At 34.5% G+C, this 115,343-nt stretch carries 101 protein-coding genes and 1 pseudogene (2 of these 102 running past the window's edge); 55 read left to right on the forward strand and 47 right to left on the reverse strand.

Going from position 1 to position 115,343, the window contains the following annotated elements; translation table 11 throughout:
• The 7 genes from ACY0M5_RS12350 to ACY0M5_RS12380 form a co-directional block, all read left to right on the forward strand.
• Positions 1 to 283, forward strand: the 3' end of a protein-coding gene (locus tag ACY0M5_RS12350) for a lipid II:glycine glycyltransferase FemX (RefSeq protein WP_461629346.1). Its footprint begins 779 nt before the window's first position; 283 of the gene's 1,062 nt are visible here — the last part of the coding sequence; its start codon lies off the left edge, out of view; its stop codon occupies positions 281 to 283.
• 98 nt (positions 284 to 381) lie between these two features.
• Entirely contained in the window at positions 382 to 1,212 is an 831-nt protein-coding gene (locus ACY0M5_RS12355; RefSeq protein ID WP_461629347.1) for a hypothetical protein, read from the forward strand.
• Between the two features lie 156 nt (positions 1,213 to 1,368).
• Complete coding sequence (locus ACY0M5_RS12360) at positions 1,369 to 2,490, forward strand: sugar transferase (RefSeq protein WP_461629348.1); 1,122 nt, start codon at positions 1,369 to 1,371, stop codon at positions 2,488 to 2,490.
• Positions 2,491 to 2,736: 246 nt separating this feature from the next.
• A complete protein-coding gene (locus ACY0M5_RS12365) occupies positions 2,737 to 5,142 on the forward strand; it encodes a GumC family protein (protein ID WP_461629349.1) in 2,406 nt (801 codons plus the stop codon).
• A 297-nt stretch (positions 5,143 to 5,439) separates the two neighbouring features.
• Positions 5,440 to 7,278 carry a hypothetical protein gene (locus ACY0M5_RS12370; protein WP_461629350.1) on the forward strand — a complete coding sequence of 613 codons (1,839 nt, stop codon included), beginning with the start codon at positions 5,440 to 5,442 and terminating at the stop codon, positions 7,276 to 7,278.
• 181 nt (positions 7,279 to 7,459) lie between these two features.
• On the forward strand, positions 7,460 to 9,166 hold the full coding sequence (locus tag ACY0M5_RS12375; RefSeq protein WP_124991636.1) for a histidinol-phosphatase HisJ family protein: 1,707 nt from the start codon (positions 7,460 to 7,462) through the stop codon (positions 9,164 to 9,166).
• A gap of 20 nt (positions 9,167 to 9,186) precedes the next feature.
• Positions 9,187 to 9,693 (forward strand): hypothetical protein, encoded by a 507-nt coding sequence (locus tag ACY0M5_RS12380; protein ID WP_461629351.1) that lies wholly within the window; start codon positions 9,187 to 9,189, stop codon positions 9,691 to 9,693.
• 9 nt (positions 9,694 to 9,702) lie between these two features.
• On the opposite strand, the gene ACY0M5_RS12385 is transcribed toward ACY0M5_RS12380, so the two are convergent.
• Positions 9,703 to 9,975: a hypothetical protein gene (locus ACY0M5_RS12385; RefSeq protein WP_124991638.1), complete on the reverse strand. Its 273-nt coding sequence runs from the start codon at positions 9,973 to 9,975 to the stop codon at positions 9,703 to 9,705.
• Between the two features lie 244 nt (positions 9,976 to 10,219).
• Entirely contained in the window at positions 10,220 to 11,053 is an 834-nt protein-coding gene (locus tag ACY0M5_RS12390) for a Rossmann-fold NAD(P)-binding domain-containing protein (RefSeq protein WP_461629352.1), read from the reverse strand.
• A gap of 285 nt (positions 11,054 to 11,338) precedes the next feature.
• Here ACY0M5_RS12390 and hemA point away from each other — a divergent pair, with 285 nt between their 5' ends.
• The 6 genes from hemA (at position 11,339) to ACY0M5_RS12420 (ending at position 18,136) form a co-directional block, all read left to right on the forward strand.
• Positions 11,339 to 12,592: a glutamyl-tRNA reductase gene (hemA, locus tag ACY0M5_RS12395; RefSeq protein WP_124991640.1), complete on the forward strand. Its 1,254-nt coding sequence runs from the start codon at positions 11,339 to 11,341 to the stop codon at positions 12,590 to 12,592.
• Between the two features lie 102 nt (positions 12,593 to 12,694).
• The gene (gene hemC / locus ACY0M5_RS12400) at positions 12,695 to 13,621 is read left to right on the forward strand and encodes a hydroxymethylbilane synthase (protein WP_461629353.1); all 927 of its coding nucleotides are present in this window, start codon (positions 12,695 to 12,697) and stop codon (positions 13,619 to 13,621) included.
• Positions 13,622 to 13,702: 81 nt separating this feature from the next.
• Entirely contained in the window at positions 13,703 to 14,695 is a 993-nt protein-coding gene (hemB, locus tag ACY0M5_RS12405; protein WP_124991642.1) for a porphobilinogen synthase, read from the forward strand.
• A gap of 89 nt (positions 14,696 to 14,784) precedes the next feature.
• Complete coding sequence (gene hemE / locus ACY0M5_RS12410) at positions 14,785 to 15,816, forward strand: uroporphyrinogen decarboxylase (RefSeq protein WP_461629354.1); 1,032 nt, start codon at positions 14,785 to 14,787, stop codon at positions 15,814 to 15,816.
• Between the two features lie 213 nt (positions 15,817 to 16,029).
• Positions 16,030 to 17,304: a double-cubane-cluster-containing anaerobic reductase gene (locus ACY0M5_RS12415; protein WP_461629355.1), complete on the forward strand. Its 1,275-nt coding sequence runs from the start codon at positions 16,030 to 16,032 to the stop codon at positions 17,302 to 17,304.
• An 85-nt stretch (positions 17,305 to 17,389) separates the two neighbouring features.
• Complete coding sequence (locus ACY0M5_RS12420) at positions 17,390 to 18,136, forward strand: acyl-CoA dehydratase activase (RefSeq protein ID WP_461629356.1); 747 nt, start codon at positions 17,390 to 17,392, stop codon at positions 18,134 to 18,136.
• Positions 18,137 to 18,187: 51 nt separating this feature from the next.
• Here ACY0M5_RS12420 and ACY0M5_RS12425 read toward each other — a convergent pair whose 3' ends face one another.
• The 5 genes from ACY0M5_RS12425 to ACY0M5_RS12445 all read right to left on the reverse strand — a co-directional run bounded on the left by ACY0M5_RS12425 (position 18,188) and on the right by ACY0M5_RS12445 (position 22,430).
• Positions 18,188 to 18,586 carry a TerB family tellurite resistance protein gene (locus ACY0M5_RS12425; protein WP_124991646.1) on the reverse strand — a complete coding sequence of 133 codons (399 nt, stop codon included), beginning with the start codon at positions 18,584 to 18,586 and terminating at the stop codon, positions 18,188 to 18,190.
• A gap of 252 nt (positions 18,587 to 18,838) precedes the next feature.
• Positions 18,839 to 19,348 (reverse strand): hypothetical protein, encoded by a 510-nt coding sequence (locus ACY0M5_RS12430; RefSeq protein ID WP_461629357.1) that lies wholly within the window; start codon positions 19,346 to 19,348, stop codon positions 18,839 to 18,841.
• 23 nt (positions 19,349 to 19,371) lie between these two features.
• Positions 19,372 to 20,313, reverse strand: coding sequence for a pyridoxal-phosphate dependent enzyme (locus ACY0M5_RS12435; RefSeq protein ID WP_156195683.1), 942 nt, complete (start codon positions 20,311 to 20,313; stop codon positions 19,372 to 19,374).
• A 107-nt stretch (positions 20,314 to 20,420) separates the two neighbouring features.
• Positions 20,421 to 21,713 (reverse strand): glutamate-1-semialdehyde 2,1-aminomutase, encoded by a 1,293-nt coding sequence (hemL, locus tag ACY0M5_RS12440; protein WP_461629358.1) that lies wholly within the window; start codon positions 21,711 to 21,713, stop codon positions 20,421 to 20,423.
• A 12-nt stretch (positions 21,714 to 21,725) separates the two neighbouring features.
• Positions 21,726 to 22,430, reverse strand: a complete 705-nt coding sequence (locus tag ACY0M5_RS12445; RefSeq protein ID WP_461629359.1) for a uroporphyrinogen-III synthase — start codon at positions 22,428 to 22,430, stop codon at positions 21,726 to 21,728.
• A 309-nt stretch (positions 22,431 to 22,739) separates the two neighbouring features.
• Between ACY0M5_RS12445 and ACY0M5_RS12450 the strand changes: the two genes are divergently transcribed.
• The 3 genes from ACY0M5_RS12450 to ACY0M5_RS12460 all read left to right on the forward strand — a co-directional run bounded on the left by ACY0M5_RS12450 (position 22,740) and on the right by ACY0M5_RS12460 (position 29,409).
• Positions 22,740 to 24,935, forward strand: a complete 2,196-nt coding sequence (locus tag ACY0M5_RS12450; RefSeq protein WP_124991651.1) for a RelA/SpoT family protein — start codon at positions 22,740 to 22,742, stop codon at positions 24,933 to 24,935.
• Positions 24,936 to 25,159: 224 nt separating this feature from the next.
• Positions 25,160 to 26,938 carry a DNA polymerase III subunit gamma/tau gene (locus tag ACY0M5_RS12455; protein ID WP_461629360.1) on the forward strand — a complete coding sequence of 593 codons (1,779 nt, stop codon included), beginning with the start codon at positions 25,160 to 25,162 and terminating at the stop codon, positions 26,936 to 26,938.
• Positions 26,939 to 27,183: 245 nt separating this feature from the next.
• Positions 27,184 to 29,409 carry an NADP-dependent isocitrate dehydrogenase gene (locus ACY0M5_RS12460; RefSeq protein ID WP_461629361.1) on the forward strand — a complete coding sequence of 742 codons (2,226 nt, stop codon included), beginning with the start codon at positions 27,184 to 27,186 and terminating at the stop codon, positions 29,407 to 29,409.
• Between the two features lie 61 nt (positions 29,410 to 29,470).
• Here ACY0M5_RS12460 and ACY0M5_RS12465 read toward each other — a convergent pair whose 3' ends face one another.
• Positions 29,471 to 30,469 (reverse strand): helix-turn-helix domain-containing protein, encoded by a 999-nt coding sequence (locus ACY0M5_RS12465; RefSeq protein ID WP_461629362.1) that lies wholly within the window; start codon positions 30,467 to 30,469, stop codon positions 29,471 to 29,473.
• A 247-nt stretch (positions 30,470 to 30,716) separates the two neighbouring features.
• Here ACY0M5_RS12465 and ACY0M5_RS12470 point away from each other — a divergent pair, with 247 nt between their 5' ends.
• From ACY0M5_RS12470 to ACY0M5_RS12495, 6 genes and pseudogenes are all read left to right on the forward strand, one after another.
• Positions 30,717 to 33,056, forward strand: coding sequence for a TonB-dependent receptor (locus ACY0M5_RS12470; RefSeq protein WP_461629363.1), 2,340 nt, complete (start codon positions 30,717 to 30,719; stop codon positions 33,054 to 33,056).
• Between the two features lie 18 nt (positions 33,057 to 33,074).
• Complete coding sequence (locus tag ACY0M5_RS12475; RefSeq protein ID WP_461629364.1) at positions 33,075 to 34,304, forward strand: hypothetical protein; 1,230 nt, start codon at positions 33,075 to 33,077, stop codon at positions 34,302 to 34,304.
• A gap of 54 nt (positions 34,305 to 34,358) precedes the next feature.
• A pseudogene (locus ACY0M5_RS12480) lies at positions 34,359 to 34,583 on the forward strand (DUF4469 domain-containing protein); the annotation flags it as partial.
• A gap of 484 nt (positions 34,584 to 35,067) precedes the next feature.
• Positions 35,068 to 35,682, forward strand: coding sequence for a TetR/AcrR family transcriptional regulator (locus ACY0M5_RS12485; protein WP_461629365.1), 615 nt, complete (start codon positions 35,068 to 35,070; stop codon positions 35,680 to 35,682).
• 288 nt (positions 35,683 to 35,970) lie between these two features.
• Positions 35,971 to 37,743 (forward strand): ABC transporter ATP-binding protein, encoded by a 1,773-nt coding sequence (locus ACY0M5_RS12490; RefSeq protein WP_461629366.1) that lies wholly within the window; start codon positions 35,971 to 35,973, stop codon positions 37,741 to 37,743.
• Positions 37,736 to 39,481 carry an ABC transporter ATP-binding protein gene (locus ACY0M5_RS12495; protein WP_461629367.1) on the forward strand — a complete coding sequence of 582 codons (1,746 nt, stop codon included), beginning with the start codon at positions 37,736 to 37,738 and terminating at the stop codon, positions 39,479 to 39,481. The genes ACY0M5_RS12490 and ACY0M5_RS12495 overlap by 8 nt, the downstream gene beginning before the upstream one ends.
• 331 nt (positions 39,482 to 39,812) lie before the next feature.
• On the opposite strand, the gene ACY0M5_RS12500 is transcribed toward ACY0M5_RS12495, so the two are convergent.
• On the reverse strand, positions 39,813 to 41,360 hold the full coding sequence (locus tag ACY0M5_RS12500) for an IS1182 family transposase (protein WP_461629368.1): 1,548 nt from the start codon (positions 41,358 to 41,360) through the stop codon (positions 39,813 to 39,815).
• Positions 41,361 to 41,475: 115 nt separating this feature from the next.
• On the opposite strand from ACY0M5_RS12500, the gene ACY0M5_RS12505 reads away from it, so the two are divergent.
• The 7 genes from ACY0M5_RS12505 to lgt all read left to right on the forward strand — a co-directional run bounded on the left by ACY0M5_RS12505 (position 41,476) and on the right by lgt (position 49,059).
• Positions 41,476 to 41,802 carry a hypothetical protein gene (locus ACY0M5_RS12505; RefSeq protein ID WP_461629369.1) on the forward strand — a complete coding sequence of 109 codons (327 nt, stop codon included), beginning with the start codon at positions 41,476 to 41,478 and terminating at the stop codon, positions 41,800 to 41,802.
• Positions 41,803 to 42,131: 329 nt separating this feature from the next.
• Entirely contained in the window at positions 42,132 to 42,656 is a 525-nt protein-coding gene (locus ACY0M5_RS12510) for a hypothetical protein (protein WP_461629370.1), read from the forward strand.
• A 277-nt stretch (positions 42,657 to 42,933) separates the two neighbouring features.
• Positions 42,934 to 43,359 carry an outer membrane beta-barrel protein gene (locus ACY0M5_RS12515; RefSeq protein WP_461629371.1) on the forward strand — a complete coding sequence of 142 codons (426 nt, stop codon included), beginning with the start codon at positions 42,934 to 42,936 and terminating at the stop codon, positions 43,357 to 43,359.
• A 399-nt stretch (positions 43,360 to 43,758) separates the two neighbouring features.
• Entirely contained in the window at positions 43,759 to 44,271 is a 513-nt protein-coding gene (locus tag ACY0M5_RS12520) for a ferritin (RefSeq protein ID WP_461629372.1), read from the forward strand.
• Positions 44,272 to 44,372: 101 nt separating this feature from the next.
• Positions 44,373 to 44,756: a hypothetical protein gene (locus ACY0M5_RS12525; protein ID WP_461629373.1), complete on the forward strand. Its 384-nt coding sequence runs from the start codon at positions 44,373 to 44,375 to the stop codon at positions 44,754 to 44,756.
• Positions 44,757 to 44,861: 105 nt separating this feature from the next.
• Positions 44,862 to 48,158, forward strand: a complete 3,297-nt coding sequence (gene secA, locus ACY0M5_RS12530; protein ID WP_461629374.1) for a preprotein translocase subunit SecA — start codon at positions 44,862 to 44,864, stop codon at positions 48,156 to 48,158.
• Positions 48,159 to 48,255: 97 nt separating this feature from the next.
• Positions 48,256 to 49,059: a prolipoprotein diacylglyceryl transferase gene (lgt, locus tag ACY0M5_RS12535; protein ID WP_124991657.1), complete on the forward strand. Its 804-nt coding sequence runs from the start codon at positions 48,256 to 48,258 to the stop codon at positions 49,057 to 49,059.
• A 426-nt stretch (positions 49,060 to 49,485) separates the two neighbouring features.
• On the opposite strand, the gene ACY0M5_RS12540 is transcribed toward lgt, so the two are convergent.
• The gene (locus ACY0M5_RS12540) at positions 49,486 to 51,294 is read right to left on the reverse strand and encodes a MutS-related protein (RefSeq protein WP_461629375.1); all 1,809 of its coding nucleotides are present in this window, start codon (positions 51,292 to 51,294) and stop codon (positions 49,486 to 49,488) included.
• Between the two features lie 428 nt (positions 51,295 to 51,722).
• Between ACY0M5_RS12540 and ACY0M5_RS12545 the strand changes: the two genes are divergently transcribed.
• Entirely contained in the window at positions 51,723 to 52,412 is a 690-nt protein-coding gene (locus tag ACY0M5_RS12545) for a hypothetical protein (protein ID WP_461629376.1), read from the forward strand.
• A 562-nt stretch (positions 52,413 to 52,974) separates the two neighbouring features.
• On the opposite strand, the gene ACY0M5_RS12550 is transcribed toward ACY0M5_RS12545, so the two are convergent.
• Both ACY0M5_RS12550 and proB read right to left on the reverse strand, forming a co-directional pair.
• The gene (locus ACY0M5_RS12550; RefSeq protein WP_461629377.1) at positions 52,975 to 54,222 is read right to left on the reverse strand and encodes a glutamate-5-semialdehyde dehydrogenase; all 1,248 of its coding nucleotides are present in this window, start codon (positions 54,220 to 54,222) and stop codon (positions 52,975 to 52,977) included.
• Between the two features lie 93 nt (positions 54,223 to 54,315).
• A complete protein-coding gene (gene proB, locus ACY0M5_RS12555) occupies positions 54,316 to 55,386 on the reverse strand; it encodes a glutamate 5-kinase (RefSeq protein ID WP_156195703.1) in 1,071 nt (356 codons plus the stop codon).
• Positions 55,387 to 55,957: 571 nt separating this feature from the next.
• On the opposite strand from proB, the gene ACY0M5_RS12560 reads away from it, so the two are divergent.
• From ACY0M5_RS12560 to rimO, 7 genes are all read left to right on the forward strand, one after another.
• Positions 55,958 to 57,994, forward strand: coding sequence for a M3 family metallopeptidase (locus ACY0M5_RS12560; RefSeq protein ID WP_461629378.1), 2,037 nt, complete (start codon positions 55,958 to 55,960; stop codon positions 57,992 to 57,994).
• A gap of 339 nt (positions 57,995 to 58,333) precedes the next feature.
• Complete coding sequence (locus ACY0M5_RS12565) at positions 58,334 to 59,236, forward strand: YitT family protein (protein WP_124991662.1); 903 nt, start codon at positions 58,334 to 58,336, stop codon at positions 59,234 to 59,236.
• 291 nt (positions 59,237 to 59,527) lie between these two features.
• Positions 59,528 to 59,770 carry a 50S ribosomal protein L28 gene (rpmB, locus tag ACY0M5_RS12570; RefSeq protein ID WP_096432400.1) on the forward strand — a complete coding sequence of 81 codons (243 nt, stop codon included), beginning with the start codon at positions 59,528 to 59,530 and terminating at the stop codon, positions 59,768 to 59,770.
• Positions 59,771 to 59,783: 13 nt separating this feature from the next.
• A complete protein-coding gene (rpmG, locus tag ACY0M5_RS12575) occupies positions 59,784 to 59,966 on the forward strand; it encodes a 50S ribosomal protein L33 (protein WP_101309561.1) in 183 nt (60 codons plus the stop codon).
• 7 nt (positions 59,967 to 59,973) lie between these two features.
• On the forward strand, positions 59,974 to 60,126 hold the full coding sequence (locus ACY0M5_RS12580) for a DUF4295 domain-containing protein (protein WP_101309562.1): 153 nt from the start codon (positions 59,974 to 59,976) through the stop codon (positions 60,124 to 60,126).
• Positions 60,127 to 60,289: 163 nt separating this feature from the next.
• Positions 60,290 to 61,240, forward strand: coding sequence for a signal recognition particle-docking protein FtsY (gene ftsY, locus ACY0M5_RS12585; RefSeq protein ID WP_124991663.1), 951 nt, complete (start codon positions 60,290 to 60,292; stop codon positions 61,238 to 61,240).
• Positions 61,241 to 61,387: 147 nt separating this feature from the next.
• Positions 61,388 to 62,686, forward strand: coding sequence for a 30S ribosomal protein S12 methylthiotransferase RimO (gene rimO / locus ACY0M5_RS12590; RefSeq protein ID WP_124991664.1), 1,299 nt, complete (start codon positions 61,388 to 61,390; stop codon positions 62,684 to 62,686).
• Between the two features lie 33 nt (positions 62,687 to 62,719).
• Here rimO and ACY0M5_RS12595 read toward each other — a convergent pair whose 3' ends face one another.
• The 3 genes from ACY0M5_RS12595 to ACY0M5_RS12605 all read right to left on the reverse strand — a co-directional run bounded on the left by ACY0M5_RS12595 (position 62,720) and on the right by ACY0M5_RS12605 (position 66,500).
• Positions 62,720 to 63,310, reverse strand: coding sequence for a 3'-5' exonuclease (locus ACY0M5_RS12595; RefSeq protein ID WP_461629379.1), 591 nt, complete (start codon positions 63,308 to 63,310; stop codon positions 62,720 to 62,722).
• Positions 63,311 to 63,368: 58 nt separating this feature from the next.
• Positions 63,369 to 63,884: a thiol peroxidase gene (tpx, locus tag ACY0M5_RS12600; RefSeq protein ID WP_156195708.1), complete on the reverse strand. Its 516-nt coding sequence runs from the start codon at positions 63,882 to 63,884 to the stop codon at positions 63,369 to 63,371.
• A 114-nt stretch (positions 63,885 to 63,998) separates the two neighbouring features.
• Positions 63,999 to 66,500, reverse strand: a complete 2,502-nt coding sequence (locus ACY0M5_RS12605) for an ATP-dependent Clp protease ATP-binding subunit (RefSeq protein ID WP_461629380.1) — start codon at positions 66,498 to 66,500, stop codon at positions 63,999 to 64,001.
• Positions 66,501 to 66,803: 303 nt separating this feature from the next.
• On the opposite strand from ACY0M5_RS12605, the gene gyrA reads away from it, so the two are divergent.
• Both gyrA and ACY0M5_RS12615 read left to right on the forward strand, forming a co-directional pair.
• Entirely contained in the window at positions 66,804 to 69,296 is a 2,493-nt protein-coding gene (gyrA, locus tag ACY0M5_RS12610; RefSeq protein ID WP_124991668.1) for a DNA gyrase subunit A, read from the forward strand.
• Positions 69,297 to 69,396: 100 nt separating this feature from the next.
• Positions 69,397 to 70,566: a tetratricopeptide repeat protein gene (locus ACY0M5_RS12615; RefSeq protein ID WP_124991669.1), complete on the forward strand. Its 1,170-nt coding sequence runs from the start codon at positions 69,397 to 69,399 to the stop codon at positions 70,564 to 70,566.
• A 132-nt stretch (positions 70,567 to 70,698) separates the two neighbouring features.
• On the opposite strand, the gene ACY0M5_RS12620 is transcribed toward ACY0M5_RS12615, so the two are convergent.
• From ACY0M5_RS12620 to ACY0M5_RS12635, 4 genes are all read right to left on the reverse strand, one after another.
• Positions 70,699 to 72,411 (reverse strand): response regulator, encoded by a 1,713-nt coding sequence (locus tag ACY0M5_RS12620; RefSeq protein WP_461629381.1) that lies wholly within the window; start codon positions 72,409 to 72,411, stop codon positions 70,699 to 70,701.
• A 7-nt stretch (positions 72,412 to 72,418) separates the two neighbouring features.
• Positions 72,419 to 73,477: an FIST signal transduction protein gene (locus ACY0M5_RS12625; RefSeq protein ID WP_461629382.1), complete on the reverse strand. Its 1,059-nt coding sequence runs from the start codon at positions 73,475 to 73,477 to the stop codon at positions 72,419 to 72,421.
• A 211-nt stretch (positions 73,478 to 73,688) separates the two neighbouring features.
• Complete coding sequence (locus ACY0M5_RS12630) at positions 73,689 to 74,855, reverse strand: adenylate kinase (RefSeq protein WP_101309572.1); 1,167 nt, start codon at positions 74,853 to 74,855, stop codon at positions 73,689 to 73,691.
• A 94-nt stretch (positions 74,856 to 74,949) separates the two neighbouring features.
• Complete coding sequence (locus ACY0M5_RS12635) at positions 74,950 to 75,324, reverse strand: DUF7670 domain-containing protein (protein ID WP_442358281.1); 375 nt, start codon at positions 75,322 to 75,324, stop codon at positions 74,950 to 74,952.
• Between the two features lie 222 nt (positions 75,325 to 75,546).
• Here ACY0M5_RS12635 and ACY0M5_RS12640 point away from each other — a divergent pair, with 222 nt between their 5' ends.
• Positions 75,547 to 75,948 (forward strand): hypothetical protein, encoded by a 402-nt coding sequence (locus tag ACY0M5_RS12640; protein WP_461629383.1) that lies wholly within the window; start codon positions 75,547 to 75,549, stop codon positions 75,946 to 75,948.
• Positions 75,949 to 75,990: 42 nt separating this feature from the next.
• Here ACY0M5_RS12640 and ACY0M5_RS12645 read toward each other — a convergent pair whose 3' ends face one another.
• From ACY0M5_RS12645 to ACY0M5_RS12740, 20 genes are all read right to left on the reverse strand, one after another.
• Positions 75,991 to 76,596: a trimeric intracellular cation channel family protein gene (locus tag ACY0M5_RS12645; RefSeq protein ID WP_124991673.1), complete on the reverse strand. Its 606-nt coding sequence runs from the start codon at positions 76,594 to 76,596 to the stop codon at positions 75,991 to 75,993.
• Positions 76,597 to 76,701: 105 nt separating this feature from the next.
• The gene (locus tag ACY0M5_RS12650) at positions 76,702 to 78,960 is read right to left on the reverse strand and encodes an NADP-dependent malic enzyme (RefSeq protein ID WP_461629384.1); all 2,259 of its coding nucleotides are present in this window, start codon (positions 78,958 to 78,960) and stop codon (positions 76,702 to 76,704) included.
• A 367-nt stretch (positions 78,961 to 79,327) separates the two neighbouring features.
• Positions 79,328 to 80,059, reverse strand: coding sequence for a tetratricopeptide repeat protein (locus ACY0M5_RS12655; RefSeq protein ID WP_461629385.1), 732 nt, complete (start codon positions 80,057 to 80,059; stop codon positions 79,328 to 79,330).
• 126 nt (positions 80,060 to 80,185) lie between these two features.
• A complete protein-coding gene (locus tag ACY0M5_RS12660) occupies positions 80,186 to 81,028 on the reverse strand; it encodes a glucosaminidase domain-containing protein (RefSeq protein WP_461629386.1) in 843 nt (280 codons plus the stop codon).
• Between the two features lie 190 nt (positions 81,029 to 81,218).
• Complete coding sequence (gene cobC / locus ACY0M5_RS12665; RefSeq protein ID WP_461629387.1) at positions 81,219 to 81,755, reverse strand: alpha-ribazole phosphatase; 537 nt, start codon at positions 81,753 to 81,755, stop codon at positions 81,219 to 81,221.
• Between the two features lies 1 nt (position 81,756).
• Entirely contained in the window at positions 81,757 to 82,518 is a 762-nt protein-coding gene (locus ACY0M5_RS12670; protein WP_461629388.1) for an adenosylcobinamide-GDP ribazoletransferase, read from the reverse strand.
• Positions 82,519 to 83,568 (reverse strand): nicotinate-nucleotide--dimethylbenzimidazole phosphoribosyltransferase, encoded by a 1,050-nt coding sequence (gene cobT, locus ACY0M5_RS12675; protein ID WP_461629389.1) that lies wholly within the window; start codon positions 83,566 to 83,568, stop codon positions 82,519 to 82,521.
• 40 nt (positions 83,569 to 83,608) lie between these two features.
• Entirely contained in the window at positions 83,609 to 84,661 is a 1,053-nt protein-coding gene (cobT, locus tag ACY0M5_RS12680) for a nicotinate-nucleotide--dimethylbenzimidazole phosphoribosyltransferase (RefSeq protein ID WP_461629390.1), read from the reverse strand.
• Between the two features lie 136 nt (positions 84,662 to 84,797).
• The gene (cobU, locus tag ACY0M5_RS12685) at positions 84,798 to 85,310 is read right to left on the reverse strand and encodes a bifunctional adenosylcobinamide kinase/adenosylcobinamide-phosphate guanylyltransferase (protein WP_461629391.1); all 513 of its coding nucleotides are present in this window, start codon (positions 85,308 to 85,310) and stop codon (positions 84,798 to 84,800) included.
• A 99-nt stretch (positions 85,311 to 85,409) separates the two neighbouring features.
• Positions 85,410 to 86,357: an adenosylcobinamide-phosphate synthase CbiB gene (gene cbiB, locus ACY0M5_RS12690; protein WP_461629392.1), complete on the reverse strand. Its 948-nt coding sequence runs from the start codon at positions 86,355 to 86,357 to the stop codon at positions 85,410 to 85,412.
• Positions 86,336 to 87,364, reverse strand: coding sequence for a pyridoxal phosphate-dependent aminotransferase (locus ACY0M5_RS12695; RefSeq protein WP_461629393.1), 1,029 nt, complete (start codon positions 87,362 to 87,364; stop codon positions 86,336 to 86,338). The genes cbiB and ACY0M5_RS12695 overlap by 22 nt, the downstream gene beginning before the upstream one ends.
• Before the next feature lie 169 nt (positions 87,365 to 87,533).
• Positions 87,534 to 88,448, reverse strand: coding sequence for a dihydroorotate dehydrogenase (locus tag ACY0M5_RS12700; protein WP_124991684.1), 915 nt, complete (start codon positions 88,446 to 88,448; stop codon positions 87,534 to 87,536).
• A complete protein-coding gene (locus tag ACY0M5_RS12705; RefSeq protein ID WP_461629394.1) occupies positions 88,442 to 89,203 on the reverse strand; it encodes a dihydroorotate dehydrogenase electron transfer subunit in 762 nt (253 codons plus the stop codon). The genes ACY0M5_RS12700 and ACY0M5_RS12705 overlap by 7 nt, the downstream gene beginning before the upstream one ends.
• Positions 89,204 to 89,265: 62 nt before the next feature.
• Positions 89,266 to 89,694 carry a helix-turn-helix transcriptional regulator gene (locus ACY0M5_RS12710; RefSeq protein WP_124991686.1) on the reverse strand — a complete coding sequence of 143 codons (429 nt, stop codon included), beginning with the start codon at positions 89,692 to 89,694 and terminating at the stop codon, positions 89,266 to 89,268.
• A gap of 1,049 nt (positions 89,695 to 90,743) precedes the next feature.
• Positions 90,744 to 91,115: a hypothetical protein gene (locus ACY0M5_RS12715; protein WP_461629395.1), complete on the reverse strand. Its 372-nt coding sequence runs from the start codon at positions 91,113 to 91,115 to the stop codon at positions 90,744 to 90,746.
• A 1-nt stretch (position 91,116) separates the two neighbouring features.
• Positions 91,117 to 91,839, reverse strand: a complete 723-nt coding sequence (locus ACY0M5_RS12720; protein ID WP_156195724.1) for a M48 family metallopeptidase — start codon at positions 91,837 to 91,839, stop codon at positions 91,117 to 91,119.
• Between the two features lie 51 nt (positions 91,840 to 91,890).
• Positions 91,891 to 92,178 carry a hypothetical protein gene (locus tag ACY0M5_RS12725; RefSeq protein ID WP_101311505.1) on the reverse strand — a complete coding sequence of 96 codons (288 nt, stop codon included), beginning with the start codon at positions 92,176 to 92,178 and terminating at the stop codon, positions 91,891 to 91,893.
• 116 nt (positions 92,179 to 92,294) lie between these two features.
• On the reverse strand, positions 92,295 to 93,593 hold the full coding sequence (locus tag ACY0M5_RS12730; protein ID WP_461629396.1) for a dicarboxylate/amino acid:cation symporter: 1,299 nt from the start codon (positions 93,591 to 93,593) through the stop codon (positions 92,295 to 92,297).
• 105 nt (positions 93,594 to 93,698) lie between these two features.
• Positions 93,699 to 94,241, reverse strand: coding sequence for an FKBP-type peptidyl-prolyl cis-trans isomerase (locus ACY0M5_RS12735; RefSeq protein ID WP_101311511.1), 543 nt, complete (start codon positions 94,239 to 94,241; stop codon positions 93,699 to 93,701).
• 117 nt (positions 94,242 to 94,358) lie between these two features.
• Positions 94,359 to 94,844, reverse strand: coding sequence for a thioredoxin family protein (locus ACY0M5_RS12740; RefSeq protein ID WP_461629397.1), 486 nt, complete (start codon positions 94,842 to 94,844; stop codon positions 94,359 to 94,361).
• Positions 94,845 to 95,036: 192 nt separating this feature from the next.
• On the opposite strand from ACY0M5_RS12740, the gene bioA reads away from it, so the two are divergent.
• The 8 genes from bioA (at position 95,037) to mtaB (ending at position 103,339) form a co-directional block, all read left to right on the forward strand.
• A complete protein-coding gene (bioA, locus tag ACY0M5_RS12745) occupies positions 95,037 to 96,326 on the forward strand; it encodes an adenosylmethionine--8-amino-7-oxononanoate transaminase (RefSeq protein ID WP_461629398.1) in 1,290 nt (429 codons plus the stop codon).
• A 7-nt stretch (positions 96,327 to 96,333) separates the two neighbouring features.
• Positions 96,334 to 97,455, forward strand: coding sequence for an aminotransferase class I/II-fold pyridoxal phosphate-dependent enzyme (locus ACY0M5_RS12750; protein ID WP_461629399.1), 1,122 nt, complete (start codon positions 96,334 to 96,336; stop codon positions 97,453 to 97,455).
• The gene (locus tag ACY0M5_RS12755) at positions 97,445 to 98,137 is read left to right on the forward strand and encodes a pimeloyl-ACP methyl esterase BioG family protein (RefSeq protein WP_461629400.1); all 693 of its coding nucleotides are present in this window, start codon (positions 97,445 to 97,447) and stop codon (positions 98,135 to 98,137) included. The genes ACY0M5_RS12750 and ACY0M5_RS12755 overlap by 11 nt, the downstream gene beginning before the upstream one ends.
• Positions 98,118 to 98,879, forward strand: coding sequence for a malonyl-ACP O-methyltransferase BioC (bioC, locus tag ACY0M5_RS12760; RefSeq protein ID WP_461629401.1), 762 nt, complete (start codon positions 98,118 to 98,120; stop codon positions 98,877 to 98,879). The genes ACY0M5_RS12755 and bioC overlap by 20 nt, the downstream gene beginning before the upstream one ends.
• A gap of 7 nt (positions 98,880 to 98,886) precedes the next feature.
• Entirely contained in the window at positions 98,887 to 99,570 is a 684-nt protein-coding gene (gene bioD, locus ACY0M5_RS12765; RefSeq protein ID WP_461629402.1) for a dethiobiotin synthase, read from the forward strand.
• Between the two features lie 405 nt (positions 99,571 to 99,975).
• On the forward strand, positions 99,976 to 100,620 hold the full coding sequence (locus ACY0M5_RS12770) for a ferredoxin--NADP reductase (RefSeq protein WP_461629403.1): 645 nt from the start codon (positions 99,976 to 99,978) through the stop codon (positions 100,618 to 100,620).
• Between the two features lie 98 nt (positions 100,621 to 100,718).
• Positions 100,719 to 102,062, forward strand: coding sequence for a tRNA (N6-isopentenyl adenosine(37)-C2)-methylthiotransferase MiaB (gene miaB / locus ACY0M5_RS12775; RefSeq protein ID WP_461629404.1), 1,344 nt, complete (start codon positions 100,719 to 100,721; stop codon positions 102,060 to 102,062).
• Entirely contained in the window at positions 102,059 to 103,339 is a 1,281-nt protein-coding gene (mtaB, locus tag ACY0M5_RS12780) for a tRNA (N(6)-L-threonylcarbamoyladenosine(37)-C(2))-methylthiotransferase MtaB (protein ID WP_461629405.1), read from the forward strand. The genes miaB and mtaB overlap by 4 nt, the downstream gene beginning before the upstream one ends.
• A 51-nt stretch (positions 103,340 to 103,390) precedes the next feature.
• On the opposite strand, the gene ACY0M5_RS12785 is transcribed toward mtaB, so the two are convergent.
• Positions 103,391 to 104,515 carry a universal stress protein gene (locus ACY0M5_RS12785; RefSeq protein WP_124991699.1) on the reverse strand — a complete coding sequence of 375 codons (1,125 nt, stop codon included), beginning with the start codon at positions 104,513 to 104,515 and terminating at the stop codon, positions 103,391 to 103,393.
• Between the two features lie 227 nt (positions 104,516 to 104,742).
• Between ACY0M5_RS12785 and rpsF the strand changes: the two genes are divergently transcribed.
• From rpsF to rplI, 3 genes are read left to right on the forward strand one after another with little or no spacing between them, the layout of a single operon-like run.
• A complete protein-coding gene (rpsF, locus tag ACY0M5_RS12790; protein WP_197092725.1) occupies positions 104,743 to 105,090 on the forward strand; it encodes a 30S ribosomal protein S6 in 348 nt (115 codons plus the stop codon).
• A gap of 3 nt (positions 105,091 to 105,093) precedes the next feature.
• Positions 105,094 to 105,363 carry a 30S ribosomal protein S18 gene (rpsR, locus tag ACY0M5_RS12795; RefSeq protein WP_101263476.1) on the forward strand — a complete coding sequence of 90 codons (270 nt, stop codon included), beginning with the start codon at positions 105,094 to 105,096 and terminating at the stop codon, positions 105,361 to 105,363.
• Positions 105,364 to 105,385: 22 nt separating this feature from the next.
• On the forward strand, positions 105,386 to 105,829 hold the full coding sequence (rplI, locus tag ACY0M5_RS12800; RefSeq protein WP_124991700.1) for a 50S ribosomal protein L9: 444 nt from the start codon (positions 105,386 to 105,388) through the stop codon (positions 105,827 to 105,829).
• Between the two features lie 101 nt (positions 105,830 to 105,930).
• On the opposite strand, the gene ACY0M5_RS12805 is transcribed toward rplI, so the two are convergent.
• Positions 105,931 to 106,434 carry a CAP domain-containing protein gene (locus ACY0M5_RS12805; RefSeq protein ID WP_461629406.1) on the reverse strand — a complete coding sequence of 168 codons (504 nt, stop codon included), beginning with the start codon at positions 106,432 to 106,434 and terminating at the stop codon, positions 105,931 to 105,933.
• Positions 106,435 to 106,636: 202 nt separating this feature from the next.
• On the opposite strand from ACY0M5_RS12805, the gene ACY0M5_RS12810 reads away from it, so the two are divergent.
• Together ACY0M5_RS12810 and ACY0M5_RS12815 are read left to right on the forward strand one after the other, a co-directional pair.
• Positions 106,637 to 107,341, forward strand: a complete 705-nt coding sequence (locus tag ACY0M5_RS12810; protein WP_124991702.1) for a TapB family protein — start codon at positions 106,637 to 106,639, stop codon at positions 107,339 to 107,341.
• A gap of 130 nt (positions 107,342 to 107,471) precedes the next feature.
• On the forward strand, positions 107,472 to 108,770 hold the full coding sequence (locus ACY0M5_RS12815; RefSeq protein WP_124991703.1) for a cobyrinate a,c-diamide synthase: 1,299 nt from the start codon (positions 107,472 to 107,474) through the stop codon (positions 108,768 to 108,770).
• On the opposite strand, the gene ACY0M5_RS12820 is transcribed toward ACY0M5_RS12815, so the two are convergent.
• From ACY0M5_RS12820 to ACY0M5_RS12830, 3 genes are all read right to left on the reverse strand, one after another.
• Positions 108,767 to 109,636, reverse strand: a complete 870-nt coding sequence (locus tag ACY0M5_RS12820) for a fructosamine kinase family protein (RefSeq protein WP_461629407.1) — start codon at positions 109,634 to 109,636, stop codon at positions 108,767 to 108,769. The two genes, ACY0M5_RS12815 and ACY0M5_RS12820, sit on opposite strands and share 4 nt — an antisense overlap.
• The gene (locus ACY0M5_RS12825) at positions 109,633 to 110,103 is read right to left on the reverse strand and encodes a low molecular weight protein-tyrosine-phosphatase (protein WP_461629408.1); all 471 of its coding nucleotides are present in this window, start codon (positions 110,101 to 110,103) and stop codon (positions 109,633 to 109,635) included. Before ACY0M5_RS12825 ends, ACY0M5_RS12820 begins: the two co-directional genes overlap by 4 nt.
• A gap of 131 nt (positions 110,104 to 110,234) precedes the next feature.
• The gene (locus ACY0M5_RS12830; protein ID WP_461629409.1) at positions 110,235 to 110,378 is read right to left on the reverse strand and encodes a zinc ribbon domain-containing protein; all 144 of its coding nucleotides are present in this window, start codon (positions 110,376 to 110,378) and stop codon (positions 110,235 to 110,237) included.
• Between the two features lie 415 nt (positions 110,379 to 110,793).
• On the opposite strand from ACY0M5_RS12830, the gene ACY0M5_RS12835 reads away from it, so the two are divergent.
• On the forward strand, positions 110,794 to 111,633 hold the full coding sequence (locus tag ACY0M5_RS12835; protein ID WP_101311488.1) for a serine O-acetyltransferase: 840 nt from the start codon (positions 110,794 to 110,796) through the stop codon (positions 111,631 to 111,633).
• 13 nt (positions 111,634 to 111,646) lie between these two features.
• Positions 111,647 to 112,558, forward strand: a complete 912-nt coding sequence (gene cysK, locus ACY0M5_RS12840) for a cysteine synthase A (RefSeq protein ID WP_156197253.1) — start codon at positions 111,647 to 111,649, stop codon at positions 112,556 to 112,558.
• Between the two features lie 194 nt (positions 112,559 to 112,752).
• Here cysK and ACY0M5_RS12845 read toward each other — a convergent pair whose 3' ends face one another.
• The 3 genes in view from ACY0M5_RS12845 to ACY0M5_RS12855 are tightly spaced (at most 59 nt apart) and all read right to left on the reverse strand, a layout consistent with a single transcriptional unit that may run on beyond the window.
• Positions 112,753 to 112,902, reverse strand: coding sequence for a hypothetical protein (locus tag ACY0M5_RS12845; protein ID WP_461629410.1), 150 nt, complete (start codon positions 112,900 to 112,902; stop codon positions 112,753 to 112,755).
• A gap of 59 nt (positions 112,903 to 112,961) precedes the next feature.
• Positions 112,962 to 114,224, reverse strand: coding sequence for an ABC transporter permease (locus ACY0M5_RS12850; protein WP_461629411.1), 1,263 nt, complete (start codon positions 114,222 to 114,224; stop codon positions 112,962 to 112,964).
• Between the two features lie 27 nt (positions 114,225 to 114,251).
• On the reverse strand, positions 114,252 to 115,343 hold the 3' portion of the coding sequence (locus ACY0M5_RS12855; RefSeq protein ID WP_461629412.1) for an ABC transporter permease. It continues 135 nt past the right edge of the window; 1,092 of the gene's 1,227 nt are visible here — the last part of the coding sequence; its start codon lies beyond the right edge, outside the window — the gene reads right to left on this strand; the stop codon is at positions 114,252 to 114,254.

A 115,343-nucleotide genomic window follows, 5' to 3' on the forward strand; every position in this document is an offset into this window, starting at 1 on the left:
GCTTTATATTTCTTATGCAGGAGCTCTTAGTAAGTATTACCCAAAATGCGCCAACGACCTGATTAATTGGGAAGTAATGTTGTGGGGAAAAGAAAATGGCTATACTGTTTATGATTTTGCCGGAGCTGGTAGTCCTCATGTCCCTTATGGCGTGCGGGTAAATAAAATGAAATTTGGAGGACAGACCTGTAATATAGGGAGGTATGAAAAAATTAACCGTCCAATACTATTTTTCATTGCGAAGTTTGGGTTCTATTTATGGAAAAAAATATCATTCAAGTAGGTGATAGTTCCTTTGCTTTAAGCAATGTGGATTAAAACCGCTTCTTTGCAGAAGTTCAATTGAGAATCTGATTTAATGGATTGTAATATTAAAATATTTTGCAGCTAGACTTTACATTTGATACTTATAAGAAATTACTGAAAGGATTTATAGATAATAATTATCATTTTCAGACTTTCTCAGCATATCTCAAGAACCCCAAAGATAGAGTGGTTATTTTGAGGCATGATGTGGATAGATTGCCAGCTAATTCACTTGAATTTGCACGCATTCAGTCCGACATCGGGATTTCAGGCAGTTATTATTTTAGATCTCGGAAAAAAGGTTGGGATGAGGACGAAATAAAGCAAATTAATAATTTAGGACACGAAATTGGCTATCATTATGAGAATTTGTCAAGGGTGGTCAAAAAACTTAAATCGTACCATGATATTAATCAAATACTTAATTATGGGCTGAAAGATTTCGAAACGCAATTAACTAGTTTACGTCAATTGGTTCCAGTAGAAACAATTTGTATGCACGGCGCTCCCACTTCTAGATATGATAATAAAAATTTGTGGGGAAAGTACCAATATTCCGATTTTAACATTATTGGAGAACCTTATTTTGATCTTGATTTTAGTACTGTTTTTTACCTTACGGATACCGGCAGACGCTGGGATGGTTTTAATTTTAGCATAAGAGATAAAATTAACGGACAACAGAAGTATTGGCGAGAAAAAGGCATGGTATTTAAAAGCTCGTTTGACCTTATTGATGCATTAAATCAAAATGTATTGCCACCTAAAATAATGATTACATTTCATCCGCAGCGTTGGAATCATTTAAATATTGATTGGTGCAAGGAGTTAATTTTCCAAAATATTAAAAATCCTATAAAGTGGGCACTAATTAATTTCAGACGGAAAAAAGTCTTAATTACATAATTGTTTTATTCACAAAAGTTCGTCTATGCTTTGTAACAGTTTGATTTTTAGAGAGGTTTGTCTAATGAGTATTTCTATGTAAAGATTGGGAAATAAGCACATTGTAAATCAATCTAATGTTTAATGATCTATTGTTGTGTATCAATATTTTATGTTATGAAGAAAGAGTCTGATGCTATTAGCAGCTTGGAAAGTACAGGACAAAGGATAGAATCGGCGCAGAAACAGTCCGGTTTTGTTATCTTACCTAGCGATTTCATTGATCTTTCCCAGAAATTAGGTCAGAAAGAGTTTGAGTTTATAAGCAGATATTTTTGTCGTTTTACTTCCAGACATGTTCTAATAAGTTCAAAAGATATCAGCAAATTGAGAGGAGTAAATTTTCAGTTGTTGGTGAGTGTAGAACCTATCAATAATCTAATTAGTATTAATGAGTTTTTTGGAGCCGCTAATTGTAAACTTGAAAAGGGAGGTATCTTTATTTGTCGCCTTAAACCACAGGAAAAGGTGGAAAGAAGAATACTTACCCGTTATCCATTTCCATTAAATAAACTGGTATATGCAACCTACTTTGTTTTCCGCAGGGTGTTTCCCAAACTCAGCATTACCCGTAATTTCTATTTGAATCTAACAAAAGGTAAAAATAGATCATTAAGAGAACTTGAAGTAATTGGTCGGCTATATGCCAGTGGCTACGAATTAGTAAATAAATATAGTGCCGGAGAATATGTTTATTTGGTAGCTGAAAAACTGAAAGCACCTTTTTTTGATAAATATTCTTCTTATGGTTTGCTGTTTAAAATGAAACGGATTGGTAAAGATGGAAAGGAAATTTTGGTTTACAAATTGAGAACAATGGTTCCTTTTTCAGAATATTTACAAGAGGCCTTTATAAATAAAAACCGATTGGCAAAAGGAGGGAAAATCAATAATGACAGCAGAATAACACCTGTTGGAAGAATTCTCAGAAAATATTGGATTGATGAAATCCCCAACCTTTTTAACCTGCTAAAAGGAGAGATGAAATTGGTTGGAGTTCGTCCGATTAGCAAGTCATATTTTAATTTATACACACCCGAATTACAAAAGTTGAGACTAAAAGTAAAACCTGGAATTATTCCACCTTTCTATGCGGATCTTCCTGAAACTCTTGAAGGAATTGAACAGTCAGAAAAAAAATATATTGAATCCTATTTAAAAAATCCCATACAAACTGATATAAAATATTTTATAGCTTCCTTCAAAAATATTATTTTCAAAAAAATACGAAGCTATTAGATTGATATCTTTTTTCCTGATTATTAGTTTTTGAGACTACCTCACCATTCAACAGTTCGTTAAGGCTTTGTTATTGCTTTATTTTCAGAGTGATTTACTTAACGGGTGTTTTGATGTAAAGATTTTAAAAATAAGCACATTGTAAATCAATTCAATAACAAGGTCAACTATCCGGCAATCAATTGTTTATTGAAGTTCTTTTTATATTCTATTTAATGAATTTATTACCCTAAAGAATATGATCCAATGACAAGTTCAAATGAATTTCTGAAAAATTTGGTGAACGAAGAAAAACAACAAATCAAAGCCTTTCAATACAAATTAGTATCCAAATGGTATTGGTTTCTAATATTTGGAATTCTTGGTTTAGGAGGCGGTTTAATGTATACTTTTTATTCACCACATAAGTATCAGGCTAAGTGCACAATATTGGTTCAGAACGAATCCAATGCTTTAAGAGGGAAGGAATTCTTTGATGATGATGGTAGTTTGAGAGGAATAAACGTTCAGGATCATATAGGTGTTTTAAAGTCTTCCTCGTTATCGAAACAGGTTTTAATTAATCTAAACTGGAATGTTTCATGGTATCAAAAAATGCCATTCTTTAATCAGGATTTGTACGGTTTGGCACCTTTTTACGTGTACAAAACTGATAGGCGCGAAAATCCGAATGATTTCCCTTTATTCGTTAAAATGATTTCGGAAGAAGAATATATGGTCAGGTCTGATAATACAATTTTGGAAAGTTCTGAAATATCATATTTTGAAGCAAAGGGTAAATTTGGAGTTCCTTTCGAAAACGAGCATTTTAGTTTTGTATTGGAAAAAAACAACGATGTTATTGTGCCTTTAGAGGCAGAGTTCTTTTTTGTTTTTAATAACATGGAAAATCTTAGTGTTCAGTATGCTGATAATCTAAATGTAACGCTGGAGGATTTAAAAGGAAATTTAATAGAATTGGAACTGAAAGGAATAACAGCACAGAGGATCGTAGACTTTTTAAATGAATTAAGTGAAGAATATATTGAATTTTGTTTATCAGAAAAGAATAAAATATCTAAAAATACAATTCGGTTTATTGATATGCAGCTGGAAGGAGTGGTGGATTCGTTAGAACAAACCGGCCATTTATTCAGTGATTTTCAATCTAAAAATCAGAGTTCAAATCTTGAAAGAGAGGCCGATTTGGCAATGGCTGATTTAAAAAGGTTGGAAGAGGAATATGCCCTGTCAGAAAGGAAGTTAAATTACATTAGGAATTTAAATCAATACATAAATAACAGCGTTCAATTTTCAAAAGTTGAACATCATCTTCAGCAGGATTTTGGCAATGAATTAGTAAATAATTCAATTTTGTCCCCTTCTGTAGTTGATATTACGGATCCGGGGTTGAACAATTTGGTTTTGAAGTTAGGAGAACTATATGGTAAGAAAGAGATATTATCATATAGTGTAAAGCAAAATGAACCCAATATGTTGGTGCTGGAGAAGGAGATCAGGCATACAAAACAAAGTTTGAAAGAAAATCTGCAAAATTTATTAGTAAACACAGAAAATGATTTAAGCAGTATCGCCCGACAGATGAGTGGTGTAAAAAGTAAATTGGTTCGATTACCCAAAATGGAGCAAAAATTCATTAATTTCAAAAGAAGATACGATCTGAATAATGATTTGTATACTTTTCTTTTAAAAAAGAGAGCTGAAGCAGAAATTACCATTGCTTCCAATGTTCCCAATTCTCAAATCTTGGATCGGGCAAGTTTAATGTCAACCAACCAAGTAGGACCGAAAACCATTTTAAATCTAATTATTGGATTCTTAATTGGAATTTCAATGCCATTTATTTTTATAAAAACAAGGGATTATTTTAGCAATACCATAGGCAGCATTTACGAACTGGAAAGGGAGACTTCTCTTCCGGTTTTGGGGGTGATTTCCCACAATAGGCATCGTAAAGATTTTTTGGTTTGCAACCGTCCGCGTTCGGGAATAACAGAATCGTTTCGAAGCCTTAGAACTGATTTGGAAAATCTTCTTGCAGAAAATAAACAAAAGGTCATATCAGTGCAATCTGTTATGCCTGGAGAAGGAAAATCATTTGTAAGTTTAAATTTAGCTGCCATTTTGGCTATGAATAATGAAAAGGTTTTACTGGTTGAGGCAGATATGAGAAAACCAGGATTAAATAGGGTGTTTGGCAGTATTCGATCGAATGGAATGAGCAGTTATTTAAAGGGTGAGGATGCTTTTGATGATATTATTTTCCAGACAAAATTTGAAAATCTAAGTTTCATTCCTGCCGGGCCGGTACCTTTAAATCCGGCAGAACTTCTGGCTAACGGTAAATTTAAAGGATTTATGGAAAAAGCAAGAATTCAATATAATTATATCATATTGGATAGTGCACCGGTTTCTGTTGTCACAGATGGTTTGTTGTCAGGCAAATATGCAGATCTTAATTTGTTTGTACTTCGTCATCATTTCAGTCGGAAGGAACATGTAAATTACATCAATAAATTAGTGGATAAAGGGTCGGTGAAAAATGTTACGATTCTTTTAAATGATTTTAGAGCTAATGGTGTAGATGTAAAAGATTTTGGTTATCAAAGCGGGTATTATAAAGATAATTATCTTCCGAAGGGAAAGATCTAAATATTAACAAAAACTATTTTTTTAAGAGACCTGTTATTACAGGTCTTTTTTATGATAGGATCCGATAACAATCTGATTTTTTCAGGTTTGATATTTTATTTGTCAGCCATTTTTTTCATACACTGAATAGTATTAATGCTGGTCAGAGCTTTATATTTTGATAAGTCCAGCAGTTTTTTGTAATTTGTAGAAAACAATATATTTCTTGCCTCTTCGAATATTGTTAAGTGTTTTATTCATAAAAAATCCGCCTCACCCTAATCATTTAATTGGTAGTAATTCAGAAAGCAATTGATAATGGAGGAGAGTATTAAACTTGTTATTTGGGATCTTGATGAAACCTTTTGGAAAGGAACTCTTTCTGAAGAGGATGTGAATAGTATACCGGAAAATATCAATTTGGTCAGGTGGTTAACCGATAGAGGAATAATGAATAGCATTGTCTCCAAAAATAATTTTGCCGAAGCTAAATTAAAACTTCAGGAAATTGGGATTTGGGACTATTTTGTATTCCCGGTTATCGCTTGGGAAGCCAAAGGAAAGCTGGTGCAGCGAGTGATAGAAAAATGTCAGTTAAGATCAGTTAATGTCTTGTTTTTAGACGATAATCACATGAATTTGGAGGAAGCGAAATTTTATAATAAAGGAATCTGCGCGAAATTACCATCTTTTATATGCGAAATTAAAAATCACCCGGCTTTTACGGGGAAAGACGATTCTTCTCATAGCAGATTGAAGCATTATAAAATTTTGGAACGTAAGGATGTTGATAAAATCGAGATTAACAGCAATGAGGAATTTCTAAAAGCATCTGGTATTCGCATTCAATATATTGATGATTTAACCGATCATACCGAAAGGCTTTTTGAGATTTTAAATAGAACCAATCAATTAAATTACACAAAAAAAAGATTGGACTGCAAAGAGGTCAAAAGTTTAATCGAAAATCATAAACTTGAGAAAAAATTAATAAAAGTAATCGATAAATATGGTGATTATGGATTTGTAGGATTTTATGCTGTCGATCAGTTAAAGAATGAATTGGAGCACTTTGTGTTTTCGTGCCGAATAATCAATCTGGGGATTGAGCAGTTCGTTTATTCTTCATTGAATTTTCCTAAAATTAATATTGTTCCTGATGTGGCCATTCCTCTAAATTTATCCAAACCCGATTGGGTTTCTGTGATTGATAAAGCCCGAGTAAGCACTCACCTATCTGAAAATAAGAATGATATATCGAAATGCAAAATATTGTTTAAAGGCGAGTGCGACTTATTTCAGATGCTTTTTTATCTTCAGGACTATGATTGCAACGTAATAAGAGAATCGAATTATACCGGGAAAAATAATTTTATCATAAACAGGGAACATACTCAAATGCTGATTGACAGCCGAGAAATGTCAAAAGAACAAGTTAACTATTTGGTGAAAAAACTACCGTTTATTGATTGTAAATCTTATCGTTCCAGTGTTTTCACTGATACATACAACGTTTTTGTTTATAGCCTGATAATGGATTTTACGCAGGAGATGTATGAACACAAAAAATTGGATTTAAAAATTCCGTTTGGTGGAAATAACATTAATATCACAAATCATAACAATTGGGCTAAATTTATAAAAAACTGCAGGGAAAGAAATCATATTGGGATAAGTAAAGAATTCCTTCAATTCTTTTCTGAGAATTTTGTGCATAGAGGTAAAATATCAATTAACGATTTTAGAAGAAACCTTTCAAGTATTCGCGCCGGAATTCCATTACATATTCCAATTATTTTCATGAATGGATCAGAAGTTGAATTTTCGGCAGAATGGGAAAGTTATGATATAGAGCGGAGCCGGATAATGAATCTTGCTTTGGATCAATTTATAGAACAAACTCCCAATTGTTACCTTCTTGATATACGAAAGTTTGTATACTCGCCGGATCATGTAACCTATGGAATGAATCGTTATAAAAGGAGATGCTACAAAGAAATTGCCAATGATTTAATTGGAATATTGCAACGTTTCGATACAATTCAAATTACAAAGAAATGGATTACTCTTACTCCGGCCATTGACTTGGTAAAGCCATTATACCGGTGGCTAAGAAGACGTTTTTTAAGGTTAAAACGTTTTCTAAAATTTAAATAAGCTTGGTTTGCTTTCTAATGAGTAATGAAGAAGAAACAGGAGTCATATTTATTTTGTGAACACTTCAATAAGAGAAAATATATCTGATTAAAAACTCTAAAAAGAATTTAGAATAATTCACCTTTACTTTGTGTGCAAATGATTATTTTTACTCAACTATTAACCACAAAGAGAAAGATAAATGCCGCAAAATAATATTGCCACACCCGAATATTTTATTTGGGAGACTCACGGAATACACACCGGAACAGGTAACGATCATGTGAAACATGGAGTTGACGAATTGGATAAAATCACTGAATTAGCCATAGCAAAAGGTCATCCAAATATTGCATTTATAATACACACGCCACGTTTAACCAGATACAGGTATGCTGCAGAGAAGCGGTTGGGAGTTAAGTTTATAAGGGGTGATAATGCCTATTTTAATTATCCAAATCAGATTGAACAGCTAAAGTTGAAATATGGGAATCGAATTAATATTCGTTTTGGGATTGAACTGGAATGGTTAGGACCTGATTTGGGAATGCAATGGAACCGTTCGAAAATTTTTCAGGCACAAGATGCTGATTTTGTGATAGGTTCATTACATTTTTCCCGGGAAGGAATTCCATATGATGGTTCGATAGAGGAAACTGAAGAACTGATTAAACTGAGAGGTGGATTGGAAAATTATTGGGGTGGATACATCGAAGAATTGATTGAGATGGTTGATTCTACCTGGGAAATGATTCAGGTTGTTGGTCATATAGATTTACCAAAATTGTTTGCCCCGATTCCTCAACCTCTGCTGGAGTTAGATACCTCAGATCATTTTCTGGCTCGTAGAATGCGGTTTTTACTGGAAATGATCAGCGAATATAATCTTGCATTGGATGTAAATCTGGCTGGAATAAATAAAGGTTGTGGAATTTATCCTGATATCTCAATTTTGAAGAGAGCAAAGCAACTTGATATCCCAATTGCATTAGGTACTGATACTCATACATTGCAAAATTTAGGTAATCATCATGAAACAGGTATCCATTATGCTCATGATGCCGGATACAAGCATTATCTGAGTTTTTCGAAGTGCATTCCTGAGAAAAGACCTTTGCGGAATCAGGCTTTTAAGGAGGAAGAATACAAGGTAATGAACTTGGGAATTGAGATGTTAAATCTTCGTTTTGAGGATAGCAAGCAACGACGAATTCCAAAATTTTCTTTCGGAGGAACTTTTAGAACATTCTTGGAGCATCATAAAAATTCGACTTCTTTGGGCGAATTTGAAGCGATACGTATACGAAAAGGAAATAAATCCATCACTATAAGCAATACAATTCCTCAAAATCAAAAGGAGAAGGTAAAAGGATTGTTCTCACATCATAAAGATAAACCGGGTGTGTTGTCGATGATATTTAATGCTTTGGCATCGGAGGAGATCAATGTTGAAACGGCATACTTAAATTCCAATAATGATGGCACTGCAACGGCTTTTTTAACCCTTTCGGGAGATGATGATTCTGTTCATGAAGCTGTTGAGTTTGTGAAAGGAACAGGGGGAGATAGTTTTATCGAAATTAGGGTAGGAGATATACTGGAAATGCAGCAATTGGATAAAAATAAGAATTATTTACTGGAAGTTGACGGAGTGAATTTACCCATTGCAATCAGTAAACAAATGATTCTTTCTATCCATAACAATACTGCAGGAATCTTACTAATTTTGCTTTCGGCATTGGCTTCCCAAAATATCAATGTAATTGATTTAAAACTGGGACAAAGAGGACAAAAAGGGTATGCGATACTAGGTATTGAGGGCAATGCTCAATTGGCCGGAAATATTTTGGGTAAGCTGGGACCTCAGTTTTTTGAAACGACACTTTTATCTTTAAACGGTGTTGAATAGTAAATTTTAATCGATATAAGTTGAATAACAGTACATCCGATTCATACGAATCCATTTTGAATATTATTGAGTTTTATAGAATTCAACCAAGAATTCAAGACCTTCAAATAGAGAAAATAGAGGAGTACTTGATTCTTATGAGCGCTCATTACATAGAGTCAATAAGAGAGATTGATGATTGCATCGGTTTAAGCGAACCTGCTTGTTTAGAAGATATCATTGATGTTTTAAATTCTTACTTAAGTAAGGTGGGAGAAGAATTAGAAAAGATTTTCCCTGGAGATATAAATGTGTTTGTACCTGTTAATATACATTCTAATGCCGGAATAATTGAGATTCAGGCATTGGAATTGTACCGTAACTTTAACGGAGGTGAAAGTAATTTGTATCAAATAAAAGAGACTCTTGATTGTTTGGAAAACAATATTTACGAAGAAGATTTTGCTGAGAAGCTAGCCTTACTGACAAAAGATTTACTGTTCAAAATTAATTCGAACCTAATCGTTAGGGTTGATGATTTATTATGAAGTTGCTTATCAAACAGCTTTTGGTGGGAGAAAGTGAATTGCCACCGGTTCTTCCTCTCCTAACTCTTTAATCATTTCAAATGATTGCGATTGAAGAAATTCAAGAGCACTTTCTTCATTTTTCCATTGAGAAAGAATAATATGCTCGTTTTGTTTTCCATTAGCTTGGTATATTTCGCACGAAAGTTCGCCTCCAACTTTACGGTATTCCTGAAATTGGTCAAAAGAATTTTTCCAGCTAACGTAATTTTTTATAGACTGCTTTATTAGTAAATATATCATTATGTGTGGATATGTTGTTAATTCTAAATTAAATAAAAAGAATAAACAAGCTTACAATTAATTGATTACAGGTTGAAAATACAGGGTGATTATATCTTTTTTTAATATAAATAGTAAGTGCACCTCTTAGTTGATTAGTTAAAATTAAACAAATTGATTTTTTTTAAGAAAATTCATTCCACTTATCAATTAAATTAATTGACGAATGATTTAAAATGCAGCTGAAACATTACAATCAGACAATCTAGATTAATGCATCAATTGGGTTTGAGAATTTAAATTTATAATGCGTTTTTTCCAATTTAGCAGAGCTGATAATTTTATACGGGCTTTGGTTCGAGACAAATTTTGGTGATTCAAAACCTCCTTTTTTTGCTGCCTCCTCATAAAATTCCTTGCGACTAGGATGTTTGGGACAACAAGCATTGTAAATTTCTCCCCATAAATTATTTTCTATCAAATGCGATATGATGTTAATGCAATCATCCTGATGGATTAAATTAACAGGAGTGTCACCTTCAACAGCATTTTTCATTTTTGAAAAAAAACGTCCAGGTTTACGATCATAGCCAATTAAACCTCCAAATCGGATGATACTGGTTTGAAAATTTTGTTGTGAAAGAAGCATCTTCTCAACAATACGTAAGGCTTTGCCACTATTCTTTTCCGGAATTTGGTTATCCTCTTCAGTAACAAGTCTGTTTAAATTTGCATATACCGATGTTGAACTAATGAAAATCACCTTTTTTACAGAGGAAAGATTCAACTGCTCAATTAATGCTTTAAATTGTTTAGGGTGAAATTCTTCAATATCTTCTCTTCTCTTGGGTGGAAAATTGACAATCAATATTTCAGAATTAAAAAAATCAGCATCAAAATCAGCATTTATTTCAGGATCAAAGAATATCAGATAAGGAGTTATTCCATCTTGCGCCAAGCGGGATATTTTCTCAGGAGTTGGAGTAGAGCCTTTTACAGAGCAGGCATTTTTCATTAAAAATTTTGCCAGTGGTAGGCCTAACCAACCGCATCCTAGAATACTTATGGTTTTTTCTTGTTTATAAAGCGTTTTATTCATGTGTTTGTATCTAAATATATCGGTGTTCAAATTTAAATTTAATTTGAACAATTAAATATTTTTGAAATATATAATTATGAATATGAAGCTAATTATTTTGGTATTTAAGATATTAAAATCCTTTTAGCGCCTATGAGCTTTCCATAATGGACAAAGTGCTAAGTAGAATAAGGGTAAAGGATTTGAAAACACAAGGATTTTTAAATAATTACTTTTATATTTGACACAGCATACACAGACTTTCATTTATGAATTTTTGGTAGGTTTCAAAATAAATTTCGTTTTATGTCGTCACAAATACGAGAAAATTTACAGAAATTATTTGTTTTAGGAATTAGTTATAAGAAAACAGCTCTTGATGTTAGGGGGAAATTTTCATTTACTGCAGAACAGCAGGAAAATTTACTGAAAGAGGCAAAAGAAAATCAAATCGATGGATTCGTAGTTCTTTCTACTTGCAATCGTACTGAAATCTATGCTCACACAAGCCAATCGGAGTTTATTACTGATTTATTCTTAAAATACAGCGAAGGTAATCGGGAGGATTTTGATTCTCATGGTTATACTTTGTTTGGTAATGATTGTATTCACCACTTATATAGGGTTACTTCAGGATTAGATTCTCAGATTATTGGGGATTTTCAAATTGTTGGACAAGTCAAAAATGCCGTTCAGTTAGCAGAAGAAATGGGTATGGTGAACCCATTTTTAAATCGCTTGTTTTCATTTGCCTTTCAGGCAAGTAAAAAAATAAAAACAAATACCGAAATAAGTAAAGGAGCCGCTTCTGTTTCTCATGCAGCAGTTCAGTATATTAAGGATAAGGTTTCAACTTTGGAATCGTGCAGTTTTTTGTTGTACGGAACCGGCGATATAGGGAAGGATACTTGTGGTAACTTACTGAAGCACATGAACAACCGCTCGTTGACTTTAATAAACAGAACTGAGGCCAAAGCTGAGGCACTTGCGGATAAATTTAATGTAAAGTACCAATCTGTTAGTAAATTAATTGAAGAGGTAGAAAAGGCTGAGGTTATTATAGTAGCTACCGGAGCTCCGCAACCTACCTTGTTACCGGAACATTTTAATGGGAGTGATCAATGCAAATTGATTTTGGATCTTTCTGTTCCTAGAAATGTTCATCCTGAAATAGATAAGTTGGATCACGTTTTGGTGATTACTGTTGATGAACTATCGAAACATATCTCAGATGCCATTCAGCAAAGAAAAGATTGCATTCCGCAGGCAGAAGGTATAATTTATGGATCGATAAGTGAATTTTACAGCTGGCTTGAGGTGAAATACTTGTCTCCTGTAATTATTGCTTTAAAAGAAAATTTACAGAAAGTTCAACGGAAAGAGTTGGATTATCACAAAAATAAATTGACTGATGATGAACTGAAAAAAGTGGAGCACATCACCAGTAACATTGTGAATAAGATTGCCAGAGCATGTATCAATCACTTAAAAGATCATCACAAAAAGCAATCCAGTCCAATGGAAACAATAGATATGATTTTTAAAGATTTGGATTCGTAAAGCTTTGCAGGCTTTCGATAAAAAGCTATATAAACCTTGTTTTATATGGCTTTTTTATTTTAGCTAATATTAAATTTATAAACTTCCTGAAAACATAAGACTATGATTTCTAAAATGAAAATAGTTGTTGCCACCCGTCCTAGTTTGCTTGCTTACACGCAAACCATGCAAACTGTGGAATTACTGAGAAATGCCAATCCTGAAATTGAATTCGAAGTGAAAAAGTTTAGCACTCAGGGGGACCGGGTATTAAATCGTTCTTTAACAGAGTTTGGTGGTACTGGTGTGTTTGTAAAGGAGTTGGAACATGCTTTGTTGGAAAATGAAGCTGATATTGCAATTCATAGTTTAAAAGATGTTCCGAGCGCACACCCTGAAGGTTTGCAGTTGGCAGCTTTTCCCGAACGTGAAGATGCACGTGATGTTTTTTTGACCCGTAACGGAAGTTCCATCGAAGATATGCCGGAAGGATTTGTATTAGGAACCGGAAGTCCAAGAAGAAGGGTTCAATTTGCTAATCTCCGTAAGGATATCGAGTTTAAAGAAATCAGAGGAAACATTGATAGTCGTTTTCAAAAACTAATGGATGGTGAATACGATGCAATTATTTTGGCTGCTGCGGGTTTAAACCGTATGAGTAAAGAATATGACGAGAATTTGCTCCTGGATATTGATTTATGCATTCCTGCCATAGGACAAGGTGCAATTGCAATTGAGTGCCGGAGTAACGATCCTGAAACAATTGCAATACTTCAAAAAGTGAATCATCGCGATACCGAAATTGCAGTTAAAGCCGAACGGGCATTTATGGCCGAAATAGAAGGGGGATGTAAATTTCCTTTGGCTGCACATGCTGTTGTTTCGGACAATATTTTGAATATGGTTGCTATTGTAGGTGATTTAAAAACGAACCAGTTCATTGCAGAAGGAATTGAAGTTCCTGTAGAAGAATCGATTGAGAATGCGAAAGAATTAGCCATTAAGATGAAATCAATTTGTAAAGAAAAAGGAATAAATTTCTATCTTTAATTTTTGGTGATAATTTATCAAAAGGATTGATATACTTAAATTGACAACTAATTTATACACAAATACAAAAAATACAACATTATGAGTTTAAGACCTCTTTTCCCAGAGACACGATTAAGAAGATTGCGTTATAGCAAAGTAGTTCGTAACATGGTTGCAGAAACATCTCTTTCTGTTGATAATTTAATCATGCCCCTTTTTGTTTGTCCGGGAGAAAATGTTCAAAATCCGATTAAAAGTATGCCGGGAAACAATCAGTTATCGGTAGACATGTTAGTGAAAAAGTGTGGCGAATTATTGGAGTCAGGCGTAAAATCAGTATTGCTTTTTGGTATTCCTGAGTCGAAAGATGAAGATGGAACTGTTGCAACTCACGAGCATGGTATTGTACAAAAAGCTACCCGTGCCATTAAGGAAACTTACCCTGAAATGTATATCATCGCTGATATCTGTAACTGTGAATACACAACTCACGGTCATTGCGGAACTATTGTTGATGGTGATGTTGATAATGACCAGACATTGGTGACATTGGCTGCACAAGCTGTTTCTTTGGCTGAAGCTGGAGTTGATATGGTGGCGCCAAGTGATATGATGGATGGAAGAATTGGATACATGAGAAAAGCTTTGGATGAGAATTGTTTCGAGAAAATGCCCATTATGGCTTATTCTGCAAAATATGCATCTGGATTTTATGGTCCGTTTAGAGATGCGGCTGATAGCGCACCTAAATTTGGAGATAGATCTACCTACCAAATGGATCCTAGAAATAGCGATGAAGCCATTCGTGAAGTTGAGATGGATATTGCTGAAGGAGCTGATATTGTAATGGTAAAGCCTGCTATGAGTTATCTTGATGTGATTTACAGAGTAAAAAATGAATTTAATATTCCTGTGGCGGCTTATAATGTAAGTGGTGAGTTCTCTATGGTGAAAGCTGCAGAAGCTAACGATTGGATTGATGGCAAGCGTGTAATGATGGAAATTATGACTTCAATCAGAAGAGCCGGAGCTGATATTATTATAACTTATCACGCTAAAGAGGTTGCTGATATTTTAAATGGCAGGATGTAAATTACCAGCGGGTATTTATTTTTAATCGATGGCAGATTTTTTACGTTTACTATTCTAATTACTATTAACAATTTACCGATTACCAGCATATGAGTCAATCAATTTTTTTAGATACAATTAACGGAATTAAGAGAGAGAGACCACCAGTATGGTTCATGCGTCAGGCGGGCAGGGTACTTCCTTCCTACATGAAACTGCGTGAGAAATATGGTTTTAAAGAAATGATGGAGAATCCGGAATTGGCGGCTCAGGTTACTTTATTACCAATTCATGATTTGGGAGTTGATGCTGCTATTTTGTTTTCTGATATTTTGGTGATTCCGGAAGCTTTAGGAATGGAATTGAGTTTTGAAGGAAAGGGGCCTAGTTTTGCAACAGCCTTAAAAGATGTTTCGGATCCTCTGTCATTTTTATCCGACAAGCCTGAAAAACTTGAGCATATTTATAAAGCGATTGACCGTATTTTAGAAACCAAGCCAAACGAGATTCCATTAATTGGATTTTGTGGCGGTCCTTTAACTACTTTGTGTTATATGTATCAAGGTTTCAGTCGAAATCAGAATTTCCCTGATTTTGTTCCTGCGATCTATCGTGATAAAGCACTTATGAAAAAGGTGGTTGCTAAAATTACAGAGATGAGTATTCACTATGCATTAAAGCAAGTTGAACATGGTGTTAAGGCATTTCAATTATTTGAAACTCACGCTGGATTGATTCCTGTTGAATTGTATAAAGAGGTTTTCTTACCATCCGTTAAGGCTGTTTTAGGTGCAGTTCGTGAAAAAGGAGTGAAGACCATTTACCTGCCAAAAGGATTGGGAACTGGTATCAATATGGTGAACTACGATTTGTGCGATTGTGTAAGTGTTGATTGGCAAATGCCATTGCATGAGGTGAGAGGAATTGTTGGCGAAGAGATGATTCTGCAAGGGAACTTCGATCCTCGTATATTGGAGGCTACACCACAAGCTATCGATCAGGAATTTGAATACTTTCTGAATTATGGACGAAAAGATCACAAATGGATCTTCAATTTGGGACACGGGCTATTGCCTTCAATACCGGTTGAGAATGTGGAATATCTTGTGAAAAAGGTGAAAGAATCTGATTGGGGAAGATAAACTCTCGAATGAAAATTATAGAATGAGGTGTCAGTATAGGCACCTCTTTTTTGTTTGGATTTAGATTAAGCAAACTGGAGTTTACTGAATAATTTATATCAGTAGTTGATCTTAAAACAAATAAATTTATGTTGAAAAACTTACCGGGTAGTTAGGAATGGGTTTTTATGATTTCTACTTTTGCAGCCGAAAATCAATAAAAATAGAATAACAATGGCAGATTATACAAAAATGTGGACTGATCTTGGCTTAAACCTTGATAATCATGATGCTTTACTAGAGAATTTAGGTGGCGCGTATCAATCCATTTTCATGTCGCAGGAACATCGTCCGGAAGGAATGGGATATTTCGATTTTGTGATGAGCGAAGCTCACGGGTTAAGAATTCAGGAGTTGCGTGATGAGCAGGAGGCTGGGCGAAAAATAATTGGTTCTTTTTGTGTTTTTGTACCTGAAGAGCTTGTACTTGCAGCAGGTTGCACATCTGTAGGATTGTGTGCAGGAGCTGATTTTGCTCAGGAAGAAGTTGAGAAAGTACTGCCTCGTAATACTTGTTCGTTAATCAAATCATTCTTTGGTTTCAAATTAGGTAAGGTTTGTCCATATATGGAAGTTTCAGACCTTATTGTAGGTGAGAATACCTGCGATGGAAAGAAAAAATCATTTGAGATATTTAGTCAGATGGTGCCAAATTTCTTTCAAATGGATCTTCCTCAAAACAAGGCTCCAATGGCAAGAAAATTATTAAAGCATGAATATGAGGCTTTTATTGCTAAGTTAGAGGAAATGACAGGCAAAAGAATCGGTTTGGAAGATTTAAAACAAGGAATTGCTACTGTAAATGCAAAGCGAAATGCATTAGCTCGTCTGTCTAAACTTCGCACGGCCAATCCAAGTCCAATTTCGGGTTTAGATGCGTTATTAATTAACCAAATTGCCTTTCTGGATAATCCTGTTCGTTTTACCGGGAAGGTTAATGCTTTATGTGATGAATTGGAATTGCTTGTAAAAGAAAATAAAGGCGCAAAAGTTGAAAACGCTCCCCGTGTTGTTATCTCCGGTTGTCCTATGGCAATTCCAAATTGGAAAGTTCCTGCTGTAATCGAAGCCACAGGTGCTGTAATTGTTGGTGAAGAATCATGTATTGGTGAGCGTGGTCAGCGAAATACAACCGACGCTTCTGCGGAAACAATTGATGGCCTTATTGATGCTGTTGTTGATCGTTATTTTAAAATTGATTGTGCAGTATTTACACCAAATCAGGAGCGCGTAGAGCACATCAAAGAAATGGCTAAAAATACAAATGCCGACGGTGTGATTCATTACGGACTTCAATTCTGTCAGCCGTATATCATGGAATCTTTCTCTGTAGAAAAAACGTTGGAAAAAGATGGTGTTTCCGTATTGAGACTTGAGACTGATTACAGCCAGGAAGATATGGGACAATTGTCAACTCGTGTAGAAGCATTTGTTGAAATAATAAAATAAATAGAATTGAAATAAAAAAACTGAGAGGGCTGTTGCATTCTCAGTTTTTTTATTTGCATCAGAAACAAGATACAAAATTATTGGAATGAGACATGCCGGAATAGATATTGGCTCCAGAAGCATAGAGTTGGTTGTGATTGAAGACGGAGAGGTTGTTGTGAGCAGGCAGTCCGAATCTGGTTACAATCCGGTGGAGCGTGTTCAGGAATTAATTGCTGATATTTCGTTCGATAAAGTGATGGCCACGGGTTATGGCCGCGCAAGTCTTGAGATTGCCTTTGATTATCCGACCATAACGGAAATTAAGGCATATGGAACAGGAGCAGCGACATTACATCCAGGTATTCGGGGAATTCTTGATATTGGAGGGCAGGATACCAAGGTTATTTCTTTGAATGAAAATGGAAAAGTGTTTAAGTTTGAGATGAATGATAAATGTGCTGCAGGTACCGGTAAATTTCTTGAATTGATGGCAGTAAGTCTAGGTTATCAGCAAAACACTCTTGGTTTAGAAGCATTAAAAGGACAGGAGGGAATAGAAATTAATAGCATGTGTGCTGTATTTGCAGAGTCGGAGGTTACTTCTCTTTTGGCGAAAGGTTGTCTGCGGGCTGATATTGCATTGGCTGTTCATCAATCGGTGTGCCGTCGTGCTGTTGGAATGATTAAACGTCAGGGTTTAAACACTCCAATTTTATTTGCCGGCGGTGTTGCAAATAATGCATGTATGATACATCTCTTGAAACAGACTTTTGGAGATGATCTGATTATTCCAACATCTCCTCAGTTTGTAGGTGCATACGGAGCTGCTGTTTTAGCAGGATTTTTATAAAAACGAGAAAGCCACCTGCAGGTGGCATATGTAATTGTTTGAAACAAGGAATTATCTGTATTCCTTTTTTTCGAATTGTTTTAGTTTATCAATGTCACGTTGAAATCTTTCCATTAAATCTTCCGAAAAAGAACTAATCAATTTGTGTTCCTTTGCTGTCATTCCATCAGAGGCATCAGCAACAATCTTCATGGCGGTAATGAATTCATCGTATTGTGGAGCCGGGCCATATACGTGACAAAAATTAATCACCTTATTATAGATTTCTTCAACTGAAGAGTTGTGTGACTCCTCAAACTCAAACGACCATAATATTTCAGAGCCAAGAGCATGATTTTTCAATAATTGTGTAAGAGTTTCTTTTTCTTCTTTCTTAATCACTCCATCTGCTTTTGCCAGGGCATACAGTAATTCTCCAAATACTTCGTATAATTTTTCTTCCTTTCTCATGGCATATCTTTTAAAGTAGATACCAAATCTCACAAATTGTCCATAGTCTAAGTTACTACAATTGAGTGAGAATTGTGTAAAGAAATTATCATACAATAATGGAATACATTAATTTTGCCTCAATTGGTATTAAAATACAGGGGTAGACCAATTACAACCAAATTTGAGCGGATTATCGTACTATTTTGAATTGGTCTTAAGCTCCTCCGGAGCTATATATAAGAATTGGATAAATCAAAGGGCTTTAATTCTTTATTGATTAATGGCTTTTAGTATTCTGCGGGCACGGGAACAGTAACCCGCGCTTCCATTTATCATTTGTTCCTCAATTACAAGGGCTAGTTCATTTTGTATATCCGGCTCTTGTAAAGAGAAATTGTATAGAATTTGCATAGCATACACCTTAATTGCTATGGCTGATGTGCTGGAAATCAAAGTATCAAAGCAGTAATTGATGAAATCACCGGATATATTGCTTGGAAGAGGTTCTAAACTAATCAGTTTTAAATATTGCCTTAATTTGCTTTCGTTGGAAAGAGTAGGGACTATCTCAATCATTTGAGGTAGATACAGGCGAACCAAATCAGGAGCAATATCATAAACCTTATCTAAAATCCAAGTGGCCCGCCAGGAATGTTTCTCATTGCTGATACAAATATCCCACAGTTCTTTTATATACGTGGGATTCTCTGCGATACTTCGAGCAACCAATCTGGCTTCTTCTTTTACCGGAAAAGGGTCGAGTAGTTTTTTAAGTTCCATTGAATTTAGAATTATTGGTTTTCTTAAAACGGCAACCTGCTTAACTCCACATTTCCGCCCGAAAGAATAATTCCAACTTTTTGGCCTTTGTATTTTTTCTTCTCTTTTATTAAAGCAGCAAGAGCGACTGCACTGGATGGTTCTGCAATGATCTTCATTCGCTCCCAAATCAGCCTCATTGCCGCAATTATTTCTTTTTCTTCCACTCTGATAATCTCTTCAACATGTTCCTTAATAATTGGAAATGTTTTATCTCCCAATGAGGTTAGCAAACCATCTGCAATAGTTTGAGGATTGGTTTGCGGAACAATTTCACCTTTTTGCATAGATTGCCAGGCATCATCAGCACCCATAGGTTCACCAGCTATTATTTTTGTGTTTGGCGAAAAATAATGTGCGGCTAAAGCTGTACCGGATAGTAAACCTCCGCCACCAACAGGAGCGAAAATTGCATCCAAATCATCATGATCTTCAATCAATTCCATAGCAGCAGTTGCTTGTCCTTCAATTACCTGATAATCATTGTAGGGATGCAAAAAAACCGCGCCGGTTTTATTGACAACTTCGTTTAGAGTAGTTTCTCTTGCCTCAAGGGTTGGTATGCATTCAATAATTTCTCCACCGTAACCTTTTACCGCTGTTTTCTTTATTTCAGGAGCATTCGAGGGCATTACAATGTATGCTTTAATGCCTTGTGCTTTTGCGGCAAGCGCTATTGCCTGAGCAAAATTGCCCGATGAATGAGTGGCAACTCCAAATTCTTTTTCTGTTTCTGATAGTTGAAGAATAGCATTTGTAGCTCCACGCATTTTAAACGCGCCCATTTTCTGAAAATTTTCACATTTAAAGTAGATATCAGCTCCAACAATTTGGTTGATGAGTTGAGAGCTCATAACAGGTGTTCGATGAATGAATTTTTGAATTCTTTTGTGTGCTTCCTGTAAACTTTCTTTTGTGATAATCATTTTGTTGGAGTTTTTGGTTTGTGATTGTAACCCAACCAAAGCCGGGTTACAAATGAGCTTGAATCTTATAATGAAATTCCACTTTGCAAGTATTTCAAAAGAAGAAATTATTTCATCGCTTCAAGTGAATCTTTTGCTGCTTGAATGGTTTTATCAAGCATCTCATAGGTCAATGAATTAGATAGGAAATAACTTTCGAATGATGATGGAGGAAGATAAATTCCTCTTTTTAGCATTTCATGAAAGAATTTAGGGAATTTGTCGTTATTTGCCGTAGCAGCAGTGTCAAAATCCACCACATCAACATCAGTAAAGAAAACACTAATCATGGAGCCACAACGGTTAATTTTGTAAGCGAACCTCGATTCCGAAAGCACCTTATCCAATCCTTTGTGAAGATATTCTGTTTTATCCGCAAGTTCAGTGAAGTAGTGAGGGTTCTCGTTAAGCTCTTTTAGCAGGGTTAATCCTGCAATCATAGCAATAGGGTTCCCCGATAAGGTTCCTGCCTGATAAACTGGTCCAACAGGCGAAACGACCTTCATGATTTCGTCGGGTCCGGCATAAGCTCCCACTGGCATTCCTCCTCCAATCACTTTACCGAAAGTTACCAAATCAGCATTAACACCAAAGTATTCCTGAGCACCACCTTTTCCCAGGCGGAATCCAGACATTACTTCGTCAAAAATCAACAATATTCCTTCTTTATCACATAGTTCACGTAAATCTTCCAGAAATCCTTTTTTAGGAAGCACACAGCCCATGTTTCCAGCAATTGCTTCTACTATTACAGCCGCAATTTCACCTTTATTTTCTGCAGCTAATTGTTTTACGTCTTCAATGTTATTGTACTTGGCAGTTAGCGTGTCGTTTGCTGTACCAGGAGTAACACCCGGTGAATTTGGTACCCCAAAGGTACTTGCTCCGCTGCCGGCTTTAATTAGGAATGAATCGGCATGACCGTGATAACAGCCTTCAAATTTGATAAATTTATTTCGGCCGGTATAACCTCTGGCCACACGAATGGCACTCATACATGCTTCGGTACCGGAATTAACCATTCTCACCTTATCAATATTTGGAACCATGTCCACAATTAATTTGGCAATCTCAATTTCCAGTTCTGTTGGAGCACCAAAGGATGTTGAATCTTCAACTTTTGCTTTGATAGCATCTATAACCTTAGGATATGCATGTCCTAAAATCATTGGACCCCACGATGAAATGTAATCGATGTACTCATTTCCGTCTACATCGGTAAGAATACTTCCTTTTGCTTTTTTGATAAAGACAGGAGTTCCGCCAACAGATTTAAATGCTCTAACCGGCGAGTTTACACCTCCTGGAATGTATTTGTTGGCTTCTGTAAATAATTCGGAACTTCTTTTGTATTGATGCATATTGTATAGGTTTTATGAATTTAAGTAATTGTGACAAATTTCGAGTAAGGAATAAACGTTTGTATTTTCAGACATGACAACATGTTCGGAGAAATCCAGCAGTTTTACTGCGGTCGTACTTCCAATAGCAAAACAGGGGACAGTTTCGTTTATTTTGTATCTGTTAAAAAAACTATAAACAGCACTCGGACTGCAAAAACAAATGGCATCGAAATCAGTAATAGTAACATCCGGTTGATGCAAATTTGTTTGGTAGCACTCTATTTCCTCAAAATCAAATTCTTTTTCAGTCATAAAATCAGAAATATTATTTTGCCTTAAATTTCCTGAAAAATGAATGTAAGAGGAGGCGCTTTGTTTTTCAAGTAACTGAAGTAAAGATTGCGAGTTGTGTTGTTCCGGAAGTAAAGCTTCTATACCAATTTTGAGCAGTTCTTCTGCTGTTTTTTCTCCAACAGCAAATACTTTTTTTTCTCCCAAAGCAATTAGCGAGCTTAGGTTCTCTGCAATACTCTTAACCGCATTCTGACTTGTGAAAATCCAATTTGATTCCGGTTTTGAATTAATCAGATCTGTCTTTTCTTTAGAAAGAGGCATGAGATCAATTTGAATAAATGGCTTTGCGGTAACCTCCAGACCTAGTTTTTCAGCATACATTATGTGTTCAGAACTTAGAGATCTGGTAAAAAGAATATTTTTTTTATCTGTTAGAGACATAAATAGATTTCAAAATGATTTCTGATCGCAAGCTAACAAATTTAGCAAATCAGACCATTTTTTATGCTCTTGAAATGTATTATTTTATCAATTGATTGAAAATTAGATCTTCAGATGAGTATCTTTGAATTACAAGAATTTGGAATCGTTAAAAAGTATTAACCTGCTTGCCATTCATTAATAGCTTTTATACTTTTAGTGTGCTTAAAAATGGGACGAGATCATTGTTTCGAATGCCGAAAGATCATGAAGAATCAGTTTTAATCAAAATTCAAAACAAAGCAAAGATTTAAAATCAGAAAGATATTTATGACTGAATTCAACAGGGAAGAAGAGAGAAGACAGATTTTGTATCGGTACAAGCATTTGCTTGTTACGTGTAAAAATATTGTTACCCGGGCAGATATTAAATTAGTTCGAAAAGCATTTGAATTAAGTTTGAAAGATCATGAGGGAGAAAGAAGGACTAACGGGGAACCGGCAATTTATAAAAGTATTTCGATAGCTCAGATTGTTGTAGAAGAACTCGGACTTGGAAGGACTTCTGTAATTTGCTCTCTACTATATGATATTGTTCAGAAAAAACGAATCTCTTTAGAAGAAATTTCTGAGCTGTTTGGGCCAAAAGTAACTCAGATAATCCAGGGGTTGGTTAAGGTAACTGATATTTACAATCAAAATCCAACTCTTCAGTCAGAGAATTTCAGGAAGCTGCTGTTAAGCTTTGCCGATGATGTTCGCGTGGTTCTTATCATTATGGCAGATCGCTTGTTTAATTTGAGAAATTTAGAGCATAAACCGATCGAATTTCAGAAAGCCTTAGCGAGAGAAATAGAGTTTCTGTATATTCCGTTTGCACATCGTTTGGGAATGTACAATGTGAAATCTGACATGGAAGATTTGGCATTGCGTTATTTAAATCCTGATGTTTACTTCGAGATTGAAAAGAAATTGAAGGATAGTGAAGAGCAACGACAGAAATATATTAAAGATTTTGTGGATCCAATTAAAGCTGAATTGGATCAGTTCGGAATGAAATACAAAGTAAAAGCACGAACAAAATCCATCGCTTCTATTCTTCATAAAATGCAGAAGAAACAAGTTGAGTTTGAGGAGGTTTACGATATATTTGCCATTAGGATCATATTAAAGGCGACGCCGAAAAAAGAGAAATCTGAATGTTGGAAAGTTTATTCTGCTGTTAGTGATTTGTACCGACCTAATCCCAATCGACTAAGAGATTGGATCACCATTCCAAAATCAAATGGGTACGAATCTCTTCATACCACTGTTATGGGGCCTGATAATCGTTGGGTAGAGGTTCAGATTCGCAGCAAACGGATGAACCGAATTGCCGAGCAGGGGTTTGCTGCTCACTGGAAATATAAAGGTGGAAAAAGCGAAGAAGGAGGATTGGATGCATGGCTGCAGGATATTCGGGAAGTTATTGAAAGTCACGGAAGCGATTCCATTGATTTAATTGATAGTTTTAAAGCTGATTTATACCACAAGGAAATATACGTATTTACGCCTAAAGGCGATTTAAAACAATTATCAGCTGGAGCAACTTTACTCGATTTTGCGTATTCAATTCACTCCGATGTTGGTGATAAATGTATAGGTGGCACGGTCAATCAGAAGAATGTATCCATTAGGCAGGTTCTAAATAATGGAGACCAGGTTTCGGTAACGACTTCCAATTCCCAAAAGCCGAAATTAGATTGGTTGAATTTTGTGGTTTCTACAAAAGCGAAAAATAAAATTCGTCAGACGATAAAAGAGGAGATGCTTAAGGAATCTGATCTTGGAAAAGAGACTTTGAAACGCAGAATGAAGAATTGGAAAATCGAGTTTTGTGATGAAAATATTAGAAAGTTAATGACTTTCTACAAGTACAAAATTGCTGCTGATTTGTATCAGGGAATTGCTTTGGAACAGCATGAATTATCTGAAATAAAAGATATTCTTACTGATAAAAAAGAAGTTGAGAAGACTGTTCCTGAAGAACGTCCCGATTATTCTTCGAAGAAAATCACGAAAGAAGGCGAAGACGTATTAATTGTTGATGAGAACGTTTCTAATGTTGAATATTCATTGGCAAATTGTTGTAATCCAATTTTTGGTGATGAAATTTTCGGATTCATTTCAATCGGTAAAGGCATTCGAATTCACAGATTAGGTTGTCCAAATGCCGGTGAGATGCAAACGCGCTATCCGTATCGGGTTGTGAAAGCAAATTGGACTGATAAAGGTTCTGCTTCTTATCAAGCCGTACTTCACATTACAGGAGACGATGAGCTGGGAATTGTAAGTAATATATCCGATGTTATCTCTAAAGACCTTCGGGTGCAAATGAGATCCATCTCTGTAGATACAAACGCAGGCTCCTTTGTAGGGAATGTTACTGTTGTAATTGCAAGTACCGAGCATCTTGATACCTTAATTGTGAAATTAAAACGTGTTAAAGGTGTGCATCGTGTAACAAGATACGATCCTGTAAATTAGCAGTATACAAATAATTATATGAAAGGGATGCCGCTGTAAAGTTGCATCCCTTTTTTATACAGATAAATATCTTCAATATGATTTCTCAATTAACAGGCTTTTAATAAGAAGCTTAGTCGTTTTTATTGAAAATCCTGCAACTCCTTTGGTGTTTTATTTAGATTGATTCAGTATATTTGAATTTCTAAAAAAAATGAAACCAATTTGGTTTTTTGTCAGAGTTTATGGAGAATTATATTGTTTCAGCACGCAAATACCGCCCTTCGATTTTTTCATCGGTTGTAGGTCAGCAGTCAATTACAGTCACCCTTAAAAATGCCATTAAAAACAATCATTTGGCTCATGCCTATTTGTTTTGCGGTCCTCGTGGTGTTGGAAAAACTTCCTGTGCAAGAATATTTGCAAAAACAATTAATTGTTCAAATATAAGTTCCGATTTTGAAGCATGTGATACGTGTGAATCATGTGTTGCTTTTAACGAGAATCGCTCTTACAATATTCACGAATTAGATGCTGCATCGAACAATTCTGTTGAAGACATTCGTTCCTTGATTGATCAGGTTCGAATACCACCACAAATTGGCAGCTATAGCATATATATTATTGACGAGGTTCACATGCTTTCGGCTTCGGCATTCAATGCTTTTCTGAAAACTCTGGAAGAACCTCCGGCTCACGCCATTTTTGTGTTGGCTACAACCGAGAAACACAAAATACTTCCTACAATTCTGTCGCGTTGTCAGATTTTTGATTTCAATAGGATCAAGGTTGAAGATTCAGTTAAACATCTTAAAGAAATTGCAGAAAAGGAATCAGTTGTAATCGAAGAGGAAGGTTTAAATGTTATCGCTCAAAAAGCAGATGGAGCTATGCGTGATGCTCTCTCTATTTTTGATCAGATTGTAAGTTTTTCCGGTAAAGAGATCTCTTTCGAAAGTGTTATTCAGAATTTAAATGTTTTAGATTACGACTACTATTTTAAAATGGTAGATGCTTTTCTGGATGGAAAAGTAAGTGATGTGCTTCTCATGCTTAATGAAATTCTTGAGAAAGGATTTGACGGACATCATTTTGTTGCCGGGTTGAGCGCTCACATTCGGGATGTATTGGTAGGAAAAGATCCTGCAACAGTTCAATTGCTCGAGGTTAGCGATTCGGTAAAACAAAAATATGTAGAGCAGTCAAAAAAATGCCCGCTTGATTTTTTATATGAAGCACTCAAAATCTTAAATCAATGTGATATTGGTTTTAAAGCAAGTCAAAATCAAAGACTACTTATCGAATTAAGCTTAATTCAATTATCACAGATAATTGAATTAAAAAAAAAAGGACTTGAATTAAATCTGAACAAAAAAAAAATTCAGAAAATAATTGTTGATGGAGAGGCCACAAGTGCTGTGGTTAAACCAGAGGCTACTCATAATTCAAATGTTCCAACAATACAAACAGTAAATGATACCGGTGGTGTTTACAACGGAAATAAGGAAAAGAGCAATGGCGTAGGTGTTGCTTCAAAATCCAACTTTGCAAGTTCAGTCTCTATCAAGCAAGCTTTAAACAGTGGTATTTCGCGTACCAATATTGCAAGCAAACCCAAAGATAAAAAGGCTGTCAGTACTATTGAATCTATTGTTACCGGTAGTGAACCAATTACACAGGAAAAGCTGGAAGCAAAGCTAAAAGAATATATAATTGTCAAGGGGAAAAGTGATCGTATTCGATTGGCTATTACAGTTAATAAGCCTAAAATAGTTGGGGACGATTGTGTTGTTCTGATGGTTAGTAATCCTTTACAGGAAGATGATGTTGTCTCAGTGAAAAATGAGGTGCGGAACTATTTGAGAAAAGAATTAAACAATTCAGACATTCAGATTGAGACAGAAATCATTCAAATAAAAACAGCAAAAAGAATGTATACCGATTCGGATCGATTTAATTATTTGTGTGAGAAAAATCCCGCTTTAGGATTGCTTAAACAAAAATTCTCTCTGGATTTTGAATAAAAATTGAAGATATGATATGCAGCATATATATAATAATTTAAATTAGGCTTCTGTTTTTGTACAGAAGCCTAATTTTTAAACAGTTGTAATTAAAGAAAAAAATCCTTAAAAAATAGATTCTTTTAAATCGGAAAATAAAAAAAATACATATGTTTACTCTGAATTTGAGATGTGATTATTTCGAATTTAATTAAGTAAATACAGACTTTTTATTAATTATTAAATCACTCAAAACAACAACCAACATGGCACAGAAGTCAAAAATCATTTACACTAAAATTGATGAAGCTCCAGCTTTGGCGACTTATTCGTTATTGCCAATTATCAAAGCCTTTACTAAAACTTCAGGAATTGAGATCGAAACCAAGGATATTTCTCTTACAGGAAGAATTATTGCCAACTTCCCTGAGAATTTAACTGAAGAGCAAAGAATTCCTGATTATTTGGCTGAATTAGGTGCGCTTTCATTAACCCCGGAAGCAAACATTATTAAACTGCCAAATATTAGTGCTTCAATTCCTCAATTACAGAGCGCGATTGCTGAGTTGCAGGAAAAAGGATATGATATTCCAACTTATCCGGAAGAAGCTAAAACAGATGAAGATAAAGCACTTCAAGTAAGATTTGCAAAAGTTTTGGGTAGTGCCGTAAATCCGGTTTTACGCGAAGGTAACTCCGACCGTCGGGCAGCAGGTTCTGTTAAGCAATATGCTAAGAATAACCCGCACAGAATGGGTAAGTGGTCTGCAGATTCAAAATCTCACGTTTCTCACATGACAGAGGGTGATTTTTACGGTTCAGAGAAATCGGTGACCATGCCAAAAGCAACTAACGTGCGCATCGAGTATGTTGACAATGCAGGCAATGCAACAGTATTAAAAGAGAAGCAGGAGCTGTTGGCTAATGAAGTTATTGATTCATCAGTAATGAATGTGAAAGCATTACGTGCTTTCTATGCTAAAGAAATTGTTGCGGCTAAAAAAGAAGGATTACTATGGTCGCTGCACCTTAAAGCAACCATGATGAAGATTTCTGATCCTGTAATGTTTAAGCATGCTGTTGAGGTTTTCTATGAAGAAGCTATTGCTAAGCACGCCGATACTATCAAAGAATTAGGAGTAAACTTCAACAATGGATTAGGCGATCTTTATAATAAAATTCAAAATCTTCCTGAAGCTAAGCGAACTGAAATTGAAGCTGATATTATGGAAGTGTACAAATCCCGCCCTGATATTGCGATGGTTGATTCTGACAAAGGAATCACTAACCTGCACGTTCCAAATAACGTGATTATTGATGCATCGATGCCTGTTGTTGTTCGCGATGGTGGTAAAATGTGGAATTCTGCAGGGGAACTTCAGGATACCAAAGCATTGATCCCAGATAGATGTTATGCTACTATTTATCAGGTTTGTTTTGACGATTGCAGAAAAAATGGAGCATACGATGTAGCAACCATGGGGTCTGTGTCGAATGTTGGTTTAATGGCTCAAAAAGCCGAAGAGTACGGATCACATGATAAAACTTTCATTGCTCAGGGAGATGGTGTTATTCGCGTTGTGGAATTCGATGGAACCATTGTAATGGAGCAGAAAGTTGAAAAAGGAGATATCTTCAGAATGTGTCAGGTTAAAGATGCTCCTATTCAGGATTGGGTTAAATTAGCTGTGAACAGAGCTAAAGCAACGAATACTCCTGCTATTTTCTGGTTGGATAAAAATCGTGCTCATGACGCTCAGTTAATCAAAAAAGTAAACACTTACTTAGCTGATTATGATACTTCTGGTTTGGATATTCGTATTTTGACTCCGGATGATGCAATTGCATTCTCATTGGAAAGAATTCGTAAAGGGGAAGATACAATTTCGGTAACTGGTAATGTATTGCGTGATTATTTAACAGATCTTTTCCCAATTTTGGAATTGGGATCTTCTTCAAAAATGCTATCTATCGTTCCTTTGATGAATGGGGGAGGATTGTTCGAAACAGGCGCTGGAGGATCTGCCCCAAAGCACGTTCAGCAATTCTTGACTGAAGGTCACCTGCGTTGGGATTCTCTTGGGGAATATTTAGCATTAGGTGTTTCTTTAGAGCACTTGGCTAATACGTTTAATAATGAGAAGGCTTCTTTATTTGCAGAAACCCTTGATTTAGGAGTAAGTAAGTTTTTGGAAGAAGGAAAATCACCATCACGTAAGGTGAATGAGTTGGATAACCGTGGTTCTAATTTCTATTTGGCAATGTATTGGGCTCAAGCTCTTGCAGCACAAGATAAAAATGCTGAATTGAAAACAATTTTTACTAAAGTAGCTCAGGATATGGAAGCTAATGAAGAAAAAATTGTTGCTGAATTGAATGATGCTCAGGGTGCACCAATGAATATTGGCGGCTATTTTATGCCAAACGAGGAATTGGCAAATAAGGCTATGCGTCCAAGTACTACCTTAAATGCGATAATCGACGCTATTTAATAAATATTTATATCCTTAATGGATAAAATTTAAGGTCTTCCAGTTTGGAAGACCTTTTTTGTTACTCATTTAACCTTTTAAATTGTTTGGGTGATATTCCATATTTTCTTTTAAATGCAGTCGTAAAGTGCGATGCATATTCATATCCACATTCCAGTGCAATTTCAAAAATAGTTTTATCCGTATCGAGTAAGAACTGACGAGCAAGGTTCATTTTATGGTCGAATAAACAGCCGTATACCGTTTGGTTAAAAACCTCTTTAAATCCATTCTGTAATTTTTTTTCATTCATTCCAATGTTTCTCGATAAATCCAGGATAGTTGGGGGTGTGTTAATATCAGAAAGAAGTAAATTTTTTGCTTCGTGAATTTTATCAAGTTCATTTTTCTTAAGGCAACACAAGCATGGTAAACTATTTCTTTTGTTTTCGAGTTGTTGAAGTTGCAGAGCCAGCAATTCCATAACTTTTGCTTGCGTATATAGATGACAGGTTTTTCCCATCAATTTGGCATTCTTTATTTGGGAAATAATTAGATTCATATCGCAATTACTGGACATATGATTCTTGTGCATACAAAAGCTTTCACCATTAATATGTCTCAAATACGGATCAGTTAATAGGTCGGGATAGGCATTAACCAGTTTCGTTAGAAAGTCCTCTTCGAAGCTAACACACCACGAAGAGCATGACATCTCTTTTTTGTATTGGGAATACCCCAACTTATCTTCCGATATAGACCATATATTATTTTGTCCACCCTTTATAGGGCACTTAATGTTTGAAGTCTCGTAATTAACATAGCCGCTAAGCATAAAGTGCATCGAAAAGATAGGCGTTAAGTGATAGCTAGTCAGTTTTGTGTTAGTGGTAAAACGACTTTCCCAATCAGACAGGATAAGACCTGATAGTAACTCTTCCTTAAAATGAACATTTCCAATGTGGTTATCTAAATTAAAATCGTAGGAAGGTTTAGTTTTATCGAAGTTGTTAAAATTAATTTTTTCTTCCAATAAAGAATTTTGAATGTCATCAGAGCTTATATCTATAGAATACTTCATGTTTTCCCGATTATACAGTTTATGCTAGTTCGATTTTTCCTCTTAGATTAAATTTTTATCCTCAATTATTAAACAATTGAGATGGGAATACAGTCTAAATTTGCTTCTGTTAATTAAGTTTAAATAAGTGTAAAAATACAAACACATCCTATTCATAACAATCATTACTAATGAGGATATTCTAGAATACCAACATGGTGTGATTGATTGTATTTGAATGTATGGAAATACTAAAATGAAAAAAGAAATGAAGAAAGTATTTACAATCATATTCATTGTTATTCTGCCACTTAGCCTATCGGCTCAGGCTTTAGGTTCAATATCAGGAAGGGTAACCGATAAAAAAACTGGAGAATTTTTGCCTGGGGTAAATGTTATTATTGAGAGCTTACACTTAGGTACGGTAACCAACAATCAAGGGGAATTTATATTGAAGAAAATTCCTGCCGGGAATTATAGCTTAAGTGTTTCATTTATTGGTTATTCTACCTTCGAAAGGCAAATAAGTTTAAGAAGAGGAGAGTTAATTAAACTTGATTTTAGTATCGAAGAACATTCTGAAAAATTGAATGAAGTAGTTGTATCAGCAAAATCGGAAGTTCGTGAAATACGAGAATTAGCTATGCCTATTACCGTTATCTCTATGAGTCAGCTAAGTGGTACGGTAAACAGTATTTCTGATGTATTAAATAAGTCCGTAGGTATAACTATGCGTAATTCTGGAGGTGTTGGTTCTGCATCTCGTTTATCGGTAAGAGGACTAGAAGGTAAACGTATTGGCTTCTTTATTGACGAAACGCCAATGAATGATAATTCCGATTTTATTGATGTCAATGATATTCCAATGGATATGATAGAGCGCATTGAAATTTACAAAGGAGTTATCCCTGCAAAATTTGGTGGCAATGCAATGGGTGGGGCAGTAAATATTGTTATTAAAGAGTATCCCGACAGGTACGCAGATTTTAGTTATACTCTTGAGTCTTTTAATACACACAAAATTCAAGCTGTCTTTAAACGCAATTTGAAAGACAAAGGCTTAGTAATTGGTGGTGGTGGTTTTTATACCTATTCTGACAACAATTACACTATGGAATCGCCACATGTTGAGGGGCTAAAAATAAAACGGGAACACGATAAATTCAAGAAATTAACATTAGCTGGTACTATAGAAGCAACAAAGTTATGGTTTGATAAAATAAAATTTGAACCTGTTTTTATTAACACTTACAAGGAGATACAAGGGATAGAATACGATATTCGTGAGGCACATACCAAATCACAAGCTTACATCTTAGGTAATTCATTTGAAAAAGACAATTTCTTTATTGAAGGGCTTGATTTTGATATGTCAAATGCCATAGCTTATACCGAATATAACCTTATTGATACGGCAATGCAATGGTACGACTGGGAAGGGATAGCCTATAATTCAGATTCTGAGTATGGTGGGGAATTAGGGAATAGGTATGCCTCCAATGCTGACAATAAGAAGTTTACATATATGAATAAGTTGAATTTGGAGTACCTCATTAATGAAAAACATTCTATCAACTTTAATTCCACTTTTACACTTGCTGATGGTAAACCTAAAGATGACTTACGCGAATTGAGTTTAAGAAAAAAAACGGTCTTTGATTCTAAAATGCGTAGCTGGATAGTTGGTTTTACATACGATTATAGAACTAAAGATGATAGATTTCTTAATTCTTTAACTTCTCGCTACTATCTCTACACCATGAATACCAAAAGCTCTAATATGTATGGACTTGGTGAAGTTAAAGATGTTGCTCTAAGCAAAAATAATATTGGTTTTAGTGATGCCATGCGTTACCGTTTTACAACTAATTTTTTAGCAAAAATATCAGCAGGTTATGATGTACGTATCCCCTCAGAAACAGAACTTTTGGGTGATGGAATCCTCACAGAACCTTCTGAAAGTTTATTGCCAGAACGAAATATGAGTGTAAATATTGGTGTGATGTATAGCCTTTTAGGTAAGTCGAAAAGTAATCTTCAACTCGAGCTGAGTGGATTTTATATGCATCTAAAAGACATGATTCGTTTTACTAAAAGTCCTTGGGGAGGTGCTAGGTACCAGAATTTTGGGGAAATGCAAACCTTGGGTATAGAGTTTGAAGCCAAGGCTGATATATTATCAACCATATATAGTTATGGAAACATAACCTATCAAGATTTACGAGATGTAAGAGATTACGAGGAAAATAGTGCAGTTTCCAACCCTACCCAAAATAAGCGCATGCCCAATATACCCTATCTATTTGCCAATGTAGGATTGGAATTTCATAAAGAAAACCTCTTGGGAGGTACTGGACAAAATACACGCATTTTTACTGATCTTGCTTTTGTGGAGGAATACCTTTATGATTTTGAAATGACAAACGACCAAAGGCGCATACCACGCAGTACTACAATAGATTTAGGTTTTGAACATAGTTTTATGAATGAACGTCTATTTATTTCAGGGAAAATAAAAAATTTAACTGATGCAAATATCCTTTCTGAATTTAACAGACCAATGCCTAAACGTGTTTTGGGGATAAAGCTGAGATACATTTTTAAATAACAATTAAACTTTAATACAATGAAAAAAATAAGTTCGAAAATAATGCTATTGTTAATGGGAATAATAGCAATAAGTATCATAACAAGCTGTGAAAAAGATGATACATCATCCTTCGACGAACAAGATGCAAAATTCTTAATAGAAACTACAATAAAAAATGCCGATGGTGCGAGTGGTTCTTCTTATATGAAGTTAGTTCCCAATTTTTCTGGTAATATTGATAATTCCAATGCTGTTCAAATAAATTTTGGAACTTCTTCAGGTGTTAGGGGTAAGGATATTTTCATATTTCCTTCTTTTGGAAAAGATGGGGACTATAATTTTCAAAAATATACTTACAATGGAACTACAAATTTAGGCGTACCAACAAAGTTGCCCTTACCCCCAAATTCTGGAGCATCAAATATCACAAAAATAAATGACGAAAAGATGTATGTTCCTGCCTACGGTATTGGTAAGGTTCTTATTATTAACCCTAAAACAATGGAAAAAACAGGTGAAATAGACCTTAGTAAATACGCCCATGGTGACAATAATCCAGATCCTGCAAACGGCATTATTCGTGATGGTCTATACTACCTATGTTTAGACCAAGTAGGTGCAGATTATATGCCCTATGCAGACTATCACCAAGTAGACATGGTGATTATTGACCCTAAAACAGACAAAGTAAAGAAAATAATTTTTGAGAAATCTACAAACTTATCTTTTCCAACACGGCCGATGGATAATGTAAAGGGTATGATTTTTACTGACGAGCAAGATGATATGTATATTGCCTGTGTGGGTAAATTTGGATATGACCCTACTTACCCAAATAATGGATTTGTATGTATTCCTTCAGGGAAAACAGAGTTTGACAGCTCTAAATCTTGGGACATTTCAAATACAACCATTGAAGGGACTGCCTACAAACCTGCATCTATTTTCAATTGCAGATATATTGGCAATGACAGACTAGTTGCCTATGTGGGGATTTTTGAATTGTTAGATATGGATAACCCTTATACGACAAGAAATACAATGGCTGTTCTTATTGACCTTAATGCCAAAACCATAAAGCAAATAAAAGGTATTCCCTTAACTGATGGGCATAGCGTTTGTATTAGTTTATACAACGATCTTGTTATCATAGGGGCTTATGGAAGCGACAAAGTAGGTTTTTTTAGCTATAACCCAACAACTGATGAAGTCATACACAGGGTATCTGCCACAGGAAATCCTACATCGTTTCATTATTTTAAATAAAATTTCGCTAAAGTATTTACAGAAAGAAAGATAAATTAGAAAGGTGATGCTGCGGGTGTTGGTATTAAGCTGATTAATCAGGATACTCAGGAAGAAACACCTATCCCAAGACAATCGATATTGGTGAATGATCCTTCAAAAATAACTTTTATTGTACCTGAAAGCTTAGCCAATGGAGATTACTTGTTAGTTCTTACGACCCAATTTGGCAATTCGGGCAGTTTGTTAAAAGAGCCACGTTCGTGCAACAGCGAGTATATACTTAAAGTAACGGTATAAATTACAGCGTACCGGAAAGGTGCTAAGCTGTCAGCTTTAGGGCTTAGAGAGTCTCAGATCAGGAGCTTGCAAGTTCTCAGCTTAGGGAGTGACAGAGGCTAATACCAATTACTAATGAATTATGTATCGGCATTATACCTTCAATAATTTTTAGGCTGTAAATAGCCTTAATGTTTAAATAACATGGTATAAGATGAAAAGAGCTTTGGAGATAAAGGTGGAAGTTTAAAGCACTTCCTGCTTTAGATCTTTTGTTCTTCAAAACAACAGTTCGTTTAGATTTTGTAAGTGTTTGATTTTTAGTGTGTTTTACGAATGACACGCATTGGCTAAAATACTGAAAATAAGTATCTTGTAAATAAAACTAGTTGCTAATTACTAAAAACTAACGGACTATTGTCAAAAAAATCATAACATATAAGGATTGCAAAAACACATAAATAGTAAGAACATTACAGTCTAATAAAGAACAGCGTTCAAGATTATGCAGATACAAAAAGAAAATAGCAAAGAAAGTATTTTAAAAGTAGCTGGAGAAGAGTTTTTTGCGAAAGGATTTAAAGATTCTTCGATGCGGATTATTGCAAAAAAATCGGGTGTGGGGCTTAGTAATATTTACAATTATTTTAAAAATAAAGATGAAATATTTTGTGAAGTTCTGGCTTCTTTGCTCTCTGCATTTAACAGCATGATTGAAGATCACAACCGACCTGAGAACATTAGTCTTAATATGTTTACTGATGCTGACCTTCAGCGTAAAATCATTGACGACTTTGTATACCTGATCAATCAGTATCGTTCCGAGTTAAAATTATTACTGTTTTATGCTCACGGCTCTTCGCTCGAAAATTTCAGAGAAGAATTTACCGTACGGAATACAAAAACAGGTTTGGAATACATTCGGAAGATGAAAGAAAAATACCCACAGGTAAACACCAATATTTCAGACTTTTTTACGCACACAATTAGTTCCTGGTGGTTGAGTATTATAGGCGAAATTGTTACGCATGATGACTTAAGTGATATAGAAATCGAAAATTTTATTTCGGAATTTATTGTTTTTGTTACGGGTGGATGGGAACGATTAATGGATGTGTAGAGTTTGTTTGTTTTTTTGAACAGAAATGAACACTGTTCTTTATTGAGTATTGAATGAACTGATATTTGTACAATGTGGATTGGTTTAAGCTTTCGAAATTACTACTGGTGTCAAGATTGGACCGATTTTGATTCAATAATAATTTGTGTTGTGAGAGGAATTATCATGACAATTCTTTTTTTGATTGTTTTTATACTGGTAAATGTAATTGCGAGAGTAGTATTTATTAACAGTATTGAATGATAAGATTGTTATGTGTTTAAATATAATTAATAAACAATATCAAGTATGAACACACTATTAAAATTACAAAACTATGCAGGTGGTAGAAAAATCTTTTTACCCTTGTCGTTGTTTTTATCAGCTATAAGCTCCTTAACAGGTATGTTGCCATATATATTTATATGGTTTATTATAAAAGAGCTGTTTCACATCGAGGGAGATTATTCTCAAGTCGGCATTACTACTTATGCCTGGTGGGCAGTGGGAACAGCAGTGGGGAGTGTTGTTTTATATTTTACCGCATTAACACTTTCGCATTTGGTTGCTTTTAGAGTTGAAACCACTATGCGCTGGCGGGCTATGCAAAAAATAGTACGTATGCCTTTGGGGTTTTTCGACAACAATTCCAGTGGTCGTATCCGTAAAATTATTGACGATAACGCGAGTATTACTCACACTTTTTTAGCTCATCAGTTGCCCGATCTTGCCGGTTCTGTTCTAATGCCTTTAACTGCGATAGTATTGATTTTTGTGTTTGATTGGCGATTGGGATTAGCTTGTCTTGTACCAATTATAATAGCCATGGCGCTTATGGGTTTTATGATGGGGAATAAGGGGAAAAAATTCATGAAAAATTATATGACATCTCTCGAAGATATGAATACCGAAGCGGTGGAATATGTACGGGGAATTCCTGTAGTCAAGGTTTTTCAGCAGACCGTCTTTTCATTTAAAAATTTTCATAATAGCATTATAAGCTATAAGCAAATGGTATTTGAATATACAAAAACATGGGAAAATCCAATGTCAGTTACTACTGTTGTGATTAATGGATTCGTGTTTTTTTTAGTTCCTGTAGCTGTTTTGTTGATTGGTTATTCTGGTAATTATGCACTGGTGTTACTTAACTTGTTTTTATACATTTTATTAACGCCGGTTTTTTCTCAAGGTATAATGAAGAGTATGTATATGAATCAAGCACTTGGACAAGCAAAAGAAGCAGTAAACAGAATGGAGAGTTTGATAAATGCAGAACCGCTTCAGTCGTCGGTTAATCCTAAAAGCATAACAAAATATGATATTTGCTTTAAGAATGTATCGTTCAGTTATCCGGGAGCTGCAAATAAGGCAGTAGATAGTGTTAGTTTTACTATTCCCGAAGGAAAAACCATTGCCTTGGTAGGAGCATCAGGTAGTGGGAAAACAACTATTGCAAGACTTGTTCCACGTTTTTGGGATGCTGATACCGGGCAGGTTTGTATTGGAGGAACAGATGTAAAAGAGATTGACCATAAAGAATTGATGAATCATGTTTCATTTGTTTTTCAAAATACCAAATTGTTTAAAACAAGTCTGTTAGATAATATCAAATACGGTAATCCGGATGTTTCAGTAAAAGCTGTTGAAAGAGCAGTCGATTTGGCACAGTGTCGCGAAATTATAAACAAATTATCAAATGGATTAGATACCAAAATTGGCGTTGAAGGAACTTATCTGTCGGGAGGAGAACAACAACGTATTGTATTGGCACGTGCCATTCTGAAAGATGCTCCTATTGTGGTGTTGGACGAAGCTACTGCCTTCACCGATCCTGAAAATGAGCATTTAATACAAAAAGCTCTGGGAAAACTAACTAAAGGGAAAACGGTACTTCTTATTGCTCACCGACTTACCAGTGTAATGGATGCAGACATTATTCTTGTAATAGATGAAAGTAAAATTGCAGAGCAGGGAAGTCATCATGAGCTACTGAATAAAGAAGGAATCTACTCGAAAATGTGGAATGAATATCAACAATCTATAAAATGGACAATAGGAAAGGAGACTCAACATGTTTAATATATTAGAAAAACGATTTGCCTTGACACACAAAGGGACGAAGGATTTCGTCAAAGGCGTATTTTTCACAACGCTTCTTGATATAGTGCTAATGTTTCCAGCAGTTTTCGTTTTCTTATTTCTTGAAGACTACATACGTCCTATTATAAACCCTTCGGCTGCTATAACCAATGGTTTGTGGTATTACACATTTCTCGGTGTAATATTTATGATAGTTATGTGGGCAATTGCCAGGCTTCAATATCGAAGTACATTTACTACCGTGTATGATGAAAGTGCCAATCGCCGTATTTCTTTGGCTGAAAAGCTACGTAAATTACCCTTAGCCTTTTTCGGCGAAAAAAATCTGTCAGATCTCACTTCAACCATAATGGACGACAGTACTGAGTTGGAACATACCTTTTCGCATGCTGTACCACAAATGTTTGCTTCAATTATAAGTATGGTTCTAATCGGTATTGGAATGTTTTTTTACAATTGGCAACTATCTCTGGCTCTGTTTTGGGTAATTCCTTTTGCTGCAATTGTGATTCTGATATCTAAGAAACTATTGCATAATGAATTTCAAGTTAATTATCAGAACAAAAGAGATGTAAGCGAGCAAATTCAGGAAGGCCTGGATACTATTCAGGAGGTAAAATCTTATAACCGGGAAGATGCTTATTTGAATGAATTACAACAAAATCTCAATATATATGAGAAACAATTAATAAAAGGAGAATTATTGGCTGGAGGTCTGGTAAATACATCACAAAGTCTTCTTAAATTGGGCTTGGCAAGTGTGATCATTGTTGGGGTTCAACTCCTTTCAGCCGGAACAATTGATTTGTTTATGTATCTCATATTTTTGGTGATAGCTTCACGAATTTACAGTCCGGTGAATGAAGTGTTTAATAATCTTGCTGCCTTGTTTTATCTTGATATTCGCATTAACAGGATGAACGAGATGGAAGCATTACCAATTCAGCAAGGTAAAACCAATTTTAAACTTGAAAATTATGATATTGAATTCCGCAATGTGTGTTTTTCGTATCAGACCGGCAAACAGGTTCTCCAAAATGTTTCGTTTTTAGCTAAACAAGGAGAGGTTACGGCTTTGGTGGGTCCATCAGGAGGTGGAAAAAGTACTTCGGTTAAACTCGCTGCTCGTTTTTGGGATATTGACAAAGGAAATATTTTACTTGGAGGATATGATGTTGGAACTATTGATCCAGAGACTCTGCTTCAATATTACTCTGTGGTATTTCAGGATGTCGTGCTATTTAATTCAAGTGTAATAGATAATATTCGAGTAGGAAAAATGGATGCTACTGACGAGGAAGTAATACAAGTTGCAAAATTGGCACAATGCGATGAGTTTATTTGTAAAATGTACAATGGCTATCAAACTGTGATAGGAGAAAATGGAGAAACCCTTTCGGGTGGCGAACGTCAGCGTATTTCAATAGCCCGTGCTCTGTTAAAAAATGCGCCCATTGTGCTGTTAGATGAAGCCACAGCATCACTCGATGTGGAAAACGAAACCAAAATACAGGCAGGTATCTCAGCTCTAATAAAAGATAAAACTGTATTAATAATAGCCCATCGTATGCGAACCGTGACTAATGCTGACAAGATTGTGGTTCTCGAAAACGGAACTGTCGCAGAAATCGGTTCTCCTGATGAATTAAAAAAACAAAACGGAATTTTTTCAAAAATGGTGGAACGGCAGATGGCTGTTCAATCTATATATAGATAATAGAAGCACAAAAGCAAAAAATAAAAATCAATGAAGGCACAGTTCAGGAAACACTACTGTTCCCTTTGTGGGGACGTGCCACTGAAACACAAAAGAGCAATCCCCGGATAGTTGACAATAAAGCGGTTGAAATTATAGACCAGCTTGATTATGATTTTTCAACCATTACCGAGAACCTTAATGAACTGTCGATTACAGGTTGGGTCGCAAGATGTATTCATATTGACCGGGCTGTTAAACAATTTATAGAAAAATACCCCGAGGCAACTATCATCAATATTGGTTGTGGTTTGGACACAACGTCAGTCTGTCTAAAAACTCATCAAACTGCTCAATTAAGTGTTAAATATAGCGGTTTTAGGGATACATAAAAATTGAAAATGCTTTTATTTGGAAATAGAATTGAGCTTCTTATTTGGGCGACACTTAACTTTAACAGCAGTATTAATTCAAGAAAATAAGATAATTGCTGTATTGCCCATTCCATAAGGGTTTTCAGGCCAATAATATTGATTAAGCGGCGCAGGTTGTAGGCGGTCATTTGTAAGCCCACATCGGCACTTGCCCTTGCGATGCCTTTTTTTGTCATAATGTGATCGAAGCCCCATTGTCGTTTTATGGTTCCGTAAGGATGTTCGACTATTGCCTGCCGTCGTTTGTAATAAGTTTGATTCTGATCTGCGCGTTGTTTGTTTACCTCAATGAGATCCTGGTATTCGCTGCGTTGTATTGCCTTTCCACAGACTGCCTTGCTGCATTGGTCTTTTACACTGCAGTTTGCACAGGCTTTGGTCGTATAGCGTTTAAACTGGTAGGTTCTGGCCTGGTGCCATCTTCCGTTAGTTCTTAGTTGTTGGTTTTGCGGACAGGTATAATAATCCTCCTGCTTGTTGTATCCGAAATTGTCTACATTATATTCTGGATTCGGTGCTTGTGCTGCCACTCTGGGTATGGCTACTATGGTTTCAATACCCAATCGATCCGCGACAGCGAATTCTGAACCGGTATGGTAACCTTTATCGTAAAGAGCCGTGAATTGGTTGCTTCGTAAAATCGTTTTTGCACGCTGCAGCATATTACCCATGGCTTTGCTGTCGTTGGCATTTGTTACTTTGTAATCGATGGGGATGTTGTTTTCTGCATCAACCGTGGTTTGTATGTTATAAGCGACTTCGGTAATGTTATTACGGGTAATCATCTGACGGCTGTCAGGATCGGAAGTAGAGATTTGAGGCTGACCTGTTTGCTTGATTTGACTCTCTATATTTTGATACTCCTTTTTCCGATCAGTTTGTTTGCTGATTTCTTCTTCGATGATCTTTTTTTTATCGCCGTCACTTTCTGCCAATGCCTTTTCATACTCCGAAAGCTTGTTCTCAATATAAGCTAAATGACAGTCAATCTTTTTTTGATTGAAGTTGTTTTTCTTGCTGTTTTGTGCCCTGAGTTTGGTGCTGTCACCGGCCAGCAATTTTCCTCCAATCAAATTAAAGTGTTTGGCCAGTTGAACGGTTTGCCGGAATACTTTTTTTATTGCTTTGGGATTGTCCCGTCTAAAGTTGGAGATGGTATTGTGGTCAGGGCTTAAGCACCTGAGCAACCACATAACTTCTATGTTTCTCGCACACTCTTTCTCTAAACCCCGGGAGGAGCGGGTTCTGTTCAGATACCCATAAATGTAGAGTTTGAGTAAATCCGATGGACGGTAAGCCGGTCGTCCGTTTTCATCAAAATCAACTTTAAAACCAAAGTCATTCAAATCAAGGCTGTCAACAAACAGGTCGATCAAGCGAACTTCATTGTCTTTAGCAATTGACTGATCCAGTGAGATGGGAAAAAGATGAGTTTGTGTTCTGTCTTGTCCTTGTATAAATCTCATACCATAAGATAACAAAGTGTTGAAAACCTGCCAAATACAGCAATTATAACTTATCAACAACTTATCAAGGTTTTTAGACAGTCTGACGTTTGACCGCATCGACAACGGAAAAATAATGTTTTATGAACTGGATTTTCCAGAAGTTGTTGAGTTGAGAAAGTTTTTTTATCAAGACACAGAAAGGCATAGAAGTATTGCATCTTCATTTTTAGAAAAACAATGGTATAATGAAATTAAGAAACCTAAAGGCCTTTTATGTATTGCCGGAGGTGTACTTTACTATTCTAACGGGGAGCAAATAAAAGAGTTCTTTATTTCTATGGCAGATCATTTTGGTCAATGTGACTTTTACTTTGATTCCCTGTCGCCTATGGGAATAAAAATCGCTAAAAAACAAGTATTAAAACAGGAAGCTATTCTATCAAAATCTTTGTTGATCTAAAATTAGTTTTCTGCTCGTTGGTAAAGAAAATATAGTTAATATAATAAATTCATGAGCCTTGCTATTGTTATAATTCACAAGATAAAAATACCAAGTAATAACTATTGCTAAATTGAATACTAAAACGCATAAAATCTCTTAGTTAATTGCGTAACGCAAAGATTGTAAGTGATTAAGGAGGATTGCGTTGCTGTTTGCATAATTTATTTAAAATGATTACTAATAGTGTAATCATAATATCTTGGTATTGTGGTGCAATTATAATGTATCTAGATTAGCAGAACTTAATTATAGTTAATCATTACTACAATCTTAAATTAATTTCCAATATGAGAAGAAGAAATTTTATTAAAAATTCGTTTGGAGCGGCTTTGGGATTGAGTGTTTTTCCTGGTGTTCTTCATGCAGCATTGATAGAATCGAATCAACAATTTACTTCGAGTGAGATGTATGTTGCGCTGCATAGTTATTACGGCAAAATATTTAATTCCAAATTAGATCCAACAATTTCTAGTCCTAATGATCGATATTATTTTGCTGAGAGTTTTGAGGTGATTATTAATGAGGAAAAGAACTCAATTTTTGATATTGCTGATAGAGTGATTGAACTTTGTGAAGAAGTCAATTTCGATGCCTCTTCTCTTAAAAAGGGAATTATTCCGGAAAAAATGAATGTTACTAAGGGAGGCATTAGATTAAAAGTTGATGGTAAAGAAATACTTGCAAGGATGCCAGAACTGAAGAGTTATGATGCGACAATTTGTACTAAGAATCACATTTCAATTATTTCAAAAAGTAAACCAGAAGAATGGTCTGATTTGAAAAAAATAAAAAAAGGAAAACATTATTTTTAAGGTGTTTTAAATAGGGCTCCTTTTAAAGTTTTTATTCGAGAGGAGCATAATATGACGGTTGTGATAGATCAGGTTCACCCAAATTTAAAATTGCACAATTTAAAGCAATTTAATGTTTTAAACATTGAGCAATTTAAAGGAGTAGTCTCAGAAAATATAATTACTAAAATACACATATAATATTAAAAGTGATGTCTTAACTTAATTATAATATCAGAAAAATGTACATGGCTGTCAGGTAATTGTTCTGCTGAATGTGCAGATGCTTGTCCTATGGATGCTATTTCCTTATCTGCTTCAGGTAATCAATTTTAGATGGAATATAAATCCAAAGGTCGGGATACAGATGGGAACATTCTATTCATGCGATCGTTATAAATCAAACATTAGAGAGAATCTAAAAAGAGAAGAGAGTTGGATGGCTAATGCAATATTACAAGTTAAGATGTTAAAAAAGATTGATTTGCAGGTTAAATACAGGTATTATTCACCAACTAAGGTGTACCAAACTAAAAAATCGGCATATCATGACTTTAATCTTAATTTCTCGGGTATGATTAAAGGATTAGCTTTCGTTTCTTTCGAAGCTTCCAATTTGTTTGCTTACAAAAGAAAGGAAAAAATTATTGTTAATGATGAGTATATTGATTTAAAAAATAGTTATCCTGAAAGTCCGTTTTTTTTTATTAAAGCTTTTGTTTAAATTTTATAAGTTTTATAAAAAATCGTAAGGAAATATAAAATTGAACTACGAATGGCTATTAAATTTTTTATGTGACATTTTATTCTTTGCCTTATCTGGTGCCGTAATTGTGAAAGGAAAAAATGGATTTAAAAAGAGAGGTGTATGGTTTAATTATACCTGTTTTAATATTATATGTTGCTTTAAACGCAATTATCGATGCAATTTAATTAAAATATGTCCTTTTAGCAGGATTATTTAGAGGGTCTCCTATAAAAGAGATACTTTTTTTGTTTGCCAAACGATTGTATTTAGTTTGATTTTAAATTAGGATCAAAGCTACGGTTTGCAATGCTTAGATTACCATATTTCTCTTACATTTGATGTAGAATTTGAACTTACTTAAAAATATTATACGTTATGGCTATTAGTAAAAAAGTAGAAGAAATCTTGAACAAGCAAATCAACGCTGAATTTTGGTCTGCTTATTTTTATTTGTCAATGTCGAACTATTTCAATGCGAATGGAATGCCGGGTTTTGCAAATTGGATGAAAGTACAATTTCAGGAAGAAACTTCACATGCGATGAAAATGACGGATTACGTAAACGAACGCAATGGAAGAGTTATTCTGGAGCCAATTAAAGAAGTTCCTTCTGATTGGAATGATGTATTAAATATTTTCGAAGAAACTTTAAAGCACGAAGAGTATGTAACAACCTTAATTAATGGTTGTGTAAATATTGCTATTGAAGAAAAAGATCATGCTTCAGTGAATTTTATGCAGTGGTTTGTTGATGAGCAGGTAGAAGAAGAAGCTACTGTTAGTGAAATTATTGACCAATTAAGAATGTTTGAAGGAAAAGGTCACGGTTTGTATATGATGGACAAAGAATTTAAAGCCAGAGTTTTTGTTGATTCAACTCAAGTCTAGTTAAAAACAAAATATACTCAAAAGCCTCACATATGTGAGGCTTTTTTTATAATGTAGAACTGTTAAGTCAATAAAAATATTTACTTTTGGGTTCAATGGACATGAATAGATATCTCATAGTAGTATTTTGTGTGCTCACAGGATGTGCAGCAGCAGTTCCTATGGCCAATGGTCAGGATTTAACTGTTGATCATCAGCTGTTTGCAGATTGGTATGCCGATCATATCCAGAATCTTGATGAATCTTATTCATCAACAATACTTGCTCATGCAGAGCAGGATCAATTTGCAGGGAAATACATTCCAAATGTTGAAAATATTTCTTTACTTGAGAATTTGCCTAAATTCCCTGTAGTTAATCAAGTTATTCCATTGGTAAGTATTCCAGTCTGGTTTGATTATCATTACTGTTCCGTTTTTCGGGATGTTCTTATTAGTACAATCCCTGAGGGTGATTTTCATATCAGAGCCCCTGTTTTAGCTTAACTTTCCTTTCCTGTTTTTCAATAGGAAATATCACTTGCTATATAATAATATTATTTTCAACCTTTTGGCTGAGAATGTTTTACACATCGAAATCAACAAATCAAAATGGGTTTTATAGATAGTACATTGGGTAAACTGTTTGGTAATAAATCAGATAGAGACCTTAAAGAATTAAGTCCTTATTTAGGGAAAATTAAAGCAGAATACGACAGAGTTACTACTTTAAGTAATGATGATCTTCGTGGCGAATCAGATAAATTAAAGCAACGTATTCAGGATTTTATCCAAGCGGAAAAAGACGAAATACAGAGTCTTAAAGATAAAGTTGATACTGGTGAATTATCAATCAACGAAAGAGAGGAAATCTACGATCGGATTGACGAAATTGAAAAGAAAATTGATGAAAAAATAGAAGAAGTATTAGACGAAATTCTTCCTACTGCTTTTGCGGTTATAAAAGATACTGCCCGAAGATTTACTGAAAATTCGGAACTGGAAGTAACGGCATCTAAATTTGATCGTGATTTAGCTCCTTATTACGATAACATACAAATAGATGGAGATACTGCCGTATATTTTAATTCATGGGTTGCTGGTGGAACGGAAATTAAATGGAACATGATTCATTATGATGTTCAGCTAATTGGAGGTACTGTTCTTCATCAAGGAAAAATTGCCGAGATGGCAACAGGGGAGGGTAAAACTCTTGTAGCTACATTGCCTGTGTTTCTGAATGCATTAACTGGCAGAGGAGTTCACTTGATTACCGTGAATGATTACCTTGCAAAACGTGACTCGGAATGGATGGGACCAATATACCAATTCCACGGACTATCTGTTGACTGTATCGATAAACACTCTCCCAATTCAGATGCGCGTAGAAAAGCTTATGCTTCTGATATTACTTTTGGAACCAATAACGAGTTTGGTTTTGATTACCTGCGTGATAATATGGCAACGAATCCTAAAGATTTGGTTCAACGTCGTCACAATTATTCAATTGTCGATGAAGTTGATTCGGTTTTGGTTGATGATGCACGTACTCCATTGATTATTTCCGGTCCAATTCCAAGAGGTGAACACCAACAATTTGATGATCTAAAACCAAAGGTTCAAAAATTGGTAAAAGCTCAGAATGATCTGGTAATGAAGATTTTTACCGATTCTAAAAAATTACTGAACAGCGAAGATAAAAAGGATCTGGAGGAAGGAGCAAAACTATTGCTTAGAACCTACAAGGGATTGCCAAAGATGAAGCCGCTTATTAAGTTTTTAAGTGAGCAGGGCAACAAGGCTAACCTTTTGAAAACTGAAAATTTTTACATGCAGGAGAATAACAAAAATATGCACATCATTACTGATGAATTGTATTTTGTTATTGATGAAAAGCACAATTCAATTGAACTTACAGATAAGGGAATTGACTTGATTAGTTCTGATGTTGAAGATTCAGGTTTCTTTGTACTGCCTGATATTGGATCGGAAGTAGCAGTAATTGAAAAATCAGACCTTTCGGATGAAGAAAAAGTAGCCAGGAAAGATGAAATGATTCAGGCATACTCGGTAAGATCAGAAAGAGTTCATACGATCAATCAATTATTAAAAGCATATACTCTTTTCGAAAAAGATGTAGAATATGTAATGATGGATGGTAAGGTGAAGATTGTAGACGAACAAACCGGTCGTATTATGGAAGGTCGTCGTTATTCAGATGGTTTGCATCAGGCAATTGAAGCCAAAGAAAATGTGAAAGTGGAGGCGGCAACTCAAACATTTGCTACTATTACTCTTCAGAATTATTTTAGAATGTATAATAAGCTTGCCGGTATGACTGGTACTGCTGAAACAGAGGCAGGTGAGCTTTGGGATATTTATAAATTAGAGGTGGTTGTAATTCCAACCAATCGTCCGATTTGTCGCGATGACCGTGAGGATTTAGTTTATAAGACAAAACGTGAAAAATATTCTGCTGTAATTGATGAAATTGTAGATCTGGTAAATGCCGGACGTCCGGTTTTAGTGGGTACAACTTCTGTTGAGATTTCAGAATTACTTGGTCGTATGCTTAAAATAAAAGGTATTAAGCACAATGTACTGAATGCAAAATTACATCAGCGCGAAGCAGATATTGTTGCGGAAGCGGGTCAATCGGGAACTGTAACCATTGCAACAAATATGGCTGGTCGTGGTACCGATATTAAGCTAAGTGATGAAGTAAAAGCTGCTGGTGGTTTAGCAATTATTGGTACAGAGCGTCATGACTCCCGTCGTGTCGATCGTCAGTTACGTGGTCGTGCCGGTCGTCAGGGAGATATTGGATCTTCCCAATTCTTTGTGTCTTTGGAAGATGATTTGATGCGTTTGTTTAGCTCAGATCGTATTGTAAAGTTAATGGATAGAATGGGACTGAAAGAAGGTGAAGTAATTCAGCACAGCATGATTACTAAATCTATAGAACGTGCCCAGAAGAAAGTGGAAGAAAACAACTTCGGTATTCGTAAAAGATTATTGGAATACGATGATGTAATGAACTCTCAGCGCGAGGTTATTTACAAGCGTCGCCGCCATGCATTGTTTGGTGAGCGTATTCAAGTAGATATTGCCAACATGATGTATGACATATCAGAATTGATTGCAAATGAATATCATGGTGGTGATTTTGAGGAGTTTAAAATGGATTTGCTTCGTACTTTTTCAACCGAATCTCCTGTAAGTGAAGAGGAATTTATGAAGGAGAAACCTGAAGAAATTACTGAGAAAATTTACGCCGTAGTTTTGGATAACTACAAACGAAAAGTGGAAGCCATTAGTAAGCAAGCCTATCCGGTAATTAAAAATGTATACGAATCAAAAGCAGAAATATATGAGAACATTGTTGTTCCGTTTTCTGATGGATCTAAAATGTTTCAGGTAGTAACTAATTTGAAGCAAGCTTACGAAAGCAAGGCTGAAGATTTGGTTCGTTCTTTTGAGAAGGTTTCTATTCTTGCAACCATCGATGATGCCTGGAAAGAACATTTGCGTGAGATGGATGACTTGAAACAATCTGTTCAAAATGCTTCTTACGAACAAAAAGATCCATTGTTGATTTACAAATTTGAATCGTTCAATTTGTTTAAAACAATGATTGAAACGATAAATAAGAGTGTTGTCAGCAGCTTAATGAAAGGTCATATTCCATTATCGGATCCTGAAGATGTTCGTAAGGCAGAAGAACGTAAAAGAACCGATTTAAGCAATTTGAAAACTACAAAAGAAGAAGTAGGAGGAGGCAGAGAAAGACCGGAACCCAAAAAACAGGAACCTGTTCGTGTTGCTCAAAAAGTAGGACGAAATGAACCTTGTCCTTGTGGTAGCGGTAAAAAATTCAAACAATGTCATGGAAAAGGAGTTCCGGCTTAATTTCCATAATTAAAAAAATCATACTAAATTCACATGGATTGTTTCGACTTGCGAAACAATCCATTTAGTTTTACTTACCAAACTTAAAAAAACACATATGTTGCTTTCAATTCTTTGGGATATCGACCCGGAAATATTTAAAATCGGCCCTATCGCTGTCCGTTGGTACGGATTACTTTTCGCTTTAGGCTTTTTGTTAGGATATTATCTGGTAGAAAAAATGTTTAAAAAAGATGGTATTAAACTGGAATGGCTGGATAAATTATTCCTGTATACCATGATTGCAACTGTTGTAGGTGCTCGCCTGGGACATGTGTTTTTCTACGGATGGGAATTTTATTCACAACACCCAGCCGAAATCATTAAAATTTGGCGGGGAGGATTGGCATCGCATGGTGCTACAATTGGAATTCTTGTTGCTTTATGGTTTTATTCTAAAAAAGTGAGCCGAAAATCAATGCTTTGGATATTGGATTACGTGGTAATTCCGGTTGCTTTGGCAGGATGTTTTATTCGTTTGGGAAATTTGATGAATTCAGAAATTATTGGAACTCAAACTCATTCTGACTGGGGATTTCAATTCATCAGAGCTTCTATTTATGAGCCGGAAGCACCACGACATCCAGCACAATTATACGAAGCAATCTGTTATTTGATTTCCTTTGGTGTTCTATCATTTATGTATTGGAAAACCAATGCAAAACAATACAGCGGAAGATTATTCGGCGCTTTTTTTGTAATGATTTTTACAGCTCGTTTCTTTATCGAATTTATTAAGGAAAATCAGGAAGCTTTTGAGCAGGGAATGTTGTTAAATATGGGACAGTTACTAAGCATTCCGTTTGTTTTAATTGGCTTGTTCTTTTTGATTCGATCGTTTAGAATTGAACCGATGAAGTAATCAAATATAGTATAACAAGAAGCCGAATCATTTCCGATTCGGCTTTTTTATTGTTGCATAAATCTCTTTCTAAAATCAAGTTTGCCAATCCATGTCATTCAAAAAAGCCTTCCTAATGATGGGAAAGTACTTCAAACCGTCCAAAGCCTGTTCCCAAATGTGGGAAAGTACTTAAAATCACCCAAAACTCATTTCCCAATTGCGGGAGAGTAGTTTGGAGCACCCAAAGCATGTTGCCCTATTATAGGAGAGTAGTTTGAATGATTCAAAGCTTACTCCCAATTGTGGGAAAGCACTTTAAACCAATCCATACCTGATTCCCAATTGCGGGAGTGTACTTTGAAGTATTCAAGGCAAATTCCCCAATATGGGAACGCTTTTAAAACCATCCAAACAGGATTCCCTGTCATAAAAAAGTATTTAGCTTTATGCCTCCTTCAATATCTCCAAATCAATTCCCATTTTCTTCATTAAAATGGGAGCGTTAAAGGTTTTACAGAACCCTTTTTGTACTTTGTAGTCGAAATAAAGTTGATCGCCATCAATTTTAATGTCAAAAAATCTATTCTCAACCTGTCCAGGTAATTCTTCTTCCAATATGGATAACTCCAAATCGTGAGTAGCAACCATCGCAACAGCATCGTGTTTCACTAATTGTTTAATCAATGCTCTAGATCCGGTGTGTTTATCTTTCGAATTAGTACCTCTTAAAATTTCATCCAATAGCAACAAAGTCTTCTCTTTTTTGTTCACCTTCTCAATAACTTGCTGAATTCTTTTCAGCTCTGCATAAAATGATGACTCATTGTCTTCTATCGAATCTTTAATTCTCATTGATGTATTGATTTCCACATTTGAAACCGTCATTTCCTGAGCACAAACAGGAGCTCCAGCCAATGCCATTACTACATTTACTCCAACAGTTCGTAAGAAAGTACTTTTTCCGGCCATATTCGATCCTGTAACAATATGAACGGTTCCCGGCCCGTTTAGTTGATAGTCATTATTTACTCTTCCTTTCTCATCAATCATCGGATGACCAGCTTGCTTTACATCCAACTCAAAGTGTTTGTCTGAAATTTTTGGAAAAGCCCATTCTTCATGGTTAAAACTTAAATTGGATAAGCTGGAAATGGCTTCAATCTCACTGATTGCATCAAACCATTTTTCAATTTCAGCACCATAATTTTGTTTCCACTTGTCTATACGAAATAAAATGTGCAATTCATAGAAGAACAGCAGATTAAGCAATATTTGAACCATTACATTCAATCGTTGATCCAATAATTCAATAAGCTTGCTTAGTTGCTGTATTTTTTTTGATGTTAACCGATCATTACTACCCAACTTGCTCTTTAGTTCATTTAATTTTTCAGAATTCCAGTTCTCTTTTTCGAACTGCTCAATAATATAGGAGTAGGTTTTGAGCATTTCCCCTCTTTTTGAAGTTTGTTCATGAGCTCTGCTCACTTTCCTGAAGTTATAGTAGTGAATTCCAATACTAGCCAATATCATTATTGTAATAGGAGCTTGTGAGCTGATAAAAGAATATACCAAGGCTCCCAATGAAAGTAAAGGCATAATTGTAACAGCGATTTGTAATACTTTCTTTCCATGAAAAGGTGAGGGCTTTTTACCCCATTCAATTACAAAGCTGGGATCATCATTTTTTAGTTTGTTCGCAAAGCCATATTGAATGATATTTTGTCTCCAATCAATCTTTTTTGATAATTCCTTAACCGCTTTCTGTCTTTTAATGATCTCTTGATTAGGTGATGGCTTTTCGAGCCAGCTGGCAAGAGTATTATTACCTGTTTTAGTAACGCTCCGGTTGATTAATTGAAAGAGAGAATGTTGTCCAAATATGTCCAGATCAGATGCATAGGAATGATTCTGCTTCAGATATTCTTCACCATCGTAATAAAGATCGCTGTGTCTTGTTTTTAAACAACGAATTTCATTCTCATTAATTTGGATTAAGGCTTGCAGTCTTTTTATGTTTTTACTGTTTCGATTGTACCTTCTCACAAAATAGATCAGAGAGAATACTAATGTGATAGCCACAGCACTTGCAATTAATGCAGAATAGGATAGAACACTATAAAAAAATACGAATGCTCCAATTGCAGAAAAAAGACGTAAAAATGAGAGGTTTCGATTCTGTTTTTGAAGATCGCCTGTTTGCTTTTTAAATGTATGTATTCGATCGGTGTAAAAGGATAGTTTTTGATTCATTTTTTGTCTTATTGTAGTTTTATCAGCTAATGTAAGCGAAATTTTAGCTGTTTGATATATATGAGTTGTGAATATATTATAAATCTGAGGTGAACTTGTGTTTTATGTCAAAAAAAATCAATATCAGATTTAATCCTCAATTCTTGATCTATATGATCACTATTTTATATTAAACTCTATATTTTAATCATTTGTCAAAAAATCTTTTTCTTGAATTATTTTTTTTCACTCATATATTCATGTGGTTCACTCATTTTCTTATCGTCCTCACTAATAACTTTTTGATTTCACTTTTTTATGAATTAATTTCATTTGTGTAAAAAATAAGTGCACTATATCTTTTACCAGGCGTTCACCGAAAAGCCTTATTAGAGTAGGTTATGAAGAATTGAGTAAAACGATCTTCATGTAACTAAAAAAATATTGAAATGAAAACTGATACATTGAATAAAGAAGCTATTGAAATGCGTACAAATATGATTCCTGAAATTGAGACCAGTTACGGGAATTACAGTGAATTATGGAGAACATCCATTTCAGATATTACAATTTTAGGAGCTGGAGAGCTAACGTGCAAAATTACCCGCCCAAACAGTGGAAGTGCGAGAGGTGGATATCTTTATATGTATGAAGATAAAATAGAGGGGGCTCCTCTTGTTAGACAATATTTTGCTGGACAGGCGAGTGGTATTGTAACAATTATGAGCAATCAGATTGATTTATTCAATGGTCATTACGTTTTGGCGTATGGACCTCACTTTACAGCTGAAGTAAATATTATTGCAGCTACTGTTCAATTGGATAATGGTTATGCATACAATCAGGAATCTTCTGTTTGCACTCCAATTCAAGCTTCGATTAAACAAGTCATTTCTCATTACATCTTCGCAAGTAATGCTTTAGGGTTTAGTCACTACGATTCTACAGTTATTCTTCGGGAAGGAAAAGTATTTGGAGAAGGAAATGAAGTTGCAAGAGCATATATTTCAAAGGAATCCAATAGGATAGGAACCAATGTAATGCATGCATATTTGAAGCACAAACAAACTTATAATGTAAGTATTAATTTATATTCGTCTGTTCGGCCTGTAGCCGGTTATACTTTTACATTGGAGTAAGATTAATTGTTTGATGGCTTACAGTAATATCTTAATGATATTAGATTTTATAATATCCGGCAATTAAATTTTGCCGGATATTTTTTATAAATTTCATTTAAAGCACTTTCCCGTTCAAATTTGAGATCAACAGTAGGCTATGGATATCTAGGTTTACTTACCCACTTTATCTAATTACTTTTTTTGAACATTAAATACTTCTTGATGCAGCTTACTGCGAATAGTTAATGCTATATTTTAGGGAAGGTATTCTTCATTCTATATTAAGAAGGTAATCAGGTAATATAGTTGATGCTGTCACAATAATTCATGGTAAGGTATTACCATAACTTATAAGTTATTCACTTATGAAATTTTAATGTTTATATACAAAAAATACCCGTTTGTCACAGATCTTACATCTTAGTTCTGACTATTCTAATTCCGATAAGGCATTCTTATTTAGTGATCTTTTTATTCAGATGTAGTAAATCTGCTGATTCTTAATAAATGGCCATAAAAAATCCGGTAGAATAGGAATCTTTACCGGATTTTATTTAAAATTTAGAATTTAAACTTCCATTTACTCTCTAATATGTCCATCTCCGGTAATTAACCACTTATAGGAGCATAATTCTTCCAAAGCCATAGGTCCACGGGCGTGTAATTTTTGTGTACTAATCCCAATTTCAGCTCCCAGTCCAAATTGTGCACCGTCTGTAAATGCAGTTGAAGTATTGGAATAGATTGCAGCAGCATCAACCACTGAGTAAAAGTCACTTATAGTTTTTGAATTCTCGCTTATTATGGCTTCACTGTGCTTGGAACTGTACTTATAAATGTGATTTGTAGCCTCTTGGAAATCACTCACCGTTTTAATCGACATTTTGTGACTTAAGAACTCGGTTCCAAATGATGATTCATCTGCTTTTTTAAGCAGATTTTTTGGATAGATATTTTCAATTGCATGATAAGCTTCTTTGTCAGCAAATATTTCAACATTTTTATCCTGTAGTTTACTAACTAATTCTGTTAGATCAGCAATACGAGTTTTATGAATCAAAAGACAGTCCAATGCATTGCAAACGCTTACGCGGCGTGTTTTTGCATTAAATACAATCTGTTTCCCTTTTTGTAAATCTCCGTCTTTATCGAAATAAGTATGTACAATACCAGCACCGGTTTCAATTACCGGAACTTTAGAATTTTGCCTCACTGTGTTGATGAGATTTTGAGAGCCTCTAGGTATTAAAACATCAACAAAACCTATTGCGTTCATTAATTCTGCAGCAGCTTCTCTGGCTGAAGGAAGCAATTGAATGATTTCAGGATCAAGATGATTATCTGCAAGTGTTTTTTTTATTAATGCTACCAAAACCCTATTTGAATTTTCAGCATCGCGGCCTCCTTTTAATACGCAGGCATTACCCGATTTAAAGCAGAGAGCAAATACATCTAGCGTAACATTCGGACGGGCCTCATAAATTACACCTACAGTTCCCAATGGAACACTAACTTTTTTAATTAATAATCCATTTTCAAGCGTTTTCTCAGAGAGTACTTTTCCTAAAGGAGAAGGAAGTAGAATTGTATTTTCAATATCATCTGCTATTGCGTTAATTCTTTCGCGGCTTAACAGCAAACGATCGTATTTTGGATCGTATTCAGACATACGTTCCAGATCTTTCTGATTGGCCTCAAGAATTTGTTCTGTGCTTTCTCTAAGAGATTTTGCAAGTTGTTCAAGAAGATTGTTTATTGTTTCAGAGCTAAGCAGACACATGGTTCTGGAAGCATCTTTGACTTTATGTAATTGTTCTGTACAGATCATGTTTTTTGCTTTTTTTGTTTGAATTTGGGAGTTCACCTAAAAGTTATACCTTATTTTTTAATTGATATAATTATCTGAAATCAAAACGTATCATTAATAAAGAAAAAGATAATCGTAATGAACCAGAGGTTTTGTTCCCGTTTTTCCAATATAACTTTCCGCTTTAGTTTTATTATATTGAGTTTTCCCAAGCCCAATTACCTTACCCGATGTGCCAACAATTTTAATAATATCTCCTTTTTCAAAATCCCCACTAATTTTTATAACACCAATTGGCAATAAACTTGTAGCTTTTTTTGAGCACAGAGCTTCTTCAGCACCTTTGTTAATTACTAATCTGGCTTTTTCAAAGCCATCCGATCCTGCCAGCCATTGTTTTACCGTTGATGCTTTTTTGCTTGCTGTGAAGCTTGTGTGGTTTATTTCGTCAGGAGAATTAACCAGTTCCAGTACAATATCATCAATTCCTCCATTGGCTATATGTACTGGTATGCCTGATTTGGCAACTCTTCCGGCTATACTGCACTTGGTTAACATGCCACCTCTTCCAAAATTAGATTTTTTAGTGGTGATATATTGTTTCAACCTGTTAACGTCACCATGCACAGTTTGTAATAATGTGGAATTATCATCGTCTGGATTTCCGGTATAAATTCCATTAATATTGCTTAGTAAATAAAGCGCTTCAACATCCATCATCGAGGCTATCAATCCGGATAGCTCATCGTTATCCGTAAACATCAAAGCAGTAACTGATACGGCATCATTTTCATTAATAATTGGCAGAATTCTATTGTTTAGAAGAGAATTTAAACAGTTTTTCATGTTTAGATAGTGTTCCCGCGTTCTAAAATCTTGTTTTGTAACAAGAACTTGAGCACACTCAATTTCAAACTCCTTAAGAAAGGCAGAATAGACATTCAGTAGCTCTACCTGACCAACTGAAGACCATATCTGTCTTGCTGAAACAGTATCAATCTTTTCAGACAGTTTTACCTTACTTCTTCCTGCAGCAACGGCTCCCGAAGAAACAAGAATACATTGTATTCCCATATTTCTTAACGAAGAAATTTGATAGACGATGTTTTTAATTCTGGATGTATTTAGTTCTCCATTCTCTTTGGTAAGAACATTAGAGCCTATTTTAATGCAAATTCGTTTCATACTTTAATATATGGATATGACAATTTGAAGTACGGGAATAGAATTCGGTACTTATAAATTGGAATGAGTAAAATGATAAGTGCCTGTTCAATGAATAATGAAAGGCAAAAAGAAATGTTTATTTCAGGATGCTTTTTGAGAGATACCCAAAGGGATGGGAGGGATGAATGTAATAAAAATTCAGACACAGTAATTCAGAAGAAAAGACGGAGCCTTTTGCTTCTGTTTGTAAACTTTTATAGATAAGAAATTTCATACCTTTCATTTTGCTAATGCTTGATAATTACAAATCCCCCTTGTTTTAATCAATCAAATATAGGAATTTTTTCATGAGATGATTCCATTACATCTTGATATGTTGAATGTTGTGAATAATATGGAAAGGTTTGCGTTAAAAATTCCATGCGGAATACTAATCAGATTAGTAAGTTTTTATGTGTTGTAAATCAGCTGATTGTATCGATTTTGAAATGATTAAGAATACTATTAAGATATTTTCCAAATAATTATTTTTTCCAGTTTAATTGCCTTCTCAATTTTATATCTTTGTTACTGCTAAAAAAAAATAACTATGACTGTACATACAAATCCATTACTAAACAAATTTACAACACCATATGAAGCGGCTCCGTTCGAATCAATTGAATTGAATCATTTTTTGCCTGCTTTTACTGAGAGTATTGATATTGCGAAAAAGGAAATAGATCAGATTGTTGACAATGCCGAGGAGCCAAATTTTGTGAATACGATTGAGGCTTTGGAGTATTCCGGACATCAATTGGATCGGGTAGCTTCCATTTTTTTCAATTTAAATCATGCCAATACAAATGATGATATGCAGGCATTGGCAAGAGAAGTTTCGCCCATGCTAACGGAGTTTTCAAATGACATCATCATGAATGAGAAACTATTTGCCCGTGTGAAGGATGTTTATCATCAAAAAAACGAATTGAAACTTACGGTTGAGCAGGAGAAATTGCTGACTGACCGATACAAATCATTTGTAAGATCCGGAGCAAATCTGGAAAAAGAAAAAAAGGATCAGATTCGGGAAATATCTAAAGAACTTTCCAAATTGACATTGCAGTTTGGCGAAAATGTTTTAGCTGCTACCAATAATTTTGAGCTTCACATTACTGATAAAAATGAATTATCAGGTCTTCCTGATGGAATTATCGAGGCAGCAGCCATTGTTGCAAAGGAGAAAGATAAAGAAGGATGGATATTTACTCTGCAATTTCCCAGTTACGTTCCTTTTATGCAATATTCAGATATTCGTGAATTACGCGAGAAAATGTTTAAGGTATATTCTTCACGTTGTTTTAACGATAAATTCGATAACCAAAAAATACTAAAGCGTATCGTAGAACTGCGATTAAAGAAAGTTCAGCTGTTTGGATACACTTCTTATGCCGATTTTGTTTTAGAAGAGAGAATGGCGAAGAAATCAAGTAAGGTTACAGATTTTCTAACCGAATTATTGGATGCTTCAATGCCTAAGGCGAAAGAGGAATTTAAGGAATTGCAGGCGTATGCAAAAAGTTTAGGCGCTGATTTTAAATTAGAACGGTGGGATTGGGCTTATTACGCTGAAAAATTAAAAACAGAAAAATTTGATGTTAATGATGAAATTACCCGACCATACTTCGAATTGGAACGGGTTAAAAAAGGCATCTTCTCTTTGGCTACACGCCTTTACGGGATAAAATTTAATATTAATCCTAATCTTCCGAAATATCATAAGGACGTTGATGTGTATGAGGTGACTGATGATAAAGGAGAATTTTTATCCTTATTATATACTGATTTTCACCCTCGAAGTTCAAAACAAGGAGGAGCTTGGATGACGTCCTTCGTCGATCAATACCGTAAAAAAGGTACGGATTATCGTCCGCATATTTCCATTGTTTGTAACTTCACAAAACCAAGTGAAACAAAACCGTCATTACTTACTTTTAATGAAGTAACTACCTTTTTGCATGAGTTTGGTCACGCTTTGCACGGTATGTTGTCAAAATGCACCTACAGCAGCCTTTCCGGTACAAATGTGTATCGTGATTTTGTTGAGTTGCCCTCACAATTCATGGAAAATTTTGCTACACAAAAAGAATGGTTGGATGATGTAGCCGAACACTACCAAACAGGAGAAAAGATTCCTGCCGAGATTGTGCAAAAGATTATCGACAGCGAAAATTTCCTAAGTGGTTATTCATTTGTGCGTCAAATTAGTTTTGGACTAAATGATATGGCCTGGCATAGTGTAACAGAGCCCGTGGCCGATGAAGTTTCAGTTTTTGAGGATAAAGCGATGACTTCAACAGAATTGTTTGATCGGGTAGAAACAAGCTGTATGAGTACAGCATTTTCACATATTTTCGCCGGAGGTTATGGTGCAGGTTACTATGGATACAAATGGGCCGAGGTTTTAGATGCAGATGCTTTTGACGCTTTTAAAAGTGCTGGGATATTCAATAAAGAAGTTGCTAAATCGTTTAAAGAAAATATTCTTGAAAAGGGAGGAAGTGATCATCCAATGAACCTTTACCTGAAATTTAGGGGTAAAGAACCTTCCATTGAACCTCTTTTAAAGAGAAGTGGTCTGAAATAGATTAATCTTGAAAAAAATAGGAGCTGTTCTTTTTAGAACAGCTTTTTTTTGATCAAAAATATAAATGAACATAAGTAGTGAAGTCGATTAAGATAATTATGAGTTTTAGTATCATATTAATCAGGCGAAATGAATACATGAATATTTTCATAAGTGAAAAATTGACGTCTTTTTTCTTTAGTTTGGATGAATATGTTTTTAAAAATATGCTGTAACAATATTTATCGCTGTTTTACAGGTAGTTGCGGTTTTGTGAATTTTGACAAAAATCCTTGTTATTAAAAGAGGTGCGTCTATTTTTGTCGGCGAATTTTAAACACTTAAACTAACGATTAAAAAATGGCTTTTGTAACCAAAGAAAAATTTTTGTCAAATGAATGGCTTAGTGCTTATGCTTACTTAATACTGGGAAGTATAATTTTTGCTGTTTCTGACATCTTATTTGTTGTACCTTATAAACTGGCACCAGGAGGTGTGTATGGTATTGCGACAGTTCTAAACACAATGTTTAGCTGGAAAATCAGTTATTGTACAATATCAATGGAAATTCCATTGATAATTTTAGGCACAATAATTCTAGGTCCTCGATTTGGGGTTAAAACAATTGTGAGTATTGGTGTAATTTTGTTCACAGTTTGGTTTATGGAAACCTTTGTTTCTCCGGATTACGCAAAAGTTATTGCAGATCCAATGCTGAATACAATTGTAGCAGGTGTATTTTATGGAATCTCAATAGGATTCATATTTAAATCACGTGCAACTTCAGGCGGATCTGATATCATTGCAATGATTTTGGCCAAATATACTAAGCTTTCGCTGGGTAAGTTGGTGATGATTGTAGATGGTATAATTGTTTTGTTTACACTTGCTCAACCTAGCGAAACAGGAACCATTGGATGGGAGTTTGCAATTTATTCTTTAATCATTATTTACATTGAAGGTAAGATTATCGATATGGTTGTTAGTGGCGCAAATTATCACAAGACAGTTATGATAGTTTCCGATCAATTTGAGTCTATTTCTTCAAAAATCAGAGATGATTTGAAACGAGGTGCGACTATTTTTACCGGAACCGGAGTTTATTCAGGAGAAGAGAAAAAAATGGTTTATTCTGTAATGAGCCGTAGAGAATTAGAGATTCTTAAACTATATATTAGAGAGGTGGATCCTTCTGCTTTTGTTAATGTTACCGAAGCGAATGAAATTTTGGGTGAAGGTTTTAAATCGCTAAATGAAGAATAAGATTATTTTTAAATATTTTTAAAAATCCCTCCCGAATATGGAGGGATTTTTTTATTTTTGTTGTTAAGTCTAATGTAGCTTTATTCATTGTCATGAAGAAAATGAATTTATTGTTTGTTAAAAGAGACTCTCTGCAATTTAGACTTGTATTGTGTTTGTAATGCACGGAGCAATTTCATTCGCGTTAAAATATATCTGTAAAAAGTTGTGAAATAATTTGATTTTCAAGAAAATTATTACGTATTTTGCGACCTGTTTGAAAAGCGTTTAAGGAAAAAAATAATCTGGACTATGTCAAGAGTTTGTCAAATTACTGGAAAGAGCGTAATGGTTGGGAACAATGTTTCTCACTCAAAAAGAAGAACTAAGAGAAGATTCTATCCAAATCTTTTCGATAAGAAGTTCTATCTTCCTGAAGAGGATCGCTGGATTGAGCTAAGGATTTCTGCTGCAGGAGTACGACTAATTAATAAATTAGGAGTAAAAGGTGCACTTACTAAAGCTCAAGAAAAAGGATTTATTAAAAAATACTAAAAAGGCATAGAAAATGGCTAAAAAAGGTAATAGAGTGCAAGTAATTCTTGAGTGTACCGAGCATAAAGACAGTGGTATACCTGGAACTTCAAGATACATTACTACTAAGAATAAGAAAAACACTCCTGATCGTATGGAGATGAAGAAGTATAATGCAATTTTGAAAAAAGTAACTGTTCACAGAGAAATAAAATAATTGAGATATGGCTAAGAAAGTAGTAGCATCCCTACAAAAAGGTGAAGGCCGTGGTTTCGCTAAAGTAATCAAAATGGTGAAATCTCCTAAATCTGGTGCATATTCTTTTAAAGAGGAAATCGTACCGAACGAAAACGTTAAGGATTTCTTTGCTAAATAGTAAAGATGTTCATATAGCATTGAATATTAAAAGCTTTCTAATTTTATTAGGAAGCTTTTTTTTATCTAAAAACATAAGTTTGCTTTTCAACTCTATTACGTTTATTGTTAATTGCTTGTAAGCTCATTTTTTTGTACTTTAGCAGGCTAAAATTTAATTAGAAATGGGATTATTTGGAAGTTTTTCGAAATCAAAAAAAGAAAATCTTAATAAAGGACTTGCTAAAACAAAGGATAGTGTTTTTAAGAAGTTAACTCGCGTTGTTGTAGGTAAAGCAACCGTAGATGATGATGTTCTTGATGAGCTGGAAGAGGTTCTGATTTCTTCAGATGTAGGAGTTGATACAACCTTGAAAATTATTGGGCGAATAGAAAAACGTGTAGCAGAAGATAAATTTCTTGGGGTATCCGAATTGAATCGTATTCTTAAAGAGGAAATTGCGGGTTTGTTGAAGGAAAATAATAAAGGTGATTACGAAACATTTGATTTGCCAAAATCAGATCATCCTTATGTAATAATGGTTGTGGGTGTTAATGGTGTTGGTAAAACAACAACCATTGGAAAATTAGCTTATCAGTTTAAAAAGGCTGGGAAAAAAGTAACACTTGGTGCCTCAGATACATTTCGTGCGGCTGCTGTTGATCAGTTAATAATTTGGTCCGAGAGGGTCGGGGTTCCTGTTGTAAATCAGGGAATGGGCGCTGATCCGGCTTCTGTAGCTTTTGAAACTCTTACTCAGGCAAAGGCAAATGGTTCTGATGTAGTAATTATTGATACAGCGGGTCGTCTGCACAATAAAATCAACTTAATGAACGAGTTAAGTAAGATTAAGCGTGTTATGGATCGTGTTGTTCCGGGAGCTCCTCATGAAATTTTATTGGTGTTGGATGGATCAACCGGACAGAATGCTTTTGAGCAGGCAAAACAATTTACCTTAGCAACCGAAGTAAATGCATTGGCTATTACAAAGCTGGATGGTACTGCAAAAGGAGGTGTTGTTATTGGTGTCTCTGATCAATTTAAAGTGCCTGTAAAATATATAGGTATTGGGGAAAGCATGGAAGATCTGCAGGTATTTAATCGAAACGAATTTGTTGATTCGTTATTTAGTTAAGTGAATCTCTTGATAATAATTGAAAAGGCTGTCCCCAAAAGACAGCCTTCGTTATTCTTAACTTGCTAATAATCCCAATTCAAATGGAAAAAAGAGTTTTTTCTCTTATTTTTGCCAAAATTTAAGTTGTTAAAAGGAAATCTATATATGAATCAGACGAAAATAAATATTGTTAGTTTAGGTTGTTCAAAGAATTTAGTTGATACTGAGTTGTTGATGAAGCAGCTGGATGCCAATCAATTTCAGGTTGGTTGTGATGAAGAGAATAGTGATGCAAGAACTATCATTATTAACACCTGTGGATTTATTGGTGATGCTAAAGAGGAGTCGATTGATATGATTCTGCAATATGTAGAAGCAAAAAAGGCTGGAAAAATAGATAAGCTGTTTGTAATGGGTTGTTTGTCGGAGCGTTACCGTGATGATTTAGTGAAGGAAATTCCTGAGGTAGATCACTTTTTTGGTAAATTTGAATGGCAATTGATTGTGAAAGAATTAAATAAGGATTATAAGCCTGACTTTAAGAATTTTAGAATGATTACTACACCTAAGCATTTTGCCTATCTAAAAATCTCTGAAGGGTGTAATAGATCCTGTTCGTATTGCGCCATCCCTATTATTACAGGGAAGCATGTCTCCAGACCTATGGAAGATATATTGGAAGAGGCAAGGGGACTGGTAAAAGATGGGGTAAAGGAGTTGTTGGTGATTGCTCAGGACTTATCCTACTATGGATATGATTTATATAACGAATCGAAACTTGCTGAATTGGTTCAGTTGCTTTCTGAAATAGATGGTTTAGAGTGGATTAAGTTGCATTATGCATATCCTACTCAATTTCCATACGGAATTCTTAAGTTGATGCGGGAGAATCCTAAAGTTTGTCGTTACCTTGATATTGCCCTTCAGCATTCCAGCGATAATGTATTAAACTTGATGCGTAGAGGTATTAATCGTGAGAAAACTATTGAGTTGATTGCTAAAATTAGAGCGGAGGTTCCAGGAATTACTCTTAGAACTACAATGTTGGTTGGTCATCCTGGTGAAACCGAAGCCGACATGAAGGATCTTATGGCATTTGTGTCGGAGATGAAATTTGAACGCTTGGGAGTTTTTCCATATTCAAATGAAGATGATACCTATGCGGCAATCAATTATGATGATAATATTCCTTTAGAGATAAAGGAAAGCAGGAGGGATGATATCATGGCTTTACAGCAGGAGATTTCGAGAGTCGTGAACGAAAAAAGAGTGGGGGAAGAATTAAAAGTTGTAATTGATAGAAAGGATGTTGATTTCTATTACGGACGAACAGAATTCGATTCATATGAAGTTGACCCTGAGGTTTTAATTCCAACAAATGGAGCCGATCTTAAAATTGGTGAGTTTTACACTGTTCGAATTAACGATTTTGAAGATTACGATTTATTTGGAGAAATAATATAAAAATAAGGCAGATCGTTTGGTCTGCCTTATTTTTTAAAATAAACTTCCTTGTACTTGATACATTCCGGTTTTCTTCAACTCAAAGAAACAATCGGCACATGCTTTTACATCAGCGAGAGCATCATGAGCACCGTCAAAACCTTTTTGAAACAGGAATTGATGAAGTTCAGTTAAATTAGGCCATTTGTAACCACTTCTTCCCGGAATCTTGCAGACATTGGTGGTGGTTTTCATGGTACAAATTTTAGGGATGTCGATCAATCTGTTTTTGATATCTTTCCTCAGAAATTCAGCTCCAATAATTACTTCATCAAAGCTAATGTTGTGAGCAATTAAAAAATCAGCCTCATTTAATACTTTTGAAAATTCATTCAATACTTCAGACAAGTCAATTCCTTCATCAATAGCCTTCTGTGTTGAAATACCATGTACCTTAGAAGCTTCAGGAGGAATAATAAATCCTTCCGGAATGATGATTCTATTTGCTCTCTTAATTTCATTATCTCTGCTGTCATAAAGAAGCCAGGCCAGCTGAACGAGTCTGGGCCAGTTGTCCAAATCGGTAACGGGAGCATTCCAGCTTTTTGGCAGGCCAGTTGTTTCTGTATCGAAAAATAAATACATATTCTTTCTTTAAAAAAAAGCTCCATAAAGGAGCTTTTTTAATTAATTACTGTAAATGTTAAACCAATGCTTTAGCAACTTTTAATGCTGCTTCATAGTTAGGTTCTTCAGTCATTTCTGCTACATATTCTACGTATTTTACTTTGTTGTTTTTATCAACAACGACAATGCCACGCGCAAGAAGGCGTAATTCCTCTACAACAAAACCATATTTTAATCCAAAGTCAAGTTCTTTGTGATCCGAAAGCGTTACTAAATTTGTAATCCCTTCAGCGCCACAGAAACGACCTAATGCAAATGGTAAATCGTTGGATAAAGTAATGATTTGAATATTTTTATCAAGAGAAGCAGCTTCTTTATTGAATCGATGAGTTTGAGCTGAGCAAACGCCGGTATCAATTGATGGGAAAATAGAAAGAATCTTCACTTTTCCATCAAAATCGGATAGTTGAACAGGAGCAAGTTCTTGGTTAAGGGCTGTGAAATTACTTGCAGTCATTTCAGTTTTTACTTCATTTCCAAGGAGAGTCATTGGGTTTCCTGCAAATGCAACTTTTTTATTGTTCTTATTCATAATAATATTATATTTTGTCGTTTCAATCAAAGGTAATAATTGTTTTGAATTACTCTAAATAAAAATAGAACTGAAATATAAAAAATAAAGCCGGAAGATATTCCGGCTTTATTTCTATTCAACTTCTTTGTGTTGTTTCAGAATTTTGGTTGTTATTTTTTGTTTGGCTTTATCAAACCCAACAGAAATTGTATCACCTTCTGAAATATTTGCTCTAATAATGACTTCAGCCATTTCGTCCTCCAAATATTTTTGAATAGCACGTCTTAATGGACGAGCACCAAATTGGACATCATATCCTTTTTCAGCAATAAAGTCTTTGGCCGGAGCAGACAATTTAATGTTGTATCCCAAGTCATTAACTCTCTTATATAATCCATCAAGTTCGATATCGATAATTTTATGGATATCTTTTTGCGTTAGAGAATTAAACATGATCAAATCATCAATTCTATTTAGAAATTCAGGTGCAAATGCTTTTTTCAGTGCTTTCTGTATAATATTACTAGTGTAATCATTAGCATCAGTTCCTCCGGATTGGAAGCCGATTCCTTTTCCAAAATCTTTTAATTCTCTACTTCCTATATTGGAAGTCATTATGATAATACTATTTTTAAAATCAACCTTACGGCCTAAACTATCAGTCAATTGGCCATCATCCAGCACTTGTAACAGTATATTGAATACATCCGGATGAGCTTTTTCTATCTCATCTAAAAGTACTACAGAGTAGGGTTTACGTCTAACTTTTTCAGTCAATTGCCCACCTTCTTCATATCCTACATATCCCGGAGGAGCTCCAACTAATCTTGATACGGCAAACTTCTCCATATATTCGCTCATATCAATCCGTATCAGTGAGTCGTTGCTATCAAACAAATAATTTGATAAAACTTTGGCTAGTTGCGTTTTCCCAACTCCAGTTGGTCCAAGGAATATAAATGTACCAATTGGTTTGTTTGGATCTTTTAAGCCGGCTCTATTTCTTTGAATTGCTTTAACTACTTTACTAATGGCATCTTCTTGTCCAATGACCCTTCCTTGAAGTTCGCTAGCCATTTTAACGAGTCGTGAGCCTTCTGCCTGAGCGATTCTTTTTACGGGAACGCCAGTCATCATAGCTACTACTTCCGCGATATCATCTTCTGAGACCTTTTCTTTTTTAAGGCTAAGTTCTTGTTCCCATTTGTCTTTTTCCCGCTCTAAATCTTCCGAGTAGCTTTTTTCTTTATCTCTGAAGCTGGCTGCCAGTTCAAATTTCTGAGCCTTAACAGCTTTAATTTTATTTTGACGGGTTTCCTCAATTTTTTTCTCAAGTTCCTCGATGATCACAGGCACATGAATATTTGATATGTGAACACGCGAACCGGATTCGTCAAGAGCATCAATTGCTTTATCAGGAAGATGTCTGTCGCTTATGTATCTGGACGTTAGCTTTACACAAGCTTCAATTGCTTCTTTTGTATAGAAAACATTATGATGGTCTTCGTACCGTTCTTTGATATTATTTAGGATTTCTATTGTTTCTTCAGGAGAAGTTGGCTCAACCATAACTTTCTGAAAGCGTCTTTCTAAAGCACCATCTTTTTCAATGTTTTGACGATACTCATCAAGAGTTGTAGCACCAATGCATTGAATTTCACCTCTAGCCAAGGCAGGTTTAAGCATATTTGCAGCATCAAGCGATCCGGTAGCACCGCCAGCTCCTACAATTGTGTGGATTTCATCAATAAAAAGAATAATATCATTCGTTTTTGAGAGCTCATTTAAAATTGCTTTCATACGCTCTTCGAACTGACCCCGGTATTTTGTTCCTGCAACAATTGATGCCAAATCAAGAGAGACAACCCTTTTTCCAAATAAAACCCGCGATACCTTTTTTTGAATAATTCTTAATGCAAGTCCTTCAGCGATAGCTGATTTTCCAACGCCTGGTTCCCCGATTAAAATAGGATTGTTCTTTTTTCTACGGCTTAGAATTTGCGCAAGTCTTTCAATTTCAATTTCTCTTCCAACAATTGGATCCAGTGTACCTTCTTCTGCTGATTTTGTGATGTCAATACCAAAATTATCCAGTACAGGAGTTTCAGATTTTCCTCTGGCAGTTGTTCTTTTGGATTCTCCACCAAATTGCCCACTTTTTCCTTCACTGTCTTCTGGTGTATAGTCAGCCTGAGCTTTTGGGAAGAGTGTTTTTAAATTCTCTTTCACCCTATTGTAATCAATAGTATTGTCTTCTAGGGCTTGAGTCACCAAACTTTTTTCATCTTTTAAAATGGCTAAAAGAAGGTGGCTTGTATCTATAGTGTTGTTTTTTAATGCCTTAGCTTCAAGATATATTAATTTAAGAACACGTTCTGCTGACCTTTGCAGAGGAATATTATTTTGATCCAAGTCAGAAACAGTATCTGATTTTAGATTTTTCTCTATGTTTTTTCGAATATCGTAAAGGTCAACTCCTAAAGAAATTAGAATGTCGACAGCAATACCTTCACCTTCACGAAGAATCCCTAAAAACAAATGTTCTGTTCCAATAGCATTGTTTCCAAGCCTTTCAGCTTCCTCTTTGCTATAAGAAAGTACATCTTTAATACGAGGTGAAAATTTAGAATCCATATAGTAGGTTTTTTAAATTTTTTAACAATTTAATGGTAAATCAATCGGAAAATAGATTCCGGTTATTTTAATGCAACATTAAAATAACGAAAAATAATTAGATACAAGCCTAAATGGGCCATCAATTTTTTACACTAATTATATCTTAAGAATGAATTAATCTAATAATCAAGCTGTAATGCTTAATTGAGTAAATATTTATCTTAATCCATGTGTAAATAACGCTTCCATTGTTACGCAAAATCTACATATTTTGTTACTTTTGTTATTCCGATAAATGTTTAGAATTTTAAAAGAAATATAATGACTACGGGAGAGAGAATTATACGTATTAATATAGAAGAGGAAATGAAATCTGCCTACATTGATTATTCAATGTCGGTGATTGTTTCCAGAGCTTTGCCAGATGTTAGGGATGGATTAAAACCTGTTCATCGAAGAGTGTTATTTGGAATGGGTGAGTTGGGAATGACTTCAACGAAACCTTATAAGAAATCAGCTAGAATTGTTGGAGAAGTATTAGGTAAGTATCATCCGCACGGTGATAGTTCTGTGTACATGACAATGGTTCGTATGGCTCAGCACTGGTCTTTGCGTTATCCTCTCATTGATGGTCAGGGAAATTTTGGTTCTGTTGATGGAGATAGCCCTGCAGCTATGCGTTACACTGAGGCAAGAATGAAAAAAATTGCTGAAGAAATCTTAGCGGATCTTGAAAAAGATACAGTTGATATGATTCCCAATTTTGATGAATCATTGAAGGAGCCAACTGTTCTTCCAACCCGTATTCCAAATCTTTTGGTGAATGGTGCTTCGGGTATTGCTGTAGGTATGGCCACAAACATGGCGCCACACAACCTATCTGATGTTATAGATGCTATTATTGCATACATTGAGAACAATGATGTTTCGATGGACGACTTAATTAGTATTGTAAAGGCACCTGATTTTCCTACCGGTGGTACAATTTACGGTTATCAAGGGGTTCGAGATGCTTTTGAGACGGGTAGAGGGCGTGTTGTTGTTCGTTCTAAAACGATTATAGAAACGACTGATACTGGTCGTGAAAAGATAATTGTAACAGAGATTCCTTACATGGTTAATAAGGCTGAGCTGATAATGAAAGCTGCAGACCTGATTAATGATAAAAAAATCGAAGGGATTTCAAATGTAAATGATGAATCAGACCGTAACGGTATGCGCATCGTTTTCGATCTTAAGAGAGATGCAATTGCAAATGTTGTTTTAAACAAATTGTTTAAATACACTCAAATGATGACCTCATTCAGCGTAAATAATATTGCGTTGGTTAAAGGGCGTCCAAAGATGCTGAATCTTAAGGATTTGATCATGTATTTTGTTGAACACAGACATGATGTTGTTGTTCGAAGAACCCAATTTGAATTAAAGCAGGCTGAAGCTAAAGCGCACATCTTAAAAGGTTTGATTATAGCATTAGATCATATTGATCAGGTTATTGCCTTAATAAGAGGCTCCAAAACACCAGAAGAGGCAAAATTAGGCTTAATGTCTAATTTTGAATTGGATGAACTTCAAGCTAAAGCTATTCTGGATATGCGTTTGCAGAAACTTACCGGTCTTGAGAGAGATAAGCTGCATGCAGAATATGAAGAATTGATGAAGTTAATTGATTATCTGAACTCAATTCTCAATGATGAATCCATTCGAATGGGTATCATTAAGGATGAACTTATAGATGTAAAAGCGAGGTATGGTGACGAAAGAAGAACAGATATCGTCTATTCTTCAGAAGAGTTCAATCCTGAAGATTTTTATGCCGATGAAGAAATGGTTATTACTATTTCAAGAATGGGATATATTAAACGTACTCCTCTTTCTGAATTTAAAACACAAAATAGAGGTGGAGTAGGTTCTAAAGGAAGCATAACAAGAGAGGAGGATTTCTTAGAGCATATGATTATGGCGACAATGCATAATACTATGTTGTTTTTTACCGAAAAAGGAAAATGTTTTTGGTTGAAAGTTTATGAAATTCCTGAAGGAACTAAGCAATCCAAAGGCAGAGCAATTCAAAATTTATTAAATATAGAACAAGATGATAAAGTAAAAGCTTATATCAATGTTCTTAATTTAAATGAAGAAGAATATATAAATAATAATAACATTGTTCTTTGTACCAAGAAAGGGGTTATTAAGAAAACTTCATTAGAAGCATATTCCCGACCTCGAGTTAACGGAGTAAACGCAATAACCGTTCGCGAAGGAGATCAATTATTAGAGGCAAAACTGACTAATGGCAATAATGAAATTTTAATTGCCGGACGTTCCGGTAAAGCAATTAGATTTGCCGAAAGTCAAGTTCGCCCAATGGGTCGAACAGCTTCAGGAGTGCGTGGAATCACATTGAAAGATGAGACCGACGAAGTTGTTGGCATGATATGTGTCGAGAATGGAGAAGAGGATATTCTTGTTGTTTCTGAAAATGGTTTTGGAAAACGTTCTAAGATTGATGATTACCGAATTACCAATAGAGGTGGTAAAGGGGTTAAAACCATTAGTATTACTGAGAAAACAGGTGATTTAATTGCCATTAAGAATGTTACAGATAATGAGGATTTAATGATCATTAATAAATCTGGAATAACAATTAGAATGGCTGTTTCTGATTTAAGAGTTATGGGGCGTGCTACCCAGGGTGTTCGTTTGATTAACTTGAGTAAGAAAAACGATTCTATTGCTGCGGTTGCTAAAGTAAACTCTTCAGATGAAGTTTCAGAATTAGATATTGAGGAATCAACTCAAGAAGAGGTGTAAAATAGATACTTAGACTAAATATAAAGAAAACAATCTTGTTCATGGTATAGAATAAAAATATATTTTTGTTCGAAATTGTTATTAAAACTAAACATTGATTATGAGAAAATTATCATTCATTCTAGTTATGCTTATGTGTGTTGCAAGTGTAAGTGCACAGAAAAGCAAAGTGACTGGAGCCCAGAATTATCTTACTTCTGGTAAGTTGGATAAAGCAAAAGAAGCTATTGATGAAGGGATTCAGGACGAAAAATGTGTGGCATATGCTAAAGCATATCTTGTAAAAGGAAAAGTGTATCAAGGAATTTTTGAAAGTCCTCTTCCTGCGTACAAGAAATTGGCAGAAAAACCGCTTGATATTGCTTTCGATGCTTATATGAAGGCTCTTGAGTTAGATGAAAAAGGGAAAATGGAAAAGCCTGTTAAAGCGCAGATGACAAACATGATTCCTGATTACACAAACGAAGCTGTTAATTTATATAATGCGGGAGATTTTCCTGGCGCTTTAGCTGCTTTTGAGCGTGTATTGGAAATTGAGGGAATGGATATGTTTAAAGAAAACGCTACGATTGATACTGCTGTCATTTTTAATGCAGGTATGACTGCTCAAAAGGCAGATCAATTAGATAAAGCAGCAAAATATTACAAGCAATCTATTGAATACAACTATGGTGGAGCTAAAACCTATGCTAATTTGTCCAAAGTTTTAACCGATTCTGGAAATAAAGAAGAAGGAGTTAAATATCTTCATAAAGGATTCGAGCTATATCCTAATGATTCATGGATGTTGGTTGAGTTGATCAACCATTATATGTTAGGTGGAGAACCTCAAAAAGCCGCTGATTATTTAGATAAAGCGATTGAGTTGGATCCAACTAATGCTTCTTTTTACCGTGCAAAAGGTACTTTGTACGAAAAGACTGAAGAATTTGCTAAGGCTGAAGAGATGTATACTAAAGCTTTAAGCATGGATCCAAATGATTTTACTTCTCAGTATAATCTTGGCTTACTAAAACTTAATGCAGCTATTCAGAAACATAAGGTCGCCAATGAAATAATGGATGCTAAAAAGTATAACGAGGCAATTAAGGCTGTTTATGCCGAGTACGAAGCTGTGATTCCTTATTTCGAAAAGGTTCTTGAAATGCAGCCTGATGAGAAAAATTCAATGATTACTTTGAAAGAATTGTATTTCAAACTGAGAAATGAAAACGAAGTTTACCTAGAAAAATACAATAAGATTAAAGATAAGTTGGATGGTATGGAGTAAATAAAATATGTTAGAAATAAAGGGAAGTTTAGGCTTCCCTTTATTATATTTGCATTGTTTTACATAATATGAATTATAGGACAAAATGGAGTTTTCAAAAGTTACACTACAAAACGCAATGAATTATTGCATTTAAAGAAACTTCTGTAAGACTTCCATTAGTTTATGAGGATCAATAGGTTTTGTAATAAATTCATTGGCACCAGCTTTAAAACACTCTTCCTTTTCATTATTAAATGTAAATGCTGTTTGCACTATAACCGGGATTCTATTATTGATGGCTTTAATTTGTTTTATTGCATCCAATCCACCAATCTCAGGCATCCTCATATCCATTAATACCAAGTCAATTTGCGGATCATTTGCCTGACATATTTCGATGGCATCTCTGCCATTACGAGCCCAGATTACATTTGCATCAGTTAATTCAATTATTGCATTTAAGTAATTGAAATTAGATTTAACATCTTCTGCAATTAAAATATTACGATTGGTATAATCTATTGATTTTACCCCTGAACCTTCAATTCTGCACTCAAACTTATCTGAAGATTCTCTTAATAGTTTAAGATTTGACTGCCCCAAATTATGTACTTTAAAATAAAAATTGGAACCGATTTCAATTTTAGAATCAAACCAAATTTCCCCCTCTAAAAGCTGTACCATTTTTTTACAAAGAGTTAATCCGATGCCTGAACCTTCAAATTTTCTGGTGGAACTGCTTTCTCCTTGTCTAAATAAATCGAATATAACATGTTGATTTTCAGAAGAAATACCAATGCCCGTATCTTTTATGTAAAAAATTGGGTTAGTTTTGTCTTCTATGAAATACCCTATTTCAATAATTCCTTTTGTTGTGAATTTAATTGCGTTATCAATAAGATTTTCAAGTATTTGAACTATTTTGTTTTTGTCTGAATTAATAGAAAATTCTTCACTGTTCTTTGGCAAAACAAGTCTTAATTCAAGACTTTTATTAAGTCTGTGACTTGTTTCAAAAACTTTATACAAGTCAGTTATGATTGGATTTAGAACAAAATTTTCTTTTTGAATTGCCAATTGGTTTGTTTCCATTTTGGAAACATCAATCAAGTTATTTATAAGTTTTAAAAGTTTTTTGCCATTATCTGAAATGTGATTAATGAAACCATCTCGTTGATTTTTATTTAGATTGTTATCTGATAGCAAGTTCGAAAATCCTACCATGGCATTTATAGGTGTTCGAATTTCATGGCTTATGTTAGAAAGAAAAGCTGATTTTAATTTTTCAGATTCTTCGGCTTCTTTTTTCGCTTTTTCAAGTTCTTTTTTTGTTTCTGTTATCGTTATTAAATCCTGCACCGATGTTGTGTGGGAAATACATGCTTGAATAGATACGGAAAATTTGTCTAAAATATTCTTTAATTTGGTTTGGTCGATTTGGCTCCAGATTCGTTTCTCAGAAGATGAATATAGCACCAGAAATCCGATCTCTCGCAATTGAAAAAAGGTTATTGCTCCTCCTTCTTTTACTTTAAAACCAATTTCATTACTAATTTTCTGAGTAAGAATACATGAAAATGAATTTTGGCTTGCAAAACAACGATCAATAAAATTAGAATTACATATTGAGCAATTCTCAAGTTTGATAATTGGATGAGAATAAACCGCTTTTAATCCATGTTCTTGCTCTGTAAATGAAATATAACTATTCCGAATCCAAACACCTCCAAACTCTATGTTTTTGATTGACATTAGTGTATCTAAAAACCTTCTGCAATTTTCCTTCAAATCTAATGACTGACCAATAGATAAGGATAATTCGTACAGAAATGAAATGTCTTTTATAATATCGTTAGTTTGCATTCTTATCTTAATATGAAAAACCTAAAACTATTGATTTATTTAATATTTCAGGATATCCTTCCCCACTTGAATATATCTCTCCAATTGAAAGAGCTCCTTCTAAATTAACTTTATTTTGTTTGGTTTTTATTTCTTCAGTTAAATTAGAGAGTTCCACATAGAAGTCGTCATTTAAATGATTTGCTCTTGAGATGCAATTGAAAATTAGTGCATCCGCTATTTTCAAGTCGGCATCGATACTTTGATAAACAAGATTCTGAGATACAGATTTAAAATTTTCTTTTTTCATTGTCATGAGGTCAATAACTGAATTTTCAGGAATGTTACCTACACATTGTAGATAACCTTCTTCAGAAACTCTCATTGGATCTCTAATTATATATTCACTATTTTCCTTATAGATTCCAAATGGATAATGAATTGCATTTGTCTCAAAATTCTCTTTGTTAATTTTAATATTTAGTACAGTTTTTAAAAATCGTTGATAAACGACAAATGCATTTTCCCAATTAAGCTCTTTAATAAAGTTTTTATCTGTTTTTGTGGCAATAAAGGGACCATAAAGCTTTGTCCAACCGTGCAATGAGCCTGTTGTAGCCTTATTTCTTGTTAGTGTAATGATTGTTCCTGTATTAAAAACGCCATCATTACTTATTAAAACACCTTCATTATGCTTTTTAGTTCGGCCAGCACCACCACCAAGAAATTTAACATCATTTCCTAAATGAGTATATAAGGATCTTAAGTGTTCTGAACTATCAGAAGATAAACCGGAAGTTAGAACATAAACCGTTGAAAAAATCACGTTGCTAAATTCAGAAATTTGCCGGCTAAAAGTTTTAGATGAATCAAAATAAATTGAAATGGCGTTATTGGGTAACCACTTGATTACGAATCCTGTGCTGGAAGTCTCGTTGTTGTGTATTATTTTAGGAAAAACACCACCAGTAAATCTTATCTTTTTACTATTCAGTGAATTGACTAATTCATTTAACGGGATTTTAGAATCTTCCCCAATAAGGATGAAGGCAAATGCATTGTTAGAAAACGTATTGGTTTCTAACAAATAAAGTATTTCGTTCAGACATGGATTTTCCAGATACATTACCTCTCTCCTCTTCGATTATATTCATTACAATTTTAGCGAATTTATGACTATTAACCGATTGCTTTTGATTAAAGATCAATAATGTCATGTCAAGGCTTTCAATTGTATTATTAGGAGAGAAATTAAAAAAAAACTGACTTTTTGAATGCAAAGCCAGTTTTCTATTAGGTTATCTAATTTTTTTGAATGATTTATTGACTACATCTGTGAGTCGTTTGAAAACATCTTCTTCACTTCCCAATCCATTTACAATTTCAAATTTATCCTGTTTGGAGTAGTAGTTACTCACTTTTATACTTCTTTTTTCAAATTGCTCTAGTCTGTGAATAATTATATCAGTATCATCATAAAGTCTTTTTCCTTCTGTTTTTCCTCTGTAGGTCAAACGTTTAATCGATTCTAGCGTAGAAACATCCAAATTAATTGAAGAAGTTACAACCGAGCCAAGTTTTCTTAACAGACCATCTAATATGTATGCTTGAACAATTGTTCGGGGAAACCCCTTAAAAATAAAACCATTGGCATCCGGATGTTTCCGAATTTGTCTTTCAATTAGTCGAATAGCAATTTCATCAGGAACAATATCTCCTTTTTCCATATATGTCTTTGCGCTTTGTCCCATTTCTGTGTCCTTTTTGATTTCCTGACGCATCAAATGTCCTGTTGAAATGTATTCGAGATTAAACTGTTCGGCTAATTTTCTTCCTTGAGTTCCTTTTCCTGATCCGGGAGGGCCTAATAAAACCAGGTTAATCCATGATTTTTGAAGGGTTTGGTCTACTACTGAGGTCAATCGTTCAAAAATCTGGTCAATACCACCCAACCCATCAATACCATGATATATTTCTTTCTCCTTGTAAAAATTTGCAACCGGAGCAGTTTTGGTATCATATTCTTTTAATCGAACACTAATTACTTCCTCGGTATCATCTGACCGATTCTCCTTTTTTGCACGATCCAGTAAACGATTGCGAAGTTGATCTGTGGGAACTTCTAAACTTAGCATACAGTCAAGTTTAGTATTCATTTTTAACAGCAAGCCTTCAAGAATATAGGCTTGTACAGTTGTTCTTGGAAATCCATCAAAAAGAAAACCATTTACCTCAGTATCGGTTTGAATACGTTCTTCCATGATTTGAACGATAATTTCATCGGGAACAAGTCCCCCCCTTTTTATTATGTCTTTAGCTTGCAGACCCAACTCGGTTCCTTCGGCAATCTCACCTCTTAGAATATCACCTGTTGATATATAGGCAAGATTGTATTTTTCGATAAGCATTTTTGATTGAGTTCCTTTACCTGCTCCAGGTGGGCCAAAAAGTGCAATATTTAACATGTACTGAAATTTAGATTTGTTACGGTTGTAATTGGTTTAAAAATAATAAAAATTTGATTTGATAAAAGAAATTATTCAAATGTTACTCTTCGAATTATTTAAGAAAAATCAGAAATGAGATTTTATGACTATTTAAATTTCTAAAAGTGCTGAGAGCCCAGCATAATAGATGTAATAATCCCAAAAAAAAGAAGGTTGGAAAAACAGGCCCGTTCCAAAAGGAATAATTGGCTATTGCAAAAAATATGTATCCCCAAATTAAAAGAAGGCTTCCTATAAATTCAAATTTCCAGACTACAATTAATCCCATTAGCATTATGACATTGGCTGAAAACAACTTGATTTCTTGTTCAGACATCAAATTTAAATCGGGAGAACCAATTTGGATTGCAAACCAAATAAAAAATAGGAATAAGAAAATTCCTAAAAAACGTGCAATCCAACGAAGTATGGTAACGAATAGTTTCAAGTTTTGTCCTTTTTACGATTTGGAAGATTTTTAAATATGCTTTTATCAAATATAGCCGAATTAATAGGTAATTGAAAATTACGGCACTAGAATAAATTAAAAAAGGATACTTGAGCATCAAACAGATGGTGTAGTTTGTTGAATATTAGTGGATTTAAATTGACATTCTTCTAGTAAAGCCTTATATTTTATTTATGGAATAATCCATTTAAATATATTGTTATGAAGGCTAATTATATATGTCCGAAGTGCAGAACTTATCTAAATGTTGGAGATAAAATTGTTATTTCGGCTAAAAATGAGAGAGGATATAAAGGGATTCTATTATTTAGTATTCATTTAGGAGATTATGAAATTAAAAAGCATTCCAATTTTGATATAGAGGAGAATGAAAGCCTCAGCATGTTTTGCCCTTGTTGTCATAAAAGTTTAAGACATCCAAAGGTACACAATAATATTTTCAAAATTTTAATGCAGGATGCTGAAGATCAGGAATATGAAATTCTATTCTCGGGTGTGTACGGAGAAAGATGTACCTATCAAATTAAGGAGGAAAAAGTTAGTTCCTTTGGAAAAGATGCTGGGAAATATCTCAATTTCACAAATCTAATTAACATGTCCTAGAAGAGTGACAAAATTATTAGTGAAAATAGGATCACTTGACTATTAGTATTTTAATACGGGCAGCGATATTTTAAAACGTATACAGATTATTCTTATAATTATAATACAGGCAATGGTAATGAATTGATTTAGAGCAGAGGCTATACCAAGAGAATTGAGAGCAATAAAAAGAATTCCTCCAACCAAACAAGCTACTGCATAAATCTCTTTTCTGAAAATTAACGGGATATCATTACAAAGAGTATCCCTAATAACACCTCCCATTACAGCAGAAAACAAACCCATTATTATGGATAGAAAGGGATGTATTCCCAAGTTTAGGGATTTTTCTATTCCTATGATGGTAAACACACCAATACCGATTGTATCAAACAAAAAGAGAGTTCGTTTTAAAGTCATGATGTGCTCTTTAAAAAGAAAAGTTAGCGCAACACCAATAGATATAACTATAAGGTAGTTAATGTCACTGATCCAGCCAACCGGGAAATTTCCCAAAATTACGTCGCGAAGTGTTCCTCCGCCTATTGCAGTAATGAATCCAATAAAGTAAGCGCCAAAAAGGTCGAGCTTTTTATTTGCCGCAGACAATGTGCCGCTGATAGCAAATACAAGAGTTCCTAATAAATCAAATCCGTATAAGATCGTCATAGTCATATTTATAATATCGCACAAAAATCAATAAAATAATTGAATAGAGAAAAAAAGGATGAGATTTTATTAAATCTCATCCTTATCTACTAAATATCCTAATTGTTACGATTGAGCATCAACAACAGCAATGGCTGTCATATTAATAATTTCACGAACCGAACAACCCATTGGAATAATGTGGAATGGTTTTGCTGTTCCTAATAAAATTGGCCCAATATTTTCTGATCCATCTAAATCCTTCATTAATTTATAGGCAATATTTCCGGAACTTAGATTTGGAAATATTATGGTATTTACATCTTTCCCTTTAATTTTAGTAAAGCCAAATGTCTGATCTCTTAAATTCTTATCAAGAGCAAAGTTCAATTGCATTTCTCCATCTATCAATAAATCAGGATTATTTGTGTGTAATTTTGAAATTGCTTTATTAACTTTTACAGGACTTCCCTTTCTCACTGATCCAAAATTAGAGTAGGACACCATAGCCATTACCGGTTCGATATTAAAAGTTTTTAAGGCTCGGGCAGTACTCAATGTAGTGTCAACCAACGAATCTGATGTGGGTTCCGCATTAACAGTGGTATCTGCAAAAAACAGAGGCCCTTTTTTCGTCATGATGATATTCATGCCAACTAAAGTTTTCATACCTTCTTCTATACCAATTACTTTACTTGCTACTTTTAGAGCTTCAAAATAGCGTGTAGCATATCCGGAGATAAAAGCGTCAGCATCACCATTTTCAACCATCATTGCTCCAAAATAGTTGCGGTCGAACATTTTTTCAACAGCTTCTTTAAGAGTTAAACCTTTACGACCTCGTTTTTCACACAAAACATTTGCGTAATGGTTCCTTCTTCCTGCTTCTGCTTGAGAACGGATATCGATAATTTCAGCCCCGTTGAGATCCAATTCATTTTCCAACACAATTCTTTGAATGTTTTCAGGGTTACCTAAAATAATAGGCTTTGCAATTCCATCGTGAAGAACAATTTGTGCTGCTTTTAAAACATTAAAATTATTTCCTTCAGCAAAAACCACACGTTTTGGGTTGCATTTTGCTTTGTCGAAGATTGTTCTTATTAATTCATTTTCAGTTCCTAAGCGTTGTTTTAATTCTTCGGAATAAGCATCCCAATCAGTAATTATTTTTCGGGCGACACCCGATTCTACTGCTGCTTTAGCAACCGCAACTGCTACACTTGAGACCAAACGTGGATCCATAGCTTTGGGGATAATATAATGACGACCAAATATGATATTTGATTCATTATAAGCGGCATGTACAGATTCCGGCACAGGTTCTTTTGCCAGTTTTGCAATGGCATGAACCGATGCTATTTTCATTTCTTCATTAATTGTACTTGCCCGAACATCCAGAGCACCTCTAAAAATGTAAGGAAATCCCAATACATTATTAATTTGGTTTGGATAATCTGAGCGCCCCGTTGCTACAATTACACCTTCTTTGGATTCAATAGCTTCATTGTAGTCAATTTCAGGATCAGGATTTGCCAGAGCAAATACAACAGGTTTATCAGCCATGGAACTTACCATTTTCTTATTTACGATTCCTCCAATAGATAATCCTAAAAATACATCAGCACCAACCAACGCCTGTTCCAATGTGTCAATATTGCGTTCGGTTATGAATTGTTTTTTCTGACTGTTTAAATCGGTTCTTTTTTTATTTACCACCCCACGACTATCACACATAATTATATTATCCGGTTTAACACCAAGAGAAATATATAATTTTGTACATGAAACAGCGGCAGCACCTGCTCCATTAACAACAACAGAAATATCTTCAATTTTCTTTCCATTAATTTCCAAAGCATTTAATAAACCTGCTGCTGAAATAATAGCCGTTCCATGTTGATCATCGTGCATAACAGGAATATCCAACTCATCCTTTAAGCGTTGTTCAATTTCGAAGCATTCAGGAGCTTTGATATCCTCAAGATTTATTCCGCCAAAAGTTGGAGCAATCGCTTTAACAGTTTCAACGAATTTATCCACATCTGTTGCATCTACTTCAATATCGAATACGTCAATATCTGCAAATATTTTGAATAATAAACCTTTTCCTTCCATTACGGGTTTACCTGCCAATGCACCAATATTTCCTAATCCCAAAACAGCTGTTCCGTTAGAAATTACTGCGACTAAGTTACCTTTTGCAGTGTATTTGTAAGAATTCTCAGGATCTTTCTCTATTTCCAGACATGGCTCTGCAACCCCGGGACTGTAGGCTAAAGCTAAATCTCGTTGAGTTCTATAAGGTTTTGTAGGAATCACTTCAATTTTACCGGGGCGACCTTCTGAGTGATATTTTAAAGCATCTGTGTGTTTTTTTGACATTATCCTTAGTGTTTTGTTAAAATATTGAATCAATAGTTTATTATTGTTGTTAGCTACAAAGATGGGAATTATTGTATCGGATTAATGTGCGAAACGTCTCAAAATAATTATGAAATCAGTATTTGACTGGGACTCTACCGATTAGGAAAAATGACAAATAAAGGAATATTTCTAGATTTATATAGTCAGATTGTTACATATGGAATTGAAGTTGATTTACTTCTTAACTATTCTGCTTTTGATTTTTTTTAAGAATATTTCCACTGAGCTTTTCTAATGAAGCAATGAAATATTAGATTCGAAGGCAAATAAAAAGGGATACCCAAAAAAGGTATCCCTTTTTAATTATATTTTTTGGAAGAAATTACTATAACAAACCTTTGATAGTTGTAATTGTAGAAGTAACATCCTCTCTGGCAGGAGCTATAGCTTTTGCTTTGTTTAATTCAACAATAGCTTTTTGAAAGTAAGTTTTAGCTTTCGCAGATTCTGCTTTATAATTTTCAGGATCAGTATTTGCAGTAGGAGTTGCGGCCTGCATAATTTTAGCTCCTTTGTTATAGTACAAAGTACCTAAGCTAAACAATGCATCAACTTGTAATTTAGATTTTACGCTACCGGCTTTTTTGTACAAATCTTCTGCAACTTCAAATTTATCAGCCTTTTGAGCAGTTTGTCCTTCAAGTAGATAATGCTTTGCAAGTTCAGAAACTAGTTTAGAGTTTTTTGTTGGACAAGCTGCAATGCCTTTATTTAAAGTCACAATCATATCCTCATATTTTTTCTGGCTTTTTTGAGCTTTAGCTTTGTACAGATAAGCAGTTGATGTTTTGTATTTATTTTCAACTGATTGACCAAAATACTGTTCAGCTTTAGCATACTTTTTCAATTTAATTGCACAATACCCTAAATTAAACACCAATGCAGGATCTTTTTCTGTGTCTTCAGCCGCCAAATATTTTTCATAGTTTACAAGAGCTGTTTTATAATCTTTCGATTTCAGAGCGGTATTGCCATCATTTTTAAATTGAGCTGCTGATTGAGCAAACACGCCAACTGCACTAAAACAAATCGCAAGAATCAGAATAAATTTTTTCATACTAAATTACTTTTATGATTAATTATATAATTGATTTTCTTTTAAAACAAGCCTAAAAATAACGATTTCATATAAAAATCAAATAAAAATAATGGAAAAATATTATTCAATATTTTTTTATCATTTTTATATCGCCTGAGATAGTTTAATTACCTCTTCAACAAAATAATCGTTTTTAATGACATAAGAATCATATTTAGTTAAGTCGTTACTTTCGATTAATTGCTTAAGCTTGTCTGTATATACATCTCCTATTTCTGAATATTTATTAAGTAAAGGAATTAATTCAAATGGTTTCTCAGATATATATCTTTCTTGTCTAAATTCATCATAAGCATTCACTCTGGCGATTGTTTCAAAGTAATCGTTTACTGATTCTTCGATAGATGCATAACTTCTTACATAAATTCTTGTTGAATCTCTTCCTACGAGTGCCTGTATGCGGTTTTCGCCTGCATTATAAGACCATATACCAAAAACATTATTGCCTTCGTTAAAAAAGCGTGACGATCCCCAGCCTGACTCTAATGCTGCTTGTCCCAAAACGATACTTGCAGGATGTGGCTTCAGTCTTATTTTTAACTCCGGAATTTCAATACAATTGTAGGTTTCAAACAATTTGTAAAGAAAAAGACTATCTTTTTTCATCATTATCGGATGTGAAAGCAACCAATGTTCGATGTGTTCTACTCTTGTAATTTTTTGATATAAAGAGTATTGTGAAACTAATATAGATGGCAATAACATTTCTACAAACTTCATCTTTTTCTCATCAACAGGTAAACCTCTTAACGATACCACTTTAGTATAAATATAAGGGGTTACGCATGAGTCTAAAATTGCATGTACATCCTCGACATTCTCAATTACTGCAAATTGAGGAAGAATAGATATTTGAGTGAAGGTGCTGGATTTTTTGCAACTTACAAGAATAAATAAGCTAAGAATGGAAAGAATTACAACGCGCATTACTTGTTATTGTTATTTTAGGATTGCTAAAATAGCTATTTCTTTCTCAGAATTAGCTTTTAAACATTTTAAATAAGATAAATTCTATGAAACACGAGATTTAATATAAACTAAATAGACTTGTTTTGAAACAAAAAAATCAGAAACAAATTTGTCTCTGATTTTCATATATTCTGGTGCAATTGCTATTTTATTTTGAGATTGATATAATCGTCACCTCACCAAAATCTACTGCTGGCTCGTTAAATGAATCTTCTAATTTAATATCCTTTACTATAGCATTTATAGTGCGTATAACACCACCATGAGTGAAAACCGCTATTTTTTTACAGTCTTTTAGTTTGATTTCGTTCCAAAATTCAAGAACCCGATCGCGAAGCATTACAAATGATTCTCCATTAGAACATTTCCTATTTACAAAATCTTCCATCCAGGCTGGGAATAAAGGATCTTTAATTTCGTCCCAAACTTTTCCTTCCCAATCTCCAAAGTTCAATTCCATTAATCTTACATCCTCTACTACTTGTTCTCCAAAAATATCACTGGCTAACCTCTTGGCTCTTGATAACGGGCTTGATACAATAAGATCAAATTCAATATCTTTCAACTGTTCTTTTACAGCTGCCAAATCGTCCTTGTAACTTTCAGCTAAATCAACATCTTTTTGCCCATAGCAAATGCCTTTCTCAACATTTACTTTTGTATGTCTGATTAAATATATCTCCATCTCATAAAACTTGATTAATAATTACCATATAGGATAAATAAAATACGATTTCACAAACCTGCTGTGTTGCCCCAATGCAATCGCCGGTAAAACCTCCTATCCATTTATTAAAATATCTGCCTAATAAAACTTTACTCAAAAAAACAGGAATCAGAATAAGGAAAAACTTTATATTTCCCAATAATGCTAAAGGCAGAATACCTGTAATAATTGTGAAAATTAGATTTTTGGCAGATAGTTTTTGGGAATAATCTTTTGCTTTTGAATTTTCGGTTCGCGCATATTGGTGCGAATTTACCAAGGTAGCTGCAAACATTCTTGAAACAGAGTGGGCTGCAATTAAAATCAAGGGCAGTTGAGCCGCAGATATGGAATACTGACAAAAAAACTTTGTCATCACCAGGAAAACAATACCTGTAACTCCAAATGCTCCAATTAAGGAATCCTTCATAATTTCAAGGATCCGCTCACGTGTCCAGCCTCCACCAAATCCATCACAAACATCCATAAAACCATCCTCGTGTAATGCTCCTGTAAAAAGAACGGTGAATCCCATACTCAGCATTACCGATAAATTAAAAGGGAAAACCAAATTGGCAAGATAAAAAACCAAACCTGCCAGCCCACCAATAATTGCACCTGAAATGGGGAAATATTTGATAGCTTCATGTTGATATTCCTTCTCAAACCGAGCCCATTTGGGAAATGGAATTCTTGTAAAAAAAGATAAGCCTGTAAAAAATATGTTAATTTCTCTTCTCATCTATGCCTGTGAAATTTGATCGCTGTTACTTACGCCAGCATCTTCGAAACTAGCCATTTGGTTTAGGAAATTTACCGAAGATTCAATAATTGGATAAGCAACCGCAGCTCCTGTGCCCTCGCCCAAGCGCATTCCTAAATCGAGAATTGGCTCCGCTTTAAGATGCAGAAGCATGTGTTTGTGACCGTTCTCGTTCGATTTGTGTGTAAAAATACAATATTCCAGAACGTCAGAATTTATTTTTGATGCGGCTAAAAGTGCAGAACTAATAATAAAACCATCAACCAGAATCACCATTTTCAATTCAGCTGCTTTTAACATTGCTCCAGCAATCATGACAATTTCGAAACCACCGAAATGCGTTAGAATATTTTCAACATAATTATCGCCGTTATAATTAGCAACAGCATTTTTCAGTATTTCATATTTCTTTTTCAAACCTTCGTCATCCCATCCGGTACCACGGCCAACACATTCTTTTAAGTCGACTCCAGCTAAAATATGTAATAAAATAGCTGCCGACGAAGTGTTTCCAATTCCCATTTCACCAAAACCGATAATATTGGAGCCTTCCCGGTGCATTTTATCGCACAGATCTGCACCGCGCTTAATTGCTGTTTTAAATTGCTCCGCAGTCATTGCCGGTTCATTCAAATAGCTTTTTGTTCCGTAATCAACTTTTGCGTTAATAACTCCGGAGCTTTTGTCAAAATCGAAATTTACACCAGCATCAATAATCCGAATATCAATCCCATTCTGACGACCAAAAACATTAATTGCCGCACCACCACTAAGAAAATTAGCGACCATCTGCCAGGTAACTTCTTGCGGGTATGGACTAACACCATCAAGTGCAATTCCATGATCTGCGGCAAACACCATGATAGTCGGTTGTTTTAATTCCGGACTCAAAGTGTTTTGAATACATCCAATTTTTACGGCCAACTTTTCTAAAACACCTAACGATCCAATCGGTTTGGTTTTTAAATCAATTTTATTTTGAAGTTGTTCCTCTAACTCATTGTTAGGTTTACTTATATTGAAATTCATGGATTCGTTTTTTTAAAATGTAAAATTAAATATAAAACAATTAGCTGATTGTTTTTACCTCTTCTGATTCACTGACTCCAGCTTCCTGAAATGAAGCCATTTCATTAATAAATTGAACGGCACTTTTTACAATCGGATAACAAACCATGGCTCCTGTTCCTTCACCCAACCGCATGCCAATATCCAAAATTGGTTCAGCCTTTAAGTAATTTAGCATTTTAATATGAGCTTGCTCATTCGATTTATGGGCAAAAAGACAATATTCCAATACTTTAGGGTTGATTTTGGATGCAGCAAGCAATGCTGAAGTAATGATAAATCCATCAATTAACATAGTCATTTTTAATTCTGCAGCTCTCAACATGGCACCTGCAATCATAACCACTTCAAATCCGCCAAATTGAGCCAGTACATCAAGGGGATTATTACCACCATTGTATTTATGCAAGGCTTCATTCAATAATTCAAATTTTGATTTTACGCCATTATTATCCAATCCAGTTCCTCTTCCTACACACTCTTCCAGGCTAATATCAGCTAAAAGGCTAAGTATTAACGCCGCCGAGGATGTATTTCCGATGCCTTTTTCTCCAAAAGCAATAAAATTACATCCTTCTTCATGAATTCCTTCAATAATTTCGGCTCCACTCCTAAATCCTTCAAGACATTGATTTTTTGTCATTGCAGGGCTAAATCGAAAGTTCTTAGTTCCGTAAGCAATTTTTTTATTGATAATATTTAATGATGGATCAAAATCATGATCAATACCTGCGTCAACAACTTTAAAATTAATATTATGCTGACGGGAAAATACATTTATGGCAGCTCCTCCCTGCATGTAATTGTAAAGCATTTCATAGCTAACAGATTTAGGATAAAAACTTACACCATCATCTGCTATTCCATGATCCCCGGCAAATACAACTACTGCAGGATTCTTAATTTCCGGAGATAAACTTTCTTGAATTCTCCCTATTTGAAATGCAATCTTTTCAAGCATTCCAAGTGAACCAAGGGGTTTTGTTTTCCCATTGATTTTATTTAACAGCTCCTGATCCAAAGATGTGGATAAGGAGGATATCATAAATTCCATCACAATTATTTAAAGGTTTCGAATTTGATTATCGATTAATCATGGCTTTTAAAATACCAAGATCATAAATTATTATTTCCCTGTATTCCGAATTTGTCTTATTGTCTATTCCAAATCCAAAATAGTATCGGTTCTGTTATAAAGTATTTTTAATTTCAAGTGGTAAGCCAGATATAATTAAGGTAACACGGTCTGCTTTTTTTGCAATGTATTGATTAATGCTTCCTTGCAAATCATTGAACCTCATAGCCAATTTGTTTTCGGGATGTCCACCTAATCCCAATTCATTGGTAACGATTATCCAATCACAATTTTGGTCGAATAGTATTTCTAATTCCTGAATTGCTTCTTGCAAAGATTTTTTATCATCCTCTTCATTATCAAAAAAGAAGTTGTTAATCCACAAGGTGATGCAATCTAAAAGTACTACTTTCCCCGAAAAATCATGTCGACTCAAAAATTTCTCTTCTTCAATAGTAGTCCATTGATTTCCACGTCTGTTTTTGTGTATTTCAATTCTTTCACGATGTGCTTCGTCCCAAATTCGTGAGGTTGCCAGATAAACAGGCTGATTACTTAAGGATAGTGCCAGATCTTCAGCAAATAAACTTTTCCCGGAACGTTGTCCTCCTGTAATTAAATGAATCATTGCTAACTTCTTTTAGGATCAGTATCCTTAATTAATATGGAATATTTAAAGTGTGAAGTTACAAATTAAAGACTCCAGCCGGAATTAAATTTTCCTTTTTTATAACAGAATTCCATATGGAAAATAGACAGCAATAATGAAAAGAATACTGGCAAAACACACCGAATGGTTGATGTAAAAAAGTTTACAAAAGTCTTCGTTCGTTATTTTCCGATTATTATCTCCAATAAATGGTTTGTAAACACTTTTCCCGTCGTAATCATGAGGTCCACCAAATTGACAATTTATGATTCCTGCAAGAGCTGATTCCGGGTAGCCGGCATTTGGACTAAGATGAGCATGTCCATATTTAAAAATGTATAAAAAGCCTTTCGCATTGAGGGTGAGTAATACCATTAGAAAAGCAGTAATACGAGCGGGAATAAAATTCGCAACATCATCCAATCGGGCAGCAACCCGTCCAAACAAAATGAACTTCTCATTTTTATATCCAATCATGGAATCCATTGTATTAATCATTTTATAACACATCATTCCCGGCACTCCGGCAATGGCATAGTAAAAAAGAGGAGCAACAACACCATCCGATAAATTTTCTGATAAAGTTTCTAATACAGCCAAACGTATTTCCTGTTCCGATAATTTGGATGTATCCCGACCAACAATCCATGATAATCTTTTCCGACCTGCTTTCAATCCCTTTTCATTAAGGTGTTTAAATACTTCTGATCCTTCCTGCAACAAGCTTTTATTCGCCAATCCGTAAAAAACCATTATTGAGGTAAACACTATATAAATTGTACTATTCCAGTTTAAAGTGATAATACTTAGGCACGAAAAAATAATATATACAATTGTTGCTAATCCTAAGGCCATTACAGCTCCTTTGAATAATTGGTATTTTCCTTTATTCAGATGTTTAGTAAAAAAGGAAATCGTATTACCGAATAAAACGATTGGGTGCGGCAAGCTTCTTGGATCACCAAAAACAAGATCTAAAATGTATCCAATAACAAGAGGGAGGATTATGAGTTTAATTTGCTCCATTGAATTAATGCGTCGATTAATATTTGATTTTTTTCTTTGGTTTGTGTCGCGAGGCGAAAATAACAAGAATTTAAACCACGAAAATTAGCTGCATCACGAATCAATATTCCAAAGTTTGAAATTAAGAACTTTTTCAGCTCAAAAGCAGATGATTCTTCTAGTTCAACCAAAAAGAAAGAAGTTTTTGAAGGATGAATTTGCAGACCTGAAATTTTCTGGAGATTTTTTTGAAATTTTTTAGTTTCTGATTTATAGTAATTTACAGGTGGGAGAAAATCGGTTTTATTTGCCAAAAGGAATTTTCCAGCCTCAATTGCCAGTGAATTTACCGTCCAAGGAGCCTTGTAGAATTGAATATTCTGTACCAATACCTTGTTTGAAATCAAATATCCCAATCTCAGGCCGGGAATTGAAAAGTTTTTAGTGAGAGATTTCACCAAAATGAAATTCTCGTACTTATCAAGTAAATCTATACATGAGTTAATCTCATCAGTAAAATCAATATAAGCTTCATCAATCACAAAAATAGATTTCGAATTGATTTTTAGCATTTCTTCAAGTTCATCCGATTCTAAAATATTCCCATTTGGATTATTAGGATTGCAAATCCAGACTAAACCTTCTTCAAAAATGGTTTTGCTGGTTAATTTGGCCCAATTAATATAGAATAGCTTGTGTTTATTGACTCTGCAGGCATCTTCATATTCGGAAAAGGTAGGGATGATGATACTTGAATTAGATTTAGAAAAACATTGTGCAATAAGGTAAAAGGCTTCCGTAGCGCCATTGGTTGCAATGATTTGATTCTTATTAACATTTAAATGAATCGCCAATGCATCTACCAGACTCTCAGCAGATGCTTCCGGATAAGAATGTATAGTATCCCAATTATCAAATAGGTGTTGTTTTAGATTTTCGGATTTCCCACCAAACCATACATTACTGCTAAAATTAGCAACAATTGCTTGTTTATATTGGTAACCATCATCTCCATGTCCGTGTAACATCCTGTTATATAGGTTTTAATGGTAAAATATATTTATTAATTGCGTCTGAAATTTTTATAAAATATAGAACAGAACTTAAATTAAACAGTGAGAGTTTACAAATGTAATTACATTTGTAAACTCTGATGTTGTGAAATAAAGAAATAATTCTTTATTGTAATAGGTTGATTTATTGAGTTTTAATCGCCCCAATTAAATCTGTTACATTTTCAACCTGATGTCTGATCATATATTCTTTGATTCCTTCAACAACCTTAACTGTTATCTGAGGATCAATAAAATTAGCCGTTCCGATTTGAATTGCAGAAGCTCCGGCAAGAATAAACTCAATGGCGTCTTTTGCATTCATAATACCACCTAAGCCAACAATGGGTATATTAACAGCGTTAAAAACCTGCCAAACCATTCGCAAGGCAACCGGTTTTACGCATGGGCCGGATAAACCTCCTGTAACTGTTGATAAAAGAGGCTTTCTTGTTTCTGAATCTATAGCCATTCCCAATAGCGTATTAATAAGAGACACAGAATCAGCACCTTCCTCTTCAACCGCTTTAGCGATCTCAGTAATATCCGTTACATTTGGTGACAATTTAACCATTAAATGCTTTTTATACACTTTACGAACTTCACGAACAACCGATGCTGCAGAAGCACAACTAGTTCCGAAAGCCATTCCGCCTTCTTTAACGTTCGGACAAGATATATTCAGCTCTATTGCCGGTATTTTATCCAATTCATTAATCATTGCTGCCGTTTCTACGTAATCTTCAATTACAGAACCGGAAACGTTAACCAAGATATTTGTATTGTAGTGGTTAATTCTCGGGTAAATATTATCACAAAAATACTCAACTCCTTTATTCTGCAAACCAACAGCATTTAGCATTCCCGAAGGTGTTTCAGCCATTCGGGGGTAAGGGTTTCCTTCCCGATGATGTCTCGTAGTGCCTTTAACCAATATGCCGCCTAATTGGCTGATATCAATAAAATCTTCAAATTCTTCACCGTAACCAAAGGTTCCGGAAGCAGTCATTACCGGATTTTTAAGAATCAGATCTTTAAGCTTAACTTCCAAATTTACCATTTCAACTCATTTATATTGAACACCGGACCTTCAGTGCATGTACATATATTACCTCTTTTTGTGTCAGTTACACAGCATAAACAAGCTCCAAATCCACAAGCCATAGTGTTTTCCAATGAAACCTCACATGGAATATTTTTGCTTTTGGAATAAGTTGCTACAGCCTTCATCATTGGCTCTGGTCCACAGGTGAAAGTATAATCAAATTTCTCATTAAGAACTGAATGTTGCGTAGGATAGCCTTTTTCGCCGATTGAGCCATCTTCGGTAGTTACGAATATACGACCGTACTGTTTGTAAGGATCTAATTCAACTGCATCATTGGCCGACCGTACACCCAATATGGTTGTTACTTCATTTCCGGCGTCTTTAAGATGTTTTGCCAAGTATAATAAAGGAGCAACACCACAGCCACCACCAATTAAAAGAGTTTTAGAGTTCTTAGGGATAGAGTATTGATTTCCTAATGGAAAAACGATATTAAGCTTGTCACCAAGGAGTAATTCGCCTAATTTGGTAGTGCCTTCTCCAATCTTTTTAATGTATAATTTGATGATATTCTTTTCGTAATCAACAAAATGGATGGACAAAGGTCTTCTGAGGAAGGTATTGGCTGCATTTTCGACAAGAACGTTAACAAATTGCCCTGGTTTAATGTCTGGCAAAGGCGCAGATGCCTTTACATCAATAACAAAAGTCCCGTCATTAAGCTCTTCCTTGTGCAGTACCTCAAAGTCCTGTACTAATTTTTTCATGGTGCCTGGTTGTATTTTAAACTGTTAAGTATAAACGCAGGCAAAGATAAGCTAAAAAATATTTAAGAGGGATTGTATTCTTTAAAAGTTTTATCTGTGTAAAACACAACTACTTTCTCTATCTGTTTTCCAGATGTAAATGCACTCATTTCCAGCATAGGTTCAGGGTTTGAGCGCGGAATATTAATTGTTTCCTTATTTAATTTAGGAGGATGATTAGGTTGAGTTTCAAGTGGTGTCCGGCTTGTTTCCGGTTCTTGAAATAAAGAAGGTGAATCTTGTGACTTATACATATTGCCCATTCCTGAAATAAGCCAATTAGGGTCAATTGAAGGAAATGATGTTAGTATTTTTTGAACAAAGTCCAGACTTGGGTTGTTACGACCGGATAGAATATGAGAAATACTAGACCGCTGAACACCAATTGTGTCTGCAAATTTTGAAGAGGTTAAACCTTCACTATTAATCAGCTGAACTATTCGATTCTTCATTCTTAAGTTGTTTATATGTGAATTTTACAGATGTTAACTTTAATAACATTACAAATTTAAAATAATAATTACAAAAGTCAAAATATATGCAAAAAGAATATTCACATTAGTAATTCACTAATGTAATCTACATGAAACGACATATTCAAATTGTAATCATCGAGCATTATTACTTTTGTAAACATTTTATTTATCTGGCTAATAGAGTGTTTATACGTAGTATCAGTCTTTAAAAGATATTTAATTAATTAACCTGTTAGATTCTATTTGATGAACAATATTGAATTCATTAGCAATGAAATTATAAAATACCTGAATATCAAGCCATTTAATGGATTTACAATACTATATTCTCATTATTTACAAATATTCACAATTAAATGATATTGATAGGTTATTTCACTTATTATTTTACTGTAAGTAAATCACATATTTTACTGATCTATTGATGATTATGCATTAATAAATTACATTTTATACATGAATTAATACTATTTTATACATCTGTAATTAATAAGTTAAAGTATTACTTAATTACAATCAGTTAAATGTCTGGTGTCTAGAATAATAGTGTATTATTCGTGGTGTTAGATCAAAAAATATCGGGACTTGTTTGGATTGTAAATTCAATTAAAACACAAAACATTTGTATTCATTATGGTATTATTCATGTAAATTACATTGTGAAATTAGTTACAAGGTGCAACTCTTGAATTGGTTACAATTATCATTGAATGAAATTAATGTAAGTTACAAACTTAAACTCCATTAAGTTGAATATTGTAAAATTGGAATTGGGTTATTTGAACTTTTAGTTACACTGTCATACTAAATTCAAGTGATTTTTGTAAATAACACTCCGTTAGTTTACAGATATTAAATTCTAAGAAGGTTAAAAGGAGGGTATTTCTCTTGTAAGTGTCACAAAATTAAACAAATGAGAGGGTTTTATTTATGACACATAGTGTTGTTAATAAGATAAAAAGAGCTTTTCTCCTATTAATTTGGATATTCTGTAATAAAGTCTAATATTTTTTGGGGATTAATTATTATTTCTCAGGAGGTTTTCTAAGTTGTAAGAAACCAATAAATAAAATGTAAGCAGCGAACGCAACGATTAGTATTCGAAGTATTAAATTCTGGTAGTTATCATGATTGTTTGCGGGGATATCGCGCGATAAGGCAGGAATCATAAAGATTAACAAGCCAAATACTAAAATAAGCTGTAAGTATAAAAAGATAACTTTTAGCTTTTCTTTTCTGCGGGAAGCCAGTGGTGATACAGCAACGTTATTTTTTCTCTTTTTGCCTCTTTTTGTCAGCTTCTTTGGTTCCGGGTTGCTTAATTTTTGTTTTAGTTTATGTCCTATTAAGAATGTTAATACACATATGCCAACTAAAATATAAATTTCCTTATTCATATTAATAAATTGTTGTAGAGTATTTTTTAATTTCTTTTCTTTTTCTGGTCAATTCCGGGCAATGGATTTCCAGTAATTGATAGAATTCTTTGGAATGATTTTTAACTTTAGTATGGCATAACTCATGCAGAATTACCATATCGCATAGTTCATTAGGTAACCTCATTAAATGAAGATTGAGGTTAATATTATTGTCATGTGAACATGACCCCCAACGACTTTTTGTATTTTTAATTTTAAGGGATTTATAGGAAAACCCACCAAGTTTTGCTAATTCCTTGATTCTAATTGGAAGATGATGGTTTGCTTCTCTGCGCAAGGTTTCTATAATAGAATTTTGAATGAATATTTGTAAGTCTGAATTTTGAATCTCGGTATTGGCAGGATACCTTACTTCCAATACTCCGTTAGAGAGTTTTGCGGAATAATAACTCACCTCTCCTGGACTTAGCTTTAATTGATGGAAACGTGTTTTAAATTGGATCTCAGGAGTGAAAATTGTTTGTTTGTTCTCTTTTAATTTTGTTTTTGCCTTATTATTGATAATCCATGCTTTATTTTGCCTGGCAAAATTAATCGCATCCTGATAGCTTATACCATATGGTACATTAACCCAAATTCCTTTTTTAGGTGCTATCCGTACCGATAAACGTTTGAATCTCCGACTCTTTTTAAAGAGAATATCCCCAATATCCTCTAATAGTATAATTTTTTCTTCGGGCATAAAAAAAGCTTTGCAATACGCAAAGCTATCAGAAATATCTTTTGAAAGAAATTATTTCTCTTTAATTAAATTGCTCAATTCTGTAAAAGATTCGTCAACATTCTTGAATAAATCAGTATATACAGCCTTGTAGTAAGCTTTAACAATTTTAGGATTGTCCTTACCATCCGGATGATTTACACGTGCAATTAACTGATTACGGGAAACAATTGTATTCTTTACAATTTCCATTACTTTATCCTTGTTCTCAGGATGTAAATAATTGTAATTGTAGCAATCTGAAATTACCTCAAAGCTAAGGTAATCGATATCCTTTTTTAAGCGTTTTCTACTTGCCATATCTATGATTTTTGAATAAGTTGTATAACAGAAGATACTGTTATTCGACTGCAAAGATAATAAACACTTATTGAATTTCCTTGTTCCGTTGAAAAGTTATGGAGTGATAATATTACCTAGATATTTTTGACTTGAATTTTCGGTACAGGATTTAATTGACCTTCACTTGTAGCAACTATTGTTGCAACAGTAGCATCCCCTGTAACATTAACAACTGTACGAAGCATATCAAGCGGCCGGTCAATACCTAATATTAATGCCAGTCCCTCAATGGGTATTCCCACAGATGTTAAAACAATAATTAACATCACAATGCTTCCGCCTGGAACTCCGGGTGTTCCGATAGATGCCAGTGTAGCTGTCACCACAATTATCAATTGGTCGTAAATATCTAAATCTACACCAAATACCTGGGCGATAAAGACTGCAGCAATTGCCTGATAACAACTGGTTCCATCCATATTAATAGTAACACCAACCGGAAGTACAAAACTTGCAACCTCATTAGCAACACCTATTTCTTTTTCAACACACTCCATAGTAACCGGAAGGGTTGCCGCACTTGAACTTGTTGAAAATGCTAACAGCTGAGCAGGCGAAATGGCTTTGTAAAAATCAGAGTATCTTACTGGAGTAAAGATTTTTAGGAATAAAGGGTAGATTACAAATATCATTATTAAAAGCCCTAGAATTACAGTTATTGCATACAATCCTAAAGCCGAAAATAAATCAAGATCACCGGAAAAATCGACTATTAAACCAGCAATAAGGGCAAATACTCCATAAGGAGCAAAAAGCATAATGAGGTCAATTATCTTAAGGATAATTGCATCTATCCCATCAAAAAAATCTCTGACTACCTTGACTTTCTTTTCTTCCAAAATAACCATTGCAATGCCAAATAGAATCGCAAAGAATATGATCTGAAGCATTTTAGAATTATCTGTGGCTGCCTGAAAGAAATTGGATGGAACAACATCTACAAGAAATTTGAGTGGAGACTCATTTTTCAAATCTGAAGCCTGATTTTTCTTTAAATCAATTGTTGTATGGTATTTTTCTTGTAACTCTACCTTTTTATAGTTGGGGAAAGTATTGCCTGGTGCTATGGTATTTACTAGTATTAACCCAAAACTTACAGCAATTACTGTTGATAGAACGTAAAGGGAAATGGTTTTAATTCCTATTCGTGATAATTTTGAAATGTTGGAGAGACTTGATATTCCTTTTACCAGCGACACAAAAATTAAAGGAACTGCAATTAATTTTAATAAGTTTAAGAAAATATCACCCCAAGGTTTAATCCAATCGTTGGTTAATTCAGATAATTCAAAATAAACGGCAATTAATCCCGCTATAATTCCAAATACCATTCCAACTAAAATTTTCACGTAAAGAGGCAGCCTTTTCCACATAATCGATATGTTTTTTTATTGTGCTTTAAAGATACTTGATAAGACTAGAAAAACAAAGCCCGAAAACCAAAGGCTTTCGGGCTGAAATATCTTTTCAGAAACTAATTAGCATCCGCATCCGCTGCCACATCCGCCGCTTTCACAACTTCCGCTATCACAACCGCCCTGAGGTGCATAAGCTTCTTTCATTTCTTCTTCTGAAGCATCTCTAACTTCAATAACTTCACCTTTAAAGAATAGAGCATCTCCGGCAAGTGGATGATTGAAATCCATTTTTACAGTAGCATCTGTTACTTCAAGAACGATTCCATTCATTCTGCGACCTGAGTTATCTTGCATTGGTACTACATTTCCTTCTGCAATAACTTCTGAATCAAATTCACCGTTAACTTCAAATATATTTTTAGGAAGATCGATTACTGCTTCTTCTGATGCCTCACCGTATGCTTCTTCAGTTTCCAATTTGAAATCAAAAGAATCACCTACTTTCAGCCCCATCAATTTTTCTTCAAACTTTTCTAACATCTGTCCAGCACCACATAAATATGTAAGTGGAGTTTCTGCTACTGCTTTTTCAATAATCTCTCCCGAAAGATCAGTTTTTAATTCATAAATAACTGAAACAACCTTATCTTTTGAAATTGTCATAATATTTTCTTTTTTTAGTATTATATCCTTAATTTGAATCCTAAAACCAGAGAATTCTGTACAAAGAAAGTACAATTATTTCTTTATTCAAATAAAAAAGGAGTTGATAGTCTAAATTTATTTGTAATGTTCAGGATTTAAAGCATCAGGACGCCAATTGTATAGGAATGATTTAACTTTCTCGAAATTGTAAGCTTTGTCTTGTTCTAAATTACCCGTGTTTTGTGTTTGAAGTCTTTCTCCTTCTCCATTTAAAACGATCATAACAGGAAATCCAAAACGCTGAGGATAACCAAGTTCTGCTAGTGCATCTAAATTTTTATTTTCCTTACTGTAATTTACCTCAAGGAAGATATAATTATCCTCGAGAAGCTTATTTAATGTTGTTTCACTATGCAGGTAGTTATGCATTTTTATGCACCAAGGACACCAATTTCCTCCTATCTGAAGCAGAACATGTTTTCCTTCTTTTTTAGCTTTACTAACTGCTTTCGCAATTTCTTCTTTCCCGTTAAGAGATTGATCGTAGGGCTTTTGACCTATTGTAGTCAGGCTAAATACAAGGAATAAACTTACTAGAAGGGCAATTTTTTTCGTTTTCATGTTTGCATTTTAAATTTGAAGCAATTTAAATTAAATTGAAGGGAAATCAAGAAGATTTCAGATTTTTAACGAACAAATAACATTTTAAAGGCTAAGCGAAACAAGATATGTTGTAAAAATACTTTAGAATTAGTACGGTTTAGACGGATAAACCCTAGTTTTACAAAGAATTTACATGAAAAAAAAACTCCTATGTCGGAACAGTTTAAGCCATCTGATCTCGTTTTTGATAGAGAACATATTTGGCATCCATATACTTCAATGCATGAGCCACTACCCGTCTACCCTGTGGTTTCGGCCAATGGTGTAAGATTTACATTGGATTCAGGTCAAGATATTATTGATGGTATGTCCTCGTGGTGGTGTGCTGTTCACGGATATAATCATCCTGTTTTGAATGAAGTTGTTCAAAACCAATTAAAACAGATGTCGCATGTGATGTTTGGCGGAATTACTCATAAACCTGCAATTGAGTTGGCCAGATTATTGGTTGATATAAGTCCGGATGGAATGGAAAAAGTATTCTTCTGCGATTCTGGTTCTGTATCTGTTGAGGTGGCAATGAAAATGGCTCTTCAATATTGGTTCACCAAAGGGAATCCAAATAAAAATAAATTTTTAAGCATTCGCTCAGGATATCATGGTGATACTTTTAACGCCATGTCTGTTTGCGATCCTGTAACGGGAATGCATGAAATTTTCAGAGGAGTTTTGCCTGTTAATTACTTCGCAGAATCGCCAAGATGTGGGTTTTACGATGAATGGGATTCCAACTCCTTTCAGTCTATGCAAAATATGATTGAAGCGCATCATGAGGAGCTTGCTGCGATCATCTTAGAGCCTGTTGTTCAGGGGGCTGGAGGAATGAAGTTTTATCATCCTCAATATTTAATCGAATTACGAAGAGCCTGTGATACTTACAACATACTGCTCATTCTCGACGAAATAGCTACAGGTTTTGGTAGAACTGGGAAACTATTTGCTTGCGAACATGCCGATATATCTCCGGATATTATGTGCGTAGGAAAAGCCATAACTGGTGGTTATTTAAGTTTTGCAGCCACTTTAACTTCACAAAAAGTAAGTGATGGGATTTCAGCTGGTGCACCAGGTTGTTTTATGCATGGCCCCACATTTATGGGAAATCCTATGGCATGCGCTGTTGGCGTTGCGAGTATCAATTTACTATTAGAATCATCGTGTTTGGAGAAGGTTCGTAATATTGAACAACAATTATTACGAAATTTATCGAAGGCGAAAGAATTAAAACAAGTAAAGGATGTTCGAGTTTTAGGTGCTATTGGAGTCATCGAAATGAATGAACCGGTAAATATGGCTTCTATTCAAAAGCAATTTGTGGCGAATGGAGTTTGGGTTCGCCCGTTTGGAAAATTAGTTTACATTATGCCTCCATTTATTATATCTGAAGAAGATTTATCTTTCCTTTGCAAAGCTTTGGTTAAAGTAGTAGCAATGCAATAAATTCGAAATGGATCAAAAACTGATTAAATACAAAGAGGAATTACAGAAGCTTGAGGAATCTGGGAACCTTCGTGCCCTAAAAATGATTTCAGAAAGTAACTATAAGGTTAACCTCTCTTCAAATGATTATTTAGGGGTTAGTAAGAAGAATATACCGCGGCCAAAGGGGAATTCTTTTGGCTCCGGATCATCTCGCCTGCTTACCGGAAACTTTAAGGAATATCAGTTGCTGGAAACTGAACTCGAAAATTTGTATGGCCGGCCTGCATTATTTTTTAATTCGGGATATCATGCTAATATTGGTATTTTGGCAGCATTAGCAGGAAAAGATGATTTGATAATATCTGATAAGTTGAATCATGCCAGTATAATTGATGGTATTCGTTTAAGTAGTGCCGAACAAGTTCGTTTTAAACATGCTGATTACAATCACTTAACACATATTCTTACTACAAAACGAAAAGATTACAATCGTGTTTTTATTGTAAGTGAATCCGTTTTTAGTATGGATGGCGACGAAGCTAATCTTGAAAAACTGATTGAAATTAAAAAACAATTTGATTGCTTTTTATATATTGATGAAGCTCATGCTCTAGGAGTTAGAGGAATTAAAGGTCTTGGTTTATCGGAAGAGAAATCATGTCTTAAAGAAATTGATTTACTGATTGGCACTTTCGGTAAAGCAATGAACTCAATTGGTGCATATGTTATTTGTGATGCTATTCTTAAAGAGTATTTAATTAACAAAATGCGTTCTTTGATTTTCACCACTGCTCTACCTCCAATTGTAATCAGCTGGAACTATATCATGTTGCGAACCATTGTAAAAATGAAAATGGAACGGGAGCATTTGCAGTCAATATCGGAACAATTAAGAGAAGGCCTGAAGAATGTCGGAATAGAAACAATGGGAAGCTCAAATATTATTCCTGTTCTGGTTGGAGACAGTCAAAAATGCGTTAATTTAGCTGAGTATTTGCAAAAAAAAGGATTTTTGGTATTCCCTATCCGCCCACCTGCAGTGCCTAAAGATACTGCCAGACTGCGTATTTCTGTTTGTGCAGATATGGATTGGGAAGATCTTAAAGATTTACCGGAACTGATAAAGAATTATTGCAATGAAAAGTGAATGGTTACATAAATCTGCTAACGAGAAGTGCATTTTGTTTATGAATGGTTGGGGATGCGATGCAAATCCTTTTCAATCAATAAATTCAAAAGAATACGATGTGCTTATGTGTTTCGATTACCGGGACATATTAATTCCTAAACAGGTTGAAAGGCTGTTTGAAAATTATCAGAAAGTACATTTGGTTGCATGGTCACTTGGTGTTTATGTCGCGAACATGCTTTACCACCAATGGAAGGATCTATTCGCCAGTAAAATTGCCATAAATGGAACTTTACAAGCAATTGATAATTTGAAAGGCATTCCACCTGCTATTTTTCAGAGTACTATAAATGGATTGAATTCAAGAACTATTGAGAAGTTTTGGCTTCGAATGTGTGGCGGTAAAAATGGGTTTGATCGTTTCAAAATGCAAATGCCACAGCGGAATATTGAGGATCAAAAGGAAGAATTGATTGTACTTCAGGAGCTTATACAAAACCATTTTGTTGATTGGAATGTATTTGATTTTATATTATTGGGGCAAAATGATCTAATATTTCCATTTGAAAATTTAGAAAATGCCTGGAATGATCAAAAAAATGTAATTAAAAAGGAAAATACTCCTCATTTTTGTTTTTACAGTTGGAATTCGTGGGATGATTTAATGGAGGAATGTAAAAGTGCAGCATCAAAATATTGATAAAGATAAAGTACAGAAAGGATTCGTGAAAAGTATCGAAACCTATCGTAAACATGCTATTGTTCAGGAAGCCATCGCCTCCAGGTTAGTTAATGAATTGTTACGTCAACCTGTAAGTCATTTTTCGAAAGTTCTCGAAATTGGTTGTGGTCCGGCAGTACTTACCGAGAAGTTTTTCCAAAAACTTAATGCCGATGTGTATTATGCAAATGACATTGTAGAAGAATATTCAGATATTCTTAGTTCCATTCATTCCGACATACAATTTTTGGGTGGAGATATTGAGTCTATGGACTTACCAGATTCTTTGGATTTAATTATTTCGAGTTCAACATTCCAATGGTTCAATAACTTAGATGGTTTTTTGACAAAAATACACAAAGCTTTACAGCCTGACGGGTTACTTGTATTTAGCACTTTTGGTCCTGATAATTACAGAGAAATACGCGAAGTGAATGGGAAAGGATTAAATTATTTGTCGTTTGGAAAGCATGAAAGGCTTTTGTTTGATAAATTTGAAATTATTTGGAGTGACAAAGAAATAATTACCCGTTTTTTTTCAGATCCTCTTGGAGTTCTATATCATATGAAGCAAACAGGTGTAAACGGAATTCCTGGAAAGGCTTGGACAAAAAGCGATTTGAAGAATTTTAAAGAGGATTATCAGGATTTGTTTGGTACCGATTTGGGTGTCCCCCTCACCTATCAACCCTTATATTTTATTGCGAAACCTAAAAAATAAATTAATAATGCCAACCTATTTTATTGCAGGAATTGATACTGATACCGGTAAAACATTTGCAACAGGCTTAATGGCCAAGTATTTATCGGATCAGAAAAAATCAGTGATAACTCAAAAATTTGCACAAACCGGTTGCAAAGGAATCTCTGAAGATATTTTAATGCATCGGGAAATAATGGGAATTAAAATTCAAGAGGTTGATAAAGACGGAACTACTTGTCCGTATGTTTTTGATTATCCTGCATCACCACATCTTGCCGCTCAAATGCAAAATCAGGAAATTGATATTAAAAGAATAGAAAAATCAACCGCAATTCTTGAAGATCAATTTGATTATCTTCTTTTGGAAGGAGTTGGTGGTATGCATGTTCCAATAACTTTGGATTATTCGCTTCTTGATTTCATGGAAGAGAAAAAATATCCGGTAATTTTAGTTACTTCATCAAAGTTGGGTAGTATTAATCACACTCTTCTCAGTCTTGAAATTGCACAACGAAGACAAATTCCAATTAAAGGATTAATCTACAATCAATATCCTGCAAACAGTGAATTTATTTTAAAAGATTCAGTTCAGGTTTTTAAAACTTACTTGAAAAAATATGGATTTGATTGTCCAATTATCGAGATTCCGGAATTGAAGAAAAACGAACTGTCAAATGTTGATTTTAGCAAACTGTTTTTTGCAGAATAATAGCATGTGAGTAATATCACAAAATCCAGATTATTTTTAAAGCCTTTCAGAAAGAAATAGTCTTACCCTACTTCAACGAGCATGTAATTTATTCAATTCTCAGGCGCTTAAAAAATAAAAATAGCAGATTAAAGATCACATAATCAATAAATAAAATAGAATTTACTAATGTCTGATTTATGTACATTCTAGAAGAAATTGGTTTTTTTTTCGGAATTTCACACATTATATTATTGATTTTTGTTAAAACAGATCTAAAGATCCTATTATTCTTGTTTATTAGATGGATTTTATCTTTTTTTGTACTCGCTTATTTGTAACGATTCCATATAAATAATTCGGTTTATTATTGAGTTAAATGCGAATGAATTTATGGATGAACAAAATTGAATACATAAATTAAGAATGAGATCACACAAAGTTATTGAGATAAGAAATTTGACTTCTTCCACCTATGTTATAAGGATGGAAAAAAATGATTTTACATTTAAAACAGGGCAATACATAACCCTTGGATTTTCTGGAAGTATTGATCGAAGAGAATATTCTATATATAGTTCTGAAAATGATAATTTTTTAGAAGTGTTAATTAAAGAAGTTGAAAACGGTTTGGTTTCAAAAAAACTAAAACGATGTAAGCCTGGTAATTATTTAGATGTTGATGGACCTTTTGGCCATTTCTCATTAGAGGAGTCTGAAATCGGCAGGAAAAAATTCCTTTTTATAGCAACTGGTACCGGTATATCTCCAATTCACAGTTTTGTTGAAACGCATCCTGAAATGGATTATCAAGTGTTGCATGGCGTGCGGATTGAAGAAGAAGCCTATGAAAAAGATAGTTATCCGAATGGAAAGTATATTTTATGTACCTCCCGCGAAAAGTCAGGTGATTATCATGGAAGAGTAACCGATTATTTAATGAAAAATCCAATTCCTTCAGATACAGTTTGTTATTTATGTGGTAATTGTCATATGATTTATGAGGCTTACGATATTCTTGAAAAACAAGGAATTTCATTAGGTCCAATTCACACTGAAGTATATTTTTAAACGGAGAATGAAGAATTATGAAAATTGAGCTAAGGTAGTTCAATATATAGAAGCGGAATATTTCATAATTCTTAACTTGTAATTTATAATTATAAAACATGAAATATCATCTTGTATCATTAGGTTGTCAAATGAATGCTTCGGATGGAGAAAGAGTTCGTTCGGTAATCGAAAATATGGGCTACCAATGGACAGATAACGAAGAAGAGGCCAATTTAATTGGGATTTTAGCTTGTTCTGTGCGTCAAAAGGCAATCGACAAGGTTTATTCTAAAATTCATAAGTGGAATTTGTGGAAAAACAAACGGAATCTAATCACTTTTGTTTCCGGTTGTATCCTCCCCTCCGATTTGGATAAATTTCTCAAGTTATTTGACATTATTTTTCAGATGAAGGATTTACCAAAGTTGCCGGAAATGATTCAGCAATATGGAATTACCACTCCTGTAGGATTGCAGCAGGGGTTTGATTCTCAGAATGAAAATATTTCTGAATTCTGGCATGTAAAACCTAGTTACACTTCAGAATTTGAGGCTTTTGTCCCTATTCAAAACGGTTGTGATAAGTTTTGTTCATTTTGTGCGGTTCCATATACCAGAGGACGAGAAGTTTCCCGTCCCTCCGATGAAATTGTAACTGAAGTTCAAAGTTTGGTGGAGCGCGGATTTAAATCAATTACCTTACTTGGACAGAATGTAAATTCATATGGTCTTGATAAAAAAGGTGATGAAATAGATTTTCCTGAATTATTACGTAGAGTTGGAAATTTGGGAAATCAACTTAATAAAGAGTTTTGGATTTACTTTACTTCTCCGCATCCGCGCGATATGACAGATGAAGTTATTGAAGTAATTGCCCAGTATAAATGTCTTGCTAAACAAATTCACTTACCAATTCAATCTGGTGATGATAAAGTCCTTATCCACATGAATCGTAAACATGGAATGGAAAAATACAGGCAAATTGTTCATACAATTAAACGCTTAATTCCTGAGGCTACCCTCTTTACAGATATTATTGTTGGTTTTACTGGTGAGAGTGATGATCAATTTGAAAACACCCGAAAAGCAATGAATGAGTTTAAATATAATATGGCGTACATTGCAATGTACTCTCCTCGTCCGGGAGCATTAAGTCATCGTTGGTTTGATGATGTAAGTCTGGATATTAAGAAAGAGCGACACCATATTTTAACTCAGGATTTGAAGATTCATTCTAAAAATTACAATTCTTCAATGGTGGGTAAAACTTATCAGGTATTGGTTAAAGGCCAGGCTAAACATGATGGTTACCTTGCGGGATTAACTGAGGGAAGAATTAATGTACGGTTTTTATCACAGGAAGAGAATTTGATCGGCCAATTTGTAGATGTAAAGATTACATCAGCCGCTGATTTTTCAGTTGAAGGTGAAATGATAACGATAAAAGAAAGTGTAGCGTGAAGAAAGTGGCGTTTAAAACCTTAGGGTGTAGATTAAACCAATATGAAACGGATGCATTGGCGTCTCAATTTCAAGATAAAGGTTATGAGCTTGTTCAATTTGATGAGTCTGCTGACGTATACGTAATTAACTCATGTACAGTAACTCATCAAAGCGATCACAAATCGAGAAATTTTATTAATCAGGCAAACAGACGAAATAAAGATTCCGTTCTTGTTGTTACAGGGTGCATGGCTAATAATGCTAAGGAAGAGTTGGAAAATAGAGCAGAAATTAATTATGTAGTTGAAAATGATCAGAAAACTTCTGTTTTTTCTTTGGTTGAAGCACATTTTGATGGCGAAATTATTCATCCTTCGAAATTGAATGCGGATCTGTTTTCCTATGGAGCTACAGATAAAGGTTTTCATACCCGAAGTATGATTAAAATACAAGATGGTTGTGATAATTTTTGCACATTTTGCATTATTCCTTCGGTTCGCGGAAGAGCCGTAAGCAGACCGATACAAGATATTCTGACAAATATCCGCGAAGTAATTTCTCATGGAGCGAAGGAAATTGTAATAACCGGTGTAAATATTGGACGATATGAGTTTGAAGGATATCAATTTGATGATGTTGTTGAGCAAATTCTTAACCTTGAAGGTAATTTTAGACTTCGTATTTCCTCTATAGAACCTGATGGTTTTGGAGATAAATTTCTTGGACTTTTGAACCATCCTAAAATGACACCGCATTTGCACTTGTGTTTGCAGAGTGGATCGGAACCTGTCCTACTTCAAATGAGAAGAATGTATACAGCCAAAAGGTTTAAAGAAATAGTGCAAACCGTAAGAGCTAAAAACCCTGATTTTAATATTACAACCGATATCATAATAGGTTTTCCAAATGAAAGTGAAGAAGATTTTTCAGCCACTTGTGATGCAATTAAAGAATTGAATTTTGGACATGTTCATACTTTTAAATATTCCATTAGAAAAGGAACAAGAGCTGAGCGAATGCCTAATCAGGTAGATGAGAGGATAAAAACTGAGAGAAGTGAGATTCTTAGAAACCTATCTGATGAGATAAAAGTTAATTATAGAAAAAGTTTCATCGGGAAAACCCAATCTGTTTTGGTTGAAAAGATTGACGGAAATATTGCCAATGGTTACGGGGAACATTATATTCCTGTTCAGTTCACTGGTGAAAACATAGAAAAGAATCAATTCTATAAAGTAAAGATTACTGATATTGAAGACGGCTCCGACCCTGTATTAAAAGGAGAAATATTATAACGAAAAAAGGGCACAATTTATAAATTGTGCCTTTTTTTATGATACCATAACTTAATGAAATACCAAAATTGGGATATGAGTTTTTATGAATAGTTTTCTTGACATTTGTCCAAAAAATAAACGCTCTAATAAATTGTGTTTTCTTGCTAAAATGGCAATCATACCAATATCATTTTTCTGCACGTACTCTTCAATTCCCTTCATTTTTTCCTCAATCTGTATTATGGAGCAATTAACATTTGAATCGCCAAGTGTTTTATCTAAATATTTCCTCAATACTTCCATTTGATGTTCTTCCATTACATTGTCATCCTCAATATCGTTAAAATGGACACAATGAATTTTCATATCATAAGGCTTGGTGATAAACTTAAGATTGGCAATTGCTCTAAAATCAGCCTTATCAAAGTTTGTCGCATACATGATGTTATCTATATGATCAATGCTTATATTCTCTCCTTGATCAGACAAGATTAGAATTGGAACCTCGGACTCCTCAATAACGTTGGAAACAACACTGCCCAAAAGGTTAGTTGTTCCTGCAGATTCACCACGACTTCCCATAATTACTAAATCGGGTTGGTAAGTGTTGCAAATATTCAATATTTCAGAAGAAGCTGTTCCTCCGCTTAAAGCATAATCGACTTCAATTCCTTCAACTTTCTCTAATTCCAATTTATTGCGTATATCATAATACAATTCCTTTATTCTAGCTTTGGCATTTTTTTCTACTTCCGAAAGAACTTCTACAACGGTAGCATTATAAGTATAACTATCAGAAAATGGAATTGTCTCGATTGCTGAAGCAAAATAGGTATGAAATAACAAAATATCCGCATTAAACTTCTTCGCAATATTCATTGCATACTCACATAAGCGTGGCGAAAAGTCAGAAAAGTCAACGGGGACCAAAATGCGGTTTACATCTATTTTTTTTCGGGGAAATGATTTTTCAAAATCCTCCTGAGCATAGCTTAATTCTAATTCCTCAATTATTTTGAGAGCCTTAGCTAAATCCTGCGCTTTTATTCTTAATTTTACGCCACCTCCAACTACAGATTGAATTAAATTAAGATTTTTCAGAAAGCACTCCACACCTTCTGATTCTAAACGAGTTTTAAGCAACTGTGCTCTGGCGTAACCATAAGTTGCTAATGTTATCATCCTGTCCTTCATAGCTGTGGGTTTAAGTTAATCCTTACGTTTAAGTTACAAAAAAAAGCCAAAGCTAACAAGAGGATTATGGTGCACCAAATACATGCTTAAATAGATTTGTAGGATAAATATGTGTTCTAAATCGCAATAAATCTATGGCATTCTTGAAATATCAAAAAAGAATCGTTAATTTTGCGGCTCAATAAAAAACAGTTACTTATTAAGTAATTAATTAAACAATTAAAGTTATGTTGAATCATTATGAAACCGTTTTCATTGTAACTCCCGTTTTATCTGAGGCTCAGGTAAAGGAGGCGGTAGAAAAATTTAAAGCCCTTATCACCGAGAATGGTGGTGAGATGGTTAATGAGGAGAACTGGGGACTGCGCAAGCTGGCTTATCCAATTCAAAAGAAAAGCACTGGTTTTTACCAATTGCTTCAATTTGATGCTCCAGGCGAACTAATCGAGAAATTGGAACTTAACTACAGACGTGATGAAAGAATCATCCGTTTCTTAACTTTCAAACTTGATAAGTATGCTTTTGAGTATTCTATTAAAAGAAAAGGAAAACTTAAATCTAAAGAGGAGAAGTAAGCTATGGCACAGAATCAATCAGAAATCAGATATTTGACACCTCCGTCAGTTGAGATTAAAAAGAAAAAGTATTGTCGTTTCAAGAAAAACAAGATTAAATTCATCGATTATAAAGATCCTGAGTTTTTGAAAAAATTCTTAAACGAACAAGGTAAAATTTTACCTCGTCGTATCACTGGTACTTCTTTGAAATACCAAAGAAAGGTAGCTACAGCTGTTAAACGTGCTCGTCACATTGCATTGCTGCCATACGTAACTGACATGATGAAATAATTTTTAAACTGGAGGAAACGAAATGGAAGTAATCTTAAAACAAGATATTCATAGTTTAGGATATATGAATGACATCGTAGTTGTAAAAAACGGTTACGGTAGAAATTATTTAATTCCTAAAGGAATAGCTGTTTTGGCAACAGAATCAGCTAAGAAAATGAATGCTGAAAATATGAGACAAAGAGCTCATAAAGAAGAAAAAATCAAAAACGAAGCTTTAGAAATTGCTAAAAAACTTGAAGGCGTTACCTTAAGTGTAGGTGCTAAAACCAGTACTACCGGTAAAATTTTCGGTTCTGTTAACAACATTCAGATTGCTGAAGCATTAACTGCTCAGGGATTTGAAATTGACAGAAAAGTGATTGCAATTAAAGACGCAGTTAAAGAGATTGGTAAATACACCGCAACTATCAAACTTCACAAAGAAGTTAAGGTTGATATCGAATTTGACGTTGTTTCTGAATAATCGCTTCGATAATTAATTAATTTAAGTTTATAACAGACAAACTTAAATCTTTTCAAACAGACAGATTAAGACCACTCCGATTAACGCTTGGAGTGGTTTTTTTATTTCTTAGGTTTTCCAAAATCCTGAGTCCAGCAGTCCCCTATTCGCCCTACTCCCATTTCGGTGAAATCAGGATTCATTATATTGGCACAATGTCCCTGACTGGTTAACCAGCCATTAATAACACTTTCCTCTGATAAATATCCCTTGGCAATATTCTCACCTGCACTGTTGTAGAAATAACCTGCAGCATTCAATCTGTCAACAAATTTATCTCCATTCGATGATGTGTGACTAAAAAAGTTGTTGTCCATCATATCTTTACTATGCTTTAGAGCTGCATCTTCCAGTTTACTATTCCAAACAATTGCATTAACCGGAGGGTAATATGTAGTTCCACAGGTAGTCCCTGCTGATCTTACATCGTTAACTAAATCTAATAGTTTTTGTATATCAATTTTATTTTCAGTAATAGGTTCATTAAGATCGATATCATCTTTGGAACAAGAAATAAATATACCTGATACTAATATCAGGGAAACTGTAAAAAAGGTTTTATTCATGACAAATAATTTGAATATTGCTTGCGCATTAGCTCTGATATTGAGGAAAGATAAATATTTTCTATATTTCTAATTCAATAAGAGGTTAATTTAGATTGATTTTCTAAATTATCAGAAATATGTAAAATATTATTTTCAACTTGAAGGATTATGTGTAATTTTAAGTACTGATAAGCTATGGATAAGCCATAAAATACTGTATATGAGAATATTTTACACCACATTACTATTGTTTTCAATTTCACTTTCTTCTTTCGGACAAAGGGACAATACTTATCTGCCTTCGAAAAGGAATTTCAGAATTAAATACATTTCATACGATTCTAAAGATAGAAGACAATATTCAGAGGTTTGGCAATTGGTTGGTAAATCAAAACTAGATGGATTAATTCAGTATAACATTGAGTCAGAGATTACTACCCGAAAGCAAAACACCTTTTATCAGTATTTTCGCATGGTTAGCAATGACTCTACTTTTTTTGTGGGTTCAGAGCGATATATGGATCCTATAAAATTGGATTCCTATCAGAAGATGGTTATAAAAATTTCGTCGGATAGTGTTGCTATTCCTATTCAACCAACGGTTGGACAAATACTGCCGGAATCGGGTTGTGAGGCTAGTATATTAAGAGGAACCGGATCTGTTTTGATGTCTATGAATGTTCTTCTTATTAATAGAAAGGTAGATGCGATTGAAAATATAAGAACTCCGGCAGGAAACTTTAACTGTTTCAAAATTTCGTCGGATAAAATTACCTATGGAGGAATTTCAAAAAATAAAACCAAGATATTTGAATGGTATGCTATTAATGTGGGGTTGGTTCGAATGGAGGAATATCATCCCAATGGAAAATTAATTTCATATAAGATATTGGAATCTCTCGCTGAAGATTTTTTATTGCCCTAAGATATTATACAACAGATTTTATCGTTTTCTTAACTGCGAACATTCAACTTTTCTCGAAATGAATTCCAAATCTTGCTTTAATGCTAAGAATATTCATTTATTTTTGACATTTCGTTTTTGAAAGTTAGATATGAAGAAGAAACCTCAGTTTTTAATTGCTGCACCTTCCAGCGGATCAGGAAAAACAACTATTACTCAAGGTATATTACGCTATTTAAAGAACAAAGGGCTGCAAGTTCAGCCATTTAAGTGCGGTCCGGATTATCTTGACACAAAACATCATTCCTGGGCTGCTGGCAATGTCTCAATCAATTTAGACACCTTTATGAGCAGTCAGAGTCATGTTAAGAGTATTTACGGTAAATATTCTATTGAAGCTGATGTTTCTGTAGTTGAAGGCGTAATGGGCTTGTTTGACGGGGCAAAGAAAATGGAAGGAAGTTCTGCACAAATTGCTGAATTGTTAGATATTCCAATTATTCTTGTGGTTAATGCAAAGGCAACGGCTTATTCGGTTGCGCCCTTACTATTTGGATTTAAAAACTTTTATCCAGGTATTAAAATTGCCGGGGTAATCTTTAATTTTGTAGGCAGCGAATCACATTATCAGTTTTTAAAAGATGCATGTGAAGATGTTGGAGTGACTCCGCTTGGTTACGTTCCTAAAAATGAAAAGCTTCATCTGCCTTCCCGATACCTTGGTTTGCAGATTTCCGATTCGTCGCAATATAACTCTACGATTGAAGAAATTGCCAAACATATCTCTAAAACAGTTGATATTGAGAAACTATTGGAATTAATTACAATTCCATTTCATGAACCGAAAATTGATGAAACTATTGAACGAGGTAATCTTAAAATTTCAGTTGCCAAAGATGAAGCATTTAATTTTACCTATCATGAAAATTTAGCTGCGTTAGAAAAATTAGGCGAAGTTACTTTCTTTTCTCCCCTGAGGGATCAGCATTTACCGGCTACGGACTTGCTCTATTTTGCAGGCGGTTATCCTGAACTTTATCTTGATGAATTGAGTTCAAATGAATCTATGAAAAAAGCCGTTAAGGAGTTTTGTTTAAAAGGAGGACGTGTGTTAGCGGAATGTGGTGGTATGATGTATTTAGGTGATAGTATAATCGATTCAGATTCAAATGAATTCCCAATGGTTGGCTATTTTGATCAAAAAACCAGTATGGAAAACATGAAATTAAAACTGGGATACCGTAAAATTCACGTAAATGAGGATGTATTTTTGGGACACGAATTTCATTATTCTCACATTATTAATCCATCAATGAAATTCTCGGTTGGCGAAATTTATTCGGCCAGAGATCAAAAATCAGACACGTTTTTGTTTAGAAAAAACAATACAATTGCTTCTTATATCCATTTTTATTGGGGCGAAAAAAACATTATGGATTTGTTATTTTAATGAAGATAAGACCACACAAGCCGAACCGCGTGCCCATAATAGCTGTTCCCAAATAGATTCAGATGATTAAGAACATGGTATAAAAGATAGATATTCTCTCTGTAATCATATCCTTGTGGAAGAGGCTTCTTTTTTTGATATGAACTGTAAAAATCACTGCTGAAGCCTCCAAATAGCTTTGTCATGGCCAAATCGGCTTCACGATGACCGTAATATACTGCAGGATCAATTAAGCACGGATTCGAATCTTTATCACAAATAAAATTACCACTCCATAAATCTCCATGCAATAAAGTTGGTTTTTCTTCACTTCCTTCTAAAATTTCTTCTATTCGTCCTTCTAAAACCAAAAAACCATTTTTTAATTCATTACCAACCAGCCCGTTTTTTTCGGCCAACTTGTATTGATACAATAAACGTTTATTATAGTAAAAATCACACCAATTATCACTTTCTGTATTTACAGCTATGTTTAATTGAGGTGTAGCTCCGATGTAATTGTCTTCTTTAAATCCGAATTTACCTGCGCTTATTTTATGCAAATTTGCCATTTGTGTACCAAAACGACTAAAAAAATCTTTGTCCTTTCTCCCCTCCTCAATGAATTCAAGCAATAAAACGTCTGAATCAACCAATAAAACTTCTGGAACTCTTATGCAGGCAGTTTTACGAATTTCCTTTAAGCCATTTGCTTCCTTAAAAAACATATCATCAGAATAAGGTTCTGTTTTTAAAAAGGCGTAACGACCATTCTCAAATCGAATTTGATTTGTTGTGGCAATACTCCCACCAGAAATAGATTTAAAACCAGTAATTTTCTGACTAACTAAATCTTCAATTCTAGAAAAAACTCCCTCAATTCTCATGTTAAATCATTAAGTAAACCTTCGCAGGCATCTTCAAGAATATCAAGTACTAATTCAAATCCGTCATCACCACCATAATATGGATCAGGGACTGAGCTGTAATTTAAAAAACGGGAACAATAAGTTGTAATGGATTTGATCTTTTTTAAATCGGATTCATTTCTTGCTAAAGCTTTAAGATCATTCACATTTTGCTGATCCATTCCAAAAATAAGATCGAACTTATCAAAATCGTTTTTCTCATTAAACTGCCTGGCAATACTCGTTAAATTATAATTCCTTCGTAAAGCGTGTCGCCGCATTCTTTCATCGGCTCTATCGCCAGTGTGCCACCCTCCTGTTCCTGCTGAATCGCATTCAAATTCATCATTAAGCTGATTTTCTTTTATATGTGCATTCATTACAGCTTCTGCACTTGGAGATCGGCAAATATTTCCCAAACAAACAAAAAGTAATCGTTTTTTCATCCAAAGTTTTTAAAGTTTATTCAGCAAAGTATAAATATGAATTCTAAAATGAAAATTTACTAAATCAATTTGTGAAGAAATCAAATATATTTTCCAATTGACAACTTACTTGCCTTATAAATTTCAGTATATTAATATTTGATGTAGCTAATAATGGTGAATTTCTTATTTTGAACATCAAATATTTTTGAAAAAATGCCACCAGCGACCCTGAATTCATCTGATTCGTAATTTGAATTCCCGCATTTAGGACACTTATAGCCTGTCTGATTCATGATTAATATAATAACAAAATTGTACTGTTACTTTCATTATCTAAATTAATAACATTCTATTAACAGAAAAATTAAGACCTATAACTCCTTATTAATTTTTTTTTTATAAGTTTGTAGCAAGAAACTTCTAAATGGAAAGAGAATTAAAGCATATCGTGAACAAAAATCAAATCCGAATCTCTTCGGATAAGTTAGTTATGCACTCTACTGAATTTCAATCTCCAATGCATTGCCATAGATTATTTGCTTTCAACTATAATAACAATCAAATATGTTGTTGTTGTTGTAACTTGTATTCTTGTTGTTGGTAATATTAAGACAAACCACTTCAAAATAATTAAATATTGCACTGGGGATTCTTGTATTCCATAAGTTTTCCATACGTGTTTTCATCACTTTCTAAATCAAGAAAACAATGTCCTATTTGTCCAAAGTTATGGAAGAACTGCAAGCTTCCAGAAAAAATTCAGAATACGATATGCCTGGAAGGGATTTAGCCCACCGGTTTGTGGAAGAAGCAATGAATTCATTGTTTCCAATTAATGCCCGCAGATCTAATAGCTGCTATGAACAAGAGTCATTATTGTATCAATTGGAGTCATTATTGAGATTATTGTTACTTCCTGTCAAAAATGAACTGGATGTGCCACTGGAAAAGATTACTCATGATTTTATGAAGACCTTACCAAAAGTATATCGTGATTTATTAATGGATGCTGAAGCAATTCAGAAATTTGACCCTGCTGCGCGAAGTATAGGTGAAGTAATTATTGCTTACCCTGGTTTTTTTGCAATTATGGTTTATCGCCTAAGCAATGTACTTTATCTTTTAAATGTTCCTTTAATTCCACGTTTAATGTGTGAGTACGCGCATACAAAAACAGGCATAGATATTCATCCCGGAGCAACTATCGGGGAATCTTTTTTTATAGATCATGGTACAGGTGTTGTTATTGGAGAATCGGCAATTATTAAAAACAACGTTAAGATTTACCAAGGAGTTACCCTTGGAGCTTTGCAGGTAAAGAAGAGTCTTGCCAAGAAAAAAAGACATCCTACTGTTGAGGACAATGTAATTATCTATTCGAACACAACCATTTTAGGAGGTGATACAGTAATTGGAAGAAACAGTATTATTGGCGGTAATGTTTGGTTAACGTCAAGTGTAGAATCAAATAGTATTGTATATCATAAACATGAGACTAAGGTTAGAACAAACCTTGATGAAAGTAAAATTATAAATTTTCAAATATAAAAATTTTAGTTGTATGAAAATAAATAACATTTTAGAGGCGATTGGGAATACTCCAATAGTAAAACTTAATAAAGTTTTTGGTAAAAATGCTAACGTATGGATGAAGTTGGAACGATCTAATCCTGGTGGAAGTATTAAGGATAGAATTGCTCTGTCAATGATCGAAACAGCGGAAAAGGATGGATCCCTTAAAGAAGGATCTTTAATAATTGAGCCGACCTCTGGTAATACAGGAGTTGGATTAGCAATGGTTGCTGCCGTTAAGGGATATAAAATTATTCTGGTAATGCCTGAGTCCATGTCGGTTGAAAGGAGGAGTTTAATGGCTGCCTATGGAGCTGAATTTGTACTTACGCCAAGAGAACTTGGGATGAAGGGTGCTATTCAAAAGGCAGAAGAGTTACTTGCCAGTAATGAAAATTCATGGATGCCTTCACAATTTGACAATGAAGCAAATGTTGAGATTCATAGAACTACAACCGCTAAAGAAATTATTGCTGATTTTCCTGATGGTCTGGATTATCTTATTACAGGTGTTGGAACCGGAGGCCACATTAGCGGTGTCGCAGAAATATTGAAAGCTAAATTTCCTAAATTAAAAGTGTTTGCTGTTGAGCCCGAAGCTTCACCTGTTATTGCAGGGGGTGCACCGGGGCCTCACCCATTACAAGGTATTGGTGCGGGCTTTTTACCAAAAAATCTGAATACTGAGATTTTAGACGGTGCTATTTCTGTTGGGAAAGAGGAAGCATTCATGAAAGTGAAAGAATTAGCTGTCTCGGAAGGGATTCTCGCAGGAATTTCGACGGGAGCATCACTGGCTGCAGTTGCCAAAAAACTTACTGAAATTGAAAATGGCGCCACTGTACTCACCTTTAATTATGATACTGGTGAAAGATACCTTTCAATTGAAGGATTGTTTTAAACTGATAGAGGATATCAAACAAATGAGGGTGCCCAAAAAGTATCGTTTTATTGTCATTCTGAGCGAAGTCGAAGAATCTTTCACTTTGAAAAACAGATGTTTCAACTTCGCTCAAAATAACAATCCGATACAAAATATTCCTTTTTAGACACCCTCGTTCAAAACTGATTACCGACCTTATATAATTAGAAGAATTACTTTTTAACTCTATTTTCTGTTTTAATTACAAATCCATCCGCACTTATCTTTATTTTTACATTTAATACTCCTTCAAAACTAAAATTCCCTTCTGAGCCACTTTTTACAATCTGTTTTGAGCTGGAAATCAGAATTTCTGCATTCATGACAGGAATACTATCATAGTTTATGAAAGCCAAAGGAGAAAATAAAAGTAATGCTTCAATTATTCATCACGGATTGCGTCGATCGGACGAATCTCCATTGCCCGTTTAGCTGGAATTATCCCGGCAAAAATTCCAGCGAGAATTAAAATTCCTAGAGCAATTATTGCCACATTAAAATCTACCTCTGGATTTGTAAACATGGAATTATCGCCACCACCACTTTGAATGGCTTTATTTATAAGTTCCAAAATAATCACCCCAAAAACAAGTCCAAACCATCCGGCAATTGCGGTTAAAACAACCGATTCAGTTAAAATAGAGCTAATAATTACCGATGGAGAAGCTCCTAAAGCCCTTTGAATTCCTATTTCTTTTGTACGCTTCTTCACAATAAAAAGCATAATATTACTGACTCCAATTATCCCGGCAATAAGTGTTCCTATACCTACAATCCAAATTAATCCTGCTATACCAATAAATAAATTGTTTATTTTAATAAATTCCTTTTCAATATTCTCACTACCTATGGCGCGATCATCATTTGGATGAACTGAGTGACGCCTTTTAAGTAAAGCCTTAACTTTCTCCTCAACAAAGGTTGCAGTATATTCACTTTTAGATGTAATGGAATAATGACCTACTCTATTCCCATAATTATATGTTTTTTGAAGTGTAGTAAACGGTATAAAAATAGATTGATTCTGCCATTCTCCCCATCCTTGGTTGTGCATGGACTTGAAGGTGCCAACAACCTGAAAATAAACACCATTAAGCTTAATATATTCTCCTATTGGATTTTCATCTTTTTCAAACAATACCTCAATCACCCTTTCTCCAATTACCGCAACTTTTCGGGTATCATTAATATCAACCTGATTCAAAAATCGGCCATCGGTTATGATTACCGGATCAATTAAGTTCACTTCAGGGACATCACCAAGAATACTAAAAGCGCCGGTTTTTAAACCTCTGATGACATTATTATCACCATCACCGCCACGTGCCTGAATTCTGGGCGCCAACAGTTTTACTTCAGGGATATTATCTAGAATCGCTTTAGTGTCCTGATTCGTAAAATGATACCTGCGTCCCTGCTTATATCCTTTATAGGGTTTGCTTGTTGGTTGGGTCCAGATAAAAACTGAATTTGTAGCAAAATCCCCCATTCCATAATACACACCATTTTCAAGTCCTTTCCCGGAACCCAGCATAATAATAAGCATGAAAATTCCCCAAAAAACACCGAATGCAGTTAAAAAGGTTCTTAATTTATTGCTTTTAAGAGCCATATATACTTCAGTCCATCTATCTCGATCAAACATTCTGTTATAATTTTCAGATTAGTATTTTTATTCGTGAGCCAAAGCTTCTATTGGTCTAACATTAGCAGCTTTCCATGCCGGAAAAAAACCAGCCAGTAAGCCGGCAAAAACGAGTACTAAAGTTGCCTGTATGCCAACGCTTAAGTCGACTGACGGATTCATAAAAAACTCTATTTGAGTATGTGGTGCCAGTACTTCCAGTAGTATTACCCCTAGAACCAAGCCAATATATCCGGCAGCACTAGTAATTAAAACTGATTCGAGTAACACCAAACCAACTATTGAATTTGGAGTAGCTCCCAGTGCTTTACGGATTCCTATTTCCTTGGTGCGTTCACGCACAACAATTATCATGATGTTGCTGACTCCTACAATTCCTGCAATAATTGTAAATATGCCTATTATCCAAACAAAAATTCGAATTCCGGAAAACAGAGCCATTGTCCGTTGATAGTTTTCCATATTGTTATTGATCCACATCGCTCTTCTGTCTGTCACATCAAATTTATGCCGGGTTGCAAATGATTTTCTTAAATACTGCTCCATGGCCTGAAGTGATTCAATATCCGGAGTATTTGTTGTGAAAGACATATTTGATATTCGATTGGCTCCGTTGAATACTTTTTGAGCCGTAGATATGGGAACATAAACGCGCTGCAAATCCCTTTCTGAGTAATCTGTAAAAGTTCCTATAACCTGAAATGGAATTCCGTTTATTTTTACGTATTTACCAATAGGATTTTCTCTTTTAAACAAGGCTTCTTCAACTACAGTGCTAATGGCTACTACTTTTCTGAAATTTTTAACATCTATATCATTTAAGAAGCGCCCTTTTATATTCGAAGTGCTCTCTAAAGTCTCTGTATCCGGGTGAACTGCAATAATATTGTAATTGACAAACTCTGTTTTGTAAGAAATTAAATTGTTCCTGAAAATGGAATACCTGGAACTTATTTTATCAATATCCAAGCCGGAATCTTTTGTTTTTTGATAATCATCATTGGTAAATTGAATTCTTCGGCCAGCCTTCATGCCGCTAAATGGAAGACTGGTTCTCCCACTGTAAATCCAGAGGCTATTCACGGCATCTCGTTTGAATTGATCCAAAACACCATTTTG

The sequence above is a fragment of the Labilibaculum euxinicum genome (assembly GCF_963678175.1).
Taxonomy (GTDB): Bacteria; Bacteroidota; Bacteroidia; order Bacteroidales; family Marinifilaceae; genus Labilibaculum; species Labilibaculum euxinus.

Bases quoted from the DNA above. Each gene is read 5' to 3' on its own strand.
- ACY0M5_RS12360 (WP_461629348.1), top strand. From the start codon at position 1,369: ATGAAGAAAGAGTCTGATGCTATTAGCAGCTTGGAAAGTACAGGACAA.
- ACY0M5_RS12365 (WP_461629349.1), top strand. From the start codon at position 2,737: ATGACAAGTTCAAATGAATTTCTGAAAAATTTGGTGAACGAAGAAAAA.
- ACY0M5_RS12370 (WP_461629350.1), top strand. From the start codon at position 5,440: ATGGAGGAGAGTATTAAACTTGTTATTTGGGATCTTGATGAAACCTTT.
- ACY0M5_RS12375 (WP_124991636.1), top strand. From the start codon at position 7,460: ATGCCGCAAAATAATATTGCCACACCCGAATATTTTATTTGGGAGACT.
- ACY0M5_RS12385 (WP_124991638.1), bottom strand. From the start codon at position 9,975: ATGATATATTTACTAATAAAGCAGTCTATAAAAAATTACGTTAGCTGG.
- ACY0M5_RS12390 (WP_461629352.1), bottom strand. From the start codon at position 11,053: ATGAATAAAACGCTTTATAAACAAGAAAAAACCATAAGTATTCTAGGA.
- hemA (WP_124991640.1), top strand. From the start codon at position 11,339: ATGTCGTCACAAATACGAGAAAATTTACAGAAATTATTTGTTTTAGGA.
- hemC (WP_461629353.1), top strand. From the start codon at position 12,695: ATGATTTCTAAAATGAAAATAGTTGTTGCCACCCGTCCTAGTTTGCTT.
- hemB (WP_124991642.1), top strand. From the start codon at position 13,703: ATGAGTTTAAGACCTCTTTTCCCAGAGACACGATTAAGAAGATTGCGT.
- hemE (WP_461629354.1), top strand. From the start codon at position 14,785: ATGAGTCAATCAATTTTTTTAGATACAATTAACGGAATTAAGAGAGAG.
- ACY0M5_RS12415 (WP_461629355.1), top strand. From the start codon at position 16,030: ATGGCAGATTATACAAAAATGTGGACTGATCTTGGCTTAAACCTTGAT.
- ACY0M5_RS12420 (WP_461629356.1), top strand. From the start codon at position 17,390: ATGAGACATGCCGGAATAGATATTGGCTCCAGAAGCATAGAGTTGGTT.
- ACY0M5_RS12425 (WP_124991646.1), bottom strand. From the start codon at position 18,586: ATGAGAAAGGAAGAAAAATTATACGAAGTATTTGGAGAATTACTGTAT.
- ACY0M5_RS12430 (WP_461629357.1), bottom strand. From the start codon at position 19,348: ATGGAACTTAAAAAACTACTCGACCCTTTTCCGGTAAAAGAAGAAGCC.
- ACY0M5_RS12435 (WP_156195683.1), bottom strand. From the start codon at position 20,313: ATGATTATCACAAAAGAAAGTTTACAGGAAGCACACAAAAGAATTCAA.
- hemL (WP_461629358.1), bottom strand. From the start codon at position 21,713: ATGCATCAATACAAAAGAAGTTCCGAATTATTTACAGAAGCCAACAAA.
- ACY0M5_RS12445 (WP_461629359.1), bottom strand. From the start codon at position 22,430: ATGTCTCTAACAGATAAAAAAAATATTCTTTTTACCAGATCTCTAAGT.
- ACY0M5_RS12450 (WP_124991651.1), top strand. From the start codon at position 22,740: ATGACTGAATTCAACAGGGAAGAAGAGAGAAGACAGATTTTGTATCGG.
- ACY0M5_RS12455 (WP_461629360.1), top strand. From the start codon at position 25,160: ATGGAGAATTATATTGTTTCAGCACGCAAATACCGCCCTTCGATTTTT.
- ACY0M5_RS12460 (WP_461629361.1), top strand. From the start codon at position 27,184: ATGGCACAGAAGTCAAAAATCATTTACACTAAAATTGATGAAGCTCCA.
- ACY0M5_RS12465 (WP_461629362.1), bottom strand. From the start codon at position 30,469: ATGAAGTATTCTATAGATATAAGCTCTGATGACATTCAAAATTCTTTA.
- ACY0M5_RS12470 (WP_461629363.1), top strand. From the start codon at position 30,717: ATGAAGAAAGTATTTACAATCATATTCATTGTTATTCTGCCACTTAGC.
- ACY0M5_RS12475 (WP_461629364.1), top strand. From the start codon at position 33,075: ATGAAAAAAATAAGTTCGAAAATAATGCTATTGTTAATGGGAATAATA.
- ACY0M5_RS12485 (WP_461629365.1), top strand. From the start codon at position 35,068: ATGCAGATACAAAAAGAAAATAGCAAAGAAAGTATTTTAAAAGTAGCT.
- ACY0M5_RS12490 (WP_461629366.1), top strand. From the start codon at position 35,971: ATGAACACACTATTAAAATTACAAAACTATGCAGGTGGTAGAAAAATC.
- ACY0M5_RS12495 (WP_461629367.1), top strand. From the start codon at position 37,736: ATGTTTAATATATTAGAAAAACGATTTGCCTTGACACACAAAGGGACG.
- ACY0M5_RS12500 (WP_461629368.1), bottom strand. From the start codon at position 41,360: ATGAGATTTATACAAGGACAAGACAGAACACAAACTCATCTTTTTCCC.
- ACY0M5_RS12505 (WP_461629369.1), top strand. From the start codon at position 41,476: ATGTTTTATGAACTGGATTTTCCAGAAGTTGTTGAGTTGAGAAAGTTT.
- ACY0M5_RS12510 (WP_461629370.1), top strand. From the start codon at position 42,132: ATGAGAAGAAGAAATTTTATTAAAAATTCGTTTGGAGCGGCTTTGGGA.
- ACY0M5_RS12515 (WP_461629371.1), top strand. From the start codon at position 42,934: ATGCTATTTCCTTATCTGCTTCAGGTAATCAATTTTAGATGGAATATA.
- ACY0M5_RS12520 (WP_461629372.1), top strand. From the start codon at position 43,759: ATGGCTATTAGTAAAAAAGTAGAAGAAATCTTGAACAAGCAAATCAAC.
- ACY0M5_RS12525 (WP_461629373.1), top strand. From the start codon at position 44,373: ATGAATAGATATCTCATAGTAGTATTTTGTGTGCTCACAGGATGTGCA.
- secA (WP_461629374.1), top strand. From the start codon at position 44,862: ATGGGTTTTATAGATAGTACATTGGGTAAACTGTTTGGTAATAAATCA.
- lgt (WP_124991657.1), top strand. From the start codon at position 48,256: ATGTTGCTTTCAATTCTTTGGGATATCGACCCGGAAATATTTAAAATC.
- ACY0M5_RS12540 (WP_461629375.1), bottom strand. From the start codon at position 51,294: ATGAATCAAAAACTATCCTTTTACACCGATCGAATACATACATTTAAA.
- ACY0M5_RS12545 (WP_461629376.1), top strand. From the start codon at position 51,723: ATGAAAACTGATACATTGAATAAAGAAGCTATTGAAATGCGTACAAAT.
- ACY0M5_RS12550 (WP_461629377.1), bottom strand. From the start codon at position 54,222: ATGATCTGTACAGAACAATTACATAAAGTCAAAGATGCTTCCAGAACC.
- proB (WP_156195703.1), bottom strand. From the start codon at position 55,386: ATGAAACGAATTTGCATTAAAATAGGCTCTAATGTTCTTACCAAAGAG.
- ACY0M5_RS12560 (WP_461629378.1), top strand. From the start codon at position 55,958: ATGACTGTACATACAAATCCATTACTAAACAAATTTACAACACCATAT.
- ACY0M5_RS12565 (WP_124991662.1), top strand. From the start codon at position 58,334: ATGGCTTTTGTAACCAAAGAAAAATTTTTGTCAAATGAATGGCTTAGT.
- rpmB (WP_096432400.1), top strand. From the start codon at position 59,528: ATGTCAAGAGTTTGTCAAATTACTGGAAAGAGCGTAATGGTTGGGAAC.
- rpmG (WP_101309561.1), top strand. From the start codon at position 59,784: ATGGCTAAAAAAGGTAATAGAGTGCAAGTAATTCTTGAGTGTACCGAG.
- ACY0M5_RS12580 (WP_101309562.1), top strand. From the start codon at position 59,974: ATGGCTAAGAAAGTAGTAGCATCCCTACAAAAAGGTGAAGGCCGTGGT.
- ftsY (WP_124991663.1), top strand. From the start codon at position 60,290: ATGGGATTATTTGGAAGTTTTTCGAAATCAAAAAAAGAAAATCTTAAT.
- rimO (WP_124991664.1), top strand. From the start codon at position 61,388: ATGAATCAGACGAAAATAAATATTGTTAGTTTAGGTTGTTCAAAGAAT.
- ACY0M5_RS12595 (WP_461629379.1), bottom strand. From the start codon at position 63,310: ATGTATTTATTTTTCGATACAGAAACAACTGGCCTGCCAAAAAGCTGG.
- tpx (WP_156195708.1), bottom strand. From the start codon at position 63,884: ATGAATAAGAACAATAAAAAAGTTGCATTTGCAGGAAACCCAATGACT.
- ACY0M5_RS12605 (WP_461629380.1), bottom strand. From the start codon at position 66,500: ATGGATTCTAAATTTTCACCTCGTATTAAAGATGTACTTTCTTATAGC.
- gyrA (WP_124991668.1), top strand. From the start codon at position 66,804: ATGACTACGGGAGAGAGAATTATACGTATTAATATAGAAGAGGAAATG.
- ACY0M5_RS12615 (WP_124991669.1), top strand. From the start codon at position 69,397: ATGAGAAAATTATCATTCATTCTAGTTATGCTTATGTGTGTTGCAAGT.
- ACY0M5_RS12620 (WP_461629381.1), bottom strand. From the start codon at position 72,411: ATGCAAACTAACGATATTATAAAAGACATTTCATTTCTGTACGAATTA.
- ACY0M5_RS12630 (WP_101309572.1), bottom strand. From the start codon at position 74,855: ATGTTAAATATTGCACTTTTTGGCCCACCTGGAGCAGGTAAAGGAACT.
- ACY0M5_RS12640 (WP_461629383.1), top strand. From the start codon at position 75,547: ATGAAGGCTAATTATATATGTCCGAAGTGCAGAACTTATCTAAATGTT.
- ACY0M5_RS12645 (WP_124991673.1), bottom strand. From the start codon at position 76,596: ATGACGATCTTATACGGATTTGATTTATTAGGAACTCTTGTATTTGCT.
- ACY0M5_RS12650 (WP_461629384.1), bottom strand. From the start codon at position 78,960: ATGTCAAAAAAACACACAGATGCTTTAAAATATCACTCAGAAGGTCGC.
- ACY0M5_RS12655 (WP_461629385.1), bottom strand. From the start codon at position 80,059: ATGAAAAAATTTATTCTGATTCTTGCGATTTGTTTTAGTGCAGTTGGC.
- ACY0M5_RS12660 (WP_461629386.1), bottom strand. From the start codon at position 81,028: ATGCGCGTTGTAATTCTTTCCATTCTTAGCTTATTTATTCTTGTAAGT.
- cobC (WP_461629387.1), bottom strand. From the start codon at position 81,755: ATGGAGATATATTTAATCAGACATACAAAAGTAAATGTTGAGAAAGGC.
- ACY0M5_RS12670 (WP_461629388.1), bottom strand. From the start codon at position 82,518: ATGAGAAGAGAAATTAACATATTTTTTACAGGCTTATCTTTTTTTACA.
- cobT (WP_461629389.1), bottom strand. From the start codon at position 83,568: ATGAATTTCAATATAAGTAAACCTAACAATGAGTTAGAGGAACAACTT.
- cobT (WP_461629390.1), bottom strand. From the start codon at position 84,661: ATGGAATTTATGATATCCTCCTTATCCACATCTTTGGATCAGGAGCTG.
- cobU (WP_461629391.1), bottom strand. From the start codon at position 85,310: ATGATTCATTTAATTACAGGAGGACAACGTTCCGGGAAAAGTTTATTT.
- cbiB (WP_461629392.1), bottom strand. From the start codon at position 86,357: ATGGAGCAAATTAAACTCATAATCCTCCCTCTTGTTATTGGATACATT.
- ACY0M5_RS12695 (WP_461629393.1), bottom strand. From the start codon at position 87,364: ATGTTACACGGACATGGAGATGATGGTTACCAATATAAACAAGCAATT.
- ACY0M5_RS12700 (WP_124991684.1), bottom strand. From the start codon at position 88,448: ATGGTAAATTTGGAAGTTAAGCTTAAAGATCTGATTCTTAAAAATCCG.
- ACY0M5_RS12705 (WP_461629394.1), bottom strand. From the start codon at position 89,203: ATGAAAAAATTAGTACAGGACTTTGAGGTACTGCACAAGGAAGAGCTT.
- ACY0M5_RS12710 (WP_124991686.1), bottom strand. From the start codon at position 89,694: ATGAAGAATCGAATAGTTCAGCTGATTAATAGTGAAGGTTTAACCTCT.
- ACY0M5_RS12715 (WP_461629395.1), bottom strand. From the start codon at position 91,115: ATGAATAAGGAAATTTATATTTTAGTTGGCATATGTGTATTAACATTC.
- ACY0M5_RS12720 (WP_156195724.1), bottom strand. From the start codon at position 91,839: ATGCCCGAAGAAAAAATTATACTATTAGAGGATATTGGGGATATTCTC.
- ACY0M5_RS12725 (WP_101311505.1), bottom strand. From the start codon at position 92,178: ATGGCAAGTAGAAAACGCTTAAAAAAGGATATCGATTACCTTAGCTTT.
- ACY0M5_RS12730 (WP_461629396.1), bottom strand. From the start codon at position 93,593: ATGTGGAAAAGGCTGCCTCTTTACGTGAAAATTTTAGTTGGAATGGTA.
- ACY0M5_RS12735 (WP_101311511.1), bottom strand. From the start codon at position 94,241: ATGACAATTTCAAAAGATAAGGTTGTTTCAGTTATTTATGAATTAAAA.
- ACY0M5_RS12740 (WP_461629397.1), bottom strand. From the start codon at position 94,844: ATGAAAACGAAAAAAATTGCCCTTCTAGTAAGTTTATTCCTTGTATTT.
- bioA (WP_461629398.1), top strand. From the start codon at position 95,037: ATGTCGGAACAGTTTAAGCCATCTGATCTCGTTTTTGATAGAGAACAT.
- ACY0M5_RS12750 (WP_461629399.1), top strand. From the start codon at position 96,334: ATGGATCAAAAACTGATTAAATACAAAGAGGAATTACAGAAGCTTGAG.
- ACY0M5_RS12755 (WP_461629400.1), top strand. From the start codon at position 97,445: ATGAAAAGTGAATGGTTACATAAATCTGCTAACGAGAAGTGCATTTTG.
- bioD (WP_461629402.1), top strand. From the start codon at position 98,887: ATGCCAACCTATTTTATTGCAGGAATTGATACTGATACCGGTAAAACA.
- ACY0M5_RS12770 (WP_461629403.1), top strand. From the start codon at position 99,976: ATGAGATCACACAAAGTTATTGAGATAAGAAATTTGACTTCTTCCACC.
- miaB (WP_461629404.1), top strand. From the start codon at position 100,719: ATGAAATATCATCTTGTATCATTAGGTTGTCAAATGAATGCTTCGGAT.
- ACY0M5_RS12785 (WP_124991699.1), bottom strand. From the start codon at position 104,515: ATGAAGGACAGGATGATAACATTAGCAACTTATGGTTACGCCAGAGCA.
- rpsF (WP_197092725.1), top strand. From the start codon at position 104,743: ATGTTGAATCATTATGAAACCGTTTTCATTGTAACTCCCGTTTTATCT.
- rpsR (WP_101263476.1), top strand. From the start codon at position 105,094: ATGGCACAGAATCAATCAGAAATCAGATATTTGACACCTCCGTCAGTT.
- rplI (WP_124991700.1), top strand. From the start codon at position 105,386: ATGGAAGTAATCTTAAAACAAGATATTCATAGTTTAGGATATATGAAT.
- ACY0M5_RS12805 (WP_461629406.1), bottom strand. From the start codon at position 106,434: ATGAATAAAACCTTTTTTACAGTTTCCCTGATATTAGTATCAGGTATA.
- ACY0M5_RS12810 (WP_124991702.1), top strand. From the start codon at position 106,637: ATGAGAATATTTTACACCACATTACTATTGTTTTCAATTTCACTTTCT.
- ACY0M5_RS12815 (WP_124991703.1), top strand. From the start codon at position 107,472: ATGAAGAAGAAACCTCAGTTTTTAATTGCTGCACCTTCCAGCGGATCA.
- ACY0M5_RS12820 (WP_461629407.1), bottom strand. From the start codon at position 109,636: ATGAGAATTGAGGGAGTTTTTTCTAGAATTGAAGATTTAGTTAGTCAG.
- ACY0M5_RS12825 (WP_461629408.1), bottom strand. From the start codon at position 110,103: ATGAAAAAACGATTACTTTTTGTTTGTTTGGGAAATATTTGCCGATCT.
- ACY0M5_RS12830 (WP_461629409.1), bottom strand. From the start codon at position 110,378: ATGAATCAGACAGGCTATAAGTGTCCTAAATGCGGGAATTCAAATTAC.
- ACY0M5_RS12835 (WP_101311488.1), top strand. From the start codon at position 110,794: ATGTCCTATTTGTCCAAAGTTATGGAAGAACTGCAAGCTTCCAGAAAA.
- cysK (WP_156197253.1), top strand. From the start codon at position 111,647: ATGAAAATAAATAACATTTTAGAGGCGATTGGGAATACTCCAATAGTA.
- ACY0M5_RS12845 (WP_461629410.1), bottom strand. From the start codon at position 112,902: ATGAATGCAGAAATTCTGATTTCCAGCTCAAAACAGATTGTAAAAAGT.
- ACY0M5_RS12850 (WP_461629411.1), bottom strand. From the start codon at position 114,224: ATGTTTGATCGAGATAGATGGACTGAAGTATATATGGCTCTTAAAAGC.